At 60.7% G+C, this 115,343-nt stretch carries 94 protein-coding genes and 4 pseudogenes (1 of these 98 running past the window's edge); 17 read left to right on the top strand and 81 right to left on the bottom strand.

Features of this window, described 5'->3' with window-relative positions:
• Together J2R76_RS16845 and J2R76_RS16850 are read right to left on the bottom strand one after the other, a co-directional pair.
• Nucleotides 1-331, bottom strand: partial view of a DUF4269 domain-containing protein gene (locus tag J2R76_RS16845; RefSeq protein ID WP_168858849.1) — the 5' portion only. The gene continues 197 nt to the left of window position 1, outside the view; the window shows 331 of its 528 coding nt (coding positions 1-331); the start codon lies at nucleotides 329-331; its stop codon lies off the left edge, out of view.
• 220 nt (nucleotides 332-551) lie between these two features.
• Nucleotides 552-2,189 carry an isocitrate lyase gene (locus tag J2R76_RS16850; protein ID WP_168858848.1) on the bottom strand — a complete coding sequence of 546 codons (1,638 nt, stop codon included), beginning with the start codon at nucleotides 2,187-2,189 and terminating at the stop codon, nucleotides 552-554.
• 145 nt (nucleotides 2,190-2,334) lie between these two features.
• Between J2R76_RS16850 and J2R76_RS16855 the strand changes: the two genes are divergently transcribed.
• Complete coding sequence (locus J2R76_RS16855) at nucleotides 2,335-3,768, top strand: short-chain fatty acyl-CoA regulator family protein (protein WP_057018868.1); 1,434 nt, start codon at nucleotides 2,335-2,337, stop codon at nucleotides 3,766-3,768.
• 9 nt (nucleotides 3,769-3,777) lie between these two features.
• Here the strand turns inward: J2R76_RS16855 and serA are convergent, their stop codons facing one another.
• From serA to J2R76_RS16870, 3 genes are all read right to left on the bottom strand, one after another.
• Complete coding sequence (serA, locus tag J2R76_RS16860) at nucleotides 3,778-5,031, bottom strand: phosphoglycerate dehydrogenase (protein ID WP_253624225.1); 1,254 nt, start codon at nucleotides 5,029-5,031, stop codon at nucleotides 3,778-3,780.
• A 347-nt stretch (nucleotides 5,032-5,378) separates the two neighbouring features.
• On the bottom strand, nucleotides 5,379-5,714 hold the full coding sequence (locus J2R76_RS16865) for a BA14K family protein (RefSeq protein ID WP_253624226.1): 336 nt from the start codon (nucleotides 5,712-5,714) through the stop codon (nucleotides 5,379-5,381).
• 189 nt (nucleotides 5,715-5,903) lie between these two features.
• A complete protein-coding gene (locus tag J2R76_RS16870; RefSeq protein WP_253624227.1) occupies nucleotides 5,904-6,200 on the bottom strand; it encodes a hypothetical protein in 297 nt (98 codons plus the stop codon).
• 538 nt (nucleotides 6,201-6,738) lie between these two features.
• Between J2R76_RS16870 and J2R76_RS16875 the strand changes: the two genes are divergently transcribed.
• Nucleotides 6,739-7,731, top strand: a complete 993-nt coding sequence (locus tag J2R76_RS16875) for an AraC family transcriptional regulator (protein ID WP_253624228.1) — start codon at nucleotides 6,739-6,741, stop codon at nucleotides 7,729-7,731.
• Between the two features lie 31 nt (nucleotides 7,732-7,762).
• Here the strand turns inward: J2R76_RS16875 and J2R76_RS16880 are convergent, their stop codons facing one another.
• The 8 genes from J2R76_RS16880 to deoC all read right to left on the bottom strand — a co-directional run bounded on the left by J2R76_RS16880 (nucleotide 7,763) and on the right by deoC (nucleotide 17,210).
• Nucleotides 7,763-8,854: an ABC transporter ATP-binding protein gene (locus J2R76_RS16880; RefSeq protein WP_076829077.1), complete on the bottom strand. Its 1,092-nt coding sequence runs from the start codon at nucleotides 8,852-8,854 to the stop codon at nucleotides 7,763-7,765.
• 84 nt (nucleotides 8,855-8,938) lie between these two features.
• On the bottom strand, nucleotides 8,939-10,378 hold the full coding sequence (locus J2R76_RS16885; RefSeq protein ID WP_233475792.1) for an extracellular solute-binding protein: 1,440 nt from the start codon (nucleotides 10,376-10,378) through the stop codon (nucleotides 8,939-8,941).
• Between the two features lie 49 nt (nucleotides 10,379-10,427).
• Nucleotides 10,428-11,465 carry a carbohydrate ABC transporter permease gene (locus J2R76_RS16890; protein WP_057018873.1) on the bottom strand — a complete coding sequence of 346 codons (1,038 nt, stop codon included), beginning with the start codon at nucleotides 11,463-11,465 and terminating at the stop codon, nucleotides 10,428-10,430.
• Entirely contained in the window at nucleotides 11,462-12,337 is an 876-nt protein-coding gene (locus J2R76_RS16895; RefSeq protein WP_253624229.1) for a carbohydrate ABC transporter permease, read from the bottom strand. The genes J2R76_RS16890 and J2R76_RS16895 overlap by 4 nt, the downstream gene beginning before the upstream one ends.
• Before the next feature lie 7 nt (nucleotides 12,338-12,344).
• Nucleotides 12,345-13,268, bottom strand: a complete 924-nt coding sequence (locus tag J2R76_RS16900) for a ribokinase (RefSeq protein WP_253624230.1) — start codon at nucleotides 13,266-13,268, stop codon at nucleotides 12,345-12,347.
• A 4-nt stretch (nucleotides 13,269-13,272) separates the two neighbouring features.
• Nucleotides 13,273-13,728: an RbsD/FucU family protein gene (locus tag J2R76_RS16905; RefSeq protein ID WP_057018876.1), complete on the bottom strand. Its 456-nt coding sequence runs from the start codon at nucleotides 13,726-13,728 to the stop codon at nucleotides 13,273-13,275.
• Nucleotides 13,729-13,807: 79 nt separating this feature from the next.
• Nucleotides 13,808-16,195, bottom strand: coding sequence for an aldehyde dehydrogenase family protein (locus J2R76_RS16910; RefSeq protein WP_253624231.1), 2,388 nt, complete (start codon nucleotides 16,193-16,195; stop codon nucleotides 13,808-13,810).
• Between the two features lie 10 nt (nucleotides 16,196-16,205).
• Nucleotides 16,206-17,210, bottom strand: coding sequence for a deoxyribose-phosphate aldolase (gene deoC, locus J2R76_RS16915; protein WP_253624232.1), 1,005 nt, complete (start codon nucleotides 17,208-17,210; stop codon nucleotides 16,206-16,208).
• Between the two features lie 257 nt (nucleotides 17,211-17,467).
• Here deoC and J2R76_RS16920 point away from each other — a divergent pair, with 257 nt between their 5' ends.
• On the top strand, nucleotides 17,468-18,262 hold the full coding sequence (locus tag J2R76_RS16920) for a DeoR/GlpR family DNA-binding transcription regulator (RefSeq protein ID WP_057018878.1): 795 nt from the start codon (nucleotides 17,468-17,470) through the stop codon (nucleotides 18,260-18,262).
• 80 nt (nucleotides 18,263-18,342) lie between these two features.
• On the opposite strand, the gene J2R76_RS16925 is transcribed toward J2R76_RS16920, so the two are convergent.
• The 3 genes from J2R76_RS16925 to J2R76_RS16935 all read right to left on the bottom strand — a co-directional run bounded on the left by J2R76_RS16925 (nucleotide 18,343) and on the right by J2R76_RS16935 (nucleotide 22,165).
• Nucleotides 18,343-19,494, bottom strand: a complete 1,152-nt coding sequence (locus J2R76_RS16925) for a substrate-binding domain-containing protein (protein WP_141341650.1) — start codon at nucleotides 19,492-19,494, stop codon at nucleotides 18,343-18,345.
• A 101-nt stretch (nucleotides 19,495-19,595) separates the two neighbouring features.
• Nucleotides 19,596-20,588 carry an ABC transporter permease gene (locus J2R76_RS16930; RefSeq protein WP_253624233.1) on the bottom strand — a complete coding sequence of 331 codons (993 nt, stop codon included), beginning with the start codon at nucleotides 20,586-20,588 and terminating at the stop codon, nucleotides 19,596-19,598.
• Nucleotides 20,585-22,165, bottom strand: a complete 1,581-nt coding sequence (locus J2R76_RS16935) for a sugar ABC transporter ATP-binding protein (protein ID WP_253624234.1) — start codon at nucleotides 22,163-22,165, stop codon at nucleotides 20,585-20,587. The genes J2R76_RS16930 and J2R76_RS16935 overlap by 4 nt, the downstream gene beginning before the upstream one ends.
• Nucleotides 22,166-22,424: 259 nt before the next feature.
• Between J2R76_RS16935 and J2R76_RS16940 the strand changes: the two genes are divergently transcribed.
• Together J2R76_RS16940 and J2R76_RS16945 are read left to right on the top strand one after the other, a co-directional pair.
• The gene (locus tag J2R76_RS16940) at nucleotides 22,425-24,257 is read left to right on the top strand and encodes a PQQ-binding-like beta-propeller repeat protein (RefSeq protein ID WP_253624235.1); all 1,833 of its coding nucleotides are present in this window, start codon (nucleotides 22,425-22,427) and stop codon (nucleotides 24,255-24,257) included.
• 99 nt (nucleotides 24,258-24,356) lie between these two features.
• Entirely contained in the window at nucleotides 24,357-24,638 is a 282-nt protein-coding gene (locus J2R76_RS16945) for a hypothetical protein (protein WP_253624236.1), read from the top strand.
• Nucleotides 24,639-24,800: 162 nt separating this feature from the next.
• On the opposite strand, the gene J2R76_RS16950 is transcribed toward J2R76_RS16945, so the two are convergent.
• The 3 genes from J2R76_RS16950 to J2R76_RS16960 all read right to left on the bottom strand — a co-directional run bounded on the left by J2R76_RS16950 (nucleotide 24,801) and on the right by J2R76_RS16960 (nucleotide 27,563).
• Nucleotides 24,801-25,172: a tyrosine-type recombinase/integrase gene (locus J2R76_RS16950; RefSeq protein WP_253624237.1), complete on the bottom strand. Its 372-nt coding sequence runs from the start codon at nucleotides 25,170-25,172 to the stop codon at nucleotides 24,801-24,803.
• 1,471 nt (nucleotides 25,173-26,643) lie between these two features.
• Entirely contained in the window at nucleotides 26,644-27,300 is a 657-nt protein-coding gene (locus J2R76_RS16955) for a hypothetical protein (RefSeq protein WP_253624238.1), read from the bottom strand.
• Nucleotides 27,297-27,563 (bottom strand): hypothetical protein, encoded by a 267-nt coding sequence (locus tag J2R76_RS16960; RefSeq protein ID WP_253624239.1) that lies wholly within the window; start codon nucleotides 27,561-27,563, stop codon nucleotides 27,297-27,299. The genes J2R76_RS16955 and J2R76_RS16960 overlap by 4 nt, the downstream gene beginning before the upstream one ends.
• A 1,266-nt stretch (nucleotides 27,564-28,829) precedes the next feature.
• Here J2R76_RS16960 and J2R76_RS16970 point away from each other — a divergent pair.
• The gene (locus J2R76_RS16970; RefSeq protein WP_253624241.1) at nucleotides 28,830-29,153 is read left to right on the top strand and encodes a hypothetical protein; all 324 of its coding nucleotides are present in this window, start codon (nucleotides 28,830-28,832) and stop codon (nucleotides 29,151-29,153) included.
• A 1,059-nt stretch (nucleotides 29,154-30,212) separates the two neighbouring features.
• Here the strand turns inward: J2R76_RS16970 and J2R76_RS16980 are convergent.
• The 5 genes from J2R76_RS16980 to J2R76_RS17000 all read right to left on the bottom strand — a co-directional run bounded on the left by J2R76_RS16980 (nucleotide 30,213) and on the right by J2R76_RS17000 (nucleotide 34,975).
• The gene (locus J2R76_RS16980; protein WP_253624242.1) at nucleotides 30,213-30,530 is read right to left on the bottom strand and encodes a hypothetical protein; all 318 of its coding nucleotides are present in this window, start codon (nucleotides 30,528-30,530) and stop codon (nucleotides 30,213-30,215) included.
• A gap of 764 nt (nucleotides 30,531-31,294) precedes the next feature.
• Entirely contained in the window at nucleotides 31,295-31,498 is a 204-nt protein-coding gene (locus J2R76_RS16985) for a cold-shock protein (RefSeq protein ID WP_028336518.1), read from the bottom strand.
• Nucleotides 31,499-31,763: 265 nt separating this feature from the next.
• Entirely contained in the window at nucleotides 31,764-32,579 is an 816-nt protein-coding gene (locus J2R76_RS16990; RefSeq protein WP_253624243.1) for a hypothetical protein, read from the bottom strand.
• A gap of 402 nt (nucleotides 32,580-32,981) precedes the next feature.
• Nucleotides 32,982-34,589 carry a recombinase family protein gene (locus J2R76_RS16995; protein WP_256520821.1) on the bottom strand — a complete coding sequence of 536 codons (1,608 nt, stop codon included), beginning with the start codon at nucleotides 34,587-34,589 and terminating at the stop codon, nucleotides 32,982-32,984.
• A 128-nt stretch (nucleotides 34,590-34,717) separates the two neighbouring features.
• Entirely contained in the window at nucleotides 34,718-34,975 is a 258-nt protein-coding gene (locus J2R76_RS17000) for a hypothetical protein (protein ID WP_253624245.1), read from the bottom strand.
• Between the two features lie 143 nt (nucleotides 34,976-35,118).
• Between J2R76_RS17000 and J2R76_RS17005 the strand changes: the two genes are divergently transcribed.
• Nucleotides 35,119-35,424 (top strand): hypothetical protein, encoded by a 306-nt coding sequence (locus J2R76_RS17005; RefSeq protein ID WP_253624246.1) that lies wholly within the window; start codon nucleotides 35,119-35,121, stop codon nucleotides 35,422-35,424.
• Between the two features lie 63 nt (nucleotides 35,425-35,487).
• Here J2R76_RS17005 and J2R76_RS17010 read toward each other — a convergent pair whose 3' ends face one another.
• Nucleotides 35,488-36,558: a cytochrome-c peroxidase gene (locus tag J2R76_RS17010; protein ID WP_305884397.1), complete on the bottom strand. Its 1,071-nt coding sequence runs from the start codon at nucleotides 36,556-36,558 to the stop codon at nucleotides 35,488-35,490.
• Nucleotides 36,559-37,248: 690 nt separating this feature from the next.
• Nucleotides 37,249-37,494, bottom strand: coding sequence for a hypothetical protein (locus tag J2R76_RS17015; protein ID WP_028336511.1), 246 nt, complete (start codon nucleotides 37,492-37,494; stop codon nucleotides 37,249-37,251).
• Between the two features lie 789 nt (nucleotides 37,495-38,283).
• Between J2R76_RS17015 and J2R76_RS17020 the strand changes: the two genes are divergently transcribed.
• From J2R76_RS17020 to J2R76_RS17030, 3 genes are all read left to right on the top strand, one after another.
• Nucleotides 38,284-38,913 (top strand): FMN-binding negative transcriptional regulator, encoded by a 630-nt coding sequence (locus J2R76_RS17020; RefSeq protein ID WP_076829171.1) that lies wholly within the window; start codon nucleotides 38,284-38,286, stop codon nucleotides 38,911-38,913.
• Nucleotides 38,914-39,564: 651 nt separating this feature from the next.
• Complete coding sequence (locus J2R76_RS17025) at nucleotides 39,565-40,245, top strand: HAD family hydrolase (protein WP_253624247.1); 681 nt, start codon at nucleotides 39,565-39,567, stop codon at nucleotides 40,243-40,245.
• 281 nt (nucleotides 40,246-40,526) lie between these two features.
• Nucleotides 40,527-41,411: a TauD/TfdA family dioxygenase gene (locus tag J2R76_RS17030; protein WP_310881385.1), complete on the top strand. Its 885-nt coding sequence runs from the start codon at nucleotides 40,527-40,529 to the stop codon at nucleotides 41,409-41,411.
• A gap of 185 nt (nucleotides 41,412-41,596) precedes the next feature.
• Here the strand turns inward: J2R76_RS17030 and J2R76_RS17035 are convergent, their stop codons facing one another.
• The 19 genes from J2R76_RS17035 to J2R76_RS17125 form a co-directional block, all read right to left on the bottom strand.
• Complete coding sequence (locus tag J2R76_RS17035; RefSeq protein ID WP_076829174.1) at nucleotides 41,597-41,839, bottom strand: DUF2274 domain-containing protein; 243 nt, start codon at nucleotides 41,837-41,839, stop codon at nucleotides 41,597-41,599.
• A gap of 4 nt (nucleotides 41,840-41,843) precedes the next feature.
• Nucleotides 41,844-43,055 carry a TrbI/VirB10 family protein gene (locus J2R76_RS17040; protein ID WP_253624248.1) on the bottom strand — a complete coding sequence of 404 codons (1,212 nt, stop codon included), beginning with the start codon at nucleotides 43,053-43,055 and terminating at the stop codon, nucleotides 41,844-41,846.
• Nucleotides 43,052-44,086, bottom strand: a complete 1,035-nt coding sequence (gene trbG, locus J2R76_RS17045) for a P-type conjugative transfer protein TrbG (RefSeq protein WP_253624249.1) — start codon at nucleotides 44,084-44,086, stop codon at nucleotides 43,052-43,054. The genes J2R76_RS17040 and trbG overlap by 4 nt, the downstream gene beginning before the upstream one ends.
• Entirely contained in the window at nucleotides 44,083-44,766 is a 684-nt protein-coding gene (gene trbF, locus J2R76_RS17050) for a conjugal transfer protein TrbF (protein WP_076829101.1), read from the bottom strand. Before trbF ends, trbG begins: the two co-directional genes overlap by 4 nt.
• Before the next feature lie 99 nt (nucleotides 44,767-44,865).
• Nucleotides 44,866-46,095: a P-type conjugative transfer protein TrbL gene (trbL, locus tag J2R76_RS17055; protein WP_253624250.1), complete on the bottom strand. Its 1,230-nt coding sequence runs from the start codon at nucleotides 46,093-46,095 to the stop codon at nucleotides 44,866-44,868.
• Complete coding sequence (trbK-alt, locus tag J2R76_RS17060; RefSeq protein ID WP_076829103.1) at nucleotides 46,092-46,460, bottom strand: putative entry exclusion protein TrbK-alt; 369 nt, start codon at nucleotides 46,458-46,460, stop codon at nucleotides 46,092-46,094. The genes trbL and trbK-alt overlap by 4 nt, the downstream gene beginning before the upstream one ends.
• Nucleotides 46,460-47,188 carry a P-type conjugative transfer protein TrbJ gene (gene trbJ / locus J2R76_RS17065; RefSeq protein ID WP_253624251.1) on the bottom strand — a complete coding sequence of 243 codons (729 nt, stop codon included), beginning with the start codon at nucleotides 47,186-47,188 and terminating at the stop codon, nucleotides 46,460-46,462. The genes trbK-alt and trbJ overlap by 1 nt, the downstream gene beginning before the upstream one ends.
• The gene (gene trbE / locus J2R76_RS17070; RefSeq protein WP_253624252.1) at nucleotides 47,185-49,626 is read right to left on the bottom strand and encodes a conjugal transfer protein TrbE; all 2,442 of its coding nucleotides are present in this window, start codon (nucleotides 49,624-49,626) and stop codon (nucleotides 47,185-47,187) included. Before trbE ends, trbJ begins: the two co-directional genes overlap by 4 nt.
• A 10-nt stretch (nucleotides 49,627-49,636) precedes the next feature.
• Nucleotides 49,637-49,900 carry a VirB3 family type IV secretion system protein gene (locus J2R76_RS17075; protein WP_253624253.1) on the bottom strand — a complete coding sequence of 88 codons (264 nt, stop codon included), beginning with the start codon at nucleotides 49,898-49,900 and terminating at the stop codon, nucleotides 49,637-49,639.
• Nucleotides 49,900-50,223, bottom strand: coding sequence for a TrbC/VirB2 family protein (locus J2R76_RS17080; protein ID WP_253624254.1), 324 nt, complete (start codon nucleotides 50,221-50,223; stop codon nucleotides 49,900-49,902). Before J2R76_RS17080 ends, J2R76_RS17075 begins: the two co-directional genes overlap by 1 nt.
• Before the next feature lies 1 nt (nucleotide 50,224).
• Complete coding sequence (trbB, locus tag J2R76_RS17085) at nucleotides 50,225-51,187, bottom strand: P-type conjugative transfer ATPase TrbB (protein ID WP_253624255.1); 963 nt, start codon at nucleotides 51,185-51,187, stop codon at nucleotides 50,225-50,227.
• Between the two features lie 180 nt (nucleotides 51,188-51,367).
• Nucleotides 51,368-52,702 (bottom strand): MFS transporter, encoded by a 1,335-nt coding sequence (locus J2R76_RS17090; RefSeq protein ID WP_253624256.1) that lies wholly within the window; start codon nucleotides 52,700-52,702, stop codon nucleotides 51,368-51,370.
• 135 nt (nucleotides 52,703-52,837) lie between these two features.
• Nucleotides 52,838-53,263: a CopG family transcriptional regulator gene (locus J2R76_RS17095; protein ID WP_253624257.1), complete on the bottom strand. Its 426-nt coding sequence runs from the start codon at nucleotides 53,261-53,263 to the stop codon at nucleotides 52,838-52,840.
• Nucleotides 53,264-53,269: 6 nt separating this feature from the next.
• Nucleotides 53,270-55,255, bottom strand: coding sequence for a conjugal transfer protein TraG (locus J2R76_RS17100; protein WP_253624258.1), 1,986 nt, complete (start codon nucleotides 55,253-55,255; stop codon nucleotides 53,270-53,272).
• A 36-nt stretch (nucleotides 55,256-55,291) separates the two neighbouring features.
• On the bottom strand, nucleotides 55,292-57,055 hold the full coding sequence (locus J2R76_RS17105; protein WP_253624259.1) for a DUF3363 domain-containing protein: 1,764 nt from the start codon (nucleotides 57,053-57,055) through the stop codon (nucleotides 55,292-55,294).
• Nucleotides 57,056-57,600: 545 nt separating this feature from the next.
• Nucleotides 57,601-58,239 (bottom strand): hypothetical protein, encoded by a 639-nt coding sequence (locus J2R76_RS17110; protein ID WP_253624260.1) that lies wholly within the window; start codon nucleotides 58,237-58,239, stop codon nucleotides 57,601-57,603.
• A 344-nt stretch (nucleotides 58,240-58,583) separates the two neighbouring features.
• On the bottom strand, nucleotides 58,584-59,273 hold the full coding sequence (locus J2R76_RS17115) for a transglycosylase SLT domain-containing protein (protein WP_253624261.1): 690 nt from the start codon (nucleotides 59,271-59,273) through the stop codon (nucleotides 58,584-58,586).
• Between the two features lie 188 nt (nucleotides 59,274-59,461).
• Nucleotides 59,462-59,974, bottom strand: a complete 513-nt coding sequence (locus J2R76_RS17120) for a S26 family signal peptidase (protein WP_253624262.1) — start codon at nucleotides 59,972-59,974, stop codon at nucleotides 59,462-59,464.
• Entirely contained in the window at nucleotides 59,971-60,435 is a 465-nt protein-coding gene (locus tag J2R76_RS17125) for a DUF2840 domain-containing protein (protein WP_253624263.1), read from the bottom strand. The genes J2R76_RS17120 and J2R76_RS17125 overlap by 4 nt, the downstream gene beginning before the upstream one ends.
• Before the next feature lie 278 nt (nucleotides 60,436-60,713).
• Here J2R76_RS17125 and J2R76_RS17130 point away from each other — a divergent pair, with 278 nt between their 5' ends.
• Complete coding sequence (locus tag J2R76_RS17130; protein ID WP_253624264.1) at nucleotides 60,714-60,950, top strand: transposase; 237 nt, start codon at nucleotides 60,714-60,716, stop codon at nucleotides 60,948-60,950.
• 75 nt (nucleotides 60,951-61,025) lie between these two features.
• On the opposite strand, the gene J2R76_RS17135 is transcribed toward J2R76_RS17130, so the two are convergent.
• Together J2R76_RS17135 and J2R76_RS17140 are read right to left on the bottom strand one after the other, a co-directional pair.
• A complete protein-coding gene (locus tag J2R76_RS17135; RefSeq protein ID WP_083992262.1) occupies nucleotides 61,026-61,304 on the bottom strand; it encodes an AlpA family transcriptional regulator in 279 nt (92 codons plus the stop codon).
• A gap of 78 nt (nucleotides 61,305-61,382) precedes the next feature.
• The gene (locus J2R76_RS17140; protein ID WP_253624265.1) at nucleotides 61,383-61,619 is read right to left on the bottom strand and encodes a hypothetical protein; all 237 of its coding nucleotides are present in this window, start codon (nucleotides 61,617-61,619) and stop codon (nucleotides 61,383-61,385) included.
• Nucleotides 61,620-62,127: 508 nt separating this feature from the next.
• Between J2R76_RS17140 and J2R76_RS17145 the strand changes: the two genes are divergently transcribed.
• Nucleotides 62,128-62,463, top strand: coding sequence for a helix-turn-helix domain-containing protein (locus J2R76_RS17145; protein ID WP_253624266.1), 336 nt, complete (start codon nucleotides 62,128-62,130; stop codon nucleotides 62,461-62,463).
• Nucleotides 62,456-63,703, top strand: coding sequence for a type II toxin-antitoxin system HipA family toxin (locus tag J2R76_RS17150; RefSeq protein ID WP_253624267.1), 1,248 nt, complete (start codon nucleotides 62,456-62,458; stop codon nucleotides 63,701-63,703). Before J2R76_RS17145 ends, J2R76_RS17150 begins: the two co-directional genes overlap by 8 nt.
• A gap of 399 nt (nucleotides 63,704-64,102) precedes the next feature.
• Here J2R76_RS17150 and J2R76_RS17155 read toward each other — a convergent pair whose 3' ends face one another.
• Nucleotides 64,103-64,426, bottom strand: coding sequence for a DUF736 domain-containing protein (locus tag J2R76_RS17155; protein ID WP_253624268.1), 324 nt, complete (start codon nucleotides 64,424-64,426; stop codon nucleotides 64,103-64,105).
• A 1,522-nt stretch (nucleotides 64,427-65,948) separates the two neighbouring features.
• On the opposite strand from J2R76_RS17155, the gene J2R76_RS17160 reads away from it, so the two are divergent.
• The gene (locus tag J2R76_RS17160) at nucleotides 65,949-67,274 is read left to right on the top strand and encodes a DUF3422 family protein (protein WP_253624269.1); all 1,326 of its coding nucleotides are present in this window, start codon (nucleotides 65,949-65,951) and stop codon (nucleotides 67,272-67,274) included.
• 136 nt (nucleotides 67,275-67,410) lie between these two features.
• Here J2R76_RS17160 and J2R76_RS17165 read toward each other — a convergent pair whose 3' ends face one another.
• From J2R76_RS17165 to J2R76_RS17185, 5 genes are all read right to left on the bottom strand, one after another.
• Nucleotides 67,411-67,734, bottom strand: coding sequence for a DUF736 domain-containing protein (locus J2R76_RS17165; RefSeq protein ID WP_253624270.1), 324 nt, complete (start codon nucleotides 67,732-67,734; stop codon nucleotides 67,411-67,413).
• 939 nt (nucleotides 67,735-68,673) lie between these two features.
• A complete protein-coding gene (locus tag J2R76_RS17170) occupies nucleotides 68,674-69,597 on the bottom strand; it encodes a DUF2493 domain-containing protein (protein WP_253624271.1) in 924 nt (307 codons plus the stop codon).
• A 376-nt stretch (nucleotides 69,598-69,973) separates the two neighbouring features.
• Nucleotides 69,974-71,035, bottom strand: coding sequence for a toprim domain-containing protein (locus tag J2R76_RS17175; RefSeq protein WP_253624272.1), 1,062 nt, complete (start codon nucleotides 71,033-71,035; stop codon nucleotides 69,974-69,976).
• Between the two features lie 592 nt (nucleotides 71,036-71,627).
• A complete protein-coding gene (locus J2R76_RS17180) occupies nucleotides 71,628-72,821 on the bottom strand; it encodes a DUF932 domain-containing protein (protein WP_253624273.1) in 1,194 nt (397 codons plus the stop codon).
• A gap of 253 nt (nucleotides 72,822-73,074) precedes the next feature.
• A complete protein-coding gene (locus J2R76_RS17185; protein ID WP_253624274.1) occupies nucleotides 73,075-74,268 on the bottom strand; it encodes a hypothetical protein in 1,194 nt (397 codons plus the stop codon).
• A 426-nt stretch (nucleotides 74,269-74,694) separates the two neighbouring features.
• Here J2R76_RS17185 and J2R76_RS17190 point away from each other — a divergent pair, with 426 nt between their 5' ends.
• Nucleotides 74,695-74,976 (top strand): hypothetical protein, encoded by a 282-nt coding sequence (locus tag J2R76_RS17190; protein ID WP_253624275.1) that lies wholly within the window; start codon nucleotides 74,695-74,697, stop codon nucleotides 74,974-74,976.
• Between the two features lie 236 nt (nucleotides 74,977-75,212).
• Here the strand turns inward: J2R76_RS17190 and J2R76_RS17195 are convergent, their stop codons facing one another.
• The 15 genes and pseudogenes from J2R76_RS17195 to J2R76_RS17265 all read right to left on the bottom strand — a co-directional run bounded on the left by J2R76_RS17195 (nucleotide 75,213) and on the right by J2R76_RS17265 (nucleotide 98,008).
• Nucleotides 75,213-76,547: a glutamine synthetase family protein gene (locus J2R76_RS17195; protein WP_253624276.1), complete on the bottom strand. Its 1,335-nt coding sequence runs from the start codon at nucleotides 76,545-76,547 to the stop codon at nucleotides 75,213-75,215.
• Nucleotides 76,544-77,833, bottom strand: a complete 1,290-nt coding sequence (locus tag J2R76_RS17200; RefSeq protein ID WP_253624277.1) for an ATP-grasp domain-containing protein — start codon at nucleotides 77,831-77,833, stop codon at nucleotides 76,544-76,546. The genes J2R76_RS17195 and J2R76_RS17200 overlap by 4 nt, the downstream gene beginning before the upstream one ends.
• Nucleotides 77,830-78,699, bottom strand: coding sequence for a DMT family transporter (locus J2R76_RS17205; RefSeq protein ID WP_253624278.1), 870 nt, complete (start codon nucleotides 78,697-78,699; stop codon nucleotides 77,830-77,832). Before J2R76_RS17205 ends, J2R76_RS17200 begins: the two co-directional genes overlap by 4 nt.
• 149 nt (nucleotides 78,700-78,848) lie before the next feature.
• Nucleotides 78,849-79,682, bottom strand: a complete 834-nt coding sequence (locus tag J2R76_RS17210; protein WP_253624279.1) for a gamma-glutamyl-gamma-aminobutyrate hydrolase family protein — start codon at nucleotides 79,680-79,682, stop codon at nucleotides 78,849-78,851.
• Complete coding sequence (gene rtxC, locus J2R76_RS17215) at nucleotides 79,679-80,737, bottom strand: dhydrorhizobitoxine desaturase (protein WP_076829220.1); 1,059 nt, start codon at nucleotides 80,735-80,737, stop codon at nucleotides 79,679-79,681. The genes J2R76_RS17210 and rtxC overlap by 4 nt, the downstream gene beginning before the upstream one ends.
• Before the next feature lie 31 nt (nucleotides 80,738-80,768).
• The gene (locus tag J2R76_RS40820; RefSeq protein WP_375166496.1) at nucleotides 80,769-83,180 is read right to left on the bottom strand and encodes a 2-aminoethylphosphonate--pyruvate transaminase; all 2,412 of its coding nucleotides are present in this window, start codon (nucleotides 83,178-83,180) and stop codon (nucleotides 80,769-80,771) included.
• Between the two features lie 1,604 nt (nucleotides 83,181-84,784).
• The gene (locus J2R76_RS40650; RefSeq protein ID WP_256520851.1) at nucleotides 84,785-84,916 is read right to left on the bottom strand and encodes a hypothetical protein; all 132 of its coding nucleotides are present in this window, start codon (nucleotides 84,914-84,916) and stop codon (nucleotides 84,785-84,787) included.
• Between the two features lie 204 nt (nucleotides 84,917-85,120).
• Nucleotides 85,121-86,650 carry a S10 family peptidase gene (locus tag J2R76_RS17230; RefSeq protein WP_253624280.1) on the bottom strand — a complete coding sequence of 510 codons (1,530 nt, stop codon included), beginning with the start codon at nucleotides 86,648-86,650 and terminating at the stop codon, nucleotides 85,121-85,123.
• Nucleotides 86,651-87,308: 658 nt separating this feature from the next.
• A pseudogene (locus tag J2R76_RS17235) lies at nucleotides 87,309-87,688 on the bottom strand (6-pyruvoyl tetrahydropterin synthase family protein).
• A complete protein-coding gene (locus J2R76_RS17240; RefSeq protein ID WP_253624281.1) occupies nucleotides 87,675-88,943 on the bottom strand; it encodes an MFS transporter in 1,269 nt (422 codons plus the stop codon). The pseudogene J2R76_RS17235 and the gene J2R76_RS17240 overlap by 14 nt, the downstream one beginning before the upstream one ends.
• 171 nt (nucleotides 88,944-89,114) lie before the next feature.
• The gene (locus J2R76_RS17245) at nucleotides 89,115-90,704 is read right to left on the bottom strand and encodes an NAD(P)/FAD-dependent oxidoreductase (protein WP_253624282.1); all 1,590 of its coding nucleotides are present in this window, start codon (nucleotides 90,702-90,704) and stop codon (nucleotides 89,115-89,117) included.
• Nucleotides 90,705-91,540: 836 nt separating this feature from the next.
• A pseudogene (locus J2R76_RS17250) lies at nucleotides 91,541-92,617 on the bottom strand (HoxN/HupN/NixA family nickel/cobalt transporter).
• A gap of 1,080 nt (nucleotides 92,618-93,697) precedes the next feature.
• Nucleotides 93,698-95,584: a sulfate adenylyltransferase subunit CysN gene (gene cysN, locus J2R76_RS17255; protein WP_253624283.1), complete on the bottom strand. Its 1,887-nt coding sequence runs from the start codon at nucleotides 95,582-95,584 to the stop codon at nucleotides 93,698-93,700.
• A complete protein-coding gene (cysD, locus tag J2R76_RS17260) occupies nucleotides 95,584-96,483 on the bottom strand; it encodes a sulfate adenylyltransferase subunit CysD (protein WP_253624284.1) in 900 nt (299 codons plus the stop codon). Before cysD ends, cysN begins: the two co-directional genes overlap by 1 nt.
• Before the next feature lie 265 nt (nucleotides 96,484-96,748).
• Nucleotides 96,749-98,008, bottom strand: a complete 1,260-nt coding sequence (locus J2R76_RS17265; RefSeq protein WP_253624285.1) for a sulfotransferase — start codon at nucleotides 98,006-98,008, stop codon at nucleotides 96,749-96,751.
• A gap of 791 nt (nucleotides 98,009-98,799) precedes the next feature.
• Between J2R76_RS17265 and J2R76_RS17270 the strand changes: the two genes are divergently transcribed.
• Nucleotides 98,800-99,255: a MarR family winged helix-turn-helix transcriptional regulator gene (locus J2R76_RS17270; protein ID WP_253624286.1), complete on the top strand. Its 456-nt coding sequence runs from the start codon at nucleotides 98,800-98,802 to the stop codon at nucleotides 99,253-99,255.
• 680 nt (nucleotides 99,256-99,935) lie between these two features.
• Here J2R76_RS17270 and J2R76_RS17275 read toward each other — a convergent pair.
• Nucleotides 99,936-100,121, bottom strand: a complete 186-nt coding sequence (locus tag J2R76_RS17275; protein ID WP_076829490.1) for a hypothetical protein — start codon at nucleotides 100,119-100,121, stop codon at nucleotides 99,936-99,938.
• Nucleotides 100,122-101,254: 1,133 nt separating this feature from the next.
• Complete coding sequence (locus J2R76_RS17280) at nucleotides 101,255-104,446, bottom strand: Ulp1 family isopeptidase (RefSeq protein ID WP_253624287.1); 3,192 nt, start codon at nucleotides 104,444-104,446, stop codon at nucleotides 101,255-101,257.
• 375 nt (nucleotides 104,447-104,821) lie between these two features.
• On the opposite strand from J2R76_RS17280, the pseudogene J2R76_RS17285 reads away from it, so the two are divergent.
• Nucleotides 104,822-105,078, top strand: a pseudogene (locus J2R76_RS17285) (transposase domain-containing protein); the annotation flags it as partial.
• A gap of 135 nt (nucleotides 105,079-105,213) precedes the next feature.
• Here the strand turns inward: J2R76_RS17285 and ccoS are convergent.
• The 11 genes and pseudogenes from ccoS to J2R76_RS17340 form a co-directional block, all read right to left on the bottom strand.
• A pseudogene (gene ccoS, locus J2R76_RS17290) lies at nucleotides 105,214-105,372 on the bottom strand (cbb3-type cytochrome oxidase assembly protein CcoS); the annotation flags it as partial.
• Nucleotides 105,372-107,558, bottom strand: coding sequence for a heavy metal translocating P-type ATPase (locus J2R76_RS17295; RefSeq protein ID WP_253624288.1), 2,187 nt, complete (start codon nucleotides 107,556-107,558; stop codon nucleotides 105,372-105,374). The gene J2R76_RS17295 and the pseudogene ccoS, both read right to left, overlap by 1 nt.
• Before the next feature lie 12 nt (nucleotides 107,559-107,570).
• Nucleotides 107,571-108,071 (bottom strand): FixH family protein, encoded by a 501-nt coding sequence (locus J2R76_RS17300; RefSeq protein WP_253624289.1) that lies wholly within the window; start codon nucleotides 108,069-108,071, stop codon nucleotides 107,571-107,573.
• A 23-nt stretch (nucleotides 108,072-108,094) separates the two neighbouring features.
• Nucleotides 108,095-109,564, bottom strand: a complete 1,470-nt coding sequence (gene ccoG, locus J2R76_RS17305) for a cytochrome c oxidase accessory protein CcoG (RefSeq protein WP_253624290.1) — start codon at nucleotides 109,562-109,564, stop codon at nucleotides 108,095-108,097.
• Between the two features lie 76 nt (nucleotides 109,565-109,640).
• Nucleotides 109,641-110,513: a cytochrome-c oxidase, cbb3-type subunit III gene (gene ccoP, locus J2R76_RS17310; RefSeq protein ID WP_253624291.1), complete on the bottom strand. Its 873-nt coding sequence runs from the start codon at nucleotides 110,511-110,513 to the stop codon at nucleotides 109,641-109,643.
• Between the two features lie 6 nt (nucleotides 110,514-110,519).
• Complete coding sequence (locus J2R76_RS17315; RefSeq protein WP_253624292.1) at nucleotides 110,520-110,684, bottom strand: cbb3-type cytochrome c oxidase subunit 3; 165 nt, start codon at nucleotides 110,682-110,684, stop codon at nucleotides 110,520-110,522.
• 11 nt (nucleotides 110,685-110,695) lie between these two features.
• Nucleotides 110,696-111,430, bottom strand: a complete 735-nt coding sequence (gene ccoO, locus J2R76_RS17320; protein WP_253624293.1) for a cytochrome-c oxidase, cbb3-type subunit II — start codon at nucleotides 111,428-111,430, stop codon at nucleotides 110,696-110,698.
• A gap of 8 nt (nucleotides 111,431-111,438) precedes the next feature.
• The gene (gene ccoN, locus J2R76_RS17325; protein WP_253626017.1) at nucleotides 111,439-113,061 is read right to left on the bottom strand and encodes a cytochrome-c oxidase, cbb3-type subunit I; all 1,623 of its coding nucleotides are present in this window, start codon (nucleotides 113,059-113,061) and stop codon (nucleotides 111,439-111,441) included.
• Nucleotides 113,062-113,161: 100 nt separating this feature from the next.
• On the bottom strand, nucleotides 113,162-113,500 hold the full coding sequence (locus J2R76_RS17330; protein WP_253624294.1) for a hypothetical protein: 339 nt from the start codon (nucleotides 113,498-113,500) through the stop codon (nucleotides 113,162-113,164).
• A gap of 404 nt (nucleotides 113,501-113,904) precedes the next feature.
• Nucleotides 113,905-114,132, bottom strand: coding sequence for a hypothetical protein (locus J2R76_RS17335; RefSeq protein ID WP_229158196.1), 228 nt, complete (start codon nucleotides 114,130-114,132; stop codon nucleotides 113,905-113,907).
• Nucleotides 114,133-114,592: 460 nt separating this feature from the next.
• Nucleotides 114,593-114,808 (bottom strand): hypothetical protein, encoded by a 216-nt coding sequence (locus J2R76_RS17340; protein WP_253624295.1) that lies wholly within the window; start codon nucleotides 114,806-114,808, stop codon nucleotides 114,593-114,595.
• Between the last annotated feature and the right edge of the window lie 535 nt (nucleotides 114,809-115,343).

A 115,343-nucleotide genomic window follows, 5' to 3' on the forward strand; every position in this document is an offset into this window, starting at 1 on the left:
CGACCTTGAAATGGATCCAGCCTCGTTGTTGCTCCACCAGACGCAGATCACCGTACAGTTCGAACGGCCAGCCATCGCACACAAAGCGCGCAATCACCGGCCGCGTTCCCGAGGTCCACCGGAAGAGGACGAAATCATCGCACGCTTGATAGTGAGCCCAAACGATGTCCGCGAATGCGTTCGGGTCGGACGCATGGCAGACGATATCGATGTCGCTGCCGGGCACGGCGAGGCCGAGCGGCAGCGTTCCGACGATACGGGGATCGAACGGCTTCAGCAGTTCCATCACGGCGGAGCTGGTGACGGCGGATGCGTAGTGCCCGACAGTCATCGCGTGGCATGCCCTCAAGATCGCAGCGACGCATTACCACACGGGCGTGGAACGCGCGAACCTCTGCAAATGGCGGGCTCGAGGGGAAGCGGGCCTAAAAAAGTCGCGGGGCGATCTCGACCGCGTTACCGTGGTCGAAAATCGCCCCGCCAAGGCGGACAGGCAAGGCTGCTCGCGCGCCAGCCTGTCCAGCCGATGTCGGAATGATCCGTTCGATCGATTAGCCGAACTGGTTCATCGTGTTGTGGGCGCCGCCCGCCTTGAGGGCAGCCTCACCGGCGAAGTACTCCTTGTGATCGTCGCCGATGTCGGAGCCCGCCATGTTCTGATGCTTGACGCAGGCGATGCCCTGACGGATCTCCGCGCGCTGCACGTTCTTGACGTATCCAAGCATGCCCTGCTCGCCGAAATACTCCCTCGCGAGATTGTCGGTCGACAGCGCAGCCGTGTGATAGGTCGGCAGCGTGATCAGATGATGGAAGATGCCGGCGCGCTTGGCCGAATCCGCCTGGAAGGTACGGATGCGCTCGTCGGCTTCCTTCGCCAGCGGCGTGTCGTCGTACTCCGCCTTCATCAGCTCGGCGCGGTTATACTTGCTGACGTCCTGGCCGGCTTCCTTCATCGCGTCATAGACCTGCCAACGGAAGTTGAGGGTCCAGTTGAACGACGGCGAGTTGTTGTAGGCCAGCTTCGCATTCGGAATGACCTTGCGGATGCGATCGACCATGCTGGCGATCTGCTCGATATGCGGCTTCTCGGTCTCGATCCACAAGAGGTCGGCGCCGTTCTGCAGCGAGGTGATGCAGTCGAGCACGCAGCGATCTGCACCGGTGCCGGGACGGAACTGGTAGAGGTTGCTGGGCAGACGCTTCGGACGCATCATCTTGCCGTTCTGGTTGATGATGACGTCGCCGTTGCGTGCGTTGGCGGCCGTCACTTCCTCGCAATCAAGGAAGCTGTTGTACTGGTCGCCGATGTCGCCGGGCTTGTGGCTCACGGCGATCTGCTGGGTCAGGCCGGCGCCGAGCGAGTCGGTGCGGGTCACGATGATGCCGTCTTCGACGCCGAGCTCGAGGAACGCATGGCGGCAGGCGCGGATCTTCGCGATGAACACCTCGTGCGGCACGGTGACCTTGCCGTCCTGGTGGCCGCACTGCTTCTCGTCGGAGACCTGGTTCTCGATCTGCAGGGCGCAGGCGCCCGCCTCGATCATCTTCTTGGCGAGCAGATAGGTCGCCTCGGCATTGCCGAAGCCGGCGTCGATGTCGGCGATGACCGGCACGACGTGGGTCTGGAAGTTGTCGATCTTCTCGATCAGCGCCTTTTCCTTGGCCTTGTCGCCTTCCTTGCGGGCCACATCGAGCGCGCGGAAGATATCGTTCAACTCACGCGAATCCGCCTGACGCAGGAAGGTGTAGAGCTCCTCGATCAGGGCCGGCACCGAGGTCTTCTCGTGCATCGACTGATCCGGCAGCGGGCCGAACTCGGAGCGCAGCGCCGCGATCATCCAGCCGGAAAGATACAGATAGCGGCGGTCGGTATTGCCGAAGTGCTTCTTGACCGAGATCAGCTTCTGCTGGGCGATGAAGCCGTGCCAGCAGCCGAGCGACTGGGTGTACTTGGTGCTGTCGGCGTCATAGGCCGCCATGTCGGCGCGCATCAGCGCAGCCGTGTAACGGGCGACATCCAGACCGGTCTTGAAGCGGTTCTGCAGGCGCATCCGCGCCACGGCTTCGGCGGTGACGCCGTTCCAGGTGTCCTTGCCCTTGAGCAGCGCTTCGGCCGCCTCGATCTCGCTCTGATACGAAGCCGGTCCCTGGATGGCCCGGTCGCTGATCCCGCGCGGTTGGAAGTTCATGTCCGTGATCCCTTCGGTGACGAAATAACTGCACCATTTGTGACGCGCGGCGTCATCGGGAGCTAGACCTGGCGCGGAAAACTTGTCATAACTTACAAGAAACCGATGTATTGTTGTAAGAATCTTACAAACCTTGGATAAGGCGATGGTAACCTCAAGCGCCCGTTCCGTTTTCATGGGCCCGCGGCTACGCCGGCTGCGGCGCGACCTCGGGCTGACCCAGGCCGACATGGCCGCCGATCTCGAAATCTCGGCCCCCTATGTGGCGCTGCTGGAACGCAATCAGCGCCCGGTGACGGCCGACATGCTGCTGCGGCTTGCCCGCACCTACAAGATCGATCTGGCTGATCTCGCTGGCGATGGCGGTGCCGATCACACCGCCCGCATGCAGTCCGTCTTGAAGGAGCCGATGTTTGCCGACATCGACATCCCCGCGCTCGAGGTCAGCGACCTCGCGGTCAGCTATCCCGGAATGACCGAGGCGTTCCTGCGCCTCTACACCGCCTATCGCGAAGAGCAGCTGGCGCTTGCGGAGCGCAGGGCTCCGGACATGGCGATCGCTTCACCGGGCCAGGAGAACTTTGACGCCAACGATCCCGTTGCGGAGGTCCGACGTTTTCTCGCCGCGCGCCGCAACAATTTTGCCAGCCTCGACGATGCCGCCGAGCGGCTCGTCCACGAACCTGCCGGGCCCGCCGGATTTATCGAGCGGCTTCGGGAGCGACATAAACTCCAGGTCCGCTATCTGCCGCCGAACGTCATGCTGGGTTCGATCAGGCGACTGGACCTTCATCGCAGACAATTGCTGCTCGAGGACTCGCTCGATACCGCGGGGCTCAATTTTCAGCTGGCCAAGCAACTTGCCTATCTGGAACTGGAAAACGAGATCGGCGCCGCCGTCGAAGCCGGCAAGTTCACGACCAAAAGCGCCGAGCTGCTGGCACGCCGTGCGCTTGCGGCCTACGCCGCCGCCGCACTCATCATGCCGTATTCGGTGTTCGCGAAAGCGGTCGAGGCCCGCCGCTACGATCTGGAGGCGCTGGCGCGTCAATTCGGCACCAGCTTCGAGCAGGTCGCGCACCGCGTCACGACCCTGCAACGGCCGGGTCTCGAAAAGGTCCCGTTCTTCCTGATCCGGGTCGATCCGGCCGGCAACATTTCCAAGCTGCTTGACGGCGCCGGCTTCCCGTTTGCAAAGCACGGCGGCGCATGTCCGCTATGGTCAGTGCACGACATCTTCAAGACGCCGCGCCAGATCGTCACCCAATGGCTGGAACTGCCCGACGGACAGCGGTTCTTTTCGATCGCCCGCACTGTGACCGCCGGCGGCGGCGCGTTCGGCGCCGTCCGCGTCGAGCGGGCGATCGCGATCGGCTGCGCCGCCGAACATGCGGGCCAGTTGATCTACACGCGCGACGGACAGGGACCGAATGCCGACGAGCCGACGCCGATCGGCGTCGCATGCCGGGTCTGCCATCGGCCGAGATGCGCGGCGCGGTCGGCGCCGCCGATCGGACGCGAGATTCTTCCGGACGATTTCAGGACCTCGAGCGTGCCGTTCGGCTTCTCGGCGGATTGACGAAGTCGATCACCCCTGCGGCCGGTTCGCGTCGTACAGCACCCGCACGCGGATCGTGCCGTCAATGGCTCTCAAATCGGCCAGCAGCCCCTCGCCCTCGCCGCCGACCACGTCGGTCTCGAGCACGACATAGCCGACTTCCGGATCGGTCTGCAGATATTGCGCCAGGATATTGATCCCGTGCCGGGAGACCGCGTCGTTGACCTGGCGCATGACGCCGGGAACGTTGCGATGAACATGGATGAAACGGGTGCCGGTCGGTCGCGCCGGCAATTGCACCTGCGGAAAATTGACCGCACCGAAGGTCGATCCGACATCGGAATAGTCGATCAACTTGCGTGCAACTTCGCCGCCGATGCGATCCTGCGCTTCTTCCGTCGAACCGCCGACATGCGGCGTGAGGATGACGTTGGGGAGACCTTGCAGCGGCGAGACAAAGCGCGCCTCGTTTGACACCGGCTCGACCGGAAACACGTCGACCGCGGCACCCGCCAGCCGGCCCCCACGCAGTGCGCTCGCCAGCGCATCGAGATCGACCACGGTGCCGCGCGAGTTGTTGATCAGATAGGCCTCAGGCTTCATCAGCTGGAGCTGGGCGGCGCCGATCATGTTGGCGGTGGCCGGCGTCTCCGGCACATGCAGCGATACGACGTCGCTGGCTGCGAGCAACGCGTCGAGCGATTCGGCGGGCTCGGTATTGCCATGGCGGAGCTTGTCGGTCTGATCAAAATAGATCACGCGCATGCCCATGGCTTCGGCGAGGTTCGACAGCTGCGAGCCGATGTTGCCGTAGCCGACGATGCCGAGCGTCTTGCCGCGCACCTCGCGGCTGCCTTCGGCGGACTTGTCCCAGCCGCCGGCATGTGCGGAGACCGAGCGCGGAAAGATCCGGCGGAACAGCATCACGATCTCGGCGATGGTCAGCTCCGCCACACTTCGGGTGTTGGAGTATGGCGCGTTGAAGACGGGGATTCCCAGCTTCCGCGCGGCGTCGAGATCGACCTGATTGGTGCCGACCGAAAAGCAGCCGACAACGAGCAATCGGTCGGCGGCCTCCAGGATGTCCGCGGTCAACTGGGTCCGCGAGCGAATTCCCAGCATGTGGATGCCCGACAGCGCCTGCCTGAGTTCTTTTGGTCCAAGCGCCTTGGGCAGACGCTGCAGCTCGGTATAGCCGTTCGCCTCGAACGTCCGGGCCGCGGATTCGTTCACGCCCTCCAGCAGCAGCACGCGTATTTTGGTTTTGGGAAGCGACAACATCATCGAGATCCGGATTCGTAAGGTTCGGGCAGATCCTGCCACGAGCGCAGTTTCGACGGATCGCGTGATAGCATAGAAAACGGTCGCGTCAGAAGCCGCCGTGGGCTGCCCGCCCTGCGATCCCGATGAAGCCTCTCGATCCGCGCATCCAGGCGCGGAACGGGAACCCGTTCAGTCAAAGGTCCTGGCCAATTCGCCGGCAGAAGCCGCGTTTGTGGCTCCTGGGGCGCTCGAAAACCTGCTCCGGCTCACGGGCCGGAGCTCCATTCGTGCTCAGCGCGGCGCCGAGAGTTATTGTCTAGCGCGGCAGTTTCACTCGGCCGTTCCGGCGCCGCAAGCCTGCGGCTGTCTCACTGGCAAGGATACCGCCGGCCGTCCTTTGCCTGGAACGTATTCGAGGCCGCATCGTAGGAGCGATAGCGCTGAGCGCAGGACGCCGCATGCTGCTGGGCGGCGGCAGCTTCCTGCTGCGCGGCGGCGTTGGCTGCGCCGGCCGCGATGACGCCGCCGATGACGCCACCGACCAGTCCGCCGACGGCAGCGCCGCCGCCATTGTCATAGCACTGCCCGTAACGGCACCAAACCTTCTCGGTCAACGACGGCACTGCCGCCGCAACGCCGGTACCGTGCTGCAACGGAGCCGAAATGGCGGAGGCCGAAAACACCACGGCACCGGTGGTCGCCATCAAAACAACTTTCACAAAGCGAGCCCTGCGCATCATATCTCCTGCTTCATTGCTGTGGGCGCAGGCCGGCACCTGCGTCCCGATTCCCTCGACTTGGATGAACTCGTCTGGTTCCGGACCGGACGACACCCGGACACGCGCGGCCGGTTACAATTTCGCGCGTCAGCCCGCTTCACAGATGGGCGAAGTTCATTGGCCGGCCGCGTTCACGACGCGGCAGAGGTTATCGCCGACACCTGGAGCCAACTGTCCCGGCGGCAAGCTGAAGATCGCATCGACGCGGCTGCCTTTGCCGTCCTTGCGGACGACGACTTGCAGCGTTTGTGGGCAGCCGGATCCGGTGGTGTCCTGCTGGGTGGTCAGCGTGCCGAGTTTCTTGTCGACGTTCACACCGACAAAGCCCTCCGCCAGAACGGCGCGGGACACCTTGTCGAGGGCGGCACCGGGATTGACCGACGGGAAGATCATCCAGGTCTTGTGCGTCATGCCCGTTACCATGGGAACGCCGGTGCTCTGGACGTGATCTGCGCAACCATCGGCCAGCGCAGGCATGGACGAAAGAACTGTAAGCGCGAGTACGCAAGTAATCCTTGTAAGCATGCTTTCATAACCCGTTTGAGTTGGTCGTGACGATTTAGGCCAAATGGGCTACGAGTCCATGGACGACGTCGCATTCCGGATGCAGGCGTTCGGATTGTGGCTAGAGCAGTCGATCGCGAATGCTGTGCATCCGCTGGTGCTCTCGAACGTTGGCGCGGCGGATTGAATCGGAACGTTCGCGCGATGCCGGCGAGCGGATGAGATCAAATGTCAGCTTTCGCGGCTCGATTGCGCGACCTGGATATTCTGTTCGCTATTCGGATATTGAAGAAATTGCGAGAAAGGGCACGCGACCCGAAATCACCAAAGCTGTGCTAGTGTGGTGATGCGGTCTATGCGTGTGGCGGACGCCCTGAACAGCGGAAAAACGGTCTGATGGATCGGGCAATCCGCGAAACAGCAATCATCCGATGGTTGGGATTTGATGGTCGAAGACGTACTCGCTGCACCTCCCACGCGATCGGGATCTTCGTTCGAAGAACTCCTTGAAATGCTCCACCCCCACGGGATCAATGCGCATTCCTCGCCGCGGCCTGACGAATCGTTTCGCTGGCATGCGGACATAGCCGCGGAACTTGACGTCGTGCGGGCCGATCTGTCGGCCGGTTGGGATTGGCGCTATTCTTACGAGAAATCTGCCGGAGAGCTTGCAATAAGCCTGCTGAATGCCGGCCAGGCCGAAATGCTCATCGCAGGAAAGAGCATCCAGCGGACCCCCTCCGAGATCGCCATCGTCCCCCTTCCGACGATGCAAGCGCAGCGGGTCGAAGCGGTCGATGGACGATACTCAAGCGTCACGCTCACCTTGCATACGGGCGTAGTTGCCAAGGTGCTGTCTGCGACGTTCGGGAGCACGGCGCTGGAAGATCTCAACCTAACGCCGATCGTCGACTTGTCGACCGGCGTTGGACAGACCCTTCTTCAGCTTGTCCGCACGAGCACCACCGGTCTGTATGACGGGATCCTGGTACGCTCTCCGAAAGCCAGCGCGCTGCTATCGGAAGCAGCCATACAGCTCATCCTTGAGAACGTTCCTCATCGGTTGACGGACCGGTTGAGCCGCCACCCGCGGGATGCGCCGCCGCGCTACATCAGGCGTGCGGTCGAGTATATGCGGGCCAATCCGCATCTGCCGCTGACGATCTCGGATATTGCCGCAACGGTTGGGGTCAGCAGCCGGTTGCTGCAATTGGGCTTCCGCAAAATTCACGGCACGACGCCGGTCGCCTATTTGCGGCAAATTCGGCTGGAGGCCATCCACGACGAACTGTCGCGACCGGAGAACATGCTCCCGGTCAGCGAAGTTGCCCTGAAGTGGGGCTTTACGCATATGGGCCGTTTCGCTGCGGTGTACCGCTCGGCCTTCGGCCTGTATCCGTCCGATACGGTCCGGCGCGCGCGAGGTTTCTTAAGCTAGGCAGGCGGTTGTCGAGCCAGGCTGCGGCGGATCAGCAAATAGCCGTCCCAGACACCTTGTCGAACAAGTGCGTTCGCTCGAGATCGAGCGCGACGTCGATGACATGATCCGGCTCCGCGGCGACGCCGACCGGCATTTGCGCCGTGAACGCGAATGGGCCGACGGTCCCGATCACCAGAGTGTGCGGCCCGAGCGGCTCCACGTCTTTCACAAGGATTCGGACGGAAGAGCCTGTCGATGCGTCTTGCCGCAACACATGGTCGGGCCGGACGCCGAGCACCACGGGCTTGCCGACGCTGCCGGCATAGGCCGCCTCGCGTGACTTCGGCACTCTCAACGCAGTGCCCGACGGCTCGGTGAAAATGAGCGCGCCGTCGCGGGCGACGAGCTCGCCATGGATGAAATTCATGCTGGGCGCGCCCATGAAGCCGGCGACGAAGAGATTGCTGGGCTTCTCGTAGATCGTGATCGGATCGGCCGCCTGCTCGATGCGGCCGCGGTTCATCACCACGACGCGGTCGGCCATGGTCATGGCTTCGACCTGGTCGTGGGTGACATAGACGATCGTCTTGGCGAGACGGCGGTGCAGCGCCTTGATCTCGGTCCGCATCTCGATGCGGAGCTTGGCGTCGAGATTGGACAATGGCTCGTCGAACAGAAACACATCCGGGCTGCGCACGATGGCGCGGCCGATCGCCACGCGCTGGCGCTGCCCGCCCGAGAGCTGTTTGGGCCGGCGCTGCAGATATTGTTCGAGGTCAAGCACGCGCGCCACGTCGCTGACGGCCTTCTCGATGCTGGCGCGCGATTCGCCCCGCACCTTCATGCCGTAGCCGATGTTCTCTCCGACCGTCATATGCGGATAGAGCGCGTAGTTCTGGAACACCATCGCGCAATTGCGCAAGCCAGGACGCAATTGCGTCACGTCGCGATTGCCGATGCGGATGGTTCCGCTCGTCACCGCCTCCAGTCCTGCGATCATGCGCAACGTCGTCGTCTTGCCGCAGCCGGACGGGCCGACAAGCACGACAAACTCCTCGTCGGCCACGTTGAGGTCGAGCCCTTCAATGATCTTGTAGGGCCCGTATGCCTTGCTGACATTCTCGATCTCGACGTGCGCCATGGATTCCTTTTCCGTCCCTTCATCGACGGCAAGTAAAGTCCCGGACGATGCTCGCGCATCATCCGGGGACGTCTCACTGGAAAGCTAGTTCTTCGGCGGAAGGCCCATCGCCGCGCGATAGGCCGCGAGCTGCTTGGCCCGGCCGAACTCGTCGGTCAGCCGATTCCACTCCTTGGCCATCGCGTCGAGCGCCGCCTGCGGCGTGGTCTGGCCGGCCAGCGCCTTGCCGAGCTCGATCTCGACCACCTCGGTGTAAGAGAAGTAACCGGGCAGACGCATGTCGAGCGCGACGTTCTTGGCATTGATGGAGTCCGATTGCGCGCCGAGATATTCCTTGGCCTCTTCCGGCGAGAAAATCTTGCTCCACAGTTGCAGATTGGCCGTGTGCGATTTGCGATAGGGATTGACGCCGCTGCCGCCGGTGATCGCCGCCTGGCCCGACACTTCAGGACTTGTCAGTGTCTTGACGAAATCCCACGCCGCCTTCTGGTTCTTGCCGGCCTTCGGCACCGCGATCTGCCAGCCGCCGAATGCCATGAACGGGCCCGGAAGCACGCTCGGGAACTTGTCCCACTTCTTGGTCTTGGCGTTCCAGATCTCGTCCGAACCGGGTAGCATCGCCGAACCGACCTTGCCCGAGATCTTCGATTGCTTCGGGTCGGCGGCGATGACGCCGGTGTCGCCCCAGCCGATCGATTCCGCAACCTGGCCGCCGGCCACGGCAGCGTTCACCTCACCGAACGAGAAATTCAGCGCGTTGGGCGGCCCGAGCTTCGATGCCCTGATGTATTCCTCGAGCCCCTTCACCCAGCCCGGATTGTTGATCTGCGCGTCCATCGTCTCGGGATCGAAGAACATCGCGCCCGGATAGTTCGGATTGTTGGTGTAGGCCGCCGCATGGCTGAAGAAGAACCAGAACTGCTGACCGCCGCGGCGGAAGGCTTCCGCCGTTCCCCACAGCCCCTTGTCGGGCCGCTGGAAGAACTCGGCAATGTCGAGATACTGCTTCCAGGTCTTCGGCGGCGCGAGGTCGTAGCCGTATTTGGCCTTGAAGGCGTCCTTCTCCTTGGGATCGCTGAACAGGTCGGTGCGGTAGGTATAGGTGTGGACGTCGCCGTCCATCGACTGCGAGTAGATCTTGCCTTCCCACACCATCAGCCGTTCGCGATAGGCCGGCTCGATATCGTCCCAGTCCTTGCCGGACTGCATCTCCTTCGGCATCTCGCTGAGATAGGGCACGAAATCCGGCAGCCAGGCCGGCGCGAAGCTGACGAGGTCGAACGTCGCGTCCGATGCGGTGAGCGACGTCGCGATCTTCGGATAGAGCTCGGACCATGGAAACTCCACGACATTGACCTTGCCGCAGGTCTTCTTCGCCCATTCGTCCGCGCCGAGCTTGAGCGCAGAGGCGATATACGGCCCGGTTTGCGACGCCACCGTCAGGGTGACGCCGGTATAGTCCGGGCTGCAGGCGGCATTCGCCTGGCTCGCGGCACAGGCCATCGCGAGCGAGGTGGTCAGCATCAGGAACGTCCGTCGCAACATCGTCTAGTCCTCCCTACAAGGTTTTTTGCTATTTGATGGCCCCGAGCAGCAGGCCCGACCGCATCATCCGGCTGAGCAGGCCCGCCATGATCATCATGGGAACGATGGCGACGAGCGCCGCAGCCGATATCGCCCACCATTCGTCGCCGCGCTGGCTGTTCTGTCCCGCCACCAGGATCGGCAGCGTCTGCCATCTGGAATTGGTCAGGAACAGCGCGAACAGAAACTCGTTCCAGACGAAGGCCAGCGTGATCATGAACGTCGCCAGCAGCCCGTTCATCGACATCGGCACCACGATGCCGAAGAAGATGCGCCAGCTCGGCACATTGTCGACCATCGCCGCCTCCTCGACCTCGATCGGCACAGCCTCGAAGAAGTCGCGCATCAGCCAGACGACGATCGGCAGCGAGAAGGCGACGTAGCAGAGCGTCAGGCCGACAAAGCTGTCGATCAGCTGGAAGCCCAGCCGCCCGATCTCGCTGTAGAGCAGATACAGCGCGAAGGCGGTGACGATGGGCGGGAACATGCGCTGGCTGACGAACCAGAACAGGATGTCCTCATTGCCGAGGATCGGTCCGGGCAGCGGCAGGCGGTTGGCGGCGACGGCCACGATCAGTGCGATCGGAAAGGCCAGCAACAGGGCCTGCGGGCGGGTGAACCCGAACGTCGTGTTGAACAGCAGGTAGCCGCCGAGCGCGAGCAGGAAGAACGCGAGGCCCGCGCCGAAGCGGACCTTGAATTCGAAGCGCACCAGCGCATAGGCCGCCATCGCGCCAATCGCCGTGGCGATCGCTGCCGCGGATAGGCCAACGATGGTCGAGTTCAGGAAGGTCCGGAAGAACTCGCCGCGGATGCCCTGATAGAGATCGATGAAGGGCTGCAAGGTCGGCGTGAAGTCGATGAACGGCAGATAGGTCGGCCCGCCGACGACGCCGGGCGGCGTCTTGAATGCGGTCACCACCACCCAATAGAGCGGAAACACCGTGATCAGGCACCAGATGAGAACGCCGGCCGCGACCAGGCGGCGGCGCCATGGCGACAGTCCCGTCAAGCCCTGGCCGCTCATCGGCGCTTCTCCAGATGCGGCCGCAGCAGCGCCAGATAAGTCACGCCGATGATCGTGATCGCGATCAGGAACAGGAAGCTGAGCGCCGATGTGTAGCCGAGATTGAACTTCTTGAAACCTTCCTGATAGGCGAACAGCGTCAGCGTCTCGGTGTCGACGCCCGGCCCGCCGCCGGTCATCACGAACACCGTGTCCATGATCTTATAGCTCTCGATCAGGCGGATGAAGACGACGGCGGCCGAGATCGGCAGCATCATCGGAAAGGTGATGGCCCAGAACTGCTGCCAGGCGCTGGCATTCTCGAGCTCGGCGGCCTCGTAGACATCTTCGGGAAGCGTTTGCAGCCCGGCTAGCATCATCAGGATGACGAACGGGGTCCACTGCCAGACCTCGACCGCGATGATGCAGGCGAGTGCCCAATGTCCATTGGTAAGGAACGGCAGGTTGACCAGGCCGAACTTCGACAGGAACTGATTGAGCGGTCCCATCGTCGGATTGAAGATCATGCGCGCCACCAGCGCGACCGCGACGGGCGCCAGCAGCATCGGCAGCAGCAGGGCGACGCGGAACAGCCGCTCACCCGGCACCCGCGCATTCAGCGCCAGCGCGACGCCGAACCCGATCGCGTATTGCAACCCGACCGCGATCAGCGCAATCAGCGTCGTGGTGAAGAGCGCATTCCAGAACCGCGGCTCCTGCAACAACGCCGCATAATTGCCAAGCCAGACGACGCGCGGCGGGATCGGCGGAATCAGCCGGTAGCTGAGGAAGCTCGTAGTCAGCGAATAGATCAGCGGAAATATCGAGATCGCCAGCACGACGAGCACCGCCGGCCAGATGAAGACATGCTTGATCGGATCATTCCGCATCATCGCAGCATCATCCCCTCAGCAGCGCTTCGATCTCCGCGCGCCGCGGCATCGCGGGCGCGGTGCCCGGCCGGGTCACCGAGATTCCCGCCGTGGCCGCACCGAACCGCGCGGCCTCGAGCGGATCGACGCCGTCGGCGAGCGCCGCCGCGAAGCCGCCGACGAATGCATCGCCCGCGCCGGTGGTTTCGACGACCTTGCCGGACGCGAAGGGCGGCACGTGCAGCGAGCGATCCCGCGCATGGAATAGCGCGCCGCGTTCGCCGAGGGTGATCAGCGCGGTCCCGGCGCCTTTGGCCAACAGGGCGTCGCCGGCGCGGCGGGCGCCGGCGAGGTCGCCCACCGCGATGCCTGTGAGCGCTTCGGCCTCGGTCTCGTTGGGAACGACATAATCGCACAGCGCAAACAGGCCATCGTCGAATTGGATCGCCGGTGCCGGATTGAACACCGTGATGCTGCCGGCGGCGCGCGCAATCTCGAGCCCGCGCCGCGCTGCATCGACCGGCTGCTCGAGCTGCGTCACGAACACGCGGCTGTCGCGGATCGCGTCCGCCACCGCGTCGACATCGGCCGGGCCGATACCGCCCGCTGCACCCGGCACCACGATGATGGCGTTGTCGCCGCGCGTCTCATGGACATAGATAAACGCCGCGCCGGTCGGCGCATCCGCGGTCCTCGCCACGCGCGGCCGGATTCCCTCGGCCTCCCAGGTCCTGATCGCAAGCTCGCCGAAGGCGTCGCTGCCGATCCGCGAGATGAAGCTCACGCCGGCGCCGGCCCGCGCGGCCGCGACAGCCTGGTTGGATCCCTTGCCGCCGGGCCCCATCGCGAATCCCGAACCGGCGATCGTCTCGCCGATCGCCGGCATGTTGCCGGCGCGGAACGCCAAGTCGACGACGAAGACGCCGAGGACGGCGACGCCACTCTTGCTCATCTCGTCACTCCCCGTCCGGCCCGATCACGCCCTTGCTGAACAGGAAGCAGCCATAGAAGCGCCGCTCGCCCGTCGCGATCACGCAATAGGCCGTCTTGGCCTTCTCATAGAAAGCGTGGCGCTCGACGCCGACCAGCGGCCAGGACCGTCCCTCCGCGCGATCGATCGCGGTCTGCACCTCGCGCTGCACGGGTGGCACTTCCTGAGCCTGGCCGACAATCTCCATGCGGCTGGCCGCATCGTCGACGAAGGTGTCGAGCGGCATCACCGAGAGGATCGCCTCAACCGCCCTGGCCGCGTTGACATTGTCGATGCGCAGCAACCGGCCGAGAACCGTCTGGCGCGCGATCGAGTCGGCCGGAAAATTGGTGTCGCACACCACCAGACGATCACCATGCCCCATCGCCCGCAGGGCGTAGAGTACGTCGGCATTGAGCAGTGGATCGATGCCCTTGAGCATGTTGCGTCCTTCCCTTGTGTTCAAACTCGCCGGACTCTGACGGTCCGAACCCCATCGATATCACCGCGAGGTGACGTCGCTAGTCACCGTACGGAATCCAGATGTTCTTCACCTGCACCGCGTGGCGCAGCAGGATCGGGCCCTCGCTCGCGGCCTTGTCGTACCAATCGAGCGCGAGGCCATGATCGACCAGCGTCCGTTTGAGATTGCCGATCGACAGCCGTTCGGCGGCCGCTGAGGCGTCCTGCGATCCGAACGCCCAGAGCGCGTCGACATCGTCGTGCTCGGCAAGCACCTTGACCAGCTCGCTGTGATCGCCGGTGACGATGTTGACCACGCCGCCAGGCACGTCCGAGGTCTCCAGCACCTGGTAGAAGTCGGTCGCGGCGAGCGGATGCCGCTCGCTGGGCACGGCGACGACCCGGTTGCCCATCGCAACCAGCGGCGCCACCAGGCTGATGAAGGCAAGCAGCGGCGCCTCGTCGGGACAGGCGACGCCGACCACGCCGATCGGCTCATGCATCGCGAGCGCCACGCCGCGCAGCGGCGGCGCGTGGATGGATCCTTCGAATTTGTCCGCCCAGGCGCCATAGCCGAACAACCGCTCGATGCTCGCATCGACTTCCGTGCGCGCCTTCGCAGCCGACACGCCGGTCATCTCGGCGATGCGCCGGGCGAATTCGTCGCCGCGCGCGGAAAGATTCTCGGCAAGGTAATAGAGGATCTGGGCGCGATTATGCGCCGTCGCCCGCGCCCAGGACTCGGCGGAGCGCGCCGCGGCCACCGCATTGCGGATATCCTTGCGATTGCCCTCGCCTGCCTCGCCGAGGCGCCGGCCCTTCGGCGACAGCACCGGACGCGAATAATTGCCGTCCGGGCGCACCTGCTTGCCGCCGACGAACAGTTTTGCCGTTCGATCGATCGGCGGCACATCGAATCCGGCGCTGGCGCCAGAAGCCGTCGCCAGCGGCGATGCCTTGGCCCGCGCCTTGCGCCCGCTCCAGGCCTTCGGCTTGAGGTACTCATACATGCCTTCACGGCCGCCCTCGCGGCCGAAGCCGGACTCGCGATAGCCGCCGAAGCCGACGCTGGCGTCGAACAGATTGGTGGCGTTGACCCAGACCACGCCGGCCAAGAGCTTCGGCGCGATATCGAGCGCCAGCCCGAGCGTCTCGCTCCACACGCTCGCAGCAAGACCGTAGCGCGTGTTGTTGGCGAGCATCACAGCCTCGTCGGGGGTGCGGAACGTCATCGCCACCAGGACAGGGCCGAAGATCTCTTCGGTCGCAACCGTCGAGGACGGATGCACGTTCCAGAGCAAGGTCGGCGGATAGAAACATCCTTCCGCCGGGATCGCACCGGACGCCTGATATTTCTCGGCACCCTCCTTCACTCCGGTCTCGACCAGCGACTTGATCCGTTCGAGTTGCACCGGCGCGACCACCGCGCCCATGTCGATCGCCTTGTCGAGCGGCATGCCGACGCGAAGCGTCTCCATGCGGCGGATCAGGCGCCGGCGGAAAGTATCCGCGATCCCCTCCTGCAGCAGCAGCCGCGAGCCGGCGCAGCAGACCTGGCCTTGGTTGAACCAGATCGCATCCACCACGCCTTCCACCGCGCCGTCGATATCGGCATCGTCGAACACGATGAACGGCGACTTGCCGCCGAGCTCCAGCGTGAGGGACTTGCCGGTGCCTGCGGTCGACTGGCGGATCAACCGCCCGACCTCGGTCGAGCCGGTGAACGCGATCTTGTCGACGCCGGGGCTTTCGACCAGCAGCGCGCCGGTGGCACCGTCGCCGGTCACGACATTCAGCACGCCCGGCGGCAGGCCGGCCTCGGCCGACAGTTCGGCGAACAGCAGCGCGGTGAGCGAGGTGAACTCCGCCGGCTTCAGCACCACCGTATTGCCCGCGGCCAGCGCCGGCGCGATCTTCCACGCCAGCATCAGCAGCGGAAAATTCCACGGAATGATCTGCCCGATCACGCCAACCGGCACCTGATCGGTGAATTCGCGCTCCTGCAGCTGCGCCCAGCCGGCGTGATAGAGGAAATGGCGCGCGGCGAGCGGCACGTCGAGATCGCGGGTTTCCCGGATCGGCTTGCCGTTGTCGATCGCCTCCAGCACGGCGAACAGCCGGGCGTGACGCTGTAGCATGCGCGCCAACGCATAGAGATGACGCGCGCGGCCGTGACCGCCGAGCTTTGCCCAGGCTGTCTGCGCAGTGCGTGCGGCGTTGACCGCCGCCTCGATATCGGCGGCGGCGCCCTGCGCGATGCGCGCCAGCGTCTTGCCCGTGGCCGGCTCGGTCGTCGTGAGGTGTTTGCCGGCGTGCGGCGCTGTGAACTTGCCGGCGATGAAATGCCCGAACGTGGCGCCATGCCGCGCCAGCCAGGCGCGTGCCTCGCCGTCCGCCTCCGGCGCGGGGCCATACTCCATGGTCTCGAAATAGCTTGCGACGCTCATCGCTGGAGTCTCATCCCACGGGGTGGCGATTGAAGGCCGAATAGTGGCCGGTCACGTGATGCTCGAGCTGTCGCTCGATATCGGCGAGCAGGCTGGAGGCGCCGATGCGGAACAGATCCGGCTCGAGCCAGTCGCGTCCCAGCTCCTCCTTCATCAGGAACTGATAGTTGAGCACGTCCTTTGCCGTCGAGATTCCGCCGGCCGGCTTGAAGCCGATCTGGTAGCCGGTGCGCTCCTGATAGACGCGGATCATCCGCAGCATCGCGAGCGTCACCGGCAGCGTCGCGTTGACGCCTTCCTTGCCGGTGGAGGTCTTGATGAAATCGGCGCCGGCCATCATGCAGACCATCGACGCCTTGGCGACATTGCGCAGCGTCTTGAGATCGCCGGTGGCCAGGATCGTCTTCAGATGCGCGTCGACGCAGGCGACGCGGAAATCCCGCACCTCGGCGTAAAGCGCCCGCCAATCGCCGGTCAGCACATGCTCGCGCGTGATGACGATGTCGATCTCCTGCGCGCCGTCGCGGACCGACGCTTCGATCTCCTTCAGCTTCAGATCGTGCGGCACGAGGCCTGCGGGAAATCCGGTCGAGACCGCGGCGACCGGGATGTCCGATCCGCTGAGCGCTTCGACGGCCGTCGCCACGAACCGATGGTAGACACAGACCGCGCCGGTATGCAGCTCGCGGCCGGCAAAGCCGAGCCGCTCGAGAAGGTCGCCGCGCACCGGCGCTTTGGCCTTGGCGCAGAGACGCTTCACCCGTTCGGTCGTATCGTCGCCATTGAGCGTCGTCAGGTCGATGCAGGTGATCGCCTTGAGAAGCCACGCCGCCTGCGCGTCTTTCTTGACCGTGCGCCGGCCCGGCAGGCTCGCAACGCGGCGTTCGGCGGCCGACAGATTGATCCTGATCTCGTCGACCCAATCCATCTCGAGCGAGCGACCGCTGTTGCGCGGGAGCTGATGCCCGCCGCCCGGGGAAGGCGACTGCGCGGCCAATGGGGATGGATTCTGCATGAAGACGCTCTGCGTCATGGAGGCGCCGTGCGTCCTAGCGAATCGACGAGATCGCCAGATAGACTGAATGTGTCGATCGCAACATGTGATCCTCCCCTGACCTTGCCGCGGGGTTTGCTGACTGCCTGAGGACGACACCGTCCCCGACCCTCGATCAGCCCGCCGGACTGGATGTTATTATTGTAACAAATCGACGTTGATAAACTCACAACATTGTAAGATCATTGTCAATCGGATAAGCAAGCCCGGCGATCAAAATGGCTGAAACATCGAACGCACGACCAAGCGAGACGCGCGTGCAGCGCCTGCAGAGGCTGCGCCGCGCCGTCGAATCGAGCGGCACGCTGCATCTGAAGGACGCCGCCGAGCTCCTCAAGGTTTCCGAAATGACGGTCCGGCGCGATCTCGCCGGGCCGGACGCCGCGCTGGCGCTGCTCGGCGGCTACGTCGTCAATGCGGCGTCGCCGACCGGGGTCAAGTACACGTTCGAGCAGGAGATCGATCAGCACACCCAGGACAAGCGCCTGGCCTGCCGGTCTGCCGCGGCCTCGATCAAGGAAGGCGATACGATCTTCATCGATTGCGGCACGACGATGCAGTCGCTGGCGGACTGCCTACCGGAGGACCTGCCGCTTTCGGTGATCTGCTATTCGATGAACGTGGCGTCGATCGTCACGCGACGGCCGGCCACGCAGGTGATGCTGATGGGCGGCCTCTACCATCCGTCGTCGCAGTCCTTTGCGTCGGACGACGGCCTATCCTATCTGCGGCGGCTCGGCATCAACAAGGCCTTCATCTCCGCGGGCGGCGTGCACTGGACCCGCGGCGCGAGCTGCTCGAATTTTCACGAGGTCGCCGTCAAGCAGGCCGTCATCGAGACCGCGATGGAAAGCATCCTGGTGATCGACGCCAGCAAGCTCGGCAGCCTCAAGTCGGCGTTCTTCTCCGATATCGGCGCGTTCTCGCGCATCATCGTCGGCGGCGCGGCGTCAGCGGACATGCGCAAGCACTTCCGTAGCCTTCCCGTCGAGTACGTGACCAGCGCAACCTGATCCGAGCGGGGGCTGGCACGCCCGGATCAGGCTGCTCACGATGCGCGGGCTCGCGGGACCACGCATCGCACTCCTGCGGCTCAGTTGCAGGCAGGCTTCGCCTTGTTGCAGGCGTCGGTCAGCTCCGGCGGCGGCTCCTTCTTGAACACCGTCTTGTAGGATTCCAACACGTTGGACTGCGTCACCGGCAGCGACTGCACACCGATCCAGCCCGGCGTTTCCTTGCCGAGCAGCGCGTTCATCATGGCCATCGCTTCGGCGACACCCTGGTCATAGGGGCGCTGCGATCCGGTCGCCTTCAGCGGGCCACCCTTGGCGATCTCGATCGCCGATTGCAGGCCGAGATCGACGGTGGCGACCGGAATGTCGATGCCCTGCGCGCGCATCGAGCTCAGCGTATCGAGCGCCGGCTGGTCCCAGACCGCGAACAGACCCTTGATATCCGGATTGCCGGTGAGGAAGTCGCCCGCGATCTGCGACACCTTCGGCGGGTCGGTGAAGTCGACCTGCTTCATCTTGATGTCGGGACGATTCTTCTGCATCCACTCACGGACGCCCTTGGTGCGCTCGTTGGTGCTGAAATAATCGACGCCGAAATTGACGAGGCCGATGGTGCCGCCCTGCGCGACGCAGGACGCCAGGATCTGGGCCGCGATCAGGCCGTTGCCCTGGCTATCCGCCGAGATCATGGAGGCATATTCCTCCGGATGCTTCAGGCCGGTCGGGATGCTGTCCATCAGCACGAGCTTGATGCCGGCCTTGGCGATCTTCTTGTAGGTCGGTGCGGTCGCCGTGAAATCGACCGGGATCGAGATGATGCCATCCGGATGCTGCTGGATGGTGTTCTCGATATCGGCGATCTGCTTGTCGACCTGATATTCGGCGGACGCGACGCCGGTGACGGTCACACCGTACTTCTTCAGCGTATCGGTGATGCCCTGGATCTGCAGTTGCGCCCAGTCGAGATTGACGGTCTGCATGGAGATGCCGACCTTGAAATGCTTCTCCCTGATCTTGGCGGCATCGGCGTCCGACAGCGCCAGCACTTCGGGCGAGGCGGCCTTCTCGCCGTGCGGCCCCTGACCGACGATCGATTTCGGTCCAAGCGTCGCGAGATCGATGCCCTTGACGCAGGTTGCAGGCACTTCGGCGCGGGCCGAGGCGGCGATCGAAATGGTCGTCGCCGCGATCAACGCGGTCAGCGGCAGGGTTTGTCGCAAGATCGGCTTCATTGTTTCCTCCCGTTTTGGTCGCCGATTGACCGGAGGCCGGCGACCTTGCCCCTACCCTTGCAACGCCTGACCTTGCGGCCCATGCGCTGCACCGTCGTGCTCTAGCGTTTCGTGAAGGCGACCGCGGCCACGATGATCGCTCCCTTGATGACGAGCTGCAGCGGCGAGCTGACGCCGAGCAGCACGAGGCCGTTGTTGAGTGTGCCGATGATGAGGCTGCCGAACAGCGTCCCCAGGATGTAGCCGCGCCCGCCGAACAGGCTGCAACCACCGAGGATCACGGCGGCGATGACGTCGAGCTCCATGCCCTGCACGACGTCGGGCCGCGCGGCGTGCGAGCGCGCGGACAGCACCAGCGCCGCGAACCCGGCCAGCGCGCCGGTCAGCACAAAGGCCGCGGTCGTCACCCACTTGGTGTTGATGCCGGAATACAGCGCCGCGGTCGGATTGCCGCCGACCGCATAGATGCGGCGGCCGAACACGTTATAGTGCAGCAGCAGGATGCCGACGATCATCGCCACCAGCGTCCAGGCGATCGGAACCGGTATGCCCAGGAACGAGCCTTCGCCGAAGATCGCAAAGTAGGTCTCGTTGGTGATGATGACAGGCTTGGTATTGGTCACCATCATCGCCAAACCGCGCGCCATGCTCAGTGAACCCAGCGTCACCAGGAACGACGGGATCGAGAGCTGCGTGGTCAGGATGCCGTTGAGCAGCCCGACCAGCGCGCCCGTGCCGAGCCCGGCAACAGCGCCGACGATCCAGCTGTTGTTGATCTGACTCATCGCGAGCGCCGCGGCCATGCCCGACAGCGCCAATGTCGATGCGACCGACAGATCGATCTGGCGCGCGATGATCACAAAGGTCATGCCGACCGCGATGATCGAGACCAGCGTGGTCTGGCGTCCGATGTTCAGGAAATTGTCGACCGACAGGAACCAGGGCGAGGACAGGCTGAACACGACCAGCAGCACCACGAAGGCGATGTACAGCATGTAGGGCCGCTCGCCCCGCAGCAGATTCTGCAGCAGCTTGCGGCGTCGATCGGATCGGGTCGACGAGGCGACGAGGTTGGGCGCGGTCAGTTCGGTCATGCGGGCAGCTCTTGCAATACACCTTGTTCGGAAGCCTGGTAGATCTGCAGCAGATGATGGAGCTCTTCGGCATCATCGATCTCCCCGCGCACCAGCGTTCGCGCCACGCGTCCATCGACGATCACGGAGATGCGGTCGCAGAGCTCGATCAGTTCGACGAGGTCCGACGAGACCACCAGGACGCTGGTGCCGTCGCGGGCGGCATTGCGGATCACGCCGTAGATCTCCTCGCGCGCGCCGACGTCGACGCCAACCGTCGGCTCGTCGAGCAGCAGCACGCGCGGCCGCGGATCATTCCATTTTCCGAACACGACCTTCTGCTGGTTGCCGCCGGACAATGTCCTGACCAGGCTCGAGGCGCCTTGCGCCTTCACCGACAGCCTCGCCACCGCAGCGTCGGCACGCCGGGCGGCGGCGCGCTGCTGCATGAAGCCCCAGCGCGAGAAATGCGGAATCCGCGGCAAGGTGATGTTGCGCTCGATCGAATGATCCAGCACCAGGCCCTGCAGATGCCGGTCTTCCGGCACCAGCGCGACGCCATGGTCGATCGCATCGGCCGGGCTCCTCGGCAGCCATGGCCGGCCGTCGATCTGGCATGTGCCGCTGTCGACCGGCCGAAGGCCGAAGATGGTCTCCAGAATCTCGGTGCGTCCGCTGCCGATCAATCCGGCAAGGCCGTGGATCTCACCCTTCATCACGGACAGTTCGACGGCCGACAGGCGATCGTTCGACACGCGCGACAGCGACAGAACCGGCGACGGATCGAATGAACGCGCAACTGCAGGTTCAGCGCGCGACGCCGCGGGCGCCAATCGATCGGTGCCGATGATGGAGTTCACCAGCCGCTTCATGTCGGTCTCGGCGGTGACGAACGTGCCGGCATTGGCGCCGTCGCGGAGCACCGTGACACGCTGCGAGATCTCGAACACCTCGTTGAGCCGATGCGTCACATAGATCACGCCGACGCCGCGGCGCGTCGCCTTGCCGATCGCGTCGAACAGGATACGAACTTCATCCGAAGTCAGGGACGATGTCGGTTCATCGAGGATCAACAGGCGCACCTCGCCCATCAGTGCCTTGGCGATCTCGGTCATCTGGCGGTAGGCGAACGGCAGCGAGCCGACTGCTGCCTTGGTATCGAGGGGAATGCCGAGCTCGCTCAGGAACGCCCCGGCCCTGGCCATCAGTTCGCGCTTGCGGACAAAGCCGAACCGCGTACGCGGCTCGCGGCCGAGCAACAGATTGTCGGCGACGCTCAGCGACTCGACGAGACTGAGGTCCTGATAGACGACGGCGATGCCTGCCTCGCGCGATCTAGCCGGACTGTCGAACGTAGCTGGTTTGCCGGCGATCTCGATCGTGCCGCTGTCGGCCGCGTGGACACCACTAAGGATCTTGATCAGCGTGGACTTGCCGGCCCCGTTCTCGCCCAGCAGCGCGTGCACCTCGCCGGCCCGGACCTCGAGGTTGACGTCGCGCAACGCCCGCACGCCGCCGAAGCGCTTGTTGATGCCACCGACCATCAACAGCGCCGTCGACGGCCGAGGCTCGGCTGCGATCGAACCGGACAATTCCAAATTTTCCTCCCGTCGACCGCGCGCGGCGCTGGTACGATGGTGACATATTGTTATTTTTGCAACTTATCTTGTTATAATTCTATCACATCGGCCGACCTGTCAATGGGAGATCGCGCCGGCGGGCGCTCGAATTGAAGGCGGCGATCGGATCCTGCACCGCCATACGTGCGGCCGGCCTCCGCCAAGCACGATGGCAGCCGGAAGGTTGTGCTAAGCTGCAATTGCTCTCTTCATCAAAAACCAACGCCGGTGAATCACGATGAAACTGAGTGCTGCGATTGCCATCGCCCTGATCTCGTCTTGCCTGCCCGCCGCGGCGCAGCAAGCCGGTGCCGATCTCTACGCGCAACGCTGTGCGCAATGTCACGACAGCAGCAACGCGGCTGTTCGCGCGCCGAGCCGCATCGCGCTGCAATCCAGATCGTTCGACGAGGTGCTTGGTGCGATCACCACGGGCCCGATGGCATCCTTCGCGCAGGGACTGACCAGCGACGAGCGGGCGGCGATCGCCTCACTCGTCACCGGAAAGGCCGCGTCGCTCGTGCCAACCGAGAGCGCAGGCCAATGCGCGCAGAACGAGACCGGCTTTCCGCAGCCGATCGATGGGCCGCGGTGGAACGGTTGGGGCACGGATATCAACAACAGCCGGTTTCAGCCGGCGGCAATGGCCGGCCTCGCGCAAGACCAGGTCCCGCGGCTGCGTCTGAAATGGGCGTTCGGATTTCCTGACACGTCGAACGCCAACGCGCAGCCGGCCGTCGTCGGCGGCTTGCTGTTCGTCGGTGGCGGCGACCGCAAGGTCCACGCCCTCGACGCCAAAAGCGGCTGCACGCGCTGGGCGTTTCCGACCGAGGCGCCGGTGCGGACGGCCATCAGCTTTGCCCCGCTGGACAACGGCCAGCCTGCCATCTTCTTTGGCGATGTGCGTGCCAACGTCTACGCCCTGAATGCCGCGACCGGCAAACTGATCTGGAAGAGCAAGGTCGACGATCATGTGGCCGCCCGGATTACCGGTGCTCCAGTGTTCTATTCCGGCGTCGTCTATGTCGGCGTTTCATCGATCGAGGAGGCTATCGGGTCTCGTCCCACCTACCAGTGCTGTACGTTTCGCGGCAGCGTCGTTGCGCTGAAGGCCGAGACCGGCGCGCAGATCTGGAAGGCCTATACGATTCCCGAGGCACCGCATCCGACACGGGCGAACGCCCTCGGGACCCAGCTGTTCGGTCCGGCCGGCGCGTCGGTCTGGTCCGCGCCGACGATCGACGTGCAGCGCCAGGCGCTCTATGTCGCGACCTCGAACAGCTATGCCGATCCGGCAACCGACACCAGCGATGCCATCCTCGCGTTCGATCTCGCGACCGGCCGAATGCTTTGGCACCAACAGGCCACACCGAAGGACAGCTTCGTCGTTGCGTGTTTCGGCACCGATCAGAGCAATTGTCCGGAAGACCGCGGCCCCGACCATGATTTCGGCCAATCACCGATCCTGGTGAGCCTGCGTAACGGACAGCGCGTGCTGGTGATCGGCCAGAAATCCGGCGTGGTCCACGCACTCGATCCCGACCACGAGGGCAAGATCCTGTGGCAGACGCGGATCGGCAAGGGCGGCGCGTTGGGCGGAACCGAGTGGGGTTCGGCCGCCGACCAGGACCGAATCTATGTCGCCAATTCGGACGTACGATTTCTAAGGGACGGCACGCGACGTCTGAATTCAAGCGAAGGTGGCGGCCTGTTCGGGCTCGATCTTGCGACCGGGAAGATCGCGATGCAGGTCGCGCCGGTGGCCTGTGGCGACCGCCCGCAGTGCAGTCCCGCGCTCTCCGCGGCGGTCACCGCCATTCCCGGCGTCGTCTTCTCGGGCGGCGTGAGCGGCTTCCTGCGCGCCTACGCGACCGATGACGCACGGCTGCTGTGGGAGATCGACACCGCCCGCGACTACACCACGGTCAACGGAGTTGCGGCTCGCGGCGGCGCCATGGACGGACCCGGCCCGGTCGTCGTCGACGGCATGCTGTACGTCAATTCCGGCTACGCACAATGGAGCGGCCTGCCCGGCAACGTTCTGCTGGCCTTTGAGGTCGGCAACCCCTGACAGGTAGCTGCGCCGGCAAGCTGAGCACTACTCGCGGCGGGCTATTCGTGCTTTGATGTCGGACAGGATCAGCCGAGAGATCCGAAGGGAGACCGTGTGGTGCTTGGTGACGTGCTACGCAATTTCACGTCAGGGGCCGCTTCCCTCGCGCGCTCCAATGGTCCCGAATCGCCGATAGGAGGGACCAGCGTCCCGAAATCGACCGACATGGCAGCCGCGCTTCAAATCGATGCGCATGTCGTTGCGCACGAAAAACACAGAAACTATAAGTGCTTGAAAGAATGGTCGGAGTGGCAGGATTCGAACCTGCGACCCCTGCGTCCCGAACGTAATCAGCGAGCGAAAAAATCAACAAAAACAACGAAGCTCGATCCTGACTGACCACCTTTATCGCCGTTTGTTCATGGTGTTTCGGTGGTCAATCGGTGGTTGGCAAAGTGAGTAGCGGATTTCTACTCCGCGGGTTGCAGGTTCGAATCCTGCCGGGATCGCCAGTTCACTTTCCCGCTCCAGTCTTCTCAATAGGTCGAGATTGATTTTGGCTCACCGGGTCAGAGGTGAACCAGTGCCTGTTCCTGAAATGAGCTTCGCCCCCTCACGCGCCATCTTCTTTCGGTTTGCCGCTCGCGTGTAGACTTGTGCCTGCGATATCGACGACCAGCCGAACCACGCCATCAATTGATGGTCGGTAAAACCGAGCTCGGCCAGATAGGTCGCTGCGGCCTTTCGGAGACCATGTGAAGTGCACCGCTCCGGCAATCCTGCCTCGTGACAGGTATCGCGGAAGTAGTTCCCGAACCCGGCAGCGGTAAACGGTTTGTCCTGGGCCGTGACCAGGAAGGTCAGATGGTCACTCGCCGGCATTGCGTCGATCGCCGCCTGAACGCGTGGCATGACTTCGACTTTGAACGGCACCCCCAGTCTTCTTGCGGCCCATCGCCATCATCCCGCCGCGGATATGCTGCCGCCCCATCCGGACCACGTCACAGCGTGGCTGGCCGACCTGCAGGAGCAGCTCATAGGCCAGCCGGGCCCTTGTGCCGACGGCATGACACTTCTCGAACTGCTCGCACTCGGCCGTCTTCCATGAATGGTGACCGCCGGTCCTCAGGGAAGGCTCTTCGTACCGGTTCACGTACTCCAGAACCGGCAACAGTCGATCACATCCCATCTAAGGTATTGAAATAAAAATCTTTAGTTTTCGCCCCGTCGAGCAGCTCACCAGTCAGCCCACAAATGAGAACCACTCCAGCGCGAGCTGGCGCGCCGAGGTCACGCCGCCCCGGGTTGAACCAGGAGAAAAGAAGTACGTCTGTAAAACCAATGGCTTATAGCCTTATTCTGGGCAAACTTCGGGGGAAGTCTCTGGTTCGCTGGGTTGGTCGAGGATCAATCAGGTGTGGATTAGGGTCGTAGCCGTCGGAGTAATTGGCCTGGTAGGAATGGGCGCTGTTGCAGCCTTGGGGAGGAATCCCGCGCCAGCACATCCAATTGCCTACCCGGTGGCGGAGACCTCGAGTAAGAGCGACCGTCTACCGCTGTCGCGGGTGCGGGCTTCAGATGTGGCTGCCGTCGAGAACGAAATCGCGCCAGCAAACGAGGTTGCTGCGGTCACAACGGGTGCTTCAGCTTCGGCAACGATCGCTGCCCCAGCAGCACCCCCAATAGCTGTCGCGCCCCGTCCGACCGATCGATTGAAGGCGCCGGCCAAGATCATTTCTCGACATTGGCATGATCCTGCGGACACCACGTACAAATCAAAGCCGAATGCGAGTAGCGGAAGCAGTTCGCCAGTTACCCGCCCTGAAGCGGAGAAACAGCTTGGCGAAGTTAAGAACTGCAGCCAGAGCGGGCTGGACACTTTCCTGCGGTCGGTCAATCTGAAGCCGCGCTGCGCTTCCTAGAGAGTCATTGAAGAACGGCCTCCCCGCGGGGAGCTCACCGGCGGCGTCTTTTCCTGGGACTTGCGGCAGATCAATAGGAGCTTTTGCACAAGTTGTAAGTTGACGCGCAACACCGGGGCAGGTCCGAGACCGAGGTCGAGCCATGAGTACTGTCCCTCTGGACGTTGAAAGAAAATGCGAACAGCGGTGGGCCGCCAGGCGTAAGCAGCCGGTTCTAGCGGGAGCACCTGAAAGGCACTGGTCCGAAAGCCCGATTGAACCGCCCGCTGGGCATACAAAGGCTGAGCTAGAAGCTGCTGATTTAACCCTTCAGCCCACGAAGCAGCGACTATCGGGGCCAGCTGAAATCCCACCGCCGCGACGAAACATTTCGAGCCCGGCGGCGTCACCCCAGCCGGATTCTGATTAATGGAACAGCAACGTCGCTTGCATAAGATGTAGTCCACTCGCTGCAGGACGCTCGAAAATGACCGAGTACGTCATCAGGGAAGTTGGCCTCCGCCAGTGGCTCGTGTTTGCCGATCGGCGAAGCATCGCTTTTTGCGCCGACGAAGATGAGGCGGTGAAAGCCATGACCGAACATAGCGCGCGCCGCCGTCGACCACCTGAAACGATGGAAACTGCGCCAAGGGAAAACCCGCCGGTGTGAACCGGCGGGCTGCATATGACAGGTGGCTCAATTGTGGTTGCAGGCGACGGTGTTCGTCGTCACGCCGCCGCGAGGTTGGCTGCCGCAACGGCCATCGCTTGTCGCAGTTGATAATGCCGTCCGGGCCGATGGTGTCAGTGACCGGCCATTCGTCGCCTGCGTCTTCCACCTCGTTCGCGTACTGGAGAACGGCAGCGATGCCGGCGATAGTCGTGGGTATCGTTGACGCCAGCTCCCACGCAGCATCCATCGCGGCGTAACAACAGGCCTCGTTATGGTCTCGGGCGGCGTAGTAGGCGTCTGTGCCGCGCTCCGCCCAATCGTATGGTTCGATGGAAGCCAAGTGGTCCGCGGAGGCCTGACGATGTTTGGCGATGGCGGCGAATGCTGGATCAACGGAAGCCTCGGCGACTCCGGCTGATCCACTGAGCGCTGAGCCGGCAGCACCCGCAATCATCTGCAGGCCGAACCTTCGGGTTATCTGGGTCATTCCATGCTCCCGTGTTGCCAATCCTGCGACCCGATCTGCTCGAGTAGGCCGTCCAGATCCGCGATGCCGGTCTCGAACCCCTCCTCAAGGTCGCGGGCATCACCGGCCGCCCAATGGGTCTGGCTGGCCCATAGGAGGCTGCCGAGGCTCGGCTCGGAGGCCGCTTGGTCCTGCTCGGCGTCGACCTCAAATGTCTCTTCGCCGAGACGCTGGCGGGAGGCGTACCGCTGGTCCAGCATGCGGGCGAAGGTGCCGAGGTCCATTTCCCGGTCGTCACCACGGCCGCCCGCGCCGCGGCGTGGCGTTCGTCTTACGCCAACATCGCGATATGTGAGGGACAGGCTTTCTCAAAACGGCAGGGCTGCCTCAGCGCAGGTGCCATCTCACCGGGGTTTTGCGGGCCGCAAGTTCCTTGCAACCATATCTTTTCAGGATCATTGTTCCAACATCACCGGCCAAGGGTTGTCTGTAGGCGTCGGTGGCTGAGAGACCGATAGCGCTCCCGCCTGCATACCAGGGAGGGGAGCGCATGACCGAACTCCGACTTTCCAAGCGAATTGATCCTCCGGGTAAGAGCGTCTGCGCGGAGGCTGAGCGGCTGCGAAAAGAGGCGCGCGGCACCCCGCCAGGAGTCGAGCGCGACCGGCTTATTCGGCGGGCGCGGCAGGCTGAAGCAGCCTGCCGGATGACGCGATGGCTGGCTTCACAGGAGTTACAGCCACCAGCCTGAGAGCGTGACGTTCGTGAGAATGCTGCAGGCTCGCAAAGACCTGTTCGCGCGAAAACGAAACGGCCCCAGCACTTCTGGGGGCCGTGGAGGCCAGTGCCAGGGCCGCTGCCGCGCAGCCCTATCCTGTCTCGCCAGGCCGATTCATAATACCGACATCTGATACCTACCTTCCGGGCATGCCAATCACCCGGAAGCCGCTCGAGATCCCGCCGGCGGTGACCCGGCAGTTCGCTGCGGACATGCGGGCATATCACGCCGAGCAGGAGGACATCCGCCGCGACCGGATCGCAGTCGGCACCAGGCACATGCTACTAGAGTACACGCCGGCCGGCGCGAAGCCGCGGCTGAGCGAGGCGAAAGAATTATGCGAGATAATGAGATGAATCGAGGGCTCGCAATATTCGCTGCGGTCCTGGGATTGTCGTTTCTCGTCTTCGTCGCACTCGATTATGCGCCAGCGCTTCTCGGCTGCCCCATCAAGGGAAATCTAAGCGCAGCCGGCGAGCGGATATATCACCTTCCGGGGCAGATGTACTATTCGCAGACACGGATCAATTGGTTTCGCGGTGAGCGCTGGTTTTGCTCCGAAGCAAGTGCGCTTGCAGCCGGATGGCGCAAGGCGCGGATCTAGCCGACACCCAACCCCGCTTGAGCAAGCATCCACCACGCCTCTGTTGTGCTCATCGGCACCGACAGTATTCTTACGGGACCGCCTCTGGCAGACAACTTGCGATGCGTGCGTGAATAGTTCGGCCACCAGCTATTCGGTGTGCCGAACTCAAACATTCGGAGCACGCAAATGAATATGCATCCTCGTTTTGAGACAGCCCGCGAAAGCACGGTACGAGAATTGACGATCAGCAAGATACTGGCTGATCTTGTCCGCACCCTCCAACTGATCGAAGCTGAGATCGCGGCCGAAGAAGAACGCGCGAGGATTTTCGACCGATCCAACGTGAGGTATCCGATTTTGGCAAAGTCGCTGAACGATCGGCGCGACAATCTCAGGGTGACCATTGCCGCACTCGAACAGCGTCTCACCGAGAGAGACTCAGCACCACACAGCGTCGCCGACAAGGACGAAACTCAGCGCCGCATCGTAGGCGTGTTCAGGGCGTTGTGACCCGCTGCCTTCAAGTCATCTATTGAGAGTCGACCGTTTGCCGCGGCTTCGAGGATCTTGGAAGCAACGTGCGTCCTGACGCCGGTTTCAAAGACGGAAATGTTCTCGCAAACTTCCTCTAGCACCGCTCTTAGCAGCGTGGTCGTTTCGGCGTCGAACATGCGTTTCCCTCCAATTGGAGATTGATGCTGAACTCCGCGCGAGCGGAGTATGTTCGCTCGGCGGCGATCGCCACGCATTCCAGTCTGGGCCATGAAATCCCAACTCCGAGAGGTTGGCACTTGTCCGCCAAGGTTTTGTGACACGCGTGTTCATCGTTGCGCTCCCAAGGCCGCATCAATGCCCTTGAAAAAACTACGCCGTCGGGCTCGAAATACCGCGTCCCGGCGGCGCCTGTCACTGAGCCCCTTAAATCCCTCAGCGAAAACACGATCTAGCAGCCATTCACCCGCGCATTTGTGAACCAGATCACAATCCCCCCCCCCGTAAGAACCCGGCCCTTTACACCGGCCAAGAGGTCAAGAAGATATGGGGGTAGGTGTCAGCTAGCTTTTAGCCACGAGCGCTTGGGTACATGCGAAGAACCGATTCAGCACTGTGTTTGATGATCGGAGCCGTTATAGGGCCTCTTCCAATGCTACAGTCTGCGAAATCCGCTGAGAACGAAGCCAACAATACGCTGCGTACGACACATTCGACCTACACAATTTCAGAAACACCCGAACATGAATACACGCAGTGCCTGTTCCGCAACGGCGAGCGCCTCTTCTGTTCGACTGGAGGCGGTGTTCTCTATTTCGGCGAGCCGGTCAAAACTAGAAGCTACACTCTCTTGCCAATTTCCGATTGCTGCGGCGGTAACGGTTGCCCTTCGCGGGCCGTTCGACTCGTTGTCGAACGGGGTTCAAAAATAACGGTCAAAAATGTTGTAGAAGATTGTTATTGGTGTGAGCTAACGGTCCTCCATACAAGCGCTCGAACCGACACGGCGACCTTCAAGATCGGCAATAAGCAGGGTTGTCGGCTGGCTGGGAGTTTTCGAAGAGGCACTCTGTCAATTCATCGCTCGAAGATCACCTCGAAAATCGACGCCAGAACATGTAGCGATTTGCATGAGACGATAAAAGCATGCGCGTCCAGTGAAACACGACCTTGCTTCAATCCATACAACTCGTCCGCCAGCGGCAACCGCATGATGCTTTCTATTGAAAATGACCATCCCAGTTTTTCGAGAAGCGCCTTCAACGAAACGTGCGACAACATTTGCGGTAGCGGAAAGGAAATTACGTACCGGCAATTTTCAAGCAAGTTCTGCCGTGGGTGAAGGCGCGCGCCGCCACAGTGGGAGCGAACAGCCCCCAGCACTTCGGGGGCCATGGCCAGTGTTGGAGCCGCTGCCGCGCAACCGCTCCTGCCCCGCCAGTTCCATTCGCGAAGCCGGGCCCGCTGAAGCGTGATGAGAATCGAGGCCCATACTCGGTACCCGTTCGCACATGCAGAAGGGCACGAAGCGGCTTGCCAATGTACTCAGGCGGTTCAGGGCTTAACCAGTGACGACCCCATATAGAATTCCGGCTTGTTCTCCACCGTTGGTTGCGGAAGGATGCCGTTTGAGACCGGGTAGACCCTGACGCATGGCTTTGATTACATGCGAGTTGTGGAAAATCCATTAGCGATCGGGCGCGGGTTGCAGGTTCGTATCCTGCCGGGATCGCCACGACTTATGCCGATAAAATAACCAGTTTCGGCTTCGTTCCAGCGCCCGTTTTCATGTTGCAAGGCGCTGCGACCCACACCAGCAGAATCAAACACGTTTATCAGCCGCTACAAATCACTCCGCGCAACATGGGCGCAACACGGCGGTTTAGCGTTTGTTCTGAAAATGGGGCGCAATCAAAAGCGACCCCAGCGCGGGCGCGCCGGGGCCACCACTAAGCTCCCGGTCGAGGGCGCCACCTGTCCGGGAGCAATGAAGGGACTCATTGGCCCGGCCACTTGTTCCTGAAACATGGCAATGCAGCATAACAAGGATGGCGGCCCTGGCGCGGGGAACGCCAAAGCCGCTCTAAACTCCCGGTCGGGGGGCAACCTATCGCGGGAGCTTATGATGACTCCCGGCATTGCCGCTTGTTCCTGGTGCGTCATCCCACCCGCAGATTTTCGGCGGATGTTTTTCCGCGATTGTCCTTCGCTTCGTAGCTGACTTTCGCGCCCTCATTTAGGCTGCTCAGGCCCGCCCTTTCGACCGCGGAAATATGCACAAAAACATCCTTGCCTCCGTCATCGGGCTGGATGAATCCGTAACCCTTCGTCGGGTTGAACCACTTCACAGTACCTGTAGCCACAGACAACACTCCTTTGGTCCTAGTGCGGGAAACCTAAGCGCTGAGCGTCATGTCCCGCAAGGACAAAGACGCGTGGAGAAACAGCCGTTGGCAAATCAGCAACCAAACTGGCCCCTTAAAAAATAGCAACTCGGGCGGGGGCACTGACGTTTGCTCGCGCTTGGGAAATTTTCAGGGCCCAGGTTTTGGAATGAACGCCGCCGGGCGCATATTTCTGAGACCGGCGGCGTATTTTCTGGCTGGCCCAGCGGTTAAACGTCGGGCGTCACCGTGTCGATGCCGAGCGAGCCGAGCACGCCGCGGGCACGCTCACGCTCAACACCGTGCTCGAGTCCACCACGCGACCGCGACGCAGCCAGGCCACTTTCTGACGCTGTTCGATGGGCGCCGCGGCGGCATTGAACTGCTCAATCGTCATGCCGGTATCAATGTGAACGCTCTCGCGTCCGGCCTCGACTGCCGATGTTGCCACGCTGATCGCGTCCTCCAACTGGGCGATGTCATCGATCAGCGAGCCATGCACTTCGCGCAAAACCTTCTCTTTCAGCACGCCTAGATGGCTGTCAGCCACACCCGTCAAAGCGAGCGCTGCCTCGATGATGGCCGCGCGGACCTGCGGACCGAGGTTCTCTGCCCTGGTGATCTTGTCGCGTTCGACCTGCGGCAAACCGCGCAGCCATGTCCGGAGCTCCATCTTCGCGATGGCCCCTGCCGCGTCGGCTGGATCGGCCTTCGGAAGTTGTAGACGAGCGCGCATGCGGTCGAGCTCCTGCTTGGCTCTCGAGATCGCGCGGCGCCCCTGATGAAATACTGGCACGGCCTGGTGCAGGATGTGATCGCGGTACTGATCCTGTCGGCCCTGAACGGTGTATCGAGTATCCGCATGAAGCTGTTTGCCGATGTTCTCGGCGAGATCGACAGACGACAAGGCGTCCAGGTAGCCCTTTTCCAAGCGCTCGATGGTGGAGTCTGACTTTGATGTCAGCGTCCACATCCGGATTGCCTGGGCTCTACCAGGAACGTCTGCCCGCAGCATCTTGCGGCGACCTTTGACGCCGAACTGCTCGCCAATCGAACTCATCTGTTCAGATGCGCAAGCTCTGGCCGGCGAGAGGCTAGGATTGGATTTCCCCGAACCTTTTGGCAGGACACCAGCGTCACTCGCAGCAACAAGCAACGCGCTTACGCGCCCATGCGAAAAATTCAACCGACGCGAAAATGATCCGCGCCACCCGCCCTTCATCATGGCGACGCTCTCCGTAGTTTCTGGATTTCACTATTCCTTGAGGGAAATGATGGCGGTGCCAGTCACCTTGTAAGTAACGGGCGACACCGGGCGGCGGCGGCCTCCAGTGCGCCTGAGTCGTCACGTCGAACCACAAAATTTGGTCTATAGAAATATAAGAGGTTGGGGGCCTTGGGAACGTACAATCCCGAGCACTGTGCTCATATTGCTTACAACGATGTTCCAGCGAGGGCCCACTTAGACGGTCCGGCCTCTTTCGGTCTTTGCTTTGCTCGTTCTCTCACAGACGCGCTTTATGAGCGATCGAGACAGGGCTTCGAAAGTCTGAAAGCGCTCTATTTTGTGAACCGCGCGCGTGTCTTCAGAAAACCGGAATACCCGACTTTTGAACGAAAGCGACGCCGACGGCAATAATAAATAGTCCAGGACTGCCTCGTTGTTCTCCCCCATCCTTAGCGCAACTACCCATCCCTTCGGCCATCGCACGCGACTACTCAACAACCAGCGTATCGGCTCGCGCCCATATTTGCGCCATTTAGCCACACGGAAGCAGATGTTCACGGCGTTATCTATCCGTAAACATTCGATCGACAGATCAAGTTTGGCGTTCCTACCCGCCCCCTCAAAGGCGTCCCGAAGACGGTAGGCATTCTCGAGGTGGAAATTGACCCACTGTCTGTGCTCGGCGAGTTTATCCAGGCGGCCTTGGTTGCCGGTGTAGCCAATCAACCGATAGATATTTCGAAGGGTGCCAAAGTGATTCAAATATGAGGTGAGTGAAGGTAATCCGGAGCTTTCATCAATAATCGAAGCATTGAGCTTGCCTTTCTTCATCAGAACCTTACGGAGGCGCACCAGCATCTCCTCCTCGGAAATGCAGACTTGACGCTCCTCCATCGCCTTTTTTACTCGCAGAAATGTGTCACACTTGATGATTGGCTCAATCGAGTCATCACTTCTAACCCAGAGCTCTCTGGGATTGCGCGTTCGCTTCGCCCCTAGTTTCTCAGTACAGCGATTGTAGATGAAGTTGCCGATATAAGCTTCGTTATGAAGAATTACGCCTATCGAACTCGAACGCCATCGGCTCCCTCGGTTCGTGAGGACGCCTCGTCGGTTAAGCTCTCGCGCAATTCTCGCCTGCGATTTGCATCGTAGATATTCATCGAAGATCCATTTAACGACGGCGACTTGATCTCGCGAACCTGGCCCAAGTTTTACACGGTCGGTGGTAAGAGACTTCCGCTCACCGCTATGCAGAACTCCTTTCGCCCTACATTTGTCGTCAACGAGCCGCCTCTCTAGCCCATAAGGTGCTGGGGCACCCATCTTGAACCCGCGATTTGCCAGGCGTAAAGCTCCTGCAAGAACCTTGACTGATAGCTCCCGGCTGAACTCCGCCGCCATGACCCTCTTGATATTCTTGACAATGCTCGAAAGCAGGCCTCCGTCGTTATCGAATTGCTCGGCGCAATAGGCAACTTTGATGCCGGCCCTTCGGCAGATGAATTCGTAGTGCGCACTCTCATCTACGTCTTGAAAGCGGCCCCAGCGGCTGACATCGAAAATTAGCAAATGACCGAAGTCCGTGTGACCAGTCTCGACGTCATTGATCAGTTCGGTTAAGCCTGTTCTATTCTCGATTTTGAGACCGCTTTCCCCTTCGTCGCGATAGGTGCGAACGATCCTGAGTCTGTGGAGTTCGGCATAGGCGGCGATTGCCACCGCCTGATTTTCAATTGAGTATTGCTGGTAATCGGTGGACATGCGGACGTACTGTGCCGCGCGATAAATCTTCTGCGACTCGGGTACCCGATCCCTGTGTACAACGAGAGACCTCGCCATGGTGCGGCCCTCCGCGCGCGGCGGTAATCCTGACTACAGCCCGACGCAAGCGATAAAGCTCGACAGCGCCGCCCCTGGGTTACAGTCATCATAGGGACGGTCAGGTGCGCTGTCGTATCGACAGCGTGTCACCGCGCGCCCTGCGCAGCAGCCGGCTCATCCTCAGCCATAACCACGTTCAACGCAGCCACTGCTGCGCGAACCTCCTTGCCGGCCATCCTCGGCGCATATTGGCCGCCGAATCCCAGATACTCGCCGATCTCGCCAATCCTACCGGGATCGCCAGCATTTGTGCCGATAAAATAAAGGTCTGTTGCAGTTTCGGCTTCGTTCCATTGCCCGTCTCCGTGTTGCAAGCCGTCGTCAACCGATATCAGTAAAGTCAACGAATTACCGACGCCTACGGATCACTCCTTGAGCGCGACACGACAGTTCGATTTTCGTTCAGGGTGCTGGATGCAAAACACCGCACAGCGACAGAATCACTTCTGGGAGCGGGTGCCAGTACTATGTCGCGGGCAGGCACGCCGTGACCGCTGGCCTCAACCCGATCTGCGGCAACTTTCTTCATCACGCAATCGAATGCATGTTGAAGGGCGCGATGGTGAAGACGATGACCCTTCAGGAATTGAAAAAGCTCCGCCAGGGCTTGCCGCAGCTCTGGCAGACCTTCAAGTCCGATGTTGGCGATCCTGACCTCTCCAAATTTAATGTAGCCGTCGTCGCGCTCGATAACTACGAGGATCTCCGATATCCCGACGATGCTCTGAAGAACGGCATGGAGTCGGTTATCATAGACGCGTGGGCAACGACAATTAAGATTGGGCACGCTTAGCGACGCGCACATCTTGAATGTCATTGAAACCAAGGACGCACGGCATCCGCCTTATCGGTGGTTCTATTTGTCTAGAGAGGGCCTTGGCGTTGTATCACTACGCGTGGGCAGTCTCGGATATTCGATCTTGGGCAGTTGCCCAGTTAGCGAATTTAGAAACGCGACAATGTCGTTTTCCTCTTTATCGCTGAGCTGCGCGCCGAGCTGGGTCTCACTCATCACGCCAACCGCTTGCTTAAGGGTCCAGGCTTGGCCCGAGTGGAAGTACGGGGCCCGCAACGCGACGTTGCGCAACGGCGCGGCGCGGAAAACGTACTCATCGCTGGCTACCTTGGTAACCGCTAAACGGCCCTTGTCGGCGGATGGAAGCAGCGTTCCGTCCGGCCTTTCAACCACGCCGAACGGGAAGTAATCCTGTCCACCGACGTTGATTCCATTGTGGCAAGACGAGCATCCTTTTTCCATGAATAGCTTTAGTCCTGCCTTCTGCTGATCATCGAGAGCATGCTCATCGCCCTTGAGGTACTGATCAAACGGGGCAGCGGGTGTAATCAGAGTCGCTTCGAAAGCCTCGATCGCCTTGGCGGAATTGTCAAAGGTGACGGGCCTCGCCTCGTTCGGGAACGCTTTCTGGAACATGACGACATAGTCGGTCATCGAATTCAACGTATTGAGTACCCTGTCCGGCGTGGCATTCATTTCGACACTCGCCTGGATGGGGCCGGTAGCTTGCTCCTTGAGATCTGCCGCGCGCCCATCCCAGAACTGCGCCACATTGAATACTGCGTTATAGACGGTAGGTGCCCGACGTGGACCCCGCTGCCAGCCATGCCCCACCGACGTTGGACCGGCATCTACGCCGCCCGCGCCAAGGTTATGGCACGTATTGCAGCTAATGATCCCGCTCGCCGATAGCCTCGGATCGAAGAACAGTGTCTTGCCAAGTTCGACCTTTTCGTGGGTGACTGTGTTGTCCTTTATCGCAGGAACGACCGAAGGAATCGGTTTGAATGCCTCCTTGGCAGCGCTCATCAAATCGTCAGTTGCGCCAGCTGCCGAGGAGACCAGCACCCCAACGCCCAGAACGCACAGCTTGTAGACGAGGGAAAGCTCTCGTGTCGTTGACTTCTTCATTGCTTGCATCACCAATTTCATAGATGCCGGAAACGGCCGAAAAGCTGCACGCGGGCCCCTCCAGGAAAGGCACAGCTCCACCGGAAGCAAACGTCGCAACGCAGCTCTCGAAGCCGCCGGCCACCTCGCGTGCCACCGACGAACAATGAAGAGGCGGTCAACTACAGCGGTTATGATCCAGGATCGCCGAACACGCAGCCTCATTAGCCCACCGCAGCACTTTCTGCCGGTGCAAAGACGTCTGCGAGAGATCTGGGTCGTCGAAGCTGTTGATATTGTCAAAGCAATCCATCCGATTTTCCTCCCCCAGATCTGGGCAAATCAAGCCGGACCTGTCAGTCTAGCTAGAGACCTTCCCATGCTGTGATCCTTAGCTGTCGACAAGCTGACGAGCCCCGGAACAATTCACAATGTAGGTCTTGCAACTTTCGTGTAACGCCGTGCGGGTTTTGCAAGCGGGTCGACGGCAAAACTACGCGGCAACTGAGCGAGCGCAACGCCGCCATTAAGAAGCTCAATCTCATGATGTCCCTCAAGGCACCGGCCTTGAAGGCGAATAGCTGAGCGGCGGCTGTCGCGGTGTTCGCGCAATCGGATGGCGGTAGCCTGATAGCTGAGTAGCAGCGAATGTTGAGGAACGTCGCATTGAGCCGGCGACGTCCGGCTAGTAGGTAAGCGGACTTCGCTCTCCTAGGTGGGCGTGCGCCGTTCGCGCTCAGCCCTATTTGCAGCCCTGAGCCGCTCTCCAATGTGCTCAGAGATATCGCTCATCTCAGCCCGCAACTCGGCTTCGGAAATATCCTGCTCTTTGGCAGCCTCGACAAGGCGCTCAGTGAGTTCCGCAACATCCTGCGACGCCCCGGGAGTCCGATACTGCTCGACGGCGTGAACGCTATTCTCAATCCAGAAGTCGATAAATTCCCGGGCTTTGCTCACTGTATTCCCTTTAACCAAACTAGTGGCCCAGCGTTAACGCCAGTAACGAAACGGAGCAAGGCCGTCTTAGCGGCGTCGGCATATACCAAGGTTTGACGGAGGCGAGAGTTAGGAAGTGACAATCGAACGGCGGATGGCCGATGATTGAACGCGATCAGAAACAAAGGAATTGCCGCAATTGCGACAGCCAAAAGCCAAACAGAACGATTCCTGCGCTGAAAATAAACTCGCTCATGGCAACCCTTCGCCCCGGACACACTCTGCCCTAAAAAACCAGACTAGTTATGCGTCGCGCATAATCCATCGGCCATAACAGGTTGTCCTTCCGCACTTCACCTCGATTAAATCAAACAGATCGGAATCTGCGACATTCATGAAATCTCGACCCGCCGCAAGTGCCACGAGAGATATCGAGTTGGCTTGAGGGAGTTATCGGCGCAGCCAGCGGAACGTTGTCAGCACCGCTGTCCGCTCTGCTCTCGGTAAGCCGGCCGTTGGTAGGTTCCAGGTTGAACGTGGCACGCACCAATCGGTAAGCAGCCGCCCCAGACGTTCAGAGCAGTGAATGAAAGCGAACGCCCCATGGAACCGGACTGGCGCGTCATAATTGCCTCGCTCGGTTACATCACGGCTCCAGGAACACGTCAGCGGGCCATCATGAGGCGGCCAAGCCACGAGCAAGGCGGCCGGATCCAACGGCGAACCTCCAAAGGGGTGACTGAAACTGGCATTTTTCTAGCATGTTGGTCTGGGTTCATCTCGACGACATCCCAACCGGGGGCGCCCTTCGTGTACATACCGTCCCCCTTCCGAGATGATGACCTCGAGAACATGCGAGCGACAATCCGCTGCGCTCGATTGGCCAACCTGATCACGGCCACGTCGGGCGGGCCCCTTGCGACGCCACTTCCGCTCTTGCTCGATGAGAGCGAAGGCGAGCACGGCACGCTGTACGGGCACCTTGCGAAGCGCAATCCGCAATGGCGCATCGCCACGATCGGAGATGCGATGGCGATCTTTACTGGCCCGGAAGCTTACGTGACGCCATCCTGGTATCCCAGTAAACGACAAGCTGAGCATGTGGTGCCGACATGGAATTACATCGCGGTCCATGCCCATGGGCCGATTGAGTTCTTCGACGATCCCGATCGCCTGCTCGAGATCGTGACGCGCCTGACGAATATCCATGAAACGTCACGTGCGACGCCTTGGGCCGTCAGCGATGCTCCCGTGGATTTCATTGCCGCCCAGTTGCGTGAAATCGTCGGCGTGCGCATCCCGATCACCAGGGTCGAAAGCAAGCGCAAGATGAGCCAAAATCGCCCCATGCCTGACCGCATTGGTGTCGCCACCGGCCTAGCCGCGAGCAAGCTGGCACGAGACCAAGAAGTTGCACCTCTTATCCTGGTTCAGGACTGAGACGATCATATGCATGACCGTTGTCAAGAGCGGCGGTCGACACGCAGCTCTCACGGGATCCAGCAGCAATAGTTAGCCGCTACGCCGCTCAAGGTATTTTTGCCTTGTGGCATCAATGGTTGCTCGCGCCAGATTGGAAGAGTGAATGTTGAGCATTGGCTGCAGTCTTCTCAATGGGAAGCTGTTCAACGCTCCCGAGCTTCGACTAGCAACTCAGGGTATCGAGAAGCCCATTCGCCTCACCAGAATTGCGACCAATACTCACGAATGAGTCAGTCGGCTCGGACTTATCGCACCTGGTAGACTCTTGTCCGCATTCTGACAGAGGCACAATCTCATGTCAGGTCCAGTACATCGCGCATAGCACGCGCTCAGACCTTCCAAAGCCCGTTCGGCCTTGATCGTCGGCTGGCATGACCATTGCTTCAAGTAAATCGATCCAGAAATAGGGCCACAAAAGCAGCAATGCTCATGCTCTGCGCCCCCATCTCGCCTCAGAATAACGGTCCGCCCGCTCAGCTCACTAGCGCGCGTTGTTCCGCTGACCACTCTGTCCGACCATACCCACCAGGATCGCACCGAACACGTAGACCAGCAAACAGCCAGTCTCGAACACGTTAATATCGCACGATTACTTGTCTAGGTTCACACATGAAATCCGCCGTTGTATTCGACTGGAATGGCACGCTGCTCGATGATGCCAATGCCGTGCTGCAAACCATCAATGCTATTTTGAGCCGCTTCGGTCGATCAGCCGTCGATATGCACAGACTTCGAGAGGAGTTCGAACTCCCTCTTTCGGTTCTTTTCCGCAACCTAGACATGTCGGAAGATGAAATCGAAGTCGTGCATAGTAACGACAGCGCCATTTTTCACGACGTCTACGAATTCTTGGCGCGCAACGCTGCCTTACGTAAGGGGGCACGAAACGTCTTGCTCGCCCTTGATCAGAGATCCGTTCAAACCGTCATTGTCAGCAATCACATTATTGAACCGATTCGCACACAAGTGAGAAGACTCGGAATCAAGACTCACGTCACGGATATTTTGGCATTTGAGAGCCGCGCAACCCAGTTTAGGAGCATGAGCAAGCAAGAACGGCTGCGTTTGTATATGCAGGCCAACGATCTATCCCCAGAAAGAACCGTCATCGTAGGCGACATGCCAGTTGAGACGGAGATCGCCCGCAATCTCGGTCTTATCAACGTGTCAATCACGGGGGGATTTGTTTCCGAAGCGCGCCTGTGCGCCGCGGGGCCTGACTACATGATTCACGACCATCATGAACTATTACCGGTTTTGCGGAAGCATTGCATTGTTCAGAGCAGTTAAGTGACCACAAGAACATAACTGAAGATCCGCGGCTGGCCCGCTGCTGCTATCCGCTTCGTCTTCGCGATCCGGTGATATTCGAGGTCGGAGATCGAGTTCTTTCACTCGGTCGAACCGACGGCTCAGTCCGATAAGTCGCGTCAAATATCGCGATCCGCTTAGTGCGATCTGGCTACACGTTCGGTCTTTCGCCTGGCATGATGCTTGCTGCAGATCATTCGCGAACCGAGAGGCGAGGAAGAACTGCAAGGTCTTGGAAAATCAACAGGAGCACAACGGCTTTGATCGATGACGTCATTCCGGGCACCGATGTTGTGAAACGTGCGGCGCGCATCGGTGCCGAAGTCAACAATATCAAGCTATCGGGCGATCTACCGGACCACACGATCGCTGCGATAAACAGCTTGTTGCTCGAGCACAAGGTGATCTTCTTTCGCAATCAAGGACATCTCAACGACGCCGAGCAGGAGCGTTTTGCCGCTCGTCTCGGAAAGCTAGTGCCGCATCCGATGCTCGGTGCTACCAAGGGGACGACGTCGCTCCTCGAACTGGACTCCACTCGCGGCGGCGGTCGCGCCGATGTTTGGCATGCGGATGGAACCTTCGCCGAAGCCTATCCCAAGGTTTTAGTCTTGCGAGCCGTTGTAATGCCAACGTTCGGAGGCGATACCGTTTGGTCGAACACAGCAGCCGCTTATCTTGATCTGCCGCCGCCGCTACAACGCCTTGCCGAGGAGCTATGGGCCGTTCACAGCAACGTTTTCGATTACGCTGGGATCGCGCGCGTCCGTGACATCGACAAGAAACACTTTGACGATGTGTTCACCAGCAGGATTTTTGAGACTGAGCATCCCGTGGTGCGCGTCCACCCCGAGACAGACGAGCGGACGCTAGTGCTCGGCGCCTTGGTGAAGCACTTTGTTGGGGTGCCCAAATATGACGGACAAAAGCTGTTCGAGCTGTTCCAGTCTCATATTACCGCGCCCGAAAACACTGTGCGGTGGAACTGGTTAGAGGGCGATATCGCGATATGGGATAATCGCGCAACACAGCATTACGCCGTCAACGATTACGGGGACCAGCATCGCGTGGTACGTCGGGCCACGATCGATGGTGACGTGCCCGTCAGCGTGGATGGCAGGAGAAGTGTGACGCGCCTGAAGTGACCGAATAGGTGTCCGCCACGACCAGCGCTCTCGCATCCGAAAATGGACAAAGCCTGGCTACCGGAGCTGTTTAGGGCGGACGTGGGAACGCTAAACGATATCTCAACTGTCAAAACAAACTCAGCAGCCTAAGTTGACATCGCAATTGTTTAGCGTCCCGCGAAAGCTTCGATAAGCATTGACCATCACTTCCCTTCGCCGGCGGCCGGTACGTGCCCCTCACGTTTCAGTTTAGAAAACCCTCGATCCGTGGCCATAAAGCGCGCCAACATGGGGGCGATGAGCTTAGTCGGTTCAACCACTTGACCACCTTCACGCGTAAGGGCTTCTGCATATGCAATGAGATCACGATGCACGGCCGCCGGCAGCTCCGTACTCACTTTGACCGGCTTGTCGTCTGGAAGCTCTCCTATCTTGAGCTTTGGCATGTTCTCACCTTCCATACGGCGCAAGTATGAGGTCACGATTGACCAGAACACGAACCGGAAAGCCAGGTCGCACGGTCAGGGTAGGCTGGATGCCGAGACTGCGGCGAACGACCTGCTGTCCGGTTTGATTCAGTGAGTCGGAGGCGCCGTGACGCAACGCTTGGATAATCGCGCTGTCGTTGCTGTTTGTGTCGGATCCCGCGCCTACTTCCGTCGCAACAGCTAGAAGCGTCGATAGTGCCGCAGCCTTGAATAGTTCTGCCCAGTGATTGTCGACTTGGTCTTCCAGACCCGCATAGCCAGCCTTATCAGCGCCAGGCTGCCGCTCAAGAACGATAGAACGCCCATTCGGCATGATCAGCCGCGTCCAGACCAGCAGGACGCGCGACTGGCCGAATGAGACCTGATTATCGTACATACCGATGAGACGCGCTCCCTGGGGCACAAGCAGAAAGCGGCCTGTCGGCGTGTCAAAGATATTCTCCGTTACCTGCGCTGTGACCTGGCCTGGAAGGTCTGATCGAATCCCGGTGATTAGGGCTCCCGGAATGACCGTCCCAGCCTGCACGATGTATGGTGAAGCCGGACGGCTGATGCGGTCCGGGCTGACCGTGCGACGGTCCACAGACGCGTTCGCGAAGGCAAGCTTCCGGTCCTGACCGTTCTGCGCCAATCCGTCATCGCCAGAGCTCGTCGCGCTCGGAGACGCGATGCGGTCGGTTCCAGCGGCCACAGCGGCGGGCGCGTGCATTTCGCCGCCATTGTTCGCAGCGAACAAGCGACTGATGCGGGCTGCTTCGGTCTCTTGGTCTCGGCGCTGCTGTTCGGGATCAGAGCCGATGGTTGGCGACTGCCCCTGAGCAGCAAGGATCGGCCGCCCCAGGTCTCCTGGGAGCGGCGGACCGAGCTGCGGAGCCGCTTGGCGTGGAGTGTCAGAGTAGTCCTTCGGCAGAGCCGTGATCCCGTCGGCCACATTATGATGGTCTGTGCTGTAAAGCTCCTCGGCCGCCTCTTTTAGGGGGCGATTACTTTGCAGCGCCCACAACACAGTTCCGCCAATGACGAGCATGACAACCGCGCTCCCTCCGGCCAGGACCTTCCGTGACAACCGTGTCACGCGCGGATGCTCCGCTCTCAAGCGGAAACTTCCGGATTGCCCGTCTCGTGCCTGCTGCGGAGCCGACTGATCGCGATCGTTTCCGACCTCGGTATTCATGACGACGGCCTCCCATCTTTCCTGACAATCCTGACTTTCTGCTGGTGCTCACCGCCGAGCCGCAATTCGGCAGCCGCAAACAGCCGATCGACGATCAGGACGTTGCCGTAGGCACGGTAATTGGCGAGTTCGGTCATGCCGTCTGAACCGATGATAAAGAGTGGTGGCATCTCGCCTTGCACGATGCCTTGGGGGAATTCGACATAGACCTTACGGCCGTCGTCATAGACAGCCAGCGGCCGCCAGGGCGGGCTGTCGCCTTCAATTGCGTAGCGGGAGATGCGTTGCGCCGGCTCCGGAAGCAAGGGTCTCAGAGCGACTGCACGCGATCGTTCGCGCACTGTTTCCGGATAGTACCAGGCAACCGATGGCATGTATGGCCGCTCGCGTGAGCGGAGCTCGATCAGGTAGGTGCGCCGGTCAGTATTGACCACCAGATTGGTCTCGATCGATGCGCGGGTCGGCTTGACCAGGACATGGACCCTTCGCGTATCGCCGCTTCCACTCTCGGTATCGCCCACGACCCAGCGCACGGTATCTCCGGCGGCGATCGGTCCAGATCCCGTCAACTGCTCTCCCTCCTCAAGCGCGATATCCGTAATCTGCCCCGGTGCGGCGTAGATCTGATAAAGCGCCCCGGGACTGTAGGCGTAGATTTGCGCAGCGTTGAAATACCCCCGCTTGCGCGGTTCGACCCGGGCTGCGCTGTTTGCCGTCTCAATCCGGCTCATGGGTTCAGGCGCTTCCTTCCCGGCCGCCTTGCCGCCGAGAGCCGGCTTCCAGAGGGGCGGAACGTGTAGCGGTTGCGACTTGTCGTCCAGAGGCGCTGGCGACGCTGGCATCGAAGGAACTTCCGCATCATAGCTGATCTGTGGCGGTATGTAGGTCGCGCACCCACCGAGCGCTGACGAACAAAACAGTAGAGCGGGTAGAAATGCTCTCTTCGCGGTCACCAACTCGGGCCAAGCCGAATTGAGCTTGCTTTGCTGGAGAGAACGTTTCGAATGAACGTCAGACGGCGTCTTGGTCACTGACTCAACTCCTTTGACCAGTTGATGGCGCGGACGTAGACGCCAAGGGGATTCTTGCGCAGGCGTTCGGCATCGCGGGGTGTCTCGATCACGATCGAGAGAATTGCAGTCCAGCGCTCGGTCGAGCTCAACGAGCCGTTGTCGTAGACGCGCTGGGTCCAAGCGACCCGAAAGCTTTCCAACGACGCGCGAATGACGCTCGAGACGTCCACGGAAATTTGGGCCTTGCCCAGCTTGGCAAAGGGGTCATTGTTGCGCGCATAATCGTTGAGCGCAGCAGCACCACGATCGGTCGTAAAATCATAGGCCCGGAGCCAATTTTGGCGCAGAACGATGCCGTCGGCCGGTAGGCCTCTGACATCCTCTATAAAGCGCGCCAGATGGTAGGCGATCTGCGCATCAGTAGGTTGATAATCGATGTTGGCCGGCGCCACCCTTTGGGCCTGGCCGAGATGGTCCACTTCGACCACCCACGGCGTGATCGAGCCTTGGCTCGATTGCCAAACGAGGCTACCCGCGAGACCGGCTGATAACATCAAGCAGCCGAACGCCATCAAGCGCCAGTTCCTGGCCTGCACGCGGGCAGATCCAATGCGTTCGTCCCAAACCTGCGCTGCCTTTTGGTAAGGCGTGATCGGCTCGGGCATGCGCCCGTAGTGTACGGAAGGTCGTTTGAACATCGATAGTTGCCCTTGAGATCAAGTAATCGTTTTCGAGTTGTTCGGTGTCCGCGTTTCAGTCGGTCGCGCAGCGGCTGGCGAAGGCGCAGTGGCTAAGTGTCAGCGCTCTCCTTCAGACAAATCGACGGAAGAGCCGCCGCCACCGTGATCACCTGAGCGGACCGTGTGGCTGACTGCCGACACACCGTGCCGAACAGTCTCGGCACGCTTCATGCGCCGCGCCCAATCGGGCTGCCCTTCGGCCGAAGCGCTCGCGCCCTGCGCGCCGGCTTCCCCACCTCCGCCGAGCGCAGCCGCTGAACGACGCAACGGGCTCATCGCAGCGGTAGCGCCGGCCTCCGCGACACCGGCAAGGCCGCCGCTCCGATAGGCCGCTGATGCTCCGCTCATGGCAGCGCCGCCACTACGCGCGGCGCCAGCGATCGCGCCGCCAGCGAGACCAGCACCGCCGGCGGCGAGGCCTGCGCCGGCGGCAACAATACCGCCACCGGCAAGACCCGTTCCAATCGCCGCACCGGCGCCGAGTTGCGGTCCGCCGGACACCAGGCCGTTTGCGATTCCTGGACCGAAGATGCCCAAGCCCAGCAAGGAGAGCGCCGCAAGCACCAGTGTCATCGCGTCTTCGATGGTCGGCTGATTGCCGCCAAAGCCAGCGGTGAACTGCGAGAACAGGGTCGATCCAATGCCGACGATGACGGCCAAGACGAGGACCTTGATCCCTGAGGAGATGACGTTGCCCAAGACCCGCTCCGCCGCAAAGGCGGTCTTGCCAAACAGACCAAATGGGATGAGCACGAAGCCAGCCAGCGTTGTGAGCTTGAACTCGATCAAGGTGACAAAGAGCTGGATCGCGAGAATGAAGAAGGCGAGCAACACCACGACCCAGGCGAACAGGAGAACGACGATCTGGACGAAATTCTCGAAGAAGCTGATGTAACCCATCAGGTTAGAGATCGAGTCGAGCAACGGTCGGCCGGCGTCGAGCCCGACTTGAGCGATCTTTCCAGGTCTCAGAAAATCGGATGCGGACAGGCTTGCGCCCGATGCTTTCAGTCCAAGACCGGCGAAGCTCTCGAAGACGATGCGCGCCAGGCTGTTCCAATTGCCAATGAGATAGGCGAAGACCCCCACGAAGAGCGTCTTCTTGACGAGACGCGCGATGATGTCCTCGTCGGTTCCCCAACTCCAGAACAACGCGGCAAGCGTGATGTCGATCGCAGCAAGGGTCGTTGCGAGATATCCGACATCGCTGCCGAGCAGCCCAAAACCGTTGTCGATATAACGCGTGAACGTTTCCAGGAACTGGTCGATGATCCCGGTACCGGTCATGGCCTGCTCGCCTCAGGTGCCGCCAGGTTCGGATATCCCTGTGGAATTCGGCTTTGATCCTTTGGGATGGGTATCGAGCTGGACGAATCATCGTGGCCGGAAGCTATGGCGCTGTCCTTCTTGCCAAAGAAGCGACGCCGGTTTTCGTCCCAAACGCGCTTACAATGCCGATAATCCGCTGCTTCCTCAGGAGTAACGCTGCGGCAGCCTGCGAGGTCGAACTTGGCTGCATCGGTCGCCTGCGCCGCCCTCGGTGCCGGCGGAGAATCGTCTCCGCCACGCAGTCGAATCGTGCAAGCAGCGACGACCACCAGGCCGATTGTTGTAAGTAGCGACAGGGCCTTGAATGCCTTTACGTCGGTCATCAGTGAAACATCTGCACGTTAGAGGATTGATAGCCCTGCCCCGGTGTCAGGAACCGCCGAAGCTGCTCTCGTCCTTGATCTTGAGCCGAGGCGCGCCGAGCGGCCTCAAGGCTCTGCGCCCTGCCCTGCGCCGCGGCGGCCGCCGTGAGATCGGCAAGTTGTTGCGCTTGAAGTGCGAGGATCTGGTTGCCGGCCTGAGTTGCCTGCAGGGTGCCGCTGGCACTCTGGCTCGACGTTACGAGGGCGGACGTCTGGATGCGATTGTTGTCGAGGTTGCCAACGATGCCGGCCTGGACACGAAGCGCGTCTTGCGTCGCTGCATAGGAATTCTGCCATCGCGATTGAGCGTTGGAGATCAGCAACTGGCTCGACTGGCTGCTGGTGGCCGGCGCGTAGCTGGTCGAGAAGGCGCGGTCGATCTGCTGCACGTCGTAGGCGATGCGCTGGGCCTGGGCCAGCAATTGCTGGGTCCGCTGGATCGAAGATTGCAGTTGCTGCAGCGACGAATACGGCAGGTTGGCCAGATTTTTCGCCTGATTGATCAGCATCTGTGCCTCGTTCTGCAACGAGGTGATCTGATTGTTGATCTGCTGGAGCTCCCGCGCGGCCGTCAGGACATTCTGGACGTAGTTGTTGGGATCAAAGACGATCAATGCCCGTGCAGGCATCGTAACGCCAAGCGATAGAGCGATGGTGCCAGCGGCCAGCAATGAGCCAAGTCGCCTCATAGCGATTTCTCCAGATTGACGAGATTGGGGATCAGATCCGTCGCCCATGCGACGCCACGGTGTTGAAGCCAGGCCGGCACGAAGCCATCAGGTCCATGCTCAGCCAGGAGCCGCGTGACGTTCGCTTGGTCAGTCTTCGAAGCGGCGGCGGTGAAGGCGAGTGCCACCTCGCCAAGCCCGAGCTCAAACATACGGTTGCCGCGACGAGACTGGCAGTAGTAGTCGCGCTTCGGCGTCGCGCGGCTCAGAAGCTCGATCTGGCGATCATTGAGGCCGAAACGGCGGTAGATGGCAGTGATCTGCGGTTCGATCGCCCGTTCGTTCGGCAGCAACAAGCGTGTTGGGCAGCTTTCGATGATCGCGGGCGCGATCGCAGAGCCATCGATGTCCGAAAGCGACTGTGTGGCGAAGATGACGGACGCGTTCTTCTTCCGAAGCGTCTTCAGCCATTCCCGGAGCTGCCCCGCAAAATCCTCGTCATCGAGGGCAAGCCAACCCTCGTCGACAATCAGGAGTGTCGGCCGGCCATCGAGGCGATCACCAATACGATGGAAGAGGTACGCCAGCACGGCCGACGCCGCACTCGTTCCGATCAAGCCTTCGGTCTCAAACGCCTGGACCGAGGCCTCGCCAAGGCGCTCGAATTCGGCATCGAGCAGGCGCCCGGACGGACCGCCGAGGCAATAAGGTTGCAAGGCGCGCTTCAGGGAGTTCAATTGCAGGAGGACTGACAGGCCCGTCAGGGTGCGCTCCTCCCTCGGCGCCGAAGCGAGTGACGTCAGCGCCGACCACAGGTGATCCTTGACCTCCGGGGTGATCTCGATCTTTTCCCGTGCGAGGATCGCGCCGATCCATTCCGTGGCCCATCCGCGCTCGGAAGGATCATCAATCCAGGCCAGCGGCTGCAGGGCGACGGGTTGTACACCTCCGTCAGACAATGCGCCGCCGAGATCATGCCAATCACCACCCATGGCGAGGGCGGCCGCTCGAATCGAACCACCGAAGTCAAACGCGAAGATCTGCGAGTTCGGATAGCGCCTGAACTGTAGCGCCATCAGCGCGAGCAGCACCGACTTGCCAGCACCTGTCGGTCCCACCACAAGGGTATGACCGACGTCGCCAACGTGGAGCGAGAATCGGAACGGCGTCGATCCCTCGGTCTTGCCGAACAACAGAGGCGGGCCTTTGAAGTGGAGGTCCCTCGCCTCGCCCGCCCACACGGCCGACATCGGAATCATATGCGCAAGGTTGAGGGTCGAGACCGGCGGCTGCCGCACATTGGCGTAGACGTGCCCGGGCAGACTGCCGAGCCAGGCTTCGACGGCGTTCACGGTCTCGATCATGCAGGTGAAATCTCGGCCCTGTATGACTTTCTCGACCAGCCTGAGCTTTTCATCGGCAGTGTTGGGATCGCGGTCCCAGACAGTGATGGTCGCCGTAACAAAGGCTTGTCCGATCTGATCCGACCCCAGTTCCTGCAACGCCGCGTCGGCATCAAGCGCCTTGTTGTGGGCGTCGGTATCAAGCAGCGTCGATGCCTCGTTCGTCATGACCTCCTTGAGGATGGCGCCGATGGACTTTCGCTTGGCAAACCACTGCCGGCGAATCTTGGTCAGCAGCTTGGTGGCGTCGGTCTTGTCGAGCATGATCGCCCGGGTCGACCAACGATAAGAGAATGGCAGGCGATTCAGGTCGTCCAGGATCCCCGGGGTCGTGGCGCCCGGAAAGCCCACGATCGTCAGAACCCGCACATTGGCCGAACCCAGCATCGGCTCGAGCCCGCCGGTCAGCGGCTGGTCGGCCAACAGTGCATCGATGTACATAGGAATCTCGGGCACTCGAACCCGATGACGCTTGGTCGAGATCGTCGAATGCAGATAAGTCAGCGTATCCTGATCATCGAGCCAGGCGCATTCTGGCATGAACCCTTCAAGGAGACTGAGCACGCGGTTGGTTTGGTCGACAAACCCGCGCAGCACCTCCCGGGCATCTGCTCCAACGGTGCGGTCGCGACCTTCATAGAGCAATCGCTCCGCCTTAGCCGCTCCCTCCTCGGGAGGCAGATAGAGGAGGGTCACGAAGTAGCTGGACTCGTAATGCGCCCCCGCCTCCTCGAACTGAGCCCTGCGCTCCGCGTCGACCAGTGCGGAAGCGACGTCCGGAAAGGAGGCAGGTGGGTACGCCCCCGCAAAGTGACGCTGCGCCTCGATGAACACGGCCCAGCCGGATCCGAGGCGACGCACGGCGTTGTTCAGACGGCCGGCAACGGCGACGAGTTCGGCCGGCACTGCACTATCCAGGTCGGGTCCGCGGAACTTTGCTGTCCGCTGGAATGAGCCGTCCTTGTTCAGGATGATTCCCTCGTCGACAAGGGCTGCCCAAGGCAGGAAGTCGGCAAGACGTGTATTGGAATGGCGATATTCGGCAAGGTTCATCATGACCGAGAACTCAGAGGTTGAGATGACCGGGAATGCGCAGATGTCGGCGCACCACATCGACAAAGGCGGGGTCGCGCTTGGCGGCCCAGACGGCGGCCATGTGGCCGATGAACCAGAGAACAAGACCCGCGATCCAGAGCCGCAATCCCAGCCCAAGGGCTGCCGCAAGCGTGCCGTTGACAATCGCAACCGACCGCGGCGCGCCGCCCATCAGGATTGGCTCGGTGAGCGCACGGTGAACGGGCACGACAAAGCCTGTAACCTGATCACCCATCAGATCACCACGCCGCCGCCGAAGGAGAAGAACGACAGGAAGAAGCTCGAGGCGGCAAACGCGATCGACAGACCGAACACGATCTGGATCAGCCTGCGGAAACCACCTGACGAATCCCCGAACGCGAGTGTGAGCCCGGTCACGACGATGATGATGACGGCGATGATCTTGGCGACCGGACCTTCAACCGACTGCAAGATCTGATTGAGTGGCTGCTCCCACGGCATGTTCGAGCCAGCCGCCCACACTGGTGCTGGCGTCAAAAGCACCGCGCCGAAGGCGACCAGCGATGCACCTCGAAGAAAGCGAAATTGCTGACGCATGTCAGTCTCCTGCTGATGAAAGGTTGTAGTCACCGGCGGCCCCAAGGCCCGTGACTATGGCGAGTTCAGCGAGGCGACGGTCACCGCCGCGACCCGCAAGCACAGCAACGAGATTGATGGTCTCCGCGATCAGGGCGCGCGGAACCGTGATGACCGCTTCCTGGATGAGTTGCTCGAGCCGCCGCAGCGCGCCGACCGCGCTGCCCGCATGGATAGTCCCGATGCCACCGGGGTGACCGGTGCCCCAGGCCTTGAGTAGGTCGAGCGCTTCGGCACCGCGAACCTCGCCAACCGGAATGCGATCCGGACGTAATCGCAGCGATGAGCGAACCAGGTCGGAAAGCGTGGCCACGCCATCTTTGGTCCGCAAAGCTACGAGATTGGGCGCCTTACACTGGAGTTCGCGTGTATCTTCGATCAGCACGACCCGATCGGAGCTCTTCGCGACCTCGGCCAGGAGTGCGTTCGTCAAGGTTGTCTTGCCGGTCGATGTCCCGCCGGCGACGAGGATGTTCCTCCGTGCGGAGACCGCGTCCTTCAGGGTCCTGGCCTGCTCCGAGGTCATGATCCCCCCGGCGACGTAGTCGTCGAGTGTAAACACGGCCACGGCCGGTTTGCGGATAGCAAAGGCCGGTGCCGCAACGACCGGAGGCAACAGGCCTTCGAAGCGCTCACCGGTCCCAGGCAATTCGGCCGAGACCCGCGGCGAGCCGGCATGCACCTCCGCACCTACGTGGTGCGCTACCAGACGAACAATGCGCTCGCCGTCCGCCGCCGACAGAGTTTCACCTGTGTCGATCAGGCCATTCGACAACCGGTCGATCCACAACCGCCCATCTGGATTGAGCATCACCTCGATGATCGCATCGTCTTCGAGGTAGCCGGCAATCGCAGAGCCAAGCGCGCTGCGCAGCATTCGCGCGCCGCGCGAACTCGCTTCCGATTGAATGGAATGGATTGCCATCGTTCGTCCCCCGAATGAGGACGCCCAGAGAGCACCCTCAGATGGGGATGATTAGAAAAGGCACCAATGCACCTGGCGCAACAAGCGCCTTCGGTGATCGTAGGCTGGCGTAGAAAAAGGAAGAGTGCGAACTGGCATTTGACGGCTACTTAATCGTATCCGTTCGTCTTGAGTTGTTGCTCACCACTCCGCATCGTCATCCGCGGGCACGAGGATGACCGAATCCTCATACGGCCCAACTGACCCGACAGCGTAGGTAACATCCGCCTGCTTGAAGACGAGGATTGAACTCATCCACGAAGCGATGGATCGGCGCCAGGGCACCGCGAACCAGACCAACGTCGCGATCTGCAGTGCTACGTTGAGACCGAACGCGACTTGATAAGCTTGGACGGACCTATGGCCATCATTCATGGACCATTGTTCCAGGACCAGACCTGTCGCGTATTGGGCCAGAAATGCCCAAACAAAATGCAAGACGTTCAACGCCCCATTGGCGCGACCGGCAAGTTCCGGCGGATAGTAATCCGCTATCACCGCGAAGCTGACCACGGTTGCCGTTCCGACGATCGCAACGGCGGACCAGGGCAAGATGGACGGCAAAGGCACGCGCAGGATCAACGCTAACTCCGCTGTGATAAACAGTATTGCGACCATCGCTAGTATTGTCTCGGCCCCGAGACTTCTTCGTTTAATGTAATGAACAATCGTACCGAACAACCAGGCCCCGCCGCTAAGTACGATCGACATCATGAACAGCTGTCCTACGAGGTCCGCACGATCGAGACCTTCCACGTCCATCAGCCATGGTGAGGCCCACAATCCCTGCAGAGACCAGGCCGAACCAACGCACGACGCCGACAGCGGGGCAATACGCCAGAAGCGTTTATCGCCGAAAACCGCGCTAAGGTTGGCGGACATTGACGGGGTCGAAGGGACAATAGCTCGCTCGGGAACCACGACATAGATGAGCATGGCCGTCGCAGCGGTCGCAGCCGCCAAGATTTCAAAGAGTTGGCGCCAGCCCATCCAGGCGAGTAGATACTCGGCGGGAGCCGTGGCGGTTACCGCCCCCAGTGATCCGAGCATCACCATGTAGCCATTAAGCAAGGCCGATCGTTCTCTGGGGAACCAAAGGACTATGGATTTTAGGCCCGCCGTCAAAGCCGCTGCCACGCCCAGCCCAATCATCGCGCGTGCGATCAAGAATGACAGGAAACCCGTGGATACCGCGAACAATCCAGCGCCCACTGCTGCGAGCGCGAGCAGCGCACTCTGGACGCGACGCGGACCAAACCGGTCCAGCAAAATGCCAACTGGGATCTGGACCGCCGCGAGAACAAGGAAATAGACCGACGTAAGCAGCCCGAGGTCGGCGGTCCCAAGCCCGGTATCCGAGCTGAGACGACCGGCAATCAAGGCGTTGATCGTTCGAAACAGATACGAAAGATAGTATCCAGCAGCAAACGGGAAAAATACGCGCGCCGTAAGACGCCATGCCCCTAGAATTTGCATGCTGGCCCTTCTTGCTCCTCAGCTCATTCGAGCCGATAGCGCGTCCAGCTTTTTAAGGGCTTGGCTAAATTGCTGCGATCGTGGGCTGGCGTAGAAAAAGAAGGGCCGCCGAAATGGTCTATGTACACGGTTCAATCACGTTTCCTCGGCCGGGTTCTGACGGCGGATATCTTCTGGAATCTCGCGTAGAAAGCTTTGCCCTTTTTGCAAGCGACGCCCGAGCGCATCGACGAATCCTTCAAAGCGTTCCCTACCCTTTGCCTGCGCGGCCGCCTGCGCATCGTTGGGTAGCGGCGGCGTGATGGTCAGCCAGAAACGGATGAAGAGGGCTAAGGTCTCGGCCGTCAAACCGACGTCACGCTCCAATCGCTGCATCTGACGCGATAGCCGATCGAGGCGGCGAGTAAACGCCGCCTCCCGCCTGTCCGCGCCGTCCGGTGACAGAAATGAAGCAACCGCCGCCTCCACGATAGCCGACCGCGAAAGCTTCTTGCGATCGGCGAGCTCTGAGATCTGTTTCAGAAGCTCTGGCGGGAAATAGACATTCATCCGGTCGCGCATATCGCCTCAGAGCTCCATACCGTCATTCGGGTCCATGGCGACCTGACGGGCGACGCCGCGCATCTGTTGGCGCATGAGCCGGGACTGGCGGGCCGCATCCTCATCATCGTCAAGAACCGCGGCAAATTCCTCCGCCGGGGTCGGCTCGCTCGTCTCCTTGGCGATCGCAACGTGATCGGGGAGTTCGGGCTCACGACGGAGACCGCTGTTCTCCGTGTCTTCCTTTCCTTGCCCCCTGTCGATTGGAGGCGGTGCCGGCTTCAGCGTTCCATGCGTCGACCATCCGTCCGTTCGCGAAGATCGACCGGATGACGCCGGATCGGGCGGCGGCAAGACCCGCTCAGTAAACCGCGCATCCTCATAATAGCGGACCTTCTTCGCCCGGATCGGCGGCGTGCCCGCTACCATGACGATCTCGTCCATCGGCGGAAGCTGCATGACTTCGCCCGGGGTCAAAAGCGGCCTCGCCGTCTCCTGGCGCGAGACCATCAGGTGCCCCAGCCAGGGGTTCAACCTATGACCGGCATAGTTTTTCATGGCCCTCATCTCGGTCGCGGTACCGAGCGCGTCGGACACACGCTTGGCGGTCCGCTCGTCGTTGGTCGCGAAGCTGACGCGGACGTGGCAATTGTCGAGAATCGCGTTGTTCGGCCCATAGGCCTTCTCGATCTGATTGAGCGACTGCGCGATCAAGAAACTCTTGATGCCGTACCCCGCCATGAAGGCAAGCGCGGACTCGAAGAAATCAAGCCGACCCAGCGCCGGGAACTCGTCGAGCATCATCAGAACTCGATGCCGCCGGTCACGGGCGTGCAAATCCTCGGTCAGGCGCCGACCGATCTGGTTCAGCACCAGGCGGATCAGTGGCTTGGTCCGCGAGATATCGGAGGGCGGCACCACGAGGTAGAGCGTCGTTGGGCCGCAATCTGAGATCAGATCGGCGATCCGCCAGTCGCACCGGCAGGTCACGTGGGCCACCACGGGGTCGCGGTAGAGCCCGAGAAACGACATTGCGGTGGACAGAACGCCGGAACGTTCGTTCTCGGATTTGTTGAGGAGTTCGCGCGCGGTCGAGGCGACGACCGGATGAGCACCTTGCTCGCCGAGGTGCGGCGTGGTCATCATCGCCCTCAGAGTCGCCTCGATCGGCCGCTTCGGGTCGGACAGGAAGGCGGCAACGCCAGCCAAGGTCTTGTCCGACTCTGCATAGAGGACATGGAGGATGGCGCCGACCAGGAGCGAATGACTGGTCTTCTCCCAATGGTTCCGCTTGTCGAGCGAGCCTTCCGGGTCGACCAGGACGTCGGCGACATTCTGGACGTCGCGAACCTCCCATTCCCCGCGCCGGACCTCGAGCAGCGGATTGTAGGCTGAGGACTTTGGGTTGGTCGGGTCGAACAACAGGACGCGGCCATGCTGCGAGCGAAAGCCCGCGGTCAGTTGCCAGTTCTCCCCCTTGATGTCGTGAACGATGGCCGAGCCGGGCCAAGCCAGCAGGGATGGGACGACAAGACCGACGCCTTTGCCAGACCGGGTGGGCGCAAAACACAAGACGTGCTCTGGTCCGTCATGCCGAAGGTAATCGCGGTCGAGTTTACCGAGCACCACACCATCCGGACCGAGAAGTCCGGCCGCTCGAACCTCTTCCGGATCAGCCCAGCGCGCCGAACCATAGGTCTCGACATTCTTGGCTTCACGCGCGCGCCACACCGACATGCCGATCGCCACCGCGATCGACACGAAGGTCCCTGACGCTGCGATGAAGGCTCCCTCGACAAAAACCTGTGGCGCGTAGGCGTCATAGACGAACCACCACCAGAAGAAGATCGGCGGGTAGTAGATCTTGAAGCCCAACAGCTCGAACCAGGGTCGCCCAAGCTCCGGTTGCCAGGCAAGTCGCCAAGCCGTCCACTCGGTTGCTCCCCATATGGCCAGCAAGACGATCAGGCCGACCACGATCACCTGCCCCCAAAGGATTTTGGTTCCGGACATCCCGACGACCCTTCCGCAACTGGATTGGTGAGATTGCTAGAGACCGAGGTCGCGCTTCCGACCAAAGCCCCATTCGATGCCACCGCCGTCCTTCACGACACCGGTGACGTGTTGGCCGAGTCTCCTTTCGAGTTCGCGCGACCAGGGCACGAGTTGGAAGCCGAGCCCATTATCGATCATGGCGAAGCGTCCCGAGGCGAGCGTCAGCCGCTGGCGATACGTGCCCGCCACATGCCCCCCGGAGGCAGCGTTCACGTGAGGCAGGCGAGTGTCGGCCGAAACCTTTGCTGCCACTTCGTCCAGCTCGCGCCAGCGCAACGTGTTCAGGAGGTCGCGCTGCAGGATGACGCGTTGGCCCTGCCGCCGCGCCAGGCCCTCCTGAACCAGATGCTCGGTACGGGCTTCCATGGCGTCGCGGGTCTCGCGGCCGAAACCGCCCATGGCGAGCGGCATGGGGTCGCGTTCAACCAGCCGGTGGTCGAGCCAGGTTGCCCCTCGTGCCGTGATCTGGCTACCAAGATCGAGATCGGAACGGATCGCCAGCACTATGGTCGGCCACCGATCGCCGGCTTGACCGAAGCGTCTGACTTCAACGATGCCGCCGATCGGCGGTGCGTGGTCGAAAGCTTCGAGTCCTCGGAAGCGCACGTGGTGAGCGCGTCCATCTGTTCCGTCGATCAGGGCGTAGGCCTCGCCGGTCAGTTCGTCATGCAATCCACGGTCGATCAGTCGTCCGATAATCTGGGACATCGGCTGTCCACCCTCGATGACGAAGTCGGCAACGCCGCGCGCTTCCCCACGCTCGGTAAAGGCGCGGTGCATGGTCTTGATGATGTCGCCACGCATGCCGAGGTCGCGCAAGCTCCGCTCGGCCTCGAGGCCTACCATCCATTCCCCTGGTGCGGCGGATGCGGCGAGCCCCATCTTCTCCAGGTGCTGAAGGCGACCGACCATCAGGCGCCGGATCTCGGGATCGGACCTGCCGGGATTCTCTGGGCGAAGGTCGATAGTGCCGGTCTCGTCGGCCGCCAGCCGGATCTCCCGATCGAGCCGCGTCCATCGTTCCGCCGTGACTTCCCTTTCCAGCGAATTGCGGATTTCGTGCTCCGGTTTTGGACCCAATTCGAAGGCGACCAGTTCCTCGGCGCGGGAGCGCAGGCCTTGGCTGATGTAGTCGCGGGAGATCACAAGATCCGCCCCCTCCACATCTACTCCCCGAACGAGAAGGTGGACGTGAGGGTTGTCGGTGTTCCAATGATCGACAGCAACCCAATCGAGCCGCGTGCCGAGATCGGTCTCCATCTGCTTGGCGAGATCCCGGGTGAAGGCCTTCAGGTCGGTCATCTCGCCGGCGTCCTCGGGAGAGACGATGAACCTGAAATGATGCCGGTCGTCCTTGCACCGTTCTGCGAAAGCCAGGCCATCAGCACGGTCGCTGCCGGCATCAAACATCTCGGCCCGCTCACCACTCCGGGTCACGCCGTCGCGCTTCAGATACGAGAGGTGGGCGGTCAGTGGTGCTGAGCGGAAAGCTCGCCCTTTGTGCCGGACCACGCGCGCTTTCAGCACAACGCGCCGCGTCGAGCTGAACAATCTTGCGCGGCTAAAGGCGAAGCGTCCACGGCCAAACGTCGAGCGCCCATGAGCCGCCGAACGCCTGCCGGCGACGGTCTGACCCGAGGTATGTCCGGCTTTCTTCGCCGCCCGCAGCACCTGGTTGATGAAGCTCTTGGGCTTCGGCGCGCGTGTACTGCGGATGCGCCCAGGCCGAATTCGCAGGTCGCTATCGCCTGCGGTCATGACCGGGCCTCGAAGAACGCAGCGAGACCTAGAGTGCCGAAAACATGTTTGAATGTTCTGGTGAAAGTCTTAGGCGCGGCACGCACCCCGACCGACCGGCACGCCGGAACCCAAGCCATGTCAATGGCTTGTGGTTCGACCGGTGAGCCCTTTTTATCTCGCCCTCCTAATCGGGCGTTCAAAGTCAACTCATTCCTACGCCTTTTTTCGACTCGTCGCACTTCAACCATGACGGACTCCCTGCATCGACAACGCACAAACGTCACCACACCGCGCTTGCGGTTGCATTCACCAGGCGGGGTCCATGCGTTCCTTCGCGTTCAGCACTAGGCCGTCGCATGCTCTTCATCAGATTCGTAAACAGGGCTGTCCAAGCAGTCCGGCGCTCTCGCCCTCGAAGGGCGGCAGCAGGCAAGAGATAGCGGACATTCCCCGTTTCGCGCATCCGCCAGGGGACGCTCACCGCACGCGGATCTCTAATTTCGTTCCTCCCTCAACATGCCGGGCGCAAACCCAGCGCTAATCCGTCGTCGCCCGCACCGCGGCTACCGTGCAGGTTTCAACCGCAGCCGCTGCGTGACTTTGGCGCCAAAACCAACGTGGAAATTGGTCTCGCTGCCCCACATTCGGTGCAGAATGCTTGCGGAGCTTGCACGCGACGGCGGATCGCGCACAGCATGCTCGACCGTTTGGCGATCCGCAGGCCCCACGCTCGCGGTGCCGACCATGTCCTGACCCGCAGCAGCAGGCTTGCGGCCGGCTCGCGCCTGCGACGTCACCCAGTTTGCTAATGCGCCCTCCGTAATCGATCGACGTGCCGGACTGTTGCCGCCTCGGAGCAGCACACAGTGCAGCCAATCGTACCCCTCTAGGATGGCGCGACGCACATCCAACATGGCCTCGATGGTCATTACGAAGATCGGATCGGTGCGCTCGATCAACTCGCGGACGCGCGCCTCAAAGGCGCCACGGGCAATCGCTCCAACGAGCAAAGCATAGGCCCGCAGCGCACCACGAATGTGGTTCTCGAGGTCGCTTAGTTTGCGCTTGAGCAGCCTTCGGCTGGTCAGCAGCGTGCACATCTTCTGCATGTCGATGTGCTTGACATGAACGGCGCGATACCAGTCCGACCGCATCATCCGCCCGATGCCGCGCGCGTCATTCCGGTCGGTCTTATTCCGCATTGTCGACAAGTTGCTCTCCGAAGCCGTTGCGGTACTTCGCGAGTTGGTCTCACGCGCGCAAGACACCACGGACGAGTCGTACGATGACCGCCATTCGGTTGATACTTGGAAGAGCGAGGAATTCCGCGCCGCGATAAAGCGTGCCGAAGCAGTGATCGCGAAGGCGGTAGCTGCCATGGCAGGGCCCCGCACAGAGTAGGAGTTCGCCGAGTCGACGCATTGCCGGCCGAGGCCGCTAGTCTCGTCAAGACATAACGTCACGTGCAGCCCCCGGACGCACGCGTCGTGCCTGCCCACTGCTCTCGCTCCTCCGCCGATTGCTTGCTGAAGCACGCCATTGCTGGTCATCGCATCGACCTCGAATCCGATCGAGCTACAAAAACGCCAGTACGCCTGGGGGCCATCTGCGAAACGTCGGGCGACGAGATTGCAATCGTTGCGCAGCGCGAGAGAACGAACGATGTCGGCCTACCTCGGATTTCCATCAGCTCAGCTCGTTCAACGAACAGCGTCGCGGCTGCTGAAGACCTCCAGCTCGCGGTACACGACGGCGGCGGTTGGATGCCAAGCAAATTTGCAAGCTTTGCCACATATGCTCGCGTCTCGTCAGGTAAAGCTGCTCCCGCGAGATGTTCTTCGTAGCGAGTTGGTCCGGCGTTGTACGCAGCAAAGGCGCCACGCGAACCGTAGCGGTCGAGCAATTCACGGAGATACGCCGTGCCGGCAAGAATGTTGTCACGCGGATCGTACGGATCGTTCCCTAGATCATAGCGTTGGCGCAGTTCCGCCCAAGTTGACGGCATGATCTGCATCAGTCCCATTGCGCCCTTGGGCGACTTGGCGTGCATGTCTCCAGCAGTTTCGATGCTCAAAACCGAGCATATCCACCGGGCCGGGATCGCAAAGCGTTGTGAGGCTTCTTCGATGAAGGCCGAAAGCGTGTGGGTGGTTCGACAGATCGCTGGGAGCGCAGCGGACCCGTTTTGGGCCAGAGCAGTCGTGTCAGATGCGGTCAGAGCAAGCAGCAGCGACACGACCACCCAAACAGGCACACCTGACCGAGCCAAGTCTGCTGTCGTGCTCGCGCCTGTCCAGGGTGAAGCCGCTTCGCGCCGGCCATTTGGACCACCGCTGGGCGCGCCAGGCTTGCGAGCGTTGGCTGGGTCGGAGGAATGGTCACGCAACCGATCTAACCGAGGGGGAACACGTAGAGCACGCACGGTTACTCCTCCCAGGTCCAGACCGGGAGCGCACCGCCAATCACCGCCGACGCCGGAAGAAATCCAAAATATCGGCCGTCCATGGAGTCGTCCGACTGCCAATTCATGAGAAAGAGCTCGCCGTCGCCGACGACGCGGCAGCCCTGCCATTTGGGCAGCGGCCGGCCGCGTCCGTCGCGATCCTTCGCCTCGCCCACCGCAACATCATCCACCAAAATCGTCCGTCCGCTTCTGCAGACCGTCTGCCCGGGCAATGCCAAGATCCGCTTAAGCATGGGGACGCCGACCGGCAGATAGCCGTTCAAATCGAGGAAGGTCGCAAGCGGCTCCGGCGGTTGAACGGCGACCAGCTCGGTGACATGGAAGCGCTTCGTCGGTCGTAAGCTGTAGAGACCGATTGGCACGCTTGCCGATGCATTCCAAATGTAGAGTGGAAGCGGCTCCAGGACGATCGTCGCGATGAGCGCGGCAGCCAACGCAAACGTCGTGGTCAGCGTCATCAGGCGGCTCGTCATCGCATCACTCTGCGACGATGGAGCCAGGCCTGGTGGCGTGTTTTCGTGTATGGACGCGGGTTTTCGTTGACGGACAGACGGTTATGAACATGATGCCAATGATCGGGAGCGACGTCAGCCGGATCGATTCCAAGCGCCTCGACGGCATCAACCATCTGCAACACTCGCTCGACCTTCGGCCAGCCAGAGAGCCGCAGCACGATCTCTCCGCCGGGCCTCACATACGGTACGGTCGAGCAGCGCTGTCCCGGTGCGACAGCGCGCAAGATGTCAATCCGCGACATGATCGTGCCAAAGTCGTTGGATGTCCAACGGACGAAGGCAAAGATGCTACCCGGTGCAAATGATAGGACACGCCGGTGACGATCAAGCTTTCGTTCCTTGACAATACGACCGAACCGAATGCGGTTTTCGATACGCTTCTCGAGCCACAAAACTTCCACTTCCGTGAGATCGTTCATGCCGCCGCTCCCTGACGCTCGAATCGGGAACGGTATGCTTTGGGCTGAGCGAACCGCGTGTGTCTCTTCTGAGGGTGCGCAGGCCTGGCGGCCTGACGTTGCCAGTCAGTTCCCATGAAAGTTGAGGCCTGGTCCGCCAGAAAGAAGCCCAAGTATTTATGGCTAGCAGCAGTACTGAGTTGTGCCCCCTTGCATGCTGCGCTACGGCGACGATGCCGCGCAACGATTCGCGGCTGGAGCGCACCGCGCATTCCAGCCGTCGGCGACGAAGTCGAACGATGGACTTGCACGCGGGGTTCGACGTGTCGCTGGATCCGAGACGATCTAGGAAGTCGACCAATGTCCGGGCCCATTTCGGATTGGCGCGACGGCGCCATCAATCCGGGCAAACCGGTCGCATCGGAAGCATCACCAAATGCGGCGACGAACTGACGCGGGCGATGCCGCAAAAGGCGGCCATCACGATCCTGACCAGCATTCCCGACAATTTCAAGCCGCGTCTCGGGAGCCCGTAGCTCGCCGGGAAAAGGGGTCTGAAGTGCGCAGCGACACCGGCGGCGGTGCGCTGAGGATTTGCTAACGGACATGGCCTAGCGCCGCTCTTTACCCGCATAGGGAATTGGCGCACGCCGTTTTGCGGGCAGTACGGTGCCGACACCAGGATCCGAGGTCGACTTCTTCTTGCCGAGTTTGGCCCATGCTGTCAGGTCAGCTACTGAATAGACCACGCGTCCGCCAATCTTGTGATACTCGGGACCGGTTCCGTAGGTTCGGTGTTTTTCCAACGTGCGGCCGGACAAACTCAAGAAGCGCGCGGCTTCGGACGTGCGTAAGTAACGCGGCGGCTTATCCGTGTTCGGATCGGACATTTGAAAAGCTCTGTGCTCCTTTGGAGCGCGTACGAAGTTCGCCGCGCGTCGACTGCCACGATCGCGGAGTAGAGGTGCTTAGGGGGATGCCGAAGATGATGCGGTGATTTTCGACACCCCATCGAAGGCGCTCGCCTCAGAAGCCTTGCAATAGCCGGCGATTATCAGGGCGAGGCTCCGCTCCTCGGATGGTCCGATTGCGAGGAACCGTGTCTTGCGCGGCCGGGATGCGTTTTTGCCGAGCAGCGCTCCGGCGATGATTCGATAGACGCTCATCGCAGCAATGAGCGGCGAGCGCTCGGATAACAGCAGCACGTTGCAGAGGGCGAGCTGCCGCTATGGGAGCGTCGGCCGTCTGAGATGTCATGCCGGCGAAGTGGGCCTCGACGCCGGTACACGCTTCTACAATCGGAATTCCTCGTGACGCCGACGTAGCAGTATTCCGCGGCGCGCGACCTGAGATGATCGAGCAATATTTCCGCAGGACCGTGGCACGGTCATGCTCGGAAGCAAGAGTGAGACGCGACGTGCGGCCACACTCAGCTGCTATCTCTTGAATGATCCGCTCGGATCGAGGCCGCGCCCTGGCACCGGCTTGCCAATCGATCGAATCCTTATGGAAGCAGATGGCTCAGTCAGATTGACAGAAATTGCAGCCAGTCCGCCGATGTGAAAGCCAGAGCGAGGGGGCCACCGAGCTCGGAAACTCAAGGCCGAGGCCTGGGATGAGGTAACATAGAACCTTCAATAATTCGGCTCATCTAGGAAAATTGTGACCTTCGTGCTACATATTCCTTGAATATGAAGCATGAAGACGTCAACAATGCCTACTCCACACAATCCTCCCGCTGCGGTACGGCGCGCGCTGCGCAAGCTTGGGGCGGACATCCATGACGCCCGTCGACGCCGACGGCTGCCGATGGCGGTCGTGGCCGAGCGCGCCTTCACGTCCCGGTCGACCCTGCAAAGGGTCGAAGCTGGTGATACCAGCGTCAGCATCGGCATCTACGCTGGCGTGCTGCAGGCGCTCGGCCTGCTCGACGGCCTGGGTCAGGTCGCCGACATCAGCAACGACAGCGTCGGCCAGGCCCTCGCCAGCGCGCACCTTCCCAAGCACGTCCACCTCAAGCGGCCAACCGGACCATCCCACGATGGCTGACTTCGAGGTGCACATCGATCTGGACAGCCGCACGCGCCCGATAGGGTTGGCGAGGAGCAATCGCGTCAGAGGCGCGGAGACCATCCTCTTCGAGTACGACGCTGCATGGCTTGAGGATCCGGATCGCTTCTCGCTGGAGCCGGCACTTGCGCTGACACGCGGCGCATTCGCTCCTCCTGCCCGACTAGCCATCTTTGGCTCCATTGGCGACTCGGCGCCGGACACCTGGGGCCGCCGTCTCATGCAGCGCGCCGAGCGCCGCCTCGCCGAACACGAGGGCCGTGCCGTCCGCACCCTCGCGGAAGGCGACTACCTGCTAGGCGTCGCCGACGAGAGCCGGCTGGGCGCGCTCCGTTTCCGCTGGGTCGGCGACGGTGTTTTCCAGGCGCCGACCCGGGCCGGCGTTCCTGCCCTGATCGAACTCGGCCGGTTGCTCCAAATCACCGAGCGGATTCTCCGGGATGAAGAAACAGATGAGGAACTCCAACTCATCTTTGCCCCCGGCTCTTCGCTCGGCGGCGGGCGACCGAAGGCCTCAGTCATTGACCAGCATGGTCGCCTCTCGATCGCCAAATTCCCGAAGGAGACCGACGACTATAGCATGGAGACTTGGGAAGAGATCGCGCTGCGGCTCGCTGGCCAGGCAGGTATCGCCACTCCGCAGCACGAGCTGATCGACGTCGGCGGCAAGCCGGTCATGCTGTCGCGGCGCTTCGATCGTGACGGTACGATCCGCATCCCGTTCCTGTCGGCGATGGCGATGATGGGCGCCAAAGACGGAGAGCGCGGCAGCTATCCGGAGATCGTCGATGCCCTTGCTCAACACGGCGCACAAGGGAAAACGGATGCCCATGCCCTTTATCGGCGTGTCGTCTTCAACGTGCTGATCTCCAATGTCGACGATCACCTCCGCAACCACGGTTTCCTGTGGCTGGGAAAGGCAGGATGGTCTCTCTCGCCGGCATACGACCTCAATCCCGTTCCAACTGATCTCAAGGCCCGCGTGTTGTCGACGAACATCGATCTGGACGAGGGCACCTGCTCGCTCGATCTGCTGGAGGCCGCATCGCAGTTCTTCGCACTCACGCTGCCGCAGGCCCGGGCGATTATCAAAGAAGTCGCGAGCGTGACGGCAACCTGGCGTGAAGCCGCCAAGGGGGTCGGCGCCCGCCCGGCCGAAATCAACCGCATGGCCAGCGCCTTCGAGCACGATGATCTAAAACGGTCGCTGGCGCTGTGACGAGAACGTTCCTTCACAGCTTCAAGCCAGCGACAGTGGTCAGATCACCGGCGGCAGACAAAGCTCGAGGCAGCCGATATCAAGCGCTGGTCGCGATCTGCAAGGGCGATGCGGCGACCGCCTCGCTCGAGGCGAGCCGTGTCAGGGACCCTGCAGCCGGCCACGTCATCCCTCGCTCGGCGCCCTCGCAGCCTGTCTCATGTCAACACGCTGGCGCCGCGTGAGCGCCTCTGGTTCGGGAAAACGGGCCTGATCTTCATTGACGGCGACAATGGCGCCGGCAAACCCGGCTGAGCGCCCGCCACGTCGGCGCGACCGGCGGCGCCAGGCAGACCGCAGGGCCTCTCAGGCCGCCGCGAAGCGCCCCGCGGATCAGCGGGGCGCCAGCACTCGGCTAAGTTACTCGCGGTTCTTGCGCGGCCGCGACCAGAGAAGCGTGTAGCCTTCGCCGCCTTCGTCGTCGAACAAGTTCGCGTAGATCGGTGCATTGAACGAAGGGTCGTCCAGTTTGAGCGATAGGTAATCGCGGCCCTCTTCGGAACGCTTCGACCAGGCTGCGCCGATCTCAACTCGGCCGACATAGACCCGGTGGCTCGGTGCATTCTCGCCGGAGCGGTTGGTTTCGGGGACGATCCGGATGCTCCTGGCCTGGAGCGAGAGGGTGACGATCTCGCCGGTGAACTCGTTGTTGCCGGTCTTCTTGAAGGTGCCGATGGTCGCCATGGTAGTTCTCCTTGATCTGAAGTTTTCCGAGCCCGCACCATGCGGCCTCGATGATGATCGACAGGCCGGAGGCGATCGACGGCGCACCCCGAAGGGGCCGGACAGCAAAGGAGCAACTTTCTTGGCTCGCGCGAGGAATGACGGCGCAGCCGGCAGGGGAAGAAAGTTATGACGCCGCTGTTGCGCCATAGGCGGTCGAGGCGCAGCCGTCCTTCGGGCAGATCCATCCATCGAAGGGGCCGTTTCGTGCGCTCGATCCGAACAGAGCTGACATCAAGGACAACGTGGCGAGGCCGAGTCCCGCCGAGAAGCAGGCCCAACGAATTCAGTGGTGATTGGCTCTTTGTGCTGCCAGGCGCAGATTTCCGATTCCGCGATCAACGCCTCGGCCCTACGCTCGGGCTCACAATAGTCGCCGGCCGTATCTGTGATCCGCCGCTATTTGGTTGATCGCTCACAACGGTCGCCGCGTATCTATCTCCTGCGGCAATCGGTCAAGCCGCGACGCTTGGGCTGCTCTGAGTGACGTATCAAAGACGAGGACGGCGAGAGCTCCAGCTGCGTGATCCAGTCAACCTCACGCGATGTGACGTTATCAGCCCATCACCGAGCACCTTGCCCCGCGGGTCCGGGCGCGGTCACTCGCAGGGCTCGGCATCAACAAATCCAGCCAGAGCGTGGCCGCTCAATGGCAGCGGCCGGGCGAGCGATCACCTTGCCGAAAACACGCAATTGCCTGCGGCCTATGCCACGTGCGCATTCTGTCGGAATACAAGCGCGCTTCATGTCTGAAACCCACCCCCGACTGTCTTCGAAAGCCACATTGCGTAAAAACGACGCGGGAGCGCCCCTTCTATGGTGCTGGCCCAAATCCTGCACCGGCTCTCTGCGCCAGGAAGTTTGACGACGGCAACAAGATGGGAGTCGCGTTTGGGCCTCGATCCGCCAATCGACAATGCGGTTGCCGCACCCGAGGTTGTTTGTCCGCACCACGCCGGGAGAACGCAAGACGTTCCTGCTTGCCACGACCTCGCACGGCATCGGTCATGCGACCGGACAACTGCTTTCAGAAGAGGGTCGGCGTATCTTCACTTGCATGCGGCACCCCTTCGGTGGCGGGCGATGTCGGTGGGATTCGGAGACAGACAACCCTGTCCGCGTAACTCCAAGCATTCGTCGGACGGTGCGGCGGGCCATCGTCAAGGTCGCGGAACGGCTTGCTGGCGCACCGCTACACTTATTGAGCCGCGACGCGGGCATTTCGCCATAGACACCGGACCGTACCCGGCAGATGCCGTTGATGGCGTCATTCGAAAGCTGGATGAGGCTGCTCCATGTCAATCTGCCTGGCCTAACCCTCTTCCCGCAAGACCTCTTTCCCGAGTTCGAGGCGGCTTCGGTAATGATCGTCGACATGGCTTGATCAGCAACCTGGCCGTGCGCAACGGTTTCCCTGCACCGCCATTGCCTCCCGCGTCAAGGCTGACGGTTGCCTGCTCACCCTGAAGCAAGGCGTCAATACATGATCGATGAACTGGACCTGCGAACCTTCACGCCACATCCACAACGCGACGCTGTGCTCGGCGAAGTGCACGCGCGCCCTTTCACGCGCCTTGTTTCGCCCTTCAGCGTGATCCACCTCGCTTTTCTTGCACAGGGCGAGGCGGCCTCAAGCGATCGCTGCCGTTTTATCGATTTTTGCCTCGAGCGTAATCTTGCGCCGCCTGATCAGTCGGCGAAACTTCATCAGATTGTCATCGGGCCCGCTACGCTACGCTGGGAGCAGCATTCAGAATTCACAACATTCACCTGGATCTGGACTAACGCAAATTGTTCTGCCGCAGACCGATTTGACAAGGTTGATGGTACCGTCCGATCGCTGATCCGCGCGTTGCGTCAGACCGGGCAGTTGCTGGTCGCGATCAGGCTAGAGGTCGAGCAGGACGCCTCGCCGACCAGACGGGCCGAACAGATTTTTGACAAGAACAGCCTGGCCATGGTTGCCACAAAGAGCGGCGCAGGCGTAGCGGCCTCAGACTTCCGCGTAGACGAAAAAGGCTTCACGAAAATCCTCGTCTGCGACCTCGGGTTGACGTCGCACGATCTCGGAGCGCTGGTGCAACGACTCCTGGAAATCGAGACCTACCGTCCATTGGCGCTTCTTGGCCTGTCGGCGGCCCTTGAGCTTGCACCATCTGTTGATCGTATCGACCGCCGTCTTGTTGAGGCACTCGAGAAAATGCAAAGCGGTGAAGGGCTGCAGTTCAACAACCATCTGCTTGCCGAGCTGACAGCGCTGGCCGCATCCTTCGAAAGAGGCGCGACTGGCAGCCTGTTTCGCTTCGGCGCCAGCAGGGCCTATAACGAGCTGGTCCAATCGCGACTGTCCATCATTGAAGGCACCGATGTCTCGGGCTATCCAACCTGGTCGTCGTTTCTGGCGCGCCGCATGGCCCCGGCGATGCGAACCTGCGCGACCGTGGAGGATCGTCAGGCGACTCTCTCGGTCAAGCTCGCGCGTGCCGCCGATCTGTTGCGAACTCGGGTCGACGTCGAAATCGAACGACAGAATCGTGACCTGTTGCAGGCCATCAACGAGCGCGCGAGACAGCAACTTCGGCTGCAGTGCACGGTCGAAGGATTGTCGGTCGGGGCGATAGGGTATTATGTGGTCAGCCTGTTTAGCTATCTTGCCAAGGGCGCGCATGATGTCGGACTGCGAGTAGAGCCCTCGTTCCTGACCGCAGCCTTCGTGCCGATCGCGGTCGGCGTCATCTGGCTGGTGAGTTATAATGTCCGAAAGCGGCACCTCAAGCACGACGACGCGCCCTCGGTGGCTTGCGACTAGAGCTCCTTGAGGGGATCGGTGCGTCCGTCCGGCGAAGCTCGCGTCGTCGTGCTGCGACGCTGCCGCAAGATCGCGGCCGCCTCCTGCGCAAGGTAATGCCCCGCCCGGACCAGCCGGGCGAGGCATCGTGGATCGGTCAGTCGCCGTTGCGACGGGTCGGACGGGACCAGATCAGGCTGAAACCCTCACCTTCCTCGTCGGCGAAGAGGTTGGCGAAGATCGGAGCGGTGAAGCTCGGATCGTCGAGCTTGAGGCTCAGATAGTCGCGCCCCTCGTTGGAGCGCTTGGACCAGCCGGCCCCGATCTCGGCCCGGCCCACGTAGATGCGGTGGCTCGGAGCGTTGTCGTTGGAGCGGTTGGTCTCGGCGACGATACGAACGCCCTTGGCTTGCAGGCTCAGGGTGACAATCTCGCCCTGAAAATCGTTGCCCACCTTCTTGAAAGTACCGATGTTAGCCATGTCACTTCTCCTGTTGTGTTTCGAGCCCGCGACCACCGCGGCCTCGATGGCGATCTAAAGGCCGAGGACGATCGGCGACGCACCCCTTGCGGGCCGGAGCGCAGCGGAGGACGCCGTTGTGGCGACTTTCTTGCCTCGCGAGGAATGGGCGAAGCCCAGGGGAAGAAAGTCGCATCAACGGCGTTGCGGCTCAGACGATCGAGGCGGAGCCGGTCTTCGGCCAGATCAAGCCATCCAAGAGGCCACGTGCGTCCGCGGGCTGGATCGCAAGCTCGGGAGACGACTTGGCAAATCTCGGTTGGGCTGCACAAGAGGTTGGAACGACTCGGCGAACAAAGAGAAACAACCTGCCGCAAAGGGCGGTGTCGTCATGAGAGAACAATCGAGAACGAATCAACGTGCCAAACGACGAGGTGGGCCGGGCCGAGATCGGCGCAGCCTGGTCGAAGCGTTCCGAAGAGGGGCGCGATATCTCTCGCTCCAGTCACTTGCCCCCCGTTCAATACGACGATCCCGCGCAACCTTTTCGATGAGGAAGGTGACGAGGGATCATCCTTCGCACGTGGCGGCCATGAGAATGGGTTGAGACTGTTGCTCCACCAGTTCAGGCGGCTCCAGCAGGCGGGTCTTCGCAAGCAGGAACAGTCACCTGCGTCCATGTCGCGCCGCCAACGCAAAACGCGTCAGCAGCCCGATCTGCTGCAAGCGGGAGCACCAGGTGCGACGAAGAGGGCCATGCCGCCACTGACCGCCCGGCAGAACAAGCCAATGCATGATGTGGTAACAACAAGACCAGGCGCGAGCATGGTGGCGGCTTCATCCGGATGGGTGACGATCGCGTCTTGCACCACCATCGCAAGCCGCAATTTCGGATACAAGGCTGGACGCGCCGGGGTGCCAGGCGTCCAGCTCCGCTCGATGGTTTGAAACAGACGGCGCTCATGCGCCGCCGAATTTCCAGACGGGGATGCCGAAACGCCTCGCCTTATCGGCGAGGTTGTCCTGGATTCCCGTACCCGGAAAATGCATGACGCCGATCGGCAAGAGCTCGAGCATGGCATCATTGCGCTTGAAGGGTGCCGCCTTGGCGTGCTTCGTCCAGTCGGGCTTGAACGCGATCTGGGGCACCTTGCGGGTCGTCGCCCATTTGGAAGCGATCAGTTCGGCCCCTTTGGGTGAGCCGCCATGGAGCAGGACCATGTCGGGATGCTTGGCGTGAACCTTGTCGAGGCGATCCCAGATGAGGCGGTGGTCGTTGAAGTCGAGCCCGCCGGTGAGTGCGATCTTCGGTCCTGCCGGCAACATGACCTCGGCCTGGGAACGGCGCTTGGCGGCGATGAAGTCGCGGGAGTCGATCATGGCTGCCGTGAGCGTGCGGTGGCTCACCAGCGAGCCCGACCGAGGACGCCAGGACGAGCCGGTGTGAACCTCAAATTGCTCCATCGCCTGGTCGCGGAAGAGTTCCAGGCAATTTCGGCGCTCGATCAAGGTGATGCCCTCCGCCGTGAGGCGCTCGAGCTCGACCGATCGCACCTCTGACCCATTCTGCTCCCGCTGGCTCTCGTGCTGCGCTTGTTCATTGTCGTCGAGCTGGCGTTCAATGCGATCGACGGCCCGATGGAACAGATTGACGGTTGACCAGAGGAGTTCGCTGAGATCGGGTTCGAGCCGTGTATCGCTTAGCGCGGCAACCAGGATGTCGAACATATCGACGATGGTAGCGGCGATCATCTGGCTCTCGGGGAGAGGTCTTGGATCTGGCTGATCGTCGAAGGGGCGATAGCCGAAGAGCTGCAATTCGGTGAGGACGTGTTCGGTCGGAGACGGGGCGTGCGTCGATTCGATGTCGTCGTGGTCGGTCATCGCAAGAGATCCTTTTGGCGGAGCGGCCGCGCCCATCGCGGCCTTCGTGGCGATCACTCAGACGGCGGGCGGAGCGGGCCAGAACCCGGAGCGGCTTGTCCGCCCAGGCCCGCAGGGCGCGGGCGGTAGCGCAGGGCCGAAGCGGCAGCGGAGGATGGCGAAGACCGGCTATTTTGCTTCGCGATGCAAAGCGCGCTCGCCAAGTCGCGATCATGTCTTCTCATTGCCTGCGCGCGGCGGAAAATAGCCGGACGCAGCCATTGCCGGCCCGGGCCGCTCGCCGTCCGATCGCCCACTAGAAGGCCGAAGGTCGCGTCCTCTCCGCCAATTGAGTTCGGCTATGACCGATCTTTCGCCATCGGTCGAATTACCGCGACTACCCGGCCTCGATCGTGGACGAGCGCAGGAAGCGGGCGGCATCGTCAGGAACAAGTTGAAGCCGCAACGCTGCCCGGAGAGCCTCAAGGCCGAAGATTTGCAGATCTTCATTGAAGTCGCCGAGCCGAGGCGACAGCGAGATCGCTTCGACGCCGGCCTCCTCCGCGCGCCGGGTAAGGATGGCCCGTACGGCGTCTCCGGCGGCATCAGCGTCACGGGCGATATAGAGCCGACGCAAGCCAGCCGGCAGCAACATGGCTGAGAGATGATTGGCCGAAAGCGCAGCAGCCATCGGCAAGGTCGGCAGGACGCAGCGCAGCGACAGCATGGTCTCGATGCCCTCGCCGGCAGCAAGCACATCATCCACCAGGCCGAAACGAACAGCGTTACCGAGCAGGTCGCCCATGGCCCGCCGTGGGGTGTCGATGGGAGCCTTGCCGAGCCGGATGCGATCAAAGCCGTCCGGATCGAGCCAGGTGCGATGCACGCCGCAGATCCGCCCATCAAGATTTGTGACGCTGGCTATCATTGCTGGCCATGTCTCCATCGGCAAATGCTCGTCCGGTCGATAATAGCAACGTGGATGGAAGCGCAAGCTGCCGCCATGGTGGATACTGACCATTCCGCGACGCCGCAAATAAGCTTCGACCACCGTACCGTCGATGGGGCTGGACATTGCAAACAGGCGACGGGCGGCTTGCTGCGATCCGGCTCGCGCTGCTGGACTGTCGGCTTTCGGGGCGGGTTGCTGCTCGCAACGAGGTAGCGTTAGAAAGCGTCTTGCCTCCTCGGCCACCTCGCGAAAATCTCGCAAAGCCATACTTTCGCGGATGATGTCGAGCAGGTCTCCATGTTCTCCGGTGGCGGCATCGGTCCACTTTCCGGCGGGCCCCTTCGTCGATTCCTGGAGCCGCACGAACAACGAGCGTCCTGGCGTGTTGCGGACGTCGCCAACCACCCAGTATCGCCCCACCCGCTTGCCATTGGACAGATAGTGTCGACATACGCCCTCGGCCTCGCGTGCGAGGCGGCGTACCAATTCTGAGACATCGAAGACCATCACGCGCCCTCCCGCTCAACGAAACGGCTCAAGACGAGTTTGCTTAAGAGGATGTCGCGCGACGGCGACGGCTTGATCTTCCAAACGGCGCTTGCCATGTCAGCTTCTCCGAACCGGGCGGCCGGGAGCCTCTCTCTCGGCCTCCAACCCGTTTGCGGACAAGCCTGTCAGGCTCTCGCTCTGGCTTTCGGCGGCAAATGGCGTTCGTTGGCGGCTGCCGCGCTATCGGAAAAACCAGGTCGCGCCATTCAAATCCCGGATCGGATGACACTCAAAATGGCCGGCGGCGATACCAGAGGCCGTTATGTTGACGGCCCCTGAGCCAATACGCTTGCGTGGACGCGAAGCCGAACGCGCGAAGGCGGTTCGGCGGCAATTGTACGAGTCAGCCGATCGTGTTGGCGCGAAAAGCCAGATATTCCGGATGTCGTCGTCGCAATCTTACTCGCGGGTCTCAATCCCGCGGGAATCCGAAACCGCCAGAACCTGTCCGCCGCGATGGACATGACGACGAGAAAGCAACGCCCATCACCTGTGAATCGAAAGCGTAGACGTACCAGGCCGGAGACCTGGATCTCCGGCCTGGCTGACATTACGCCGCCCGGTCGAGCAACTTCTTGGCCTTGGCCTCCATGTCCAGGCGGACATCTTGATGCGGCTTGTCACGCGCGACGGCGGTGATGCCCTGCACGAAGTCGAAGATGCTTTCAGGCGGGCGGCCCTCCTCCGCCAGCACTGCGTCTATCACCTTGCCTGTCTCGGCCTTGGAGAAGCCGCGGCGGCGCAAGAACTCGGTGCGATCCTCGTCACTGCGTGCCACGATCCGCTCGCGAGCGGCCTTGATGCCGTTGATGAAAGGCATGGGTGAGGAGTTGGCGAAGTTCGACAGCGCCGGGGCTGCCTCGTGAGCAAAGCGTGCGGCTGCGTATTTGGAATGGCGGATGGTGATCTCCTCGAAATCTTCCACGCCCCACAGATTGCGATTCTGGCAAACCGCACGAAGATAGAAACTCGCCATGCCGAGGGTCTTCGCACCGACTTCCGAGTTCCAACAATAGAAACCTCGGAAATAGAGGTCGGGCGAGCCGTCACGAAGACGACCGGCTTCGATCGGATTCAGGTCATCGACCAGAAAGAGGAAAACGTCCCTGTCTGATGCATACAGGGTCGTCGTGGCCTTGGAAATGTCGACACGGGGATTGTAGATGCCGCTCGACCAGTCGAGCACACCGGGCACCTTCCACCTTGTATCGCCTGTGCCATTGCCGGCAATGCGCTGTACGGCCTCGACCAGCTCGTGGTCGTAGATTCGGCCATAGTCGGGGCCGGTGACGGCGCGAAGCTCGACACGGCTATCCTCGGTCTCGAGCGTTTTGATCTGCTCGAGACGATTGGCGTTCAAGCCATATTGCAGGTTGATGGCTGCGAGTGACGCGGGGACCTGCCGCAGGTAAGCGGCCGGAGCGCCAACCTGGCTTGCGAGCTGACCGAAGCTCCAATGCGTCGGCGCAACCGGTGTGTCGGAGCCGGGCAACATCAAGGCCAGCCGCTCAGGGTCCGCACGGCTTGCGTTGACATGGATGAGCGCGCTTTCGACCACGCGTGTCCGGCTGCGGTTCGCGCGATCGTGCACCGTGCGCGCCAGTGCGTCGAGGGACAGGTAACGCTCATCCGCCGGGCGAGAAAACCATTCCGAGGACACCCGACCGACGCGCTCCCCGCGACTCACATCCACTTTGTATCCGCCGCTCGCAATGCGGCCGGCATCAACCATCTGCGTATTCATGGCAGCAATCTCCATGACGGGCGCCGGAAGACTCTCCTCCGACCTTCAACCCGTCATGGCCAAGGCCACCCCACTCTGCCTCTCCTTTTTCTTCGGCCGCCGAGGTCCAGGACATTCCGCGCCGCCGCAGCTACCGTCAGGGATGGAAGCCCGAAGGGTGAAAACCCGGCGCAAGCCGGGGTTTCAGCGTGAGCCGACAGCCCGCTCCCGCAGGGAGACGGCAATGAACCCCGGACCTACGGTCCATGGATGCTCACGGCGTGACGATGCCAGATTGCGGTGGCGGAACATACCGATTACGGAAAAGGCGAATGTCCCGTGACCCTCCTGGCCCCCGCACGACTGTATAGGCCACACTATTGATCTCGATGGTCGTCTGTCGCTGGTTCGAACTCGGCAGCAAGCTGTGCTGATGCAACTGAAGAATCAGGGAAGCAGGGGCCGGTTGATCGCGATGGGCCCAGTTCGGGCCGACAACAGGGCCGAAGTCCAGATGCCCGGAGTCATTTATAGGACCTGTTGTTGCGCGATCCAGTCGCTGGTGATGGCGTGAAGGCTCGGCGGAAGACGAAGGTCCGTCGGCTTCTTGATTCTGAAAGCCGAGTCCGCGGAACGGACCCACGGCTGACGGCCCGGCTTGTTGGCCGCGCTGCATCGCGAATACGTGGGCGACTTCGCGTACCGTTGAGTCGTCGCTGCGTACTCTGTCTCGGGGCGACTCCGGTCGAGTCAACTCGAGGAGGGCGCGCTGGCGACGCAGGTTCTCCTCTGAAGCAGTGAAACCCGCGCTGTCGCTGGTATCATCTCGGCTCTCGATGAAGTTATCGAAAGTGTCGACGGTGTCGTGTCGACGCCGCATTTCCTGGGCCCCTTGAGGACGCACAGGCTCGACGGAAAATGACGAGGCGGCTTGCTGACCCGGAGTGGTCGGTTCACGGGCGCTATCATGCCGCACAAAGCGAGAATCGTTGGGCAACGCAAGCGGCAACCGCTCTGCCGAAGCTCCCTGCCTATTGGCGTCCAACCGCGCAAGGCACCACTGCCGATATTCGTTAATATCCGCCTCGGAGGCAATACCGCCCGAGCTATCTAAAATGCCGTTGCGGTCGACTATCCCCGCAAGGCCGTCAGTGGGGCGGCCCTGCGACGGATTTCGCGCAAAGCGAGGACCGTCGCGCAACGCAGACTCACGATAGGGACGATTCAAGCGAGACTCCGGGCGACGTTCCCCTATCGCGGCCAGCACCGCGCGAAACTCCTGCGACATACTGCCCAGGGAATTGTCGCCCGCGTTGGATGATCCGACTCTTCTGAGTGCGACTGGTTGCTGGCGAAAATCCGTTGGATCAGCTGATGGAGAGGCTTCCGTCCTCGGGTGCTGGATTTCTTCATCCTCGATGATTGTTGGCATAGCGTGCGTAGACAAAGCTCGCTCGATAGAATCCATACCTAGTCTCCCGTTGAGCACGCCAAAGCCGGCTTTCGGATTGCGGTAGACTGCCGAGCTTATCTTACAGGATGCTGACAAGCTCGACGACAAGAGCGGTGCCTGCCTTGAGACGACTCCAGGCGTGTGAACTTCAAAGCCGCCAGTCGCGCGCGTCTATCTCCCCGACCGGGGCGACTTCAGCAGCGCAGATCTTGGACTCGTCCCTCCGGTCGTGAGCAGGCTTCGACGATACGGATGTGGTATCGCCACAGGTAAGACAACAACTTCGCGAATTTACCCCAAATCTCCTAAAAGATGACCACACAAGAAAGATTAGATGAAGCCGCGCTGCACGTACGCCTAACGCGATGCAAGCGGCGCAGGCGGGCGGCACGGCGTCGAGCCGAACTCGCTCCGTCAAGCAAACCGATCCAGGAGACGTGAATGAAATTGGTGAAGACCTCTGTACTCGCATGCGGCCTTGCGGCTTTCCTTGCTTACCCAGTCATTGCGCAAAGCCTTGCCGCAGATGCCAAGGCTCGCAAAGGCGCGCAAGGATCAAGCGTACAGAGCGGGATAAGCGATGATGAGGACTCCTCGCCCAAGCTCAGGACCACGGGTGCAAAGGCGGGCAGGAAGTCGACCAAGGGCACAAAGAATGCCGCGGACGGCAACGCGTCCGACAATGAGGCAGTTGACGACCCTGCTCCAACAGCACGCCGATAAGCAGCAAGCGGCACTGACGCGAGCCCTGTTGGGGTCAACCTCCGGTCGCGCCCTGCGGCCGGAGGTTCAGCGGACGCGCCGCAACATGGATAGCTACATTGTGATGGTCGCCAGCCTCCAGGAAGACGGCGAAGGACGGAAGGGCCCAGGCTTGAACTTGAGCGGCTGTCCCGGACGGACGCCCTGGCCCTGATCAGCTGCGGCGCAACGGCCGCGATACCCAAGAACACGAACAGCTAGATGATCTCGAAGTACCGCCGACGTTCAAAGTCAGTCACCCGATGTTGAACGGCCTCCCACTCCCAGCGCCGGGAGCAGGAAAAGGCCTCGACAAACCTTTCTCCGAACACATCATTGGCCGCCGGAGACTGTGCAAACCGATATGTCGCCTCTGACAGGCTTTGAGGCAGCCTTCCGGAGCGAGGACACATTTCCGTGCTTGCATCACCGACGATCGAAGCCGGCAACGCCGCATCTGTCTCGACGCCCAGCATGCCCGAGCCGATGGCGCATGAGAGAGCGAGATATGGGTTCATGTCTGCGCCAGCCAGCCTGTACTCAAGCCGGTGTGCAGACGGCTCCCCCGGAATGGCCCGAACCGCGCAGGAGCGGTTGTCAATTCCCCAGCTTGGGCAGACCGGCGCCCAGTAACCGGGGACCAGTCTCTTGTAGCTATTGAAGTTCGGCGCGGCGAGCACACAGAACTCATTCATGTAGTTCAGTTGTCCGCCGATAACTTTCTCCATGATCTTTGAAACGTTGCCAAACGCGTTACTGTCGTAAAACACGTTCCGACCGTCCGAGAACATCGAGATGTGAATATGGCCCGACTGGCCGGGCCACTGCTCACAAACCTTGGCCATGAATGTTGCCATCATGCCTTTCGTCTGTGCCCAGGCTTTTATCATTGCCTTGAAGATGACCGCTCGATCCGCAGCCTCCAGGGCATCACAATGATGAAGTGATGCTTCAATCACGCCCGGGCCTGTCTCGAAGTGCAAGCCGCTGAGAGGTATTCTGGCCTTCTCACAAAGCGCCAAGATCTCGCCGAACAGCTCCTGGTGCGCGACAGAGCGCGCAATCGAGTAACCGAAAGGGCCTCGCGTGAACGGAGCCCATTGGCCGAACGGCTTGTCCTCAATCGTGTCGGCGTTCTCATTGAACAACATGAACTCGAACTCGAACCCGGCCGTGCAGCCGTATCCGTGATCGGCCGCCCTTTTCAGGACTTTGCGCAGAATACCTCGCGGGCAGATGTCCTCATGTGCGCCCATAAACTCCGCAAGGTAGAGATCCTGATCGCCGAGATAGGACACCAAACGGCCGGTGCCAGACAGAACACGCAGATCGGCATCTCCAAATGCTGAGAGCGGCTTATGGGTGAATCCTGCGGGAATGACCCGGTCCGCACAATCCCACGCCAGCACCGCCTCAGAGAACTTGACGACTTTATCCCCGTCCGAGAGATCTTCACCCAGGACGTGCTTACCTCGAAGGATGCCGTCAAAGTCGCTCACGCCAATCATCGCCGCACGAGCTGAGTTCGCGCGAGGCACACGGATGTCGGTCATTCGCCGCCTTCCTGCGCCATCAGATCGAACACCTGGTTCATCCGCAGCGCACGCAATTGGCGATAGTCATCCTCAAGCTGTACCAAGTCGTTGTTGACGAGGTACACGATGCCTGGTGTGGACACCAGGTCGATCGTCGGGACCAGCTTTTGGCCTATGGGAACCAATGCGATGGCATCGGCGAAGCTCGCGAGGTTACGGATTGCAGCTAATCCGGAGTATCCGGCAACGACACCGCTCATATCGGAAATCAACGAGACGCACAGTGCATGAGCCTGTCGCTTGTAGGCCCCACGCAACCTCATACACTCACCAAATTCCTTGGGATTTGCGTACCGCCAGGCCGTTAGCGACATATGATTGTCACCCAACGCCATGGTCCGGGCTTTTGCCGACATGGTTCCTTGCAGTCTCGCTCCGAAGTCGACCAACACTGGTCCGCGATCATCGACGATGATCTCTGCATGCGAGGGTCCGTTGACGATCCGAAGCGCCTGCAACGCACGCATAAGATAATCGGACAGCTCCAGAACGATTGGCTCCCTGGCTCCCAGCAACCACTCGCGTGAGCAGACCGATGACGCGCCCTCGACGGGAACGGTCTCATAGGTCCAGGCCTCGGTGACGAACGCTTCTCCATCGATCGAGATGGCATTCACGGTATATTGCTGACCCTTTATTCTCTCCTGTGCAAGCGCCAGTTCATTGAACGCTCCGACCCGGTTCGTCTTTCCGACGATGGCAGCCAGCGCGCGCTCGACATCCGCATCAGCCGAGCAAAAGAACACGTCCTCCGTGCCTGTGCTGTTCAGCGGCTTGATCACGATCTCATCGAAGTTCTCTTGACGTTTCCAGTTTGCAATCTCAACGGCATTGTCAGACACGACCTGCCTGATCGATCGTACGCCTGCTGCGGCCAACGCTTCGGACATCCGCGATTTGTCGCGCCGGGCGGCTGACAGAGCCGTTCCATTCGAAGGCAAGCCCAGCCGTTCCGAGATGGAATCGGCAAGCTCAACTCCGGTCTCGGACCCCGCAATAACGAACTCCAGGTCCCTGCCGCGGAGCGCCTGAAGATGAAATTCAACGAGCTCGTCGTGGGTCATGCATTCGCGGGGACGAATGACTTCATCATACAGGTCCGCGTCGAAATGCGACTGGAAGATGGCTGGGATCTGTGCAGCCGACATCACGTGCACCGTTCCAATTCCGTACCGCCTGAACTCTTCAGGTAGAAATCTGCCAGTCGAATATGCGTCGACGATTACACATTTGCGTTCGTTCATACGGTCCTCCGATATTGCGAGTAGACGTTGCCGACAGCGACAATCGTGATGAGAACATTTCCAATGAACGTGTGGAGCGAAGGCACGATACGAGAATCGAAGTACTGGAACAGGAACGTGATGACAGGCGCGGTGGACAGCACCATGTTGACGGTGAAGGGCTCGACGCGGCGGATGCCCTCCTGGATCAAGAGCAGCGGAACAATGATCGTGGAAAGCCCAATCGCCGCGATCGCACGCCAATGTTGCGAGATCTCAAGCATCATGGGGGAATAGTCGACCAGTCCCAGCAACAGCAGAATCGTTCCATAGAACCGATGCGCCAATACCTGTCGGCCGGAAAACCCGCAATCGAACAGTAGTTTGACCAGTATATTTGTAAGCGCCAGCGATAGGCCGGCCACGATTGCGAGGACGATGCCGAAGGACGATTGCGGTCCCCACTGCACGCCCGCATTGCCGCTGACCGAGATCCAGATCATGTAGCCGCCAATCATCGCAATCGTGGCGCTCACGGCGATGTCGGATGCTGGAGGGATACCCTTCCGCCTGATCAGCGCATTCAACCACACCGTTGCGGCGGGTCCTAGCGCCACCATGAACGCGACGACGATCGCAGGTTCGGCGTATTTCAGGCCGATAAACAATCCGATCCAGCTGATCGCGGTCACGAGATTGAGCGACACAAAAGCCACGAGCGCTGGCTTCGTCACTCGTGCCTTGCCCGTGCCGTGACCAGCCAGCAGATTGAACGACAGACATACCGCGGCAAAGGACACCAACAGAGCGACGAACAGGTCCGCCTGCTGAAAGTACGATGCCGCATACACCTCGCCCGCCGCGCTCAGAACGACGTAAAGCGCCACAAAGAGGACTCCCAGAGCGAAGCGGCTTGTCGATCGCCCGCCGTTCGTTTGAGGCTGTCGCGGCGCAGCGCGCCCCCCGAAGCATGCCGGCGCGTCGGTTCCGGTGAACTCCTCTTTCGATCTGGGCGGACCGCGCTTGGTTTGAAATGTCACTGGCCACCTCTCGTGCTTCTTTTTTGTTCGGCGTACGCAAGACACGCCTCTCCGAACGCCGTGAATAGTCGCTTGCTCAGCAGATCGGTGGAGGCGTGCCATTCGGGGTGCCATTGCACGGCAATCTGCAGCGTCGGCGCGCCCACGACCGAGACCGCTTCGACCAGGCCGTCAGGCGCCCACGCCTCCCGTCTTAGCGCGCCGGCCAGCACCTCTATGCCTTGATTGTGAAGCGAGTTGACCTGTGCTTCTACGGTGCGCGCGATCGGAAAGAGCGCACCGTCCGGACATACCCTGATACTATGCGCGACATCGTACTGGCGATCTCTCGGGCGGTCTGTCTTCTCGGCGTGCATCTGGCCACTTCCCAGACTCCACGCGCTAAGGGATGAGCGAAGTGTGCCGCCGAAATAGACGTTGAGCTCCTGCAGACCGCGGCAAATGCCCAGGATCGGCATTCCCTGCGCAATGGCGTTCCTGATCGCTACCCCGGATAGCCTGTCCCGGGGACGATCACGGATTCCATTCTCGATGTCCTCCTGATCGGCCCTCGGACAGGACGCAGGAGCCCTCAGAACGGCGGGATCGACGTTGGATTCGTCTCCGGTCAACATGAGCCCGTCGAGAGCCCGCATGATCGCGGGGCCGGTCTCAACCGACGCATCTTCAGCGTCGATCGTCGGCAATATGACGCACGCCACTCCCGCATGATGAAGCAGAGCCTTGACGTACTTGCGCCGCAACCAATCGCGATGCACACCATCGACCAACAGACGGTTCGAGGTGATGCCGACCACGGCGCGGGCTTTGTCTGGCCGTTGCAATGTCACGCGAGGTGTCCACTCGTGCTGGCACCGCGCACAGACTGCTCATAGAGACGGCGGTTTCGCTCCTTCAGCTGAGTGATGACGCTCGGCTGACCTTGCGGCCCCTTGACAAAGAGCCCTCCCCAGCTTGCGGCAACCTTTGCGTAAGCCGGATCCTGCATCCTGATTTTCTGGGCTTTGTGCAACAGCCAGAACGGGATCCCGGGCGAGAGGTGATGCTCGAGGTGATATTCATCCAGGTTTTGCCCCAGGATGGCCCGCTCCAGGAAATTTCCTTTGCGATTCCTGGTCAGATAGACGTTCTGCGTCTCGGTCTCGCACATCGGTGAGTGCTCGGCGAGTTCGACAAACCAGCCAAGCACCTGGAACGTGGTGAGATAGGGCACGATCCAGAACAGGATCACGATGTGGAGCAGCCCAAGGGCATATGATCCGCCCAGGATGCAGATCCAGAAGAGATAGAAGCCATACTTGTCGATAAGTATGCCTGAGCGGCTCTCGTCCTCGGCATCTCTGATCGAAAACCGGTTGGTCCAGAGATACTTCAGGTACGCCACCGTCGCACCGCCAAATATCGGCTTCCAGATCAGGTTGAACGCGTACCGCTCAGGCGGCTGCACGTCGTAAACACCATTGGCCAGGAAGAACTTCAGATCAGGGTCCTTGTCCGGGTCGCCGAGATAGGGATGATGCAAATAGACGTGTGAGATCCGGTAGGCCCAGTGGCGCTGGAACAAAGGATAGGCAGCGAACAGAATCCCGAGGACGTAATTCCAGGTGGTGTTCTTCGCGAGCGTGCGATGGGCCGCATCATGGGCGATCGTCGTCAATCCGCGCTGGTAGGCGCCGATCAGAAGGACCGCGAGCGGATACAACCACCATGAGACCGACACGGTCGCGAGCGTGCACGCCGCGATCACGACGTAGTCTTTCAAGATATACGCAGCACCCATTATGTTATCGGGCCTCAGCTCGGAGAGCTGCCTATTGATCTCGCGGCTGAATGGAACGGCCTCATAGCGTGACGACCTCAGTTTCCAAGCTTCTGGCTGATTCATGAGAATCCCTTCCTGATCACCTTCTAGGTTGTCAGATTGCGGAGAGCGCCTTGTGCAGATCGCGGACAATGTCGTCGACGTCCTCGATGCCGACGCAAAGCCGGATCGAACCGCCAAATATGCCCGCGGCCTCGCGCTTCTCCCGTGGAACGGTTGTGTGTGTCGTGGAGACGGGATGCGTCACCAGGGTGCGAGCATCCCCAACATTCGAAACGTGATACATCAAGTCGACGTTCTGGATGAACTTGCGTCCGGCCAGCTCGTCCTCCACCTCAAACATGACCATTGCGCCGTGCCCATATGCGGGGTTGAGCGTCTGGTCGACGGTTTCCCGATCGGCGCCTTCGAAGAGGCCCGGATAGAAGACACGGCGCACCTTTGGATGCTTCTTGAGGGCGTCTGCGACGACCCTGGCGTTGGCGCAGTGCTGCTTCATGCGAAGCGGCAGCGTCTCAAGCCCCTGGATCAGTTGGAAGCTCGCAAACGGAGCGATCGCAGCCCCCGTATCGCGCAACCAAGTCATGCGCGCCTTCAGCAGAAACTCGCTTTTTCCAAGATCGTCGACATCCTGCAGCGCGCTGCGCCAGATAATCCCGCCATGCGCCTCGTCTGGACCGTTGAACAACGGAAAGCGGGAGGCTCCGCGGTAGCTGAACTTTCCATTGTCGACAATCAGCCCGCCCAACGTGGTGCCATGGCCGCATATGTATTTCGTCGCGGAGTACGTCGTGATCGCAGCACCGAGATCTGACGGCCGGCATACCAGTGGCGTCGTGGTATTATCCACCACCAGGGGAACGCCATACTTCCGACCGATCTCCGCCAGCTGCTTGACCGGTAGCGGAATCAGACAGGGGTTCGAAATCACCTCTCCGAACAGGCATATCGTGCGATCATCGATGGCACGCTCGAATGTCTCAGGCCTTCGAGGGTCCGCCGTCCTGACGCTGATGCCAAGACGCTTCAGCGTGTTATGGAGCAGGTTCCAGGTATTGCCATACAGATAGGGCGAGGCGACGACATTATCTCCGACCTGCCCGCTTGCCAGGTTGACGATGGCAAGGAAGGTTGCCGCTTGCCCTGATGCGACGGCGAGCGAGTCCCTTCCCGTATCGACCGCCGCATACCTTCTTTCCAGCGCGCGGGTCGTCGGATTGATGATCCTTGTATAGGTGAACCCATCAGCCTTTACGTTGTAGACGTCCGCAATGTGGTTCAGGTCGCCATCGAGTTCATACGCCGTGTTCTGATATATCGGCACGGCCACAGCTTTCGTCACCGGGTCGCGGCGGTAACCCGCGTGCAGAACGGCGGTCTCGGGGGACCATGGCACCTGCCCGCCCGCTGCCACGCGAGGCGGCACCTTGGCGAGCGCCTGGGATGTCTCCTGGGCGGATATAGGTCGCGCTGCCGCACCCTGACCCGGGCGGAAGTATGTCCGGAAGGCGCAACCCAACTGCTGGATCCAACTGGATTGAATTTCCCCGATGCAACCGACCCGAAAACTCCGCGTCGCAACGTGCAGCCTGGAGTAGATGTAAAGGTTATGGCTCGCCAGGTGGCGATACAGCCCATCAAATGCTGCCTGATCCGCCATCCCCGACGGCGCAACGAACGCAACACAGACCGGTGACTGCACGTTCGGGGCTAGCAGCGGGGAGACCACTCCCTCGAGCTCCTTGATGAGATTGTCCCTGACCTTCTCATACCTGCGGCAGCGGGCAGGAATGCCCTCTTCCTCCAGGATCTCCAGTGCCCTGGTCGTTGCCTGAACGATATGGGTGGGAGGTGTCGAACGCCATTCACCTGTGCGCTCCAGCGAGAGCCATTGATCTCTCACGTCGAGCACAAATGACCTCGGCTCTTGAGCCGCTTTCTCCAACAGTTCGCGAGAGGCGATCACAAACGCTACTCCCGGAGGCCCCTCTATGCACTTGTTGCTCGACGTGACCAGGACGTCAGGCCCCCCCTTGCTCAGGTCAATATCGATGCCGCCAAAAGAACTCATCCCGTCGACGATCGTCTTCACGCCGCGTCGCCTCGCCTCCTCCACGATCGCATCCAGCGGATTGACGATGCCGGTCGTGGTCTCGCAATGCACGAAACACAGGTGCGTAACGCCGGGATTTCGGTTCAGATGCTCGCCGATTTCCTGAGGATCCAAAGGGTCGGTCACGCGCTTGGTAAGCGTCACCGCCTCGACACCCCATAGCCGCAGCATCTTGTATATACGCTCGCCATAGATGCCATTTACGCAAACGAGCGGCTTGTGGGCTGAAGACACGAATGTTGACAGAGCGGCTTCCATCGCAAAAGAGCCGCCGCCCTGAATCGGGACCACCGAATAGTCATCGGCATTTGCCAGCAAATTGAGCAGTAGCCGCCTCATGCGGGCGGTTACTTCCTTGAACTCGCAATCGCGCGATGCAAGGTCGAGCTGCATTTGGCTCCTGACGTCCAGCGATAACGACAATGGACCAGGCGTCAGCAAAGAGCGCTGTCTTGTCACACTATTCCCCCTCAGTTGTATTCATCGATGACCTGGAGCAAAACCGCCCCAGCAAAGAGACGACGAGCGCCGTTCAACAGCCTGGAGCCCTGCGCGACAGAGCCTCGAGCGATGTCATTCACATCTCTGACCGCTCCTCGAACCCATTCGGCGCGACGGCTCACTCTGATCGCATCCCGAAGATTTGAGCGCGCGTGCCGGCTCGTCGCCGCGCATCGGCAGTCCAACTGACCGGCTTACGTGCGTCGTGTGCCACTCCGGCAATGTTGAAATCGAACTAGCAGCGCGCGTCGGACGGTGGCGACCGGCCCCGATCCCGGCATGGCGCCTTTGATGATTGCCGCTTCCTGCGTGAGCCTAAGACTTGAGACATTCGCACACTGTCGCTCGTTGGAGGTTTTTGTACGCTGACGACCCTCGCCGTCCATTTTTCAGATCGTACAACTTGACGTTAGGTGCGTTTCAACCCTCTCTGGAATTTTCTCGTGTGAATTTTTCCTGACGTACGCCTCCACCTTCGGAAGACAAGGTGACGGGTGCGGAGATTCTCGGACGAGCCCGGTAGTAGCCTGGAGTTCAATGACACTGCTGGAATTCACTTGAGCTCGATGGCCACGGACAGGTCAGCTGACCTGCTCCGCCCGCGTTGCGTGCGCGGCGCTTTGCCACATCGGCAAACAGATACACGGGGTCTGTTTGCGTTCGATGAAGCGTCCGGAAAGCAGACTTTGGAACGAGACGATGAGCGCATGGCCGGATGGCGAAGAGTAAGCAGCTTGCGCGGGTTCGAAGGCAGGTTTTCTGACAGAACGATGATGGTCTAGAACGCGGGTTGCTTAGGAAATCGCTTGTTGATTAAACCGCCTGAGAGCCGCACGTTTGGATCGCAAGTCATGCGCGGTCTGTCAGCAACCGCTCGCACGATTTTCCGTCCTGTCTGCCTGGTCACTGCGCTCTGTCGAGTACAGCCTGTTTGCTACTCTTGCATCGTGATCCACTTGGCACATGAATTGCTGCGAACCTTATCGGCTTGGCTGTTTATCTTCACGCCCCCCAAGGCGGCCAAGCTGGCGAAGCAAACTTGGCGCGGGTGGCTCCTCCAAACACCCGCGCCTTCTTTCCGAAGTGCTGTAAAAGTGAAGAGTTTCGGCAACAGACGCGCTGAGAAGATTAACTCATGGCCCGGAGGAGCCATATAAAATGCATGCCGGTTCTGGGTAGTCGAAAGGACGAATCGAAGCTCGCCTGGTACTTGCGGCGAATAAAAGCTTGCTTCATGAGCCAGCCCCTCACGATCACTTCACGAAAGTGTGCCGCAAGGGAAGGCTCAAATTCATTTCGGCTCTCCAGGAAGCGCTTCGTTCTACCAATTCCGAAAAGCGCGTCTCACAGGGAAAGCGATTCGCGAGCCTTGTGGTTCGGATCATCGTTGACGACCCCGGTGATAACATCGGCGCGGTAGGTCCGCCGTCGGTATAATTCAGCACTTACAGGTGTTGGCCGAGGAGACGATGACAGCGCGGTGTTTGGCTTCGCCGTCAGGATCTACGAATGATGCGCTCTTCCGTGAAGGCGATCGGGCGGCGCGCGGCAGCGTTATCGTTGAGCTCGGTTCGGCCATCCTCGGCGAAGCGCATCACGCCCGCCCCGCCCAGCATGAGAGCGCGCATCAGATGGTGTCCGCCAGCTTGCTGCTTGGCTGATCAAGCCGGGTTTTGTTCGCAGCCATTTTGGGACTGCGTCGTCTAGCGGCCGGACGACGCAATCCACGCCCTGATCGCAAAAGACCGGCCCATTGTGCTCTGTCCCGTAGCATCAGCGACATTATGTTTGTGCGAAGGCGGGCTAGTTCATGACCAGGCCTGGTGTCGTTCTCATTTCATCAGCGCTTCGACCTCTGCTCGCAAAGCGTGGCGCGACGCGTCTCGTGAATAGAACATGTGGCCCCCCGGAAAAACGACAAGTTTGACGCGCGGTGTGGAGGCAAATGGCGGCAGTTGATCGAGCACGATCTGTGATCCGAAATATGGCGTGGCGAGGTCAAACAGCCCGTGCGCGACCAGCAATTTCATATTCCGGTCCGTCGCCAAGATCTTGCGCAGCTCCGAAACTGACTCCGGAGGGCTACGGCCGAAATCCCAGGCCTCCCTGACCTTGCGATTGGCCAATTCGTAGGAGCCCTCCGGCCGCCAGCCAAGCTTGCGCGTAAGGAGATCGACAGTGGCGCTGGTCAGAGGCGCCACCAGCGTATCGCTTGAGGGATCGCCTGAAAGCTGGAAATTCGACTCCGGATATGGATCGAGGCCACGCACCGAGGCGTCAAACCTGCCGATTAACTTGCCATTCTTGCGATCGAACTCACGGCGGAACTCGGCCACTTCGAAACGGCCAGCGAGCCGGCGGCTGACGGCTTGGTCGATGCCGGTCAGCACAGCGACCTTGTCGGCCAGGCGCGTGGTGGCTTCCTTGTCGGCCTGGCCTTTGATGAGATCGACCAGAAACTCGCCGCGCGCATAGGCTTCCACGTCGGCGAGATCTGTTCGGTTTACCGAACCTTCGGCTTCACGCAGGGTCGCGACATAGCTCGGCAGCGTGGCGACGTACTGCAGCATGCTCCTGCCGGCGCTGTAGTCGAACACTGGCGAGACCATGATCAGGCCCCTGACGCCTATCCCCTGCCGCGTCTGTAACTGGTCGACGACCTTCGGCCCACGAATGCCGCCATAACTTTCGCCCGCGATGTACTTCGGCGACAACAGCCGGTCATGCTTTTCGAGCCAGCGGCGGATCACCAGCGCGAGCGCGTTGACGTCGCCCTCAACGGAATAGAGCCATTTGCGCGCGTCATCGCCGGCCGCCACGAAACGGCTATAGCCGGTGCTTACAGGATCGAGAAACACCAGATCAGTGAAATCGAGCCACGTTTCCGCGTTTGGCCTCACCTCGGGAAATGTCGATGGCGTGACCTCGTCAGCATTGATCGGCAGCCGCCACGGTCCGGCATTGCCAAGCTGCAGCCACGCCGATGATGAGCCTGGTCCGCCGTTGAAGAAGAATGTAACCGGGCGCGTGCCGAGATCAGTGCCTTCAAGCTGATAGGAGGTATAGACGATATCGGCCTGCGGCTCACCCTTATCGTCGAACAGGCGGATGGAACCGGCGGTCGCGATGAAAGAAAGCGTCCGCCCGGGCAGCTCAAGCGTGTGCCTGGTGCTGGAGTCCGGCGGCAGGCGATGCTGCTCGGTCAGCGACGACATACTCGGGGTTTGACCGCCGCCACCTTTCTGGCCGGCCGGTATTGTGACCTGGGCGGGGGCAGGATTGTTGGCCCGAGCGCTCTCCGTTGCCCCGCAGGCGAACAGGATCAGTGCAAGAGAGGTGAGACCCGGAGCGGTCAATTTCATCGCGTTTCTCCTGCCCTGGCGCGCCCCCTTGTGCGCGAGGCGTGTCTGTCAAAACGGCCCTAACGACTAGCTCATGCGGCTGAACGACAAAGCTACCGGATCGAGTAGTCGTCACCGTCGCCCAAGGCGCAAAATTCGTCATTCCACACACTTCCAAGAGGTGCTCGTCACGGTTCAGCCTCCAGAGGGCGATGATCGTGCGCGTGGACATTGCGCACAAGGCGAGGCTGTGGCTCGAGATCGACGATGGGCAGAGCAACTGCTTCGAGAGTAGTTCGAGAGCAATGCGACATCAGTGAAGCGCATTGTAGATCTGCGTGCTCAAGGGCAATCGCAGTATCCGGCCGTTGGATGCCAATCAGCTCGCTGATTTAAGAGTAGGATGTCGGCGGCGCGTCACGCCATCAGGACAACGTAGCGTGGACGGCCACGTGCCAGACAAGTCTGTAGCGACCTTAGACTACTGCATCCGACCGGATGAGCACCCGATGACTGGGCGCGGGAGCCCTTCCGCCGCGGCAGGCCAATGGGGATCAGCGGCACGGCCGATGTATATCTATCTGTCGAGTTCCATGCCTAGGCACGCGCGGACGCCGCCGAACACCGGCCATTGCTCGGCATCCATAGTGCACTTGCGTTGGCGTTTCACCGCCCCCGACTAACTCGGCGTGCCTTTTGGACTGCCGCCATAGGCCGCAACCTCCGCCCAACAATCGGCGGTCTCATAAATCCGCACACTCGCGCAATTGGGAATGCGATCAAAGAACCAACGGGCGATGATCTCGGCGGTTGGGTTTTCCAGTTGAGCAGTCGGTGATCGACGAGCTTCAGCAGCGGCTCAAGTTCGGCATCCATCTCAGCGAAATCCTTTACGAAGCCCCTTGCATCTACCCCTCCGCGCATCACCACTTCCATACGGTAGTTGTGGCCGTGTAGGTTCTTGCATTTGTGGCCATCGGGGAGATTGGGAAGGCGATGAGCTGATTCAAAACTATAGGTGCGGCCAATCAGCGTGAGCACAGCATCATCGTCGTTCATTCCGTAAGTCTCTCGCGCCGACAACTTGCTCCGCAGAAAGGGGCCTACCCCTCGCCGGCCCTTCTTTATCAGATTGACGGAGCAATGCCAGGCCGAGCAAGGCGGAGAGAGCAGAGCCAAGGCCCGGCAGTATCAGCGTGACAGCATAACCGAACCTCGCCACGGCAAACCCACTCGCCGCGAAGCCCACCAACGCTGACGCCGACATTACCGAAGTCAGAAACGTGACATCTGTCCCCGCCTTGCCCGGCCGCGCGAGCCCGAGAAACCAGTTCGTGAATGTAACATGCTGAACAGCGAGTGCCGCGAACACGATGCCGACGCTCACAACGGCGCTCAGGCGAACGCTGACGTAGCGATCAACCGTCGCAAGCACGCCGAAACTTATGGCCATGACTGCGCAGCCCCAGATCAAGCCACGCTGCGGTGCCATTCGGCCGATGATTGCGCTGGTCAACGGCGCCACCAGCGTATACGTCAATACGTTCGAAAGCGCTCCGATCCATCCAATGGATGCTGCGGCGAAGCCGAGGTCAACAAGCCGCAACTGAACCGTCGCGAACGCCACAGCGATCCCGATAACCGCTGGCGCGATCAATGCGGCCGTCGTCCACAGGCCACGGTAGCGAAAGATCGCGGAGATCGAGGGGCGTTGCGTCGCGCTCGATCGGTCGCCGCGTTGGAGCGGTTCAGAAATAGCGAACACCCAACCAGCGAAGACGGCTAGCAGCAGCGCCAAACCCAACAAAGCTGGACGCCAACCGACCATCTCGATCAATTGGAGGCAGACGGCGCCACCGATCACATGGCCGATGGCCCGGCCCCAACCCAGCAGCGCGGCCCCGAGCGGCCGTTCGCTGGAATCGAGAGCTTCAGCTATATAGCCCAAAGTTGCGATCCGCTGCGTGGCAGCAATGGTCGCAAGTACCAGGGAAACAAGAAAAAGCGAGACAAAATCGGTTTTTGGATTCAAGAATGCCATCGCTGCCAGCACGATGGTACTGCCAACTTGGGTCAACAGTATCCACGAACGTCTCAGCCCGAGACGATTGAGGCTCCATCGATCCACCACCGGGGCCCAAAGGAAGTTAACGGTGAATGCAAAGAAAGCGGTGCCATATAGGCCGACTAGTTCCAAGCTGGCACCGTTGCCCCGAAGGATCACGGGAATGGCCGAATAGATGAACGCGATGGCCAGATACTGCTGACTAGCCAACGCAACCATCCCAATATATGGCACGTAACGATTTTCCATCCGCTTACTTCTCCCGAAATCGATTTCGCACATGCCTTAAGAGAACTGTTTGAAAGGACAGCGGCGGCCCGTTATCCGTTCGGATCGGTGCGCTTACCGTTGGTGTTGTCCTCTCCAAAGGTCGCGCTTGCCGGCAGCAGCGCCAGCGCAGGGATGACAGCTGTTTCTGCATCAGGTCTTCACCACGCGCTCGTGCAATCGGGTAGTGGCGTCGAGCGCGGACAGGATCGCGCCCTCCTGCCATGGCAGCTGCGAGGCGTGCTCGCCCGCCAGCGCGATGCGGTCGTCGATCTGGCACAGATTGCGGTAGTGCTGCGCGCGGGCGGCCTCGGTCCACTGGCCGGCGCAGCCGAGCGTGAACGGCACGCGATGCCAGGCCACCGCGACGCCGTTCTCGAACTCGCTCTTGTATTGCGGATGGATTGCGGCGCCGAATTCAACCGCGCTGGCGACCCGCTCGGCCGGCGTCATCGCGGTGAACTCGAACGAATTGGCGCCGCCATACGTGTAGGCACCGAGCAGGATGCCGCGGCCGCCGCGGTTGAAGCCATAGTTCGGATACGCGATCTGCTGGATCGGCAGGTCAGTGTAGCTGATGCCGCCATAGATCGCCTCGTCCTCCTCCCAGAAGCGGCGTTTGAACTGTAGCCCGACCTTCACGGAGGCTAGGTAGGGCAAGGAATCGATCGCATTTTTCATCGGCCCGCCGACATCGACCGGCAGCTGGCTCAGGATCGACAGCGGAATGGTGCAGATGCACCAGTCGGCGGTCGCCTGCTGCACGGCGGACGGGATGGCGGTGTCGACATAGCTCACGGTGACGACGGAGCCGTTCTGCTGGATCTGCGTGACCTTGGCGTTATAGCGGATGAGATCGCCAACCTCGCGCGCGAACGCCTTGCCGATCATGTCCATGCCGCCGACCGGCTGGAACATGGTGGTCTGGAAGTCGTAGCGGGCATAGGTCCGCAGATAGCGCCACATCCGCGACCGCAATAGCTCCTGCAGCGAGATCGGGTCGCTGGGCAGCGGATCTCCCATCAAGCCGCCGCCGGGATCGCGGGCATAACCGCGGAATTCGGCGGCGACGAGATTGGCGTTGTACTTGTAATCGCGATCCAGCACGCCCCAATCGCGCAGCGCTTGCAGCAGGATCTCCTGGTCTTCCTTGCTGACGAACTCATCGAGCCTGCCCTGCTGGCTGACTTTCGCGAGCAGCTCAGCCACGCCGCCCTGGAAATCCGCCTTGATGCTGCGACAGCGCTGCGGCTTGCCGTCGAAGGCGCGCGTCGCGTGCAGATAGGCATTATGGTTGAGCTGGATGAAGGGTTCGAGCGTCACATTGAGCCGGCGGCAATAATCGAGCAGCGCCCGGTGGTGACAGGGAATTCGCCACGGTCCGGGATTGAAATAGAGCCCCTGCTCGAACTCACAGGCCTGTTTGAAACCGCCGAGCTCTGTAAAACTGTCACCGCTGCGGATCGACCAGTTGCGGCCGCCGGCGCGATTGTTGAATTCGAGGATCTGGACCTTGTAGCCGGCCTTGCGCAGCTCCAGCGCCGCCGTCATGCCGGCAAGACCAGCGCCGAGAATCAGCACCGAAGCGCCCTTGACGTCGCCCGCGAGCTTGAGCGGCCCCTTGTAGGCGGACTCGGATGCGAAGCCGAGGCTCGTCATTGCGTGATACATCGCCGAACTGCCGGCGATGGTGCCGATCAGCGCGAGCAGATCCCGCCGCCTGATCACAAATTCATTCTGCACCTGCGTTCGCCCAGCCGTTGATTTCGATGACGAAGGCGAACGGCTCGTGCGATCAGTTTCAAGAAAGTGCGCACGCTGCGGTGCAGACTGGTGGCGCTGCCGCGGTGCGCCTGCGAGATCGTCTTCGATTATCTCATTCCCACATTGGTCGTGCACCGCGTCGATCGCCGTCGATAAAACAATCATAGCTATCTATCCGCAGTCTTGAGGTAGCAGGCCGGTCCGCGGTCGCAGGAGCTGGTCAGTACACCTGAGTTGATGAACCAACGTCCGGTCACCTCCGGCGACGATTAGCGAGCCGTCGATCATATCTCGACGCGTCGAAGATGCGGAGGTTTCGTTCAGCGAGGCGCTTGCCGGACATGTATAGCCGTTCGACGGAAAACGAAGCAGTTAATCACGCGGCACGAGCCCCTCGAGCGACTTCTTAAACATTCGACTGAGTCTGTTGTGCACCAGCAAGAGCGATGCCAACATTTTACGACATCGATAGGCGGAGAAGCCGACTAGCCCCGATGTGCGGTAGGCCAGACGATGACTGATCTCCTCAGAGATCTTGCCGCTCTTTCATTGGCGACTTTCGAGCTCGATATCGGAGGTTTCTGGTTCTAGTCGCACAACCAAGCCGCTCCGCCGGCGATTGCGGACACAGCGAACCAGTGGAGCGCCGGGACCCACCGCGCTTGGCCAGAGCGTAAACTATTCGCAGTTTTGAACGCCTGCGATCGGCTATTTCGAAGTCGCTTTTGCGCTGGTGGTATTGAACCCGACATTGTTCGATGTCAGACGCACGGAGCTAATGACGCCGAAGACGTGCGATGATTGGTTGTATGAGTTCACCCCGGCTTGAGCGGGTTTTCGAGTCCTTGCCAGCGATAGATCGCAAATGACAGCGCCCAACTGACCAGGAAGACGCCGACGACGAGATAGCCGAAATTGGCCAAGCTGCCGTTGAGATCGTCCACCGCGCTCCAGAAGGTGCCTTCAAGCGCTAATTTGTTGGCGAGCAGGCCAAGTGCCTCGATGCCGCCGATCAGCAGCGCCACGACGACTGAGATCGCCGTAATGGTCAGATTGTACCAGATCTTGCGGATCGGATTGAGGAAAGCCCAGCCATACGCGCCGACCATCAAGACGCTGTCGGTCGTATCGACGAGCATCATGCCGGCGGCGAAGAGAGCCGGAAATATCATCACCGTAGTGAAGTCTAGCCCTCCCGAAGCTTGCCCGGCTGCGACGGTGAAAAGGCTGATTTCCGTCGCGGTATCGAATCCGAGGCCGAACAACAGACCGATCGCGAACATCTGCCCGCTCGCCGTCATCATGCGAAACAGTGGGCGCAAGAGCCGGGACAGCAAGCCACGACCAGACAGAAGCAGATCGAACTCATGCTCTCCAATTCATTCGCCACGCCGCGCACGCTGAAAGCTCCGCCAGACATCCCGTAGGATCACAAGGTTGATGGCGGCAATCGTCAGTAAGAAGAAGGCTGATGCAACGGTGCCGATGATGCTGCCAACCGCCCGGAACTCCTGGAAACCGCTTTGCAGGGCGAGCGCCGCAGCTGCGATCGCGGCGACCGCCACTGCAACCGACAAGGAATGGCCAAAGGCGAAGAAAAGTCCGACCGCGAGAGGGTGCCTGCCATCCTGCATCAGCTTGCGAACGACATTGTCGATGGTCGCGATATGATCGGCATCGACGGCGTGCCGAAGGCCGAGCACATAGGCCAGCAAGGCTGTCGCCAGCAGCGTCGGCCTGTCGGACAGCGCTACGATGGCCCAGGTCCAGGCCAAGCAATTGATGGCCAACAAGAAGGCATATAGCGAGATGATTCGACTACGCGAGGCCGCCGATCCGTCGTCTAAGGCAAGCTTTAGATATGAGAACATGATCTTGCTTCGGTAGCGCATCTAGATGAGTTTGGTTACGAACGTCCCTCGTTGCATAGGCGCCGCGCACGCCAAAGCCGGTCCGGTCAGACTGAAGACGAACCGACGGATACAGCATACGATGATCATGACCATTCGCAGCACGAGGTGGACAATAGCGCTGGTCGCAACGGCAGTGGAGTTGAGTGGCATTTCCTACTTTTCATGGCTGGTGCCTCCTTCGCGGTGCAGGTTTCGTGCCGCTCTGCTGGGCTAACGTGCTGGACCGCTTCGTGCGGCTTATATCGGCCGTGAGCTCGTGTCGCGCGATTGCGCCGCCGCGTTGACGTTGCAACCTCGATCTGAGCCGTAGTCAAGTTTAACGGGCCAACCAGTGCCTCAGAGCACCCCGCCCGACGCATTGCGCATGACAATGGCTGCTAGCAGGTTTCCTGGCTGCGGCTCGCCGCTCTTGCCCCCTTCTCGGGATTGCGAATCCCGGTGGCGTGGAATGGTCATCGCCTCGCCACTTATAGTTGCGCCGGGCCGCTCCCGCATTGTCCTGCCAGAACCCACCGAACGCCCTTGAATAGCCTTTCGAACACTACCGATGACAAAGCGAAATGGCCTCAAGGGCGCGTCAAGTAGTCGCCGGCGAACAGCGTGAGACGCCGTGGCTGAGGAAAAAGAGGTAACTTTGCCTCTCAATCTCGGAGTTGCGGACGAGATCGAGGCTCCAAGACACTGCGGCTCTGCCTGCACAGCAACTCGGCGCGGCGCTAGCCCCACGCAGAAAAAAGGACGCTTGAAGACACTTAGGCGACTGGAAGGCTGACTTCGTCTCTGTCCTTCGTCATGGCGTCATAGACTCTGACCTGGAGCATGGGACGGCGCTTCTTAAGCTCTTGCGCTCCTGCCCAGGCGCCGTCTCTTGTCGTGAACTCGGTTTTCAATTGACCGTCGACTTCGAGCACATAACCGGAAGCGGGCAATCGACGAGTGGATGCAACCATCTTAATCCCTTAGCATCGACGAATCCGATCGATGCTCGCACTTAACCCGAGTCGCCTTCGGCAAGCCAGTAGGCAGGAGAGCGGCATCCGCGACCACGAATCGGCTGGTTTATCGCCGCTCGTCGCAGAAGACTGCGCGCGCCATCACGGCGTTGACGACGACTTCCGCTGCTTGCTCTGGCGCCTGCTCCATTGTCCTGAGATGAATTTCGGGCGTTATCGGCGCTTCGTAGGACGCATCGATGCCCGTGAAGTTCTTGATCTCACCGGCTTTTGCCTTTGAGTAGAGACCCTTTGGATCCCGCCTTGCGCATTCCTCGATTGGCGTATCGACAAAGACTTCGATGAACTCGTCCTTGCCAATCAGGCTGCGAACCATGTCTCGTTCGGACCTGTAGGGGGAGATGAACGAACAGATCACGATCAAGCCGCTGTCCAGCATCAACTTGGCAACCTGTCCGGCACGCCGAATGTTTTCCACCCGCGCAGCCTTCGAGAAGCCCAGGTCCGCGTTCAATCCGTTCCGGAGGTCGTCACCATCCAGCAGCATGGCATGCCGCGACATTGCGAGCAGCTTCTGATCAACCATGTTGGCGATCGTCGACTTTCCCGCGCCAGACAGACCGGTGAACCAGACGACGCAAGGCTTCTGATCCTTGAGCGCGGCGCGCTCACTCCTGCCCACCGAAAGCGCCTGGCAGGAAACATTGGTGGCCCGCCGCAGCGGAAACGCAATCATGCCGGCGCCGACGGTGCGATTGGTGCAACGATCAATGACGATAAATGATCCGGTTTTCCGGTTGACGTCGTAAGGATCGAATGCGGCGGGCAGTGCAGTCGCAATATTGCAGAACGCGATCTCATTGAGAGAAAGCGTCTCGGCAGCCAGGTGCTCACATGTGTTGACATCGATCCGATGCCTGATCGCGGTAATGCTGCCGGCGACCGTTTGCAAGCCAATCCGCAGGATGTAATTTCGTCCGAGAGCGAGCGACCCGTTGTCCATCCAGATCAGATAAGCGGCGAATTGATCGGCGACGCTGGGTCGTTCGGTTGGTCGCGTCAGAAGATCGCCACGGCCAATGTCGATCTCGTCTTCCAGCGTAATGGTGACGGCATCACCGGCTTCGGCGTCGACAAGGTCGCCATCATGGGTCACGATCCGCTTGATGCGGGTGGTACGTCCGGATGCGGCGACAACGATCTCGTCGCCTGCCGAGATCCTGCCGGAAGCCACCGATCCGGCGTAGCCGCGAAAATCCGGATCGGGCCGGTTCACCCATTGGACTGGAAAGCGGAAAGCCTGGCTTGCGGTGTCGGACTGGATATCGACGCTCTCCAAATGCTCCATCAGGCATTGACCATGATACCACTTGGTATGAGCGGACCGGTCGACGACGTTGTCGCCGTGGCGGGCAGAGATAGGGATCGGAACAATCGAGCTAAAGCCAAGGCCGGCGGCAAAGGCCAGATAGTCGGCGACGATCCGATCGAAAGCAACCTTGCTGTATGCGACTAAGTCGATCTTGTTCACTGCCAGCACAACATGGCGAATGCCAAGCAGCGAACAAATGAAGGAGTGGCGGCGGGTCTGAACCAACACGCCCTTGCGGGCATCGATCAGGATGATTGCGAGCTGCGCATTCGAGGCGCCGGTCGCCATGTTGCGGGTGTACTGCTCGTGACCGGGAGTGTCAGCCACCATGAAAGAGCGCCGCGGCGTCGTGAAGAAACGGTAGGCGACGTCGATCGTGATACCCTGCTCCCGTTCGGCCTCGAGCCCGTCCACGAGCAGCGCGAAGTCGATGTCGGCGCTGCCATGCCTGACGCTGTCGCGTTTCACTGCCACAAGCTGATCTTGGTAGATCATCTTGCTGTCGTGCAACAACCGCCCGATCAGGGTCGATTTTCCATCGTCCACCGAGCCACATGTTATGAATCGCAGCTGTTCCCTTGCACTAGGGTGGATGGGTTTCGACAATGCTATGGAAATCATCAGAAGTAACCTTCCCGCTTCTTCTTCTCCATCGAAGCGGCTTCATCGGCATCAATCAGGCGCCCCTGACGCTCGGACACCGTCGCAGTCTGCATTTCTGCGACCACCTCTTCGATCGTCGTCGCGTCGGATTCAATGGCCCCGCTCAAGGGATAACATCCCAGCGTGCGAAAGCGGATCATGCGCATTTGCGGCGTCTCATCGCGGTTGAGCGGCAATCGCCTGTCGTCAACCATGATCGTCGCGCCATTTCGGCGCACCGTCGGTCTTAGCTTTGCGAAGTAGAGCCGGACGACCGGGATTTTTTCGAGCATGATATATTCCCATACATCGAGCTCGGTCCAGTTTGACATCGCAAACACGCGCATGCTTTCGCCCTGGCGTATCCGTGTGTTGAACAGGTTCCAGAGCTCCGGCCGCTGGTTGCGGGGGTCCCATACGTGTCCGGCCGAACGGAACGACAGTATCCGTTCCTTGGCGCGGCTCTTTTCCTCGTCACGCCTGGCTCCGCCAAGCGCGGCATCAAATCCGTAAAGCTCGAGCGCCTGCTTCAGGGCGTCGGTCTTCATCACCTGGGTATGAAGCGCCGAGCCGGAGTCGATCGGATTGATTCCGCGCGCAATGCCCTCCTCATTAACATGGACGATCAGCTCGACGCCGAGCCGCTTGGCCGTCGCGTCCCGGAAGCAGATCATCTCGCGGAACTTCCAAGTCGTGTCGACGTGAAGCAGGGGGAAAGGCAATTTTGCCGGATAGAACGCCTTGATCGCAATGTGCAGCAGCACGCTCGAGTCTTTTCCGATCGAGTAAAGCATGACCGGCCTTTTGAACTCGGCGACCACCTCACGCATGATTTCGATCGATTCAGATTCAAGACGGCGCAGATGTTTTGGCAGCATATATGTTATTTTCGATGCAGGATCTCGGTTCTGCAGCGCCGGCCCAGAGGAGGACGTCGGGTGCGGAGCGAGCTCGCCGGTGCGCGTGGCTATCCAAGTGATCAAGTGCCGGTTGGGCAGCAGACCGACTGACACACCCCGGGCATGTCGCGTTCTACCGTGGTGCCGCCGGCGCCTGCCTCACACGCTATTGGCGTAGATCAGTTCGTTGGGGGGGCCTGGCTAAATCAGCCAGCGTGTTTTGATCGCAAGCATCGAGATCACTCTAAGCCATATTGACGATCTGCTCAAGCCGCGCGACCTCACCTCGCAAGATCTCGATCGCCGCATCACGAGTCAGAATAGCATCCAGCCCTGCAGCTCGATCAGCTTCTGACGCCAACAGTGCCTGCTGCAACTGCGCTCTCATTGAATCGGCCAGCCGCAAGTTTTCCGCAATACTGGCGGCGGACAGATCCTGCGGCTGGACCACGGACATGTCGCACGTGGAACGAACGCTCTCCGGAACCTGCGGAGCAGGGTGGACTTGCCCGGATTGAGATGGCTGGGACGATGCTCCCGCCTTCCCAGTTCGCAAATCCCGCCAGGTTCGGAATATTTGTCGATGGAGTTCAGTTAACCGAGGTCCTCTATCCACAACTCCGGCTTGCTGTGCTTGCAGCAGCTCCGCCTCATATCCCAGTTCTGTCAAAAGCCTGGTGCCGACCAGATCGGTCACAGTTTGCATCTCTTCGATGCTTAGTTGGGATTGCCATGTCTTGACAGAGCTTTGATCGACCGCATTTCGTTCCAGGATTTTGCGATCCCCAAAGCTGCTGGATCGAAGATAATCTACTTGGCCCATGCTCGCCGCTGCGGCCGCCGCGGGATCACAGTCGAGCCCGCTTAGCAGGCGCCTAATCTCTTCGTCTGGATGCGTCACAAGCAGCTCATATCGCACCAGCTGCGTGCGCGGGCGCGCGCGGTGCGCAGCGAGCATCGGAAGGCCCAGAACCAAATCGGCAAGTGAAGATATTAAGGCATCGGGCAGACGGAGCACGAGATCGGCGAGACTAGATACGCTGACCGAGTAGGAGCTTTCGGCTCGAAGCGGGATGCCCCACGTGGATTTCAGTGAAGCCGCGATGGCATAAGGATTGCGTATCAAAAGGATGTGTGGTGCCTCTGGATAGACACGTTCAAGGAATTCAAGCGCCGCCCAATAGCGGGGCGTTTTGTCTATGATGATCCGCTTGCCCGCTGTTGCCAGATACTGACCGTATGCTGCATCGGCAAAAGCGCGGCTGGCAATCGTCCGATCGATGCGCCCCAGGAATTCGGAGGTTGCGCTCTCAATCAGCAAAGATCCTGCCGGGTGGCGCTGATCCACCCTGCCAAATGCCTCGAGCGCCAGCATCAACCAGGGTTCAGGCGGAGCTACAATATCTGGATGTTGCTGGAGCAGGTGCGCCAGGAGTGTCGTCCCGGATCGTGGAAGTCCGAGGAGAAAGCAGACCGCGGGCGAACGGTCAAAAGCATCGCTCATAATTCGGACCTCATGCTTGAAAAAATGAACCGCGCCGCTCGTCTGACTTCGAAGAAGAGGTAGGCGCAGAACAGTTAGGGACGACTGCTTGCGCACCAGCTAATGCTGCGACAGGGATTTGACCTGCCACTCATGATTCGAGAGCCGTTCGGTTCGATCGATTGGGCGAGATCGCAGACGCATTTGACAGCTGCGATGCCCCCGATTGCTCGACAGTCGAGATGAAGTCAAGGGGCCAGCTCAATTGCGCGAAGACTGGCTGCGGATTCGAAAGGCTGCAAAGAATTCTAATGTTCAGCAGGTACCTGCGCGCGGCACATGGGAAGTTGCTATGTACAGTCGACGTGGTGCGTTTTCCTCGACCATTGAAAGCATAAATGCGGCATGCACCATGCACTTCGCTGTCTTGGCATAGGCCGGAAAAGCTCGGCACTAGAACGGAGAGCTCGGCGAGAGGGACAAGAAGGCACACAGGCGGACATCTGAAATGTCAGGCGGATCAGACCTTTCAGCGCGCGATATCGCCCCCGCCGCAACTGCCTGCCGCTGGCCGGTCAACACAACGAGCGTGTAGCGCCTCTCCCCGCCTTGCTGTCGCAAGTCCCACAATCCGTCCGATCTGTACCAAGTATCGGAGTTGCTGCTCTTGCGGCGTTGTCCCGATTTCTAATCCGCGGTAATGGAAGTCTGTAAAGGATGGAACCTGGCCCACGATGCCGCCGGATTTACCTAGTCCAGCAAACGCGCCTTATCGTATCTCCGCTGACGGACAGGAGGTATTCCGGCCGTTCATGTGGGAGATCAGATCGATCAGTGCCTGCCTCGAAGAACTCGCCAAATTCCGTGCCAATATGCTTGGCATCACTGGGCCACAGTGGATGATCCTGATGGCAGTGGACTACCTGGGCAAAGAAAAAGGTGTGTCCGTCAACCTGGTGTCACGGTTGATGCACGTCGATCCTTCTTTCGTCACGACCCACTCAAAAGTCTTGGAGAAAAAGGGATTCCTGAGGCGCAAACCCTCCACAGCCGATGCGCGAGTAGTTCAGATGTCGCTGACCGCCAAAACGCGCAAGCATCTCGCTAGTTTGACGCCTCGAGAGGAAGCGCAGGATGTACAGGGTTTTGACGAATTCGGCCCTGACGGATCAAGCGAGTTCATTACCGGGCTGGCCGCAGTGAGGCATCGCTTGGAGAAGGCCCGCTCTGGCATCCAGAAGACCAAAACGAGCAATCGTCAGAAATGAAGCTGGCTAACCATCCGACTCTCCCGGCCTTCGAATATTTCGTGAGGCGGCGCGGTCGAAGGTGGTTATGGTCCCTCCACACCGCCGAAGGCGCGCAGGTGATGATGGGTTTCGCACGCAACCGCTCCGCCGCCGTCTATCAAGCCAACAGAGCGCTTTTTCAGTTGCTGCTGAGCGCGCCTTATCGCTTGGGAGTTCAAGTTCACCAACAGGCTCCGCGGCCACCGCTTACGCCAAAGCTTTAGCCAGGCATGAGCTTCGGCTGTGGCGGCGTGGGTCTCAAGACTTGCAGCGATCCGGTTTGCTAATTGGAGCGTCCCGTCTAGCCGTCACCAAGAACAATCGCGGCCCTTAACAGCGATCCGCCGCATTCCTCGACCCCTTAACGGGAACGAGCGACCATCGAAACAATTTCCAGCCTGGAAACATTCGAAGCAGGACCGGTCGTACGATTGTCTCGTCGCTCTCGATCATACCGGGCAAAGCAGCCTTCGCGGCCGTACTCCTTTAACCTCAAGGGATCACGAAGCACTGGAGCCCTTCCTCGAGAGTGACAAACCAAGCGCGTGAAAAGTTCTTTCCACAAAGCAATTGGCAGCCCGTGGAAAACAATTGCAACGGCCGTAAAGGGCGGCCTGCGAGCCGCCCTTTTGTGCCGGCTACCGGCGCTGCTAAGTAAGCTACCGCTGATGTCCGAGTCCTATTCCGAGATTTAACGCCTTCTGGCGCAACGCACCGACGCTGCGTTTGGTCATTTTTGCAATTTTTATGACGGGAGTCCGAGCCTTCGAATGGACTTTGAGCTCCTTGATATCTGCCTTGGTCCACTCGCGCCGCTTAACGCGTTTCTTGGTTGCTTTTTTCACAGTGAATGCTCCTTTTGAGAGGAGCGGCTTGTAACATAGTTTTTTAGGAGCGACGACCGTAAAAAAAAGAGGCAATCATGGGAACTCGCGCCATGATATGTGTGCAGAAGACAACGCAGCTCGACTATTGTAAATTTAGTTCAGATGCCGTCTTGAGAGGCTTCGCCTGGTTATTCGAAGCTAAGCCCGCAGACTGACATGTTGCTGGAAGGAAGTGAGCAAGCAGGGTGTGGTAAGCTTGAACAAACTCCGAATCAGGCATGTTCGTGATTTGTATTAGGCGGGGAGGCACAACGCTCGAGGACTATGAGATATCGTATCAGTCTCTACCACGGTCGCCCTACTACGCTTGGCGCGCTGCGCTGTCTGGACTGTCGGAGTCTCCTTGCGCTGGCGAGAACACCAGATCGAATCTCCTCTTCGTACCCGTCGTCCGGTCTCGGCTCAAGGTTGGAGGGACAAGTGTGTTCTTATGAGCAGGCAGCTTTCACCTCTTTTGACGCGGGCCGAGAGCGGCAAACGCTGGATTGACCGCCCGCGATGATCTCTCATAGAGAGGCTTCGGTTGACATGAAGATGAGCGGCCACCGCTTCAGCCTTTATGGCGCGATCCCTCCAATTTTCTTTTGATGTGGCGTATGCATATTTGGCGAAAGAAAGATGAGGCCGACGCCTGATGGTCCGCGATCGGTGTTGTTGCGCCGCGAAAAATGCGGCCGCCTTATTGGGCCAAGGCGCGATAAGATGGCTTAGCGGACCGATCCAAAGCTGACCGGCGTTATCGATCGACTTTTTCCTCGCCGCGAGGCCGGCCTCAAGCTTGCCGGACAATGCGACCTCGCGGTGTCTCGGTAGCCAGACGTCCTGCCGAGGATTTGTTGCGATCATGGCGCATTGCTGCCCTGACAATGGAAGCTCCTGCGCCGAGGCGGCAAGCCCGCCGATCAGCAGGCCGCCTGACCTTCACGCAATGCCATCCATGGAGCTCGCCGTGCCCGCGTTCATGCGTCGCTCAGGTGGTCTCGTCGTATGCGCCCTCAGCTCCTCACGTGAGACACTATGATGCTTTGCGAGCACACCGATTGCGGATTTTCGATCGGCGAGAAGCGCATTTACACGGGCGCGCGCCCTGTTCAACTGAAGCCGCCACCAGCGCCTAGTCGGTCCAGCAGTGCCGGTCGACTGATGACAAGATCGTTGAGGTTCAGGTGCGGCCGTCCTACTGCCAATCGTCTTACAAGTTCCCGGGTGCCGTCCACGACAAAGACGCCGCAGTCATAACCGTTCTGCTGCTGTCTTATCGGGGCCTGTTGCAGGTTAGCGTCGAGCCGTCCTGCGAGTTTCGCGGCGGGCCTGTCATTGTATCCCTGGGCGGAGTCATAGTGATATGCGACCGGCCGGCCCCGATCGCGGCGATCAACCAGCAGCAGCGACCAGTGACTGCCGCGCTGATGTCTATCCGTATCGCTGGCATCACTTACCGGCAGAAACAGGAAGTCGGCGGTATCATGGCGAACCCACCCTAATGCTCGTGCGGCTACCTCCTTGGAGGGAGATCGCAACATTTGGGCTATCAGGGGATCCACGAACCGCGTCCGGGCGGCGAGATCCGGATCGTTCTGCAGCAACTCATGCGCCAGGAGCTCATAGTCCCGCTGGATATGCTCGTCACCCAGCCACTGCGTGGGGCCGAGGACGGCCTCGCTGCGCTGGCCGGAAGAGGCAACGGTAGCCGAGGGGCGGATTTGAGCACCCGGGACGGGAGACGGGCGAGGATGATGGATGAACTGCGCACCGCGGCGTCCTCGCGGCTCCAATGGGATCGAGCGGGTCTCGCCATTGACGGAGACCTGGGTTGGGCCGCTGGACTGGGGCGGCAGGACCCCGATGTTATCCCGGACATCGCGTAAGAAATCCGGCACTGGCTGGCGACCATCCTGCCAATCCGCGTCAACTCGGTGTCCGATGTCCTCAAGCGAGTGAAGTACGCCCGACCGCCCGACAAAGAAGGCGGGTTTACCGGCAGGGCTGAGCACCGGCGCTGACTGAGCATCGTCGCGCATCTGCTGCGGCGTGTACGGCAGATCAGCGAAAGACTGAAGACCGCGGAAGGTGTCTGCCGACTGAGCTGGCGCGTCCGATGGTCCGGTGAAGAGCGGCGGTCTGGCGGCAGCCCCGCCCGCCGGCGCTGACTGAGCATCGTCAAGCATCTGCTGCGGCGTGTACGGCAGATCAACGAAAGAGTGAAGACCGCGGAAGGTGTCTGCCGACTGAGCTGGCGCGTCCGATGATTTGGTGAAGAGCGGTTTGGCGACAGCTCTACCCACCGGCGCTGACTGAGCATCGTCAAGCATCTGCTGCGGCGTGTACGGCAGATCAACGAAAGACTGAAGACCGCGGAAGGTGTCTGCCGACTGAGCTGGCACGTCCGATGGTCCGGTGAAGTGCGGCGGTTTGGCGACAGCCCTACCCACCGGCGCTGACTGAGCATCGTCAAGCATCTGCTGCGGCGTGTACGGCAGATCAACGAAAGACCGAAGACCGCGGAAGGTGTCTGCCGACTGAGCTGGCGCGTCCGATGGTTTGGTGAAGAGCGGCGGTTTGGCGACAGCCTCACCCGCCGGCGCTGACTGAGCATCGTCAAGCATCTGCTGCGGCGTGTACGGCAGATCAACGAAAGAGTGAAGACCGCGGAAGGTATCTGCCGACTGAGCTGGCGCGTTCGATGGTTTGGTGAAGAGCACCGGTTTGGCGACAGCCTCACCCGCCGGCGCTGACTGAGCATCGTCAAGCATCTGCTCCGGCGTGTAAGGCAGATCAACGAAAGACTGAAGTCCGCGGAAGGTATCTGCCGACTGAGCTGGCGCATCCGATGGTCCGATTAAGAGCCGCGGTCTGGCGGCAGCCCTACCCACCGGCGCTGACTGAGCATCGTCAAGCATCTGCTGCGGCGTGTACGGCAGATCAACGAAAGACTGAAGACCGCGGAAAATGTCTGGCGATTGAGCTGGCGCGTCCGATGGTCCGGTGACGAGCGGCGGTCTGGCGACAGTTCCACTCACCGGCGATGACTGAGCATCGTCGCGCATCTCCTGCGGCGTGTACGGCAGGTCAACGAAAGAGTTGAGACCTCGGTAGATCGCCGACGACCCCTCTGGTACCGCTTCCGGCGTCGGCCGCTCAAAATCGTGCGGCAGGTGCGGCGACCACGTTGAGCTCGACTCGTCACGCCGCGGCTCCCCACCCGCCTGCTCAGGGGAGACGCCCAGCGCAGCGTTCGCCTCGACGAGGCATAGGTAGCTCCGAAGACGATCGAAGCCCATGTCAGCGTTTCGACTGGCTTTTTTGAAGTCCCTGTGATCGTTATTCAACGACATTTGCTGCTCACTGGTGCCGGTGAGCCGGCTCACTATGCTCCCTCGCCCGTTCCTTTGTAGCCAAGCACCGAATCTTCGTTGGTTGCCGGCCAGATTTTGAACAACTTTTCTCCTAGTATCCTCGGATTTGAGCAGGCTCAGCTCTGCCTTTTCCAGGCTATCAATGATGCGGGCGTCGTCGGGATAAAGATGCAATGTGGGCGACGGGACAGTATGACCGCGGGGTTTCCGGGACGCACCCGCTCCGGAAACGTGCTCGGCATCGCCGACCTTGCCTAACGCGAACAATAGATGCTCGTCCTTCGGGAACAACTTCTGAGCAAATTCAATGCGCGCAGCGTGGTCTAGCTTGGATATCGAGCAGCCTTCAACTTTAAGCGCGTTAGAAAATCTGCGAAGACTACGATCATGACGAGCAGCGCTGCCCGACGTCATGCCGCTGGCATTAAGCCGCTCCGAGAGGGGCGCGTCTTCCGCTGAGGGGATCGTGCGCGGCCGCCCGCCAGAAGCTACATAGCTCGAATCATGATACGAACGAAGGATATTCAACCCCTTCTTCATGTCTTCGTCCTTTGGGAAGTAAGTCTTGACGTAACGGATCAAGGACTCGTGTTCCTCCAGAACAATCGTTTGACGATGAGCGCCAAGATGATTTCCAAGTCGGCGAAGCGCCTGAGTATAGCGCTTAACCGTCTTCTTGCTTGGCTTTTTCTGATCCGCATATTGGGCAATCGCCTTATCGATAATGTTTCGATGTTCTGCAGAGAGATCGGGATGGTAGTTGCGGCCGCCACGGGAGACAGGACCCGGATCGGGTGGGCGCGCCTCGGCCAAGTGCTGCTCAAACCCCTCTTGCGCGGCATGGCCGCCCTGGTCCTCTTCCAAGACGGCGTGATGCACCTGGGACCAAGCTGTTACATTGGATGGATCGGAATTGTACGGGTCCACGCTAGCCTCACATCCAAGAAATCAATTGAGCTGATCCTATCTGGATAGGCTTTCCGGAAGCTGACGAGGCCGTCGCTTGTGGAACAATGCACCGCCACATCCGCAACATGAAACGCCCCCCGCGGGCTCTCAATCGTCGCAGGCTTCATGGGTTTCAGGACCCGCCTTCCTTGCCGCCGATGACGCCTTCCGCCGGCATGGGAGCCGAGGACTCGTCATTGCTCTGGTTGCAAAGCGGCATACGGCGGCGCCGCAGGTGCACGCATAGGTGCCAAGCCACAGTTGATCCGTGGATCGCTCTCGCAAATCCGCAACGAGCCTTCCGCGGTTCGCTTCTCCTTCATTCGCTCTCTCATCGGCTATTCACGGAGAGGGCGCTGGGACGACCTCGCCTGCTTCCTCGACGATGGCGGGATCTGCATGACCACAATTGTGCTGATGCGTGCATTGAGAGGCATCGTTTTGGAAGGTGGAACTGAATCTTCGCCGGCAGCCAGCGCGGCACCAAACGGGCCGCCATCATGTTGACGATGATCACGACCTGTCGCCTTAACAAGGTCAACCCAAGGCTTGGTTCGCCCACGTCCTCGCCGGTATCGCCAAATCTTCCCGCATCGCATCTCCACGAATAGCCCTGATCAACAAGTTGTCGCTGCCCGTCCCTGCAACCGCGCGTCTCTAGTTGCGCCGCGGACCACCGGAACGGCCGAGCTAGCACTCTCGTCCCAGCGGGGACCGTCGCAATTACGCTGGCCCATCTGCACTATTTGGACTGGCGCCTCGTCGGGCTCGTCATCCGCGAGGGCGCGCCAGGCCGCGCCATCGAGATCGTCATACTGACCACTGTTCAGCGACCACAGAAAGCCGAGCAGGCCAACGAAGCCCAATGCAAGAGCGAGTGGAACCAGATAGAGCAGAACCTCCATCAGACTGCCTCGCCCCTTCGCGCCCGCAGCGCATTGAGCATGACCAGCACGGATGAACCTGACATCGCCGCGGCGGCAATCAGCGGCGTCACCAGGCCGGCGATCGCAACCGGGACTGCCAGGACATTGTAGACGACAGCGAGCAAAAGGTTCTGCCGCATCAGCCGCAGCGCCTTGCGCGAGGTCATAACCGCCGTCATCACGGGCCGAAGACGCTCACCGAGGAAGACCGCATCAGCGACCGCCTGGCTCATATGAGTGGCCGTAACAGGCGACATCGAGGTATGAGCTGTTGCGAGTGCGGGCGCGTCGTTCAAGCCATCGCCGACCATCAGCACCTTGTATCCCTCGTCCGTCAGGCCTTCGACCCGCGCGACCTTATCCGTCGGCGAGACGCCGGCGCGCCAATTTTGAATGCCGAGCGTCTCGGCCGTGCGCCGAACTGCTGGCTCGCGATCTCCCGACACGATCTCTACCACGACCCCAAGGCTCGCGAGGCCCGCGACGACCTCGGGCGCGTCTGGCCGCATGCGTTGGCGGACGGCGAAGACGTGCTTGCTGTCGCCGTGTCTAAAGGCGACGATAGAAGCCTCTGGATCTCGGCAAAGAGCCTCGTCGGCGAGGCTGTCAGCGCCGCAGAAGGACGGGCGGCCGAGCCGGATCTCTGACCCTTGATAGTAACCCCTAACACCCTGCCCCAGCTCCTCCTCGATATCGGCCAGCGGCTCGCTTGCGCCAGCAGCTCGCGCCACGGCCGTGGCGACCGGATGGCGGCTCGATAATGCAAGCCGGCCCGCCAATTTGACGACATCTTCCGGAATGTTGGCGAGATTGGCGACATCGAGCTCCGGCAACGTCAGCGTTCCGGTCTTGTCGAAGACCACCCGGTTCACTTCGGCCATGCGCTCGATCGCATCCCCGGCGTTAAGCAGCACTCCGGACCTGAACAGCACGCCGGACGCCACGGTCTGCACCGCCGGTATAGCCAGACCCAGCGCGCAAGGGCACGTGATGATCAAGACCGCGATCGCCGTGACGATCGCATCATGGAAGGTTGCGCCAGAGGCAAGCCAACCGAGCATCGTCAGAAAGGCAGTTGCATGGACGATCGGAGCATAGAGCCGCGAGGCGCGCTCGGCCAGGCGTAGGTAGCGCGAGCGGGCCTGCAGGGCATGATCAAGTAGTCGAGAAATCTCGGCGAGCAGCGTGTCCTGCGAGGCTGCCACCGCGCGAACGCGCAAGGTACCCGATCGCACCAATGTACCGGCGAACACTGCGCTGCCGGGCACCACCAGCGCGGGCAAGGTCTCACCCGTAATGAGGCCTTGATCAACCTCGGAGCGGCCGTCGATCACGTCGCCATCGACGGCACAGCATTCGCCGGGTCGGACCAGCACGACGTCGCCCGGTTTGATCGTTGATGCCGGAACGGTTCTGATCTCCGTCGGGCTTATGAACTTCGCGGCGGTCTCCGCCTTGAGCGCGGCAAGATTGCCGGCGACGGCGCGGGTGCGCCGCCTCACGTTCTGGTCGAGATAGCGGCCTGCGAGCAGGAAGGCGATCAACATGATCGCCGCGTCAAAATATGCATGCTCGGCATGAGCGATGGTCTCGATCAGCGAAGTCGCCAACGCGAGCACGATGCCGATGCTGATCGGCACGTCCATATTGGCCCCGCGCGCCCGTAGCGCGGTAAAAGCTGAGAAGAGGAACGGCTGCGCCGAATAAGCCGCGGCGGGAAGCACGATCAGCGCGGAGAGCCAGTGAAAGAAGTCGCGCTGCTCCGGCAGCATGTCCGAGACATTGCCGGACCATACCGGGATCGAGAGCATCATAACGTTCATCGCGGCAAAAGCAGCCACGCCCAGCCGCCGCAGCAAGTCCCGCGCCCGCTCCGATTCCAGTGTCTCCGCATTGTCCCGTTGAAAGGGATATGCGCGATAGCCCAGTTCAGCGAGCCGCTTGATGAATAGCGCTGGATCGAGCGCGCCGGCTTTCCATTCCACCGCCAGTCGGTTGTCGGTGAGATTCACGCGCGCCGAGGTCACGTCCGGAATGCTCGATAGATTGCGCTCGATCTTGCCCATGCAGCCCGCGCAATTGATCCCTTCTACCGCGAGGTCGAGTTGGACGAAGCCCGTGCCTGTCCTCTTCAAATAGTGCGAAAAGTCGACGTCCTCCTGCATGCTCATCTGCCCTCAGTCCAAGACGATGCGATTTTTCGACAAAAACATGCGGCGGCCGTCAGCGCCGCCTTCGATCACGAGATCCCACCTTCCGACAGCGACCCCCGCGGCGTCTCCTCGGTAGATTCCAGCACTGCGCTCAGCCACGTTGATCGCGAGATCGGCCCGGCGGTCCACCGGTCGCTCGAGCCGGGCCTCGAAATTCATTCCTACGAGAGGCGCGCCTGCGCGGTCGCGCGCCTCGATCGCAAGCACCGCCCGGCCGTCGAACTGCCGTTCCACATGTACCTGCACCTGCCAGCTTCGCTCGTTCTGGTCCCGCGCCGCCAGGATCTCGCGCTGATAGGCGAGGCTCGCGCTGTAGGCGCTGTCAACCTCAGTTCCTGGCAGCGTCGTGATGGCAAAGCGCATCATGATCAAATTGGCGCCAATCACGACCGAGAAGAAAGCCAGTATGGCGATCAGGACAAAGCGTCCGGTAATGGGCCGTGCGACTGGAGTTGATGCGGTCATTGGCAAGATCTCGTCAGTAATTCTTAGGGGAAGACGAAGTGGTCCGTTGCGGTGGCGACCTCTCCGAGGCCAATGTCGGTGACCCGAAATGTCACCGGCATCGACCGTTCCGGCGTGTCGTCGGCCGGCGCGGTCACCAATAAGCGGAGTTCTGTCGTGGTATCGCGAGCCAAGACAATCGTCGGTCGTTCCACGGTCACAGAATCTACGCCGACGACGTGGACGGACGTTTGGGGCGGTCCATCGATGTCGATCGCAATGACGCGGTCGAACGCGAGTTTGTTAAGCAAGCGTACCGTGTAGCCGTTGCGAATGGAACCATCGCTGAGCCTGACCGCTATCGGATTACGATCGTGCAGCACGTTGACGTCGAGCAGTGTTCTGGACAACACCCCATAAAGCATCATCGCACAGACGACCGAGATCAAAGACGCATATACGATCGTCCGCGGGCGTACCGGCTTGAACACCTCCGACTTGCCTTCCATTCGGCGCCTGATATTGATGTCGTTGTCGTAACCAATCAGGCGACTTGCGCGCCCGATCTTCTTCATGACGGCATCGCAGGCGTCGATGCATAGCCCGCACTGGATGCAGCCGAGCTGGGCGCCGTTGCGAATGTCGACGCCGGTCGGACAGACCGCCGCGCATTGATTGCAATCGATGCAGTCTCCAATCTTTTCGCCCCGCGCGCGCAGATCGAATGACTTCTTCAACGAGCAGCGCTGTTCGCCGCGATCGTACTTGTAGGTGACATTGAGTGCCCACTCGTCGGTGAGCGCGGCCTGGATGCGCGGCCAGGGGCACATATACACGCAAACCTGTTCGCGCATGTAGCCGGCCAACAGATAAGTCGTAGCGGTCAGGATCCCGATCCAGATATAGGCGATCGCGGGCGCCTGAAATGTCGCCAGATCGCGCACCAATGTATGCGCGTCGGCGAAGTAGAGCACCCAGGCACCACCGGTCCACCAAGCGATCATCAACCAGACCGCGTGCTTTAGCACGCGCTTTGCCGCCCGCCCCACTGTCATCGGGCGTGCGGCGGCCCTCAGTCGGTCGCGACGATCGCCCTCGATCAAACGCTCTACCGCATAGAACAGATCGGTCCATGCCGTTTGCGGACAGAGATAGCCGCACCAAATACGTCCGCCCAGCGCGTTCATCAAGAATAGTGCCAGCGCGGCAAGCACGAGCAGCCCGGTGAAGTAATAAAGCTCCTGCGGCCACAACTCGATGAAGAAAAAGTAGAACCGCCGGTTCGGGAAATCGAGCAACACCGCCTGGTCAGGAACGCTTAAGCCACGACGCCAACGCACGAACGGCAGCAAATAGTAGATGCCCAGACACACCACCATCAGCCGCCATTTGATCGTGCGGAAAGTGCCGCAGACGCTCTGCGGCTGGACCTTCTTATGAGTTGTATAGAGAGGCCCGTCTTCGCCGATCGGCGGGTTATCGCGCGCACCAGTCTTGTTCAGGGCTAGCTTCATGGCCGACCTTACATCTGGCACGGGTGACTGATTTAGAGCCTCGTCGATGGGCCGGTGGCTTCTCGGCTCATCTCACCTATTGTCCGCCACCGAGCGAGTGCACATAGACCGCAAGTGCCTTGATCGTGATGGAATCGAACCGCCCGCTCCAGGCCGGCATGATGCCCCCACGGCCATAGCTGATCGTCTCGATCAGCGTCTCCTCGTCCGAGCCGTACAACCAAATGTGGTCCGTCAGATTCGGCGCGCCGAGCTCATGGTTGCCTTTGGCGTTCTCGCCATGACAGACCGCACAATTGTCGGCAAAGATCCTTGTGCCGGCCGCGGCATCGAAATTGCCGACTGTTGACAGGCCGGACAGCGATCGCACGTAATTCGCTACTGTGGCGATCTCATCTTTCCTGAGGATGCCGTCGCGGCCGAAGGCCAGCATTTGCCCCTCATGAGCCTGGGCGTGCCCGGACCGTGCGCCGAACTGGATGGTCCGCTGGATCTGATCGAGCGATCCGCCCCACAACCAGTCATCGTCGTTGAGATTGGGATAACCCTTGGCACCTGCGCCGCCGCTGCCATGGCATGGCGCGCAATTGTCTGCGAACACCGTCTTGCCCCGGGCACGGGCCAGTGCCAGCAGGGCCTGATCCGTCTCGATCTCTGTCAGAGACGCTTTGCCGAGAACCGCCATCTTCTCGCCCCGCAGCCTCTCGAGCCCGGCAAGATCGTTGACGACACTCGCGCGGGTCGAATGTTGAAATACGCCGGTCGTGTAGCTGGACAGGAGCGGCCAGGCCGGATAGACGACCCAATAACCGATCGCCCAAAGGATGGTGGCGTAGAAGGTCGAGATCCACCAGCGCGGCAGCGGCGTGTTGAGCTCCTTTATGCCATCCCATTCGTGTCCCGTCGTGGAGCGGCCGGAGATCCGATCGAAGTCGTTGCGGTCAGTCATGGTCTGTCAATCCCGGCACAGCGGCATGCGCGCCGCAGAGTCAAAACGCCGCCTATTGCCGGGCCACAGCGCATAAACAACAATGGCCATGAAGATGCCGACAAACAACGGCGTCCAGAGGCTCACGACGAAGCTTGACGCCAGGTTCTCGATGGAAATGACGGCTTTCATCACAGGATCCTTCAGCGCAGATTGGCTTTTTCGTCGTAGAGCTTGAAATCGATCAGCGTTCCGAGCATCTGCAGGTAGGCGATGAGCGCATCGAGTTCGGTCGGATTGCCAACGCTTCCGTCGAAATTGCGCACAGCTGCCTTCGGATAGCGTTTCTGGAACGAGGCGAGGTCCGCGCTGTCAGGATCGAGTTGGGCCTTCAAGTCAGTGACCGCGTTCTTGATCTGATCTTCGGTATAGGGGACACCGACCGCCCGGTTGGTGCGCAGATGTGCAGCCACGTCGGTCAGGTCGAGCTCGGTGCGCGCCAGCGTCGGGTATCCGGGCATGACCGACCGCGGGACGATGGCCCGCGGATTGGTCAGATGCGTGACGTGCCATTCATCGGAGTATTTCGCGCCGACGCGTGCGAGGTCCGGGCCGGTACGCTTCGAGCCCCATTGAAACGGGTGATCATACATGCTCTCGGCGGCCAGCGAGTAATGTCCGTAGCGCTCGACCTCGTCACGCAATGGCCGGATCATCTGCGAGTGGCACACATAGCAGCCTTCGCGTATGTAGATGTTGCGGCCCGCAAGCTCAAGCGGGGTATACGGTCGTACGCCATCCACGGCCTCGATCGTACTTTTGAGGTAGAACAGCGGCGTGATCTCGACCAGCCCGCCGATCGCGATCACGGCAAGGATGCCTGCGATCAGGATGATCGAGTTCTTCTCAAAGATCTTGTGTCGGTTCCAAAGAGACATGCGATGACCTATTCCGCGACTTGGAGCGCTCCAGTGTCCTGGATTTGATCGGTTTGCTTTGCATTCACGGTCATCCAGAGATTGGCGGCCATGATCAGCGCTCCAATCAGGAACATTGCGCCTCCCGCGGCGCGGATGATGTAGAAGGGATGCATAGCCTCGACCGACTCGATGAACGAGTATTCGAGGAAACCTAGCGGGGTAAAGGCGCGCCACATCAGGCCTTGCAGGACACCAGACACCCACATCGCCGAGATGTAGAGCACGATCCCGATCGAGGCGATCCAGAAGTGCCAGTTGACGAGCTTGAGGCTGTACAGCTCGCGCTTCCAAAGCCAGGGAACCAGGCAATAGAGCGCACCGAACGATACAAAACCGACCCAGCCCAGCGCACCGGAATGCACGTGGCCGACCGTCCAGTCGGTGTAATGACTGAGCGAGTTGACCACCTTGATTGCCATGGTGGGGCCCTCGAACGTCGACATGCCATAAAAGGCCACCGAGACCACGAGCATGCGGAGCACCGGGTCAGTGCGCAGCTTGTCCCACGCACCCGAGAGCGTCATCAGGCCGTTGATCATGCCGCCCCATGAGGGCATCCACAGCATGATCGAGAACGTCATGCCCAGGGTCTGCGTCCAATCCGGCAGCGCGGTGTAATGTAGATGGTGAGGGCCGGCCCAGATGTAGAGGAAGATCAGCGCCCAGAAGTGGATGATCGAGAGGCGGTAGGAATAGACCGGGCGCTCGGCTCTTTTCGGAATGAAATAGTACATGATGGCCAGAAAGCCGGCGGTCAGGAAGAAACCGACCGCGTTGTGGCCGTACCACCACTGAAACATGGCGTCCTGCACACCGCCCCAGGCGATGTAGGATTTCGAACCGAACACGGAGACCGGTAATGCGGGATTGTTGCCGAGGTGGAGCACCGCAATGGTGACGATAAAAGCGAGATAGAACCAGTTGGCGACGAAAATGTGCGGCTCCTTCCTTTTCACCAATGTCGCCAGGAACACGATGAGATAAGTGACCCAGACGATGGTGAGCCAGAGATCGGCGTACCATTCGGGCTCGGCGTATTCCTTTGACTGGGTGGCGCCGAACAGATAGCCGGTGCCCGCGATCAGGATGAAAAAATTATAGCCAACTACCACGAACCACGGCGCAAGATCGCCGGCGAGGCGCGTGCGGCAGGTTTTCTGCACGACGTAGAAGGAGGTCGCGATGAGCACGTTTCCGCCGAACGCAAAGATCACGGCCGACGTATGCAGCGGGCGGAGTCGGCCGAAGCTCGTCCAAGGCAGATCGAAATTCAGTGTGGGCCACGCAAGTTGCGAGGCGATAAAAACGCCGACCGAGAAGCCTGCGATACCCCAGAACATCGCCATCACTGAGGCGAATTTGATCGGAGCGAGATTGTAATTCGGCCGGCCTTTGATCTGCGCCGGTGGCAAATGCGCCGGGCGTTCATAGTACCGATTGAGGATGACGGCTGCGGCCGCCAGACTTGCGGCAGACGAGATCAATGCGTGGAACGTAAACGCAGGATCGCGCCCCATCGCCCCCGCGAAAAAGCAAACGTAGGCAGAAACAGCGAATACCGAGAATAGGCCTGCTTCACCCATAGTCATGGATTTCGAGGCGAGGGGTGGGCTTTTCATGTCTTGGCCTTCTTTGAAAGTGGGCTTGCCAGGAGATCACATTTTCCGGGGACGGGGCGATCGAGCGCGATCAATCGTCAAAACGGCGCGGAGCGCTGCCGATCTCACGCGCGAGCGCGCGCAGAGTATGTTCGTTCGGGCAGTCTTTGAGGGGATCTACAGACTTATACCGCTCGAGGTCGGCGGCGCAGCGGATCTTGGTCTGACACAGGCCGCATACCCGCTGCAAATCGCGCAACACGTCTCCATGGCGGGAGGCTAGCGCATTCTCGGAAAAGCCGGCAAGTGCGAGGCGCTTGCTTAAGGGTTCAGGATAGCCCGGACTTTGCGCCATCTTTCGAAAGTCGGACGTGGACAGATTAAGTTCACGTGCGATCGCGTCGATGTCCTGCGCGCTCAAATAGGCCAACTCGGCTGTCCGGGACAGGTTGGCTCGTAACCGGGTGAGCAGATTCTTGAACCCCCAAGGGCGACCGACATATCCAGATTGGCTAACCATGTGTCATACCCCTCAAAGCAGCCATAGCTGCCGGCGGCAGACTTGTTTTTGACATGCATCAAATAAGGCGCATCTGTAGGAGAAAATCGTCGATCCGGATCGCTCCTGCCGGACGGCGATGCGCTGCGAGCCCGCAGAACTGCAGGCCAGCAAATGTCGGGCGAGGTCTACCAGTGTGTCACGGACAAGAGGGCCGCCTGCTCAATTGGCGGCAGCATCGCTGAGCTGTTCTCTCGATCGACGCTCGGGAAGACGTTTTGTAAGTCTCGTCTGGATTCTCCACGATCAGAATTCGCGGACTTCCCTAGCCGAGCTCAACCACCCCATGCCGGGGGCAATGCAGGCGGGGTTCGAAGCTCCATCGCATCGGCGAAGATGGTCCAATCACGGACACCTTTTTGCTTGCAGAAATCGGTTTCTGCCTGCTGTGCAGCAGCACTCAGCGAGGCTGCATGCACCCGGAACGCCGCCTGACAGGCACGATGCTCGTGACCGGTATCGTCACAAACGGTTTTGATGAACCGAACGTTAAATGAAGGCATGATACCCTATTCCTGTGCGTTTTCTAATCTCGCATTCTGCCAGCCGCGCCAGGCGAGTGTTTGATTTGTCTCAAGCAGCACCCAAAAAGATCTCGCTCCATCGAGATAAGGTCGAGAGTGATGCGAGTGCTCTTTCGCCCCGAAGAAGCTGCAAATCACCAAACGTCCAGGTTTGGCGGATCACATTGGTTGAGTTGCTCAGCAACAGTAGCTTCTCGTCTTCTCACGCCTTGGGCCGGCAGAGTTAAGGCGCTGATCCAGAAAATTCTCATGAGACGGTTGGGAGCAGAATGAACCGTTACGCCCGCGTTGGCGATCATCGATCAATTCCAACTTCAGCCGCCGGCAATGGAAGTTTGTGACGCCGGTGCTTGGCAGTGTCACAAAGCATTCCCGACAGCTCTGGCTGATTGCCGGGCAGCGGGCAATGGCATTTCTGACCAGCGCCGGCGGCCGAGGACTACCGGCGGCGAGAATTGCCCGCACGTGAGCAAATGAGGCGAACCGGCCTCATCTCGCTCCTGATGGTCCACCCTGCCGCCGCAACGGCAAAGCCAATGATCAGGCTAGCCGCAGCCAAGGTTTCGATAAGCCCAAGGTTGAAGACTTCGGCGCCGTAGCCGATCGCTGCGATCAGCGCGGGCAAAACCAACGACAATGTAAGGCGAGCAATCAACTTACCATCTCCTTCGCGACTCTCGCAGCTCAATGACGCGGGTTGTCATGGTGCAATGCCCGTGCGCTGCGCAGCCTCAACATTTGCACATTGCGCGTCCTGCATTTTGATTTCCATCAAACTCGCTACACGCTGGCGATTGTGTCGATCGACGCGCGGCTCTGCCGAATGACTCGATTTAGTGCGTGCGACCGGCAACGCGCTGGCAGTGGCCGCTCGCCCTCGCCCCGTTTCTAAACGCGCATCAGCTTCTTTTTGACCTGCATCAATACAGCGGTGGCGGTTTGCGGATAGAAACGACCTTCCAGTCAAGCTTAGACACATGGCAGATAGAAAGCCTTGGCGCCCGATGATCTTTTCGTATCCAGGTACCAGCGAGTGGGCTCAAGCGCTGCTGCCGGACGCACCCGACCCGGCTGCACCCGGTCACCTGCGCCGCGTGTGATGCAAGCCACGTCATCGACTCGCGGATCGGCGCGGTGCTCGGACCGAGCGCAGCTGGCCCATCCGAATGCCATCAAGCGAATTCCGGCGT

The organism is Bradyrhizobium sp. USDA 4532, from assembly GCF_024171315.1.
In the GTDB taxonomy this organism is placed as follows: domain Bacteria; phylum Pseudomonadota; class Alphaproteobacteria; order Rhizobiales; family Xanthobacteraceae; genus Bradyrhizobium; species Bradyrhizobium australafricanum.

What these genes read in the sequence shown, in the direction of transcription:
- J2R76_RS17130 (WP_253624264.1), top strand. Translation starts at nt 60,714, where the DNA reads ATGGACTTGCACGCGGGGTTCGACGTGTCGCTGGATCCGAGACGATCT.
- J2R76_RS17105 (WP_253624259.1), bottom strand. Translation starts at nt 57,055, where the DNA reads ATGACCGCAGGCGATAGCGACCTGCGAATTCGGCCTGGGCGCATCCGC.
- J2R76_RS17180 (WP_253624273.1), bottom strand. Translation starts at nt 72,821, where the DNA reads ATGAATACGCAGATGGTTGATGCCGGCCGCATTGCGAGCGGCGGATAC.
- J2R76_RS17135 (WP_083992262.1), bottom strand. Translation starts at nt 61,304, where the DNA reads ATGTCCGATCCGAACACGGATAAGCCGCCGCGTTACTTACGCACGTCC.
- cysN (WP_253624283.1), bottom strand. Translation starts at nt 95,584, where the DNA reads ATGATTTCCATAGCATTGTCGAAACCCATCCACCCTAGTGCAAGGGAA.
- J2R76_RS17110 (WP_253624260.1), bottom strand. Translation starts at nt 58,239, where the DNA reads ATGCGGAATAAGACCGACCGGAATGACGCGCGCGGCATCGGGCGGATG.
- J2R76_RS17175 (WP_253624272.1), bottom strand. Translation starts at nt 71,035, where the DNA reads ATGGTCTTCGATGTCTCAGAATTGGTACGCCGCCTCGCACGCGAGGCC.
- J2R76_RS17335 (WP_229158196.1), bottom strand. Translation starts at nt 114,132, where the DNA reads ATGCCTTCATTTAACGTTCGGTTCATCAAAACCGTTTGTGACGATACC.
- J2R76_RS40650 (WP_256520851.1), bottom strand. Translation starts at nt 84,916, where the DNA reads ATGCGCGCTCTCATGCTGGGCGGGGCGGGCGTGATGCGCTTCGCCGAG.
- J2R76_RS17195 (WP_253624276.1), bottom strand. Translation starts at nt 76,547, where the DNA reads ATGACCGACATCCGTGTGCCTCGCGCGAACTCAGCTCGTGCGGCGATG.
- J2R76_RS17145 (WP_253624266.1), top strand. Translation starts at nt 62,128, where the DNA reads ATGCCTACTCCACACAATCCTCCCGCTGCGGTACGGCGCGCGCTGCGC.
- J2R76_RS16955 (WP_253624238.1), bottom strand. Translation starts at nt 27,300, where the DNA reads ATGACCCAGATAACCCGAAGGTTCGGCCTGCAGATGATTGCGGGTGCT.
- J2R76_RS16850 (WP_168858848.1), bottom strand. Translation starts at nt 2,189, where the DNA reads ATGAACTTCCAACCGCGCGGGATCAGCGACCGGGCCATCCAGGGACCG.
- J2R76_RS16885 (WP_233475792.1), bottom strand. Translation starts at nt 10,378, where the DNA reads ATGCTGACCACCTCGCTCGCGATGGCCTGTGCCGCGAGCCAGGCGAAT.
- J2R76_RS16880 (WP_076829077.1), bottom strand. Translation starts at nt 8,854, where the DNA reads ATGGCGCACGTCGAGATCGAGAATGTCAGCAAGGCATACGGGCCCTAC.
- ccoG (WP_253624290.1), bottom strand. Translation starts at nt 109,564, where the DNA reads ATGAAGCTAGCCCTGAACAAGACTGGTGCGCGCGATAACCCGCCGATC.
- J2R76_RS17240 (WP_253624281.1), bottom strand. Translation starts at nt 88,943, where the DNA reads ATGGAAAATCGTTACGTGCCATATATTGGGATGGTTGCGTTGGCTAGT.
- trbJ (WP_253624251.1), bottom strand. Translation starts at nt 47,188, where the DNA reads ATGAGGCGACTTGGCTCATTGCTGGCCGCTGGCACCATCGCTCTATCG.
- J2R76_RS17315 (WP_253624292.1), bottom strand. Translation starts at nt 110,684, where the DNA reads ATGAAAGCCGTCATTTCCATCGAGAACCTGGCGTCAAGCTTCGTCGTG.
- J2R76_RS16895 (WP_253624229.1), bottom strand. Translation starts at nt 12,337, where the DNA reads ATGATGCGGAATGATCCGATCAAGCATGTCTTCATCTGGCCGGCGGTG.
- J2R76_RS16930 (WP_253624233.1), bottom strand. Translation starts at nt 20,588, where the DNA reads ATGACCGAACTGACCGCGCCCAACCTCGTCGCCTCGTCGACCCGATCC.
- deoC (WP_253624232.1), bottom strand. Translation starts at nt 17,210, where the DNA reads ATGCAGAATCCATCCCCATTGGCCGCGCAGTCGCCTTCCCCGGGCGGC.
- J2R76_RS16940 (WP_253624235.1), top strand. Translation starts at nt 22,425, where the DNA reads ATGAAACTGAGTGCTGCGATTGCCATCGCCCTGATCTCGTCTTGCCTG.
- J2R76_RS16995 (WP_256520821.1), bottom strand. Translation starts at nt 34,589, where the DNA reads ATGGCGAGGTCTCTCGTTGTACACAGGGATCGGGTACCCGAGTCGCAG.
- J2R76_RS17295 (WP_253624288.1), bottom strand. Translation starts at nt 107,558, where the DNA reads ATGCAGGAGGACGTCGACTTTTCGCACTATTTGAAGAGGACAGGCACG.
- J2R76_RS17125 (WP_253624263.1), bottom strand. Translation starts at nt 60,435, where the DNA reads ATGAACGATCTCACGGAAGTGGAAGTTTTGTGGCTCGAGAAGCGTATC.
- J2R76_RS16905 (WP_057018876.1), bottom strand. Translation starts at nt 13,728, where the DNA reads ATGCTCAAGGGCATCGATCCACTGCTCAATGCCGACGTACTCTACGCC.
- J2R76_RS17080 (WP_253624254.1), bottom strand. Translation starts at nt 50,223, where the DNA reads ATGCGTCAGCAATTTCGCTTTCTTCGAGGTGCATCGCTGGTCGCCTTC.
- rtxC (WP_076829220.1), bottom strand. Translation starts at nt 80,737, where the DNA reads ATGAATCAGCCAGAAGCTTGGAAACTGAGGTCGTCACGCTATGAGGCC.
- serA (WP_253624225.1), bottom strand. Translation starts at nt 5,031, where the DNA reads ATGATGTTGTCGCTTCCCAAAACCAAAATACGCGTGCTGCTGCTGGAG.
- J2R76_RS17090 (WP_253624256.1), bottom strand. Translation starts at nt 52,702, where the DNA reads ATGCAAATTCTAGGGGCATGGCGTCTTACGGCGCGCGTATTTTTCCCG.
- J2R76_RS17165 (WP_253624270.1), bottom strand. Translation starts at nt 67,734, where the DNA reads ATGGCTAACATCGGTACTTTCAAGAAGGTGGGCAACGATTTTCAGGGC.
- J2R76_RS17160 (WP_253624269.1), top strand. Translation starts at nt 65,949, where the DNA reads ATGATCGATGAACTGGACCTGCGAACCTTCACGCCACATCCACAACGC.
- J2R76_RS16970 (WP_253624241.1), top strand. Translation starts at nt 28,830, where the DNA reads ATGAATATGCATCCTCGTTTTGAGACAGCCCGCGAAAGCACGGTACGA.
- J2R76_RS17265 (WP_253624285.1), bottom strand. Translation starts at nt 98,008, where the DNA reads ATGAGCGATGCTTTTGACCGTTCGCCCGCGGTCTGCTTTCTCCTCGGA.
- ccoN (WP_253626017.1), bottom strand. Translation starts at nt 113,061, where the DNA reads ATGACTATGGGTGAAGCAGGCCTATTCTCGGTATTCGCTGTTTCTGCC.
- J2R76_RS16875 (WP_253624228.1), top strand. Translation starts at nt 6,739, where the DNA reads ATGGTCGAAGACGTACTCGCTGCACCTCCCACGCGATCGGGATCTTCG.
- ccoP (WP_253624291.1), bottom strand. Translation starts at nt 110,513, where the DNA reads ATGACTGACCGCAACGACTTCGATCGGATCTCCGGCCGCTCCACGACG.
- J2R76_RS17025 (WP_253624247.1), top strand. Translation starts at nt 39,565, where the DNA reads ATGAAATCCGCCGTTGTATTCGACTGGAATGGCACGCTGCTCGATGAT.
- J2R76_RS17170 (WP_253624271.1), bottom strand. Translation starts at nt 69,597, where the DNA reads ATGACCGACCACGACGACATCGAATCGACGCACGCCCCGTCTCCGACC.
- J2R76_RS17155 (WP_253624268.1), bottom strand. Translation starts at nt 64,426, where the DNA reads ATGGCGACCATCGGCACCTTCAAGAAGACCGGCAACAACGAGTTCACC.
- J2R76_RS17095 (WP_253624257.1), bottom strand. Translation starts at nt 53,263, where the DNA reads ATGCGCGACCGGATGAATGTCTATTTCCCGCCAGAGCTTCTGAAACAG.
- J2R76_RS17120 (WP_253624262.1), bottom strand. Translation starts at nt 59,974, where the DNA reads ATGACGAGCCGCCTGATGACGCTGACCACGACGTTTGCGTTGGCTGCC.
- J2R76_RS17100 (WP_253624258.1), bottom strand. Translation starts at nt 55,255, where the DNA reads ATGTCCGGAACCAAAATCCTTTGGGGGCAGGTGATCGTGGTCGGCCTG.
- trbB (WP_253624255.1), bottom strand. Translation starts at nt 51,187, where the DNA reads ATGGCAATCCATTCCATTCAATCGGAAGCGAGTTCGCGCGGCGCGCGA.
- J2R76_RS16870 (WP_253624227.1), bottom strand. Translation starts at nt 6,200, where the DNA reads ATGACGCACAAGACCTGGATGATCTTCCCGTCGGTCAATCCCGGTGCC.
- J2R76_RS17010 (WP_305884397.1), bottom strand. Translation starts at nt 36,558, where the DNA reads ATGAAGAAGTCAACGACACGAGAGCTTTCCCTCGTCTACAAGCTGTGC.
- J2R76_RS17035 (WP_076829174.1), bottom strand. Translation starts at nt 41,839, where the DNA reads ATGCCAAAGCTCAAGATAGGAGAGCTTCCAGACGACAAGCCGGTCAAA.
- J2R76_RS16890 (WP_057018873.1), bottom strand. Translation starts at nt 11,465, where the DNA reads ATGAGCGGCCAGGGCTTGACGGGACTGTCGCCATGGCGCCGCCGCCTG.
- J2R76_RS40820 (WP_375166496.1), bottom strand. Translation starts at nt 83,180, where the DNA reads ATGCAGCTCGACCTTGCATCGCGCGATTGCGAGTTCAAGGAAGTAACC.
- J2R76_RS16990 (WP_253624243.1), bottom strand. Translation starts at nt 32,579, where the DNA reads ATGAGTTCGATTGGCGAGCAGTTCGGCGTCAAAGGTCGCCGCAAGATG.
- J2R76_RS17300 (WP_253624289.1), bottom strand. Translation starts at nt 108,071, where the DNA reads ATGACCGCATCAACTCCAGTCGCACGGCCCATTACCGGACGCTTTGTC.
- J2R76_RS17190 (WP_253624275.1), top strand. Translation starts at nt 74,695, where the DNA reads ATGAAATTGGTGAAGACCTCTGTACTCGCATGCGGCCTTGCGGCTTTC.
- J2R76_RS16920 (WP_057018878.1), top strand. Translation starts at nt 17,468, where the DNA reads ATGGCTGAAACATCGAACGCACGACCAAGCGAGACGCGCGTGCAGCGC.
- J2R76_RS17150 (WP_253624267.1), top strand. Translation starts at nt 62,456, where the DNA reads ATGGCTGACTTCGAGGTGCACATCGATCTGGACAGCCGCACGCGCCCG.
- J2R76_RS16925 (WP_141341650.1), bottom strand. Translation starts at nt 19,494, where the DNA reads ATGAAGCCGATCTTGCGACAAACCCTGCCGCTGACCGCGTTGATCGCG.
- J2R76_RS16910 (WP_253624231.1), bottom strand. Translation starts at nt 16,195, where the DNA reads ATGAGCGTCGCAAGCTATTTCGAGACCATGGAGTATGGCCCCGCGCCG.
- J2R76_RS16900 (WP_253624230.1), bottom strand. Translation starts at nt 13,268, where the DNA reads ATGAGCAAGAGTGGCGTCGCCGTCCTCGGCGTCTTCGTCGTCGACTTG.
- ccoO (WP_253624293.1), bottom strand. Translation starts at nt 111,430, where the DNA reads ATGTCTCTTTGGAACCGACACAAGATCTTTGAGAAGAACTCGATCATC.
- J2R76_RS17200 (WP_253624277.1), bottom strand. Translation starts at nt 77,833, where the DNA reads ATGAACGAACGCAAATGTGTAATCGTCGACGCATATTCGACTGGCAGA.
- trbE (WP_253624252.1), bottom strand. Translation starts at nt 49,626, where the DNA reads ATGATGAACCTTGCCGAATATCGCCATTCCAATACACGTCTTGCCGAC.
- cysD (WP_253624284.1), bottom strand. Translation starts at nt 96,483, where the DNA reads ATGCTGCCAAAACATCTGCGCCGTCTTGAATCTGAATCGATCGAAATC.
- J2R76_RS17230 (WP_253624280.1), bottom strand. Translation starts at nt 86,650, where the DNA reads ATGAAATTGACCGCTCCGGGTCTCACCTCTCTTGCACTGATCCTGTTC.
- J2R76_RS17270 (WP_253624286.1), top strand. Translation starts at nt 98,800, where the DNA reads ATGTGGGAGATCAGATCGATCAGTGCCTGCCTCGAAGAACTCGCCAAA.
- J2R76_RS16960 (WP_253624239.1), bottom strand. Translation starts at nt 27,563, where the DNA reads ATGGACCTCGGCACCTTCGCCCGCATGCTGGACCAGCGGTACGCCTCC.
- J2R76_RS17040 (WP_253624248.1), bottom strand. Translation starts at nt 43,055, where the DNA reads ATGAATACCGAGGTCGGAAACGATCGCGATCAGTCGGCTCCGCAGCAG.
- J2R76_RS16855 (WP_057018868.1), top strand. Translation starts at nt 2,335, where the DNA reads ATGGTAACCTCAAGCGCCCGTTCCGTTTTCATGGGCCCGCGGCTACGC.
- J2R76_RS16865 (WP_253624226.1), bottom strand. Translation starts at nt 5,714, where the DNA reads ATGGCGACCACCGGTGCCGTGGTGTTTTCGGCCTCCGCCATTTCGGCT.
- trbK-alt (WP_076829103.1), bottom strand. Translation starts at nt 46,460, where the DNA reads ATGACCGACGTAAAGGCATTCAAGGCCCTGTCGCTACTTACAACAATC.
- J2R76_RS17185 (WP_253624274.1), bottom strand. Translation starts at nt 74,268, where the DNA reads ATGGATTCTATCGAGCGAGCTTTGTCTACGCACGCTATGCCAACAATC.
- trbL (WP_253624250.1), bottom strand. Translation starts at nt 46,095, where the DNA reads ATGACCGGTACCGGGATCATCGACCAGTTCCTGGAAACGTTCACGCGT.
- J2R76_RS16980 (WP_253624242.1), bottom strand. Translation starts at nt 30,530, where the DNA reads ATGGCCCCCGAAGTGCTGGGGGCTGTTCGCTCCCACTGTGGCGGCGCG.
- J2R76_RS17075 (WP_253624253.1), bottom strand. Translation starts at nt 49,900, where the DNA reads ATGGGTGATCAGGTTACAGGCTTTGTCGTGCCCGTTCACCGTGCGCTC.
- trbF (WP_076829101.1), bottom strand. Translation starts at nt 44,766, where the DNA reads ATGTTCAAACGACCTTCCGTACACTACGGGCGCATGCCCGAGCCGATC.